112 protein-coding genes and 1 pseudogene (2 of these 113 only partly in view) are annotated in these 115,343 nt (G+C 40.9%); 68 read left to right on the top strand and 45 right to left on the bottom strand.

Annotated features, from left to right (window positions below):
• The 16 genes from NKR21_RS18935 to NKR21_RS18860 all read left to right on the top strand — a co-directional run.
• On the top strand, positions 1–420 hold the 3' portion of the coding sequence (locus NKR21_RS18935; protein ID WP_144455360.1) for an L-threonylcarbamoyladenylate synthase. 633 nt of this gene lie to the left of the window's left edge; only the last 420 of its 1,053 coding nucleotides appear in the window; its start codon lies off the left edge, out of view; it ends in the stop codon at positions 418–420.
• Positions 421–480: 60 nt separating this feature from the next.
• A complete protein-coding gene (locus NKR21_RS18930; RefSeq protein ID WP_012011556.1) occupies positions 481–1,035 on the top strand; it encodes a manganese efflux pump MntP in 555 nt (184 codons plus the stop codon).
• Positions 1,036–1,098: 63 nt separating this feature from the next.
• Positions 1,099–1,557: a low molecular weight protein arginine phosphatase gene (locus NKR21_RS18925; protein ID WP_144455363.1), complete on the top strand. Its 459-nt coding sequence runs from the start codon at positions 1,099–1,101 to the stop codon at positions 1,555–1,557.
• Between the two features lie 140 nt (positions 1,558–1,697).
• A complete protein-coding gene (rpiB, locus tag NKR21_RS18920; protein ID WP_012011554.1) occupies positions 1,698–2,147 on the top strand; it encodes a ribose 5-phosphate isomerase B in 450 nt (149 codons plus the stop codon).
• A 12-nt stretch (positions 2,148–2,159) separates the two neighbouring features.
• Complete coding sequence (locus NKR21_RS18915) at positions 2,160–2,699, top strand: TIGR01440 family protein (RefSeq protein ID WP_012011553.1); 540 nt, start codon at positions 2,160–2,162, stop codon at positions 2,697–2,699.
• Between the two features lie 176 nt (positions 2,700–2,875).
• Positions 2,876–4,123: a serine hydroxymethyltransferase gene (glyA, locus tag NKR21_RS18910; protein WP_012011552.1), complete on the top strand. Its 1,248-nt coding sequence runs from the start codon at positions 2,876–2,878 to the stop codon at positions 4,121–4,123.
• A gap of 147 nt (positions 4,124–4,270) precedes the next feature.
• Positions 4,271–4,900: a uracil phosphoribosyltransferase gene (upp, locus tag NKR21_RS18905; RefSeq protein ID WP_003214553.1), complete on the top strand. Its 630-nt coding sequence runs from the start codon at positions 4,271–4,273 to the stop codon at positions 4,898–4,900.
• 496 nt (positions 4,901–5,396) lie between these two features.
• Positions 5,397–5,780, top strand: coding sequence for an ATP synthase subunit I (locus tag NKR21_RS18900; RefSeq protein WP_003215321.1), 384 nt, complete (start codon positions 5,397–5,399; stop codon positions 5,778–5,780).
• Positions 5,781–5,787: 7 nt separating this feature from the next.
• On the top strand, positions 5,788–6,522 hold the full coding sequence (gene atpB / locus NKR21_RS18895) for a F0F1 ATP synthase subunit A (protein WP_012011551.1): 735 nt from the start codon (positions 5,788–5,790) through the stop codon (positions 6,520–6,522).
• A 48-nt stretch (positions 6,523–6,570) separates the two neighbouring features.
• A complete protein-coding gene (atpE, locus tag NKR21_RS18890; protein WP_003214968.1) occupies positions 6,571–6,783 on the top strand; it encodes a F0F1 ATP synthase subunit C in 213 nt (70 codons plus the stop codon).
• Positions 6,784–6,903: 120 nt separating this feature from the next.
• Positions 6,904–7,416 (top strand): F0F1 ATP synthase subunit B, encoded by a 513-nt coding sequence (gene atpF / locus NKR21_RS18885; RefSeq protein ID WP_012011550.1) that lies wholly within the window; start codon positions 6,904–6,906, stop codon positions 7,414–7,416.
• Positions 7,413–7,958, top strand: coding sequence for a F0F1 ATP synthase subunit delta (locus tag NKR21_RS18880; protein WP_144455365.1), 546 nt, complete (start codon positions 7,413–7,415; stop codon positions 7,956–7,958). The genes atpF and NKR21_RS18880 overlap by 4 nt, the downstream gene beginning before the upstream one ends.
• 16 nt (positions 7,959–7,974) lie before the next feature.
• Complete coding sequence (gene atpA / locus NKR21_RS18875; protein WP_012011548.1) at positions 7,975–9,483, top strand: F0F1 ATP synthase subunit alpha; 1,509 nt, start codon at positions 7,975–7,977, stop codon at positions 9,481–9,483.
• An 88-nt stretch (positions 9,484–9,571) separates the two neighbouring features.
• Positions 9,572–10,438: a F0F1 ATP synthase subunit gamma gene (locus NKR21_RS18870; protein WP_012011547.1), complete on the top strand. Its 867-nt coding sequence runs from the start codon at positions 9,572–9,574 to the stop codon at positions 10,436–10,438.
• Positions 10,439–10,462: 24 nt separating this feature from the next.
• Positions 10,463–11,884 (top strand): F0F1 ATP synthase subunit beta, encoded by a 1,422-nt coding sequence (gene atpD, locus NKR21_RS18865; RefSeq protein WP_012011546.1) that lies wholly within the window; start codon positions 10,463–10,465, stop codon positions 11,882–11,884.
• A gap of 24 nt (positions 11,885–11,908) precedes the next feature.
• Entirely contained in the window at positions 11,909–12,304 is a 396-nt protein-coding gene (locus NKR21_RS18860) for a F0F1 ATP synthase subunit epsilon (RefSeq protein WP_003214592.1), read from the top strand.
• A gap of 41 nt (positions 12,305–12,345) precedes the next feature.
• Here the strand turns inward: NKR21_RS18860 and NKR21_RS18855 are convergent, their stop codons facing one another.
• A complete protein-coding gene (locus tag NKR21_RS18855; protein ID WP_012011545.1) occupies positions 12,346–12,852 on the bottom strand; it encodes a hypothetical protein in 507 nt (168 codons plus the stop codon).
• Between the two features lie 137 nt (positions 12,853–12,989).
• Between NKR21_RS18855 and NKR21_RS18850 the strand changes: the two genes are divergently transcribed.
• From NKR21_RS18850 to NKR21_RS18825, 6 genes are all read left to right on the top strand, one after another.
• On the top strand, positions 12,990–13,220 hold the full coding sequence (locus NKR21_RS18850; protein WP_012011544.1) for a DUF1146 family protein: 231 nt from the start codon (positions 12,990–12,992) through the stop codon (positions 13,218–13,220).
• 128 nt (positions 13,221–13,348) lie between these two features.
• The gene (locus NKR21_RS18845) at positions 13,349–14,083 is read left to right on the top strand and encodes a YwmB family TATA-box binding protein (protein WP_012011543.1); all 735 of its coding nucleotides are present in this window, start codon (positions 13,349–13,351) and stop codon (positions 14,081–14,083) included.
• 32 nt (positions 14,084–14,115) lie between these two features.
• Positions 14,116–15,423, top strand: coding sequence for a UDP-N-acetylglucosamine 1-carboxyvinyltransferase (gene murA, locus NKR21_RS18840; RefSeq protein ID WP_012011542.1), 1,308 nt, complete (start codon positions 14,116–14,118; stop codon positions 15,421–15,423).
• Positions 15,424–15,678: 255 nt separating this feature from the next.
• On the top strand, positions 15,679–16,704 hold the full coding sequence (gene spoIID / locus NKR21_RS18835; protein ID WP_012011541.1) for a stage II sporulation protein D: 1,026 nt from the start codon (positions 15,679–15,681) through the stop codon (positions 16,702–16,704).
• A 325-nt stretch (positions 16,705–17,029) separates the two neighbouring features.
• A complete protein-coding gene (locus tag NKR21_RS18830) occupies positions 17,030–17,728 on the top strand; it encodes a VWA domain-containing protein (RefSeq protein ID WP_081112358.1) in 699 nt (232 codons plus the stop codon).
• An 82-nt stretch (positions 17,729–17,810) separates the two neighbouring features.
• Entirely contained in the window at positions 17,811–18,488 is a 678-nt protein-coding gene (locus NKR21_RS18825; protein WP_012011539.1) for a VWA domain-containing protein, read from the top strand.
• A gap of 52 nt (positions 18,489–18,540) precedes the next feature.
• Here NKR21_RS18825 and NKR21_RS18820 read toward each other — a convergent pair whose 3' ends face one another.
• On the bottom strand, positions 18,541–20,889 hold the full coding sequence (locus NKR21_RS18820; RefSeq protein WP_144455367.1) for an FdhF/YdeP family oxidoreductase: 2,349 nt from the start codon (positions 20,887–20,889) through the stop codon (positions 18,541–18,543).
• Between the two features lie 82 nt (positions 20,890–20,971).
• Positions 20,972–22,237: an L-lactate MFS transporter gene (locus NKR21_RS18815; RefSeq protein WP_144455369.1), complete on the bottom strand. Its 1,266-nt coding sequence runs from the start codon at positions 22,235–22,237 to the stop codon at positions 20,972–20,974.
• A gap of 134 nt (positions 22,238–22,371) precedes the next feature.
• Between NKR21_RS18815 and fdhD the strand changes: the two genes are divergently transcribed.
• Together fdhD and moaA are read left to right on the top strand one after the other, a co-directional pair.
• The gene (gene fdhD, locus NKR21_RS18810) at positions 22,372–23,160 is read left to right on the top strand and encodes a formate dehydrogenase accessory sulfurtransferase FdhD (protein WP_119125490.1); all 789 of its coding nucleotides are present in this window, start codon (positions 22,372–22,374) and stop codon (positions 23,158–23,160) included.
• Between the two features lie 10 nt (positions 23,161–23,170).
• Positions 23,171–24,178 (top strand): GTP 3',8-cyclase MoaA, encoded by a 1,008-nt coding sequence (gene moaA, locus NKR21_RS18805; protein WP_012011535.1) that lies wholly within the window; start codon positions 23,171–23,173, stop codon positions 24,176–24,178.
• 253 nt (positions 24,179–24,431) lie between these two features.
• On the opposite strand, the gene rpsN is transcribed toward moaA, so the two are convergent.
• The 4 genes from rpsN to NKR21_RS18785 form a co-directional block, all read right to left on the bottom strand.
• A complete protein-coding gene (rpsN, locus tag NKR21_RS18800) occupies positions 24,432–24,701 on the bottom strand; it encodes a 30S ribosomal protein S14 (protein ID WP_012011533.1) in 270 nt (89 codons plus the stop codon).
• Positions 24,702–24,717: 16 nt separating this feature from the next.
• A complete protein-coding gene (locus NKR21_RS18795) occupies positions 24,718–25,914 on the bottom strand; it encodes a GTP-binding protein (protein WP_012011532.1) in 1,197 nt (398 codons plus the stop codon).
• A gap of 81 nt (positions 25,915–25,995) precedes the next feature.
• Entirely contained in the window at positions 25,996–26,145 is a 150-nt protein-coding gene (rpmG, locus tag NKR21_RS18790; RefSeq protein ID WP_003214771.1) for a 50S ribosomal protein L33, read from the bottom strand.
• Between the two features lie 142 nt (positions 26,146–26,287).
• Positions 26,288–26,710: a DUF5362 family protein gene (locus NKR21_RS18785; RefSeq protein WP_003215041.1), complete on the bottom strand. Its 423-nt coding sequence runs from the start codon at positions 26,708–26,710 to the stop codon at positions 26,288–26,290.
• 299 nt (positions 26,711–27,009) lie between these two features.
• Between NKR21_RS18785 and NKR21_RS18780 the strand changes: the two genes are divergently transcribed.
• Together NKR21_RS18780 and NKR21_RS18775 are read left to right on the top strand one after the other, a co-directional pair.
• The gene (locus NKR21_RS18780; RefSeq protein WP_003215165.1) at positions 27,010–27,204 is read left to right on the top strand and encodes a hypothetical protein; all 195 of its coding nucleotides are present in this window, start codon (positions 27,010–27,012) and stop codon (positions 27,202–27,204) included.
• A 33-nt stretch (positions 27,205–27,237) separates the two neighbouring features.
• Positions 27,238–27,642 (top strand): hypothetical protein, encoded by a 405-nt coding sequence (locus NKR21_RS18775; protein WP_012011531.1) that lies wholly within the window; start codon positions 27,238–27,240, stop codon positions 27,640–27,642.
• 45 nt (positions 27,643–27,687) lie between these two features.
• On the opposite strand, the gene NKR21_RS18770 is transcribed toward NKR21_RS18775, so the two are convergent.
• Entirely contained in the window at positions 27,688–28,197 is a 510-nt protein-coding gene (locus NKR21_RS18770) for a thiol:disulfide interchange protein (protein WP_041816008.1), read from the bottom strand.
• Positions 28,198–28,295: 98 nt separating this feature from the next.
• On the opposite strand from NKR21_RS18770, the gene NKR21_RS18765 reads away from it, so the two are divergent.
• Genes NKR21_RS18765 through NKR21_RS18755 form a run of 3 tightly spaced genes read left to right on the top strand, consistent with a single transcriptional unit; the run spans position 28,296 to position 31,181 of the window.
• A complete protein-coding gene (locus NKR21_RS18765) occupies positions 28,296–30,095 on the top strand; it encodes an ABC transporter ATP-binding protein (protein WP_144455371.1) in 1,800 nt (599 codons plus the stop codon).
• A gap of 1 nt (position 30,096) precedes the next feature.
• The gene (locus NKR21_RS18760) at positions 30,097–30,654 is read left to right on the top strand and encodes a MauE/DoxX family redox-associated membrane protein (protein WP_144455373.1); all 558 of its coding nucleotides are present in this window, start codon (positions 30,097–30,099) and stop codon (positions 30,652–30,654) included.
• Positions 30,651–31,181 carry a TlpA family protein disulfide reductase gene (locus NKR21_RS18755; protein ID WP_012011527.1) on the top strand — a complete coding sequence of 177 codons (531 nt, stop codon included), beginning with the start codon at positions 30,651–30,653 and terminating at the stop codon, positions 31,179–31,181. Before NKR21_RS18760 ends, NKR21_RS18755 begins: the two co-directional genes overlap by 4 nt.
• A 234-nt stretch (positions 31,182–31,415) precedes the next feature.
• On the opposite strand, the gene NKR21_RS18750 is transcribed toward NKR21_RS18755, so the two are convergent.
• Positions 31,416–31,925 carry a GNAT family N-acetyltransferase gene (locus tag NKR21_RS18750; protein ID WP_041816002.1) on the bottom strand — a complete coding sequence of 170 codons (510 nt, stop codon included), beginning with the start codon at positions 31,923–31,925 and terminating at the stop codon, positions 31,416–31,418.
• A 115-nt stretch (positions 31,926–32,040) separates the two neighbouring features.
• On the opposite strand from NKR21_RS18750, the gene spoIIQ reads away from it, so the two are divergent.
• On the top strand, positions 32,041–32,937 hold the full coding sequence (spoIIQ, locus tag NKR21_RS18745) for a stage II sporulation protein SpoIIQ (protein WP_012011525.1): 897 nt from the start codon (positions 32,041–32,043) through the stop codon (positions 32,935–32,937).
• A gap of 79 nt (positions 32,938–33,016) precedes the next feature.
• Here the strand turns inward: spoIIQ and NKR21_RS18740 are convergent, their stop codons facing one another.
• The 5 genes from NKR21_RS18740 to NKR21_RS18720 all read right to left on the bottom strand — a co-directional run bounded on the left by NKR21_RS18740 (position 33,017) and on the right by NKR21_RS18720 (position 37,099).
• Positions 33,017–33,364: a P-II family nitrogen regulator gene (locus NKR21_RS18740; RefSeq protein WP_003214763.1), complete on the bottom strand. Its 348-nt coding sequence runs from the start codon at positions 33,362–33,364 to the stop codon at positions 33,017–33,019.
• An 18-nt stretch (positions 33,365–33,382) separates the two neighbouring features.
• Positions 33,383–34,591, bottom strand: coding sequence for an ammonium transporter (locus NKR21_RS18735; RefSeq protein WP_012011524.1), 1,209 nt, complete (start codon positions 34,589–34,591; stop codon positions 33,383–33,385).
• A 193-nt stretch (positions 34,592–34,784) separates the two neighbouring features.
• Positions 34,785–35,525, bottom strand: a complete 741-nt coding sequence (locus NKR21_RS18730; protein ID WP_041815999.1) for an amino acid ABC transporter ATP-binding protein — start codon at positions 35,523–35,525, stop codon at positions 34,785–34,787.
• A gap of 10 nt (positions 35,526–35,535) precedes the next feature.
• Positions 35,536–36,213: an amino acid ABC transporter permease gene (locus tag NKR21_RS18725; RefSeq protein WP_078061638.1), complete on the bottom strand. Its 678-nt coding sequence runs from the start codon at positions 36,211–36,213 to the stop codon at positions 35,536–35,538.
• A 40-nt stretch (positions 36,214–36,253) separates the two neighbouring features.
• Entirely contained in the window at positions 36,254–37,099 is an 846-nt protein-coding gene (locus NKR21_RS18720; protein ID WP_253602594.1) for a transporter substrate-binding domain-containing protein, read from the bottom strand.
• Positions 37,100–37,318: 219 nt separating this feature from the next.
• Here NKR21_RS18720 and NKR21_RS18715 point away from each other — a divergent pair, with 219 nt between their 5' ends.
• Positions 37,319–38,707 carry an MFS transporter gene (locus tag NKR21_RS18715; protein ID WP_144455377.1) on the top strand — a complete coding sequence of 463 codons (1,389 nt, stop codon included), beginning with the start codon at positions 37,319–37,321 and terminating at the stop codon, positions 38,705–38,707.
• Between the two features lie 37 nt (positions 38,708–38,744).
• Here the strand turns inward: NKR21_RS18715 and NKR21_RS18710 are convergent, their stop codons facing one another.
• The 3 genes from NKR21_RS18710 to NKR21_RS18700 all read right to left on the bottom strand — a co-directional run bounded on the left by NKR21_RS18710 (position 38,745) and on the right by NKR21_RS18700 (position 41,063).
• Positions 38,745–39,344: an undecaprenyl-diphosphatase gene (locus NKR21_RS18710; protein WP_041816376.1), complete on the bottom strand. Its 600-nt coding sequence runs from the start codon at positions 39,342–39,344 to the stop codon at positions 38,745–38,747.
• Between the two features lie 104 nt (positions 39,345–39,448).
• The gene (locus NKR21_RS18705) at positions 39,449–40,636 is read right to left on the bottom strand and encodes an MFS transporter (protein ID WP_144455379.1); all 1,188 of its coding nucleotides are present in this window, start codon (positions 40,634–40,636) and stop codon (positions 39,449–39,451) included.
• A gap of 13 nt (positions 40,637–40,649) precedes the next feature.
• Entirely contained in the window at positions 40,650–41,063 is a 414-nt protein-coding gene (locus NKR21_RS18700) for a MarR family winged helix-turn-helix transcriptional regulator (protein ID WP_144455381.1), read from the bottom strand.
• A 338-nt stretch (positions 41,064–41,401) separates the two neighbouring features.
• Here NKR21_RS18700 and spoIIID point away from each other — a divergent pair, with 338 nt between their 5' ends.
• The 4 genes from spoIIID to NKR21_RS18680 all read left to right on the top strand — a co-directional run bounded on the left by spoIIID (position 41,402) and on the right by NKR21_RS18680 (position 44,679).
• Positions 41,402–41,680, top strand: a complete 279-nt coding sequence (gene spoIIID / locus NKR21_RS18695; protein ID WP_008343327.1) for a sporulation transcriptional regulator SpoIIID — start codon at positions 41,402–41,404, stop codon at positions 41,678–41,680.
• 184 nt (positions 41,681–41,864) lie between these two features.
• Positions 41,865–42,866, top strand: coding sequence for a cell shape-determining protein Mbl (gene mbl / locus NKR21_RS18690; RefSeq protein WP_012011515.1), 1,002 nt, complete (start codon positions 41,865–41,867; stop codon positions 42,864–42,866).
• Between the two features lie 124 nt (positions 42,867–42,990).
• Complete coding sequence (locus NKR21_RS18685; RefSeq protein ID WP_012011514.1) at positions 42,991–43,830, top strand: flagellar hook-basal body protein; 840 nt, start codon at positions 42,991–42,993, stop codon at positions 43,828–43,830.
• A gap of 30 nt (positions 43,831–43,860) precedes the next feature.
• Positions 43,861–44,679, top strand: coding sequence for a flagellar hook-basal body protein (locus NKR21_RS18680; RefSeq protein ID WP_003215031.1), 819 nt, complete (start codon positions 43,861–43,863; stop codon positions 44,677–44,679).
• Positions 44,680–44,693: 14 nt separating this feature from the next.
• On the opposite strand, the gene NKR21_RS18675 is transcribed toward NKR21_RS18680, so the two are convergent.
• Positions 44,694–45,749 carry a tetratricopeptide repeat protein gene (locus tag NKR21_RS18675; RefSeq protein ID WP_012011513.1) on the bottom strand — a complete coding sequence of 352 codons (1,056 nt, stop codon included), beginning with the start codon at positions 45,747–45,749 and terminating at the stop codon, positions 44,694–44,696.
• 218 nt (positions 45,750–45,967) lie between these two features.
• Between NKR21_RS18675 and fabZ the strand changes: the two genes are divergently transcribed.
• Entirely contained in the window at positions 45,968–46,402 is a 435-nt protein-coding gene (gene fabZ / locus NKR21_RS18670; protein WP_012011512.1) for a 3-hydroxyacyl-ACP dehydratase FabZ, read from the top strand.
• 126 nt (positions 46,403–46,528) lie between these two features.
• Positions 46,529–46,924 carry a large conductance mechanosensitive channel protein MscL gene (gene mscL, locus NKR21_RS18665; protein ID WP_003215139.1) on the top strand — a complete coding sequence of 132 codons (396 nt, stop codon included), beginning with the start codon at positions 46,529–46,531 and terminating at the stop codon, positions 46,922–46,924.
• 189 nt (positions 46,925–47,113) lie between these two features.
• Here mscL and NKR21_RS18660 read toward each other — a convergent pair whose 3' ends face one another.
• Complete coding sequence (locus NKR21_RS18660) at positions 47,114–47,524, bottom strand: YwpF-like family protein (protein WP_003215215.1); 411 nt, start codon at positions 47,522–47,524, stop codon at positions 47,114–47,116.
• A gap of 173 nt (positions 47,525–47,697) precedes the next feature.
• On the opposite strand from NKR21_RS18660, the gene NKR21_RS18655 reads away from it, so the two are divergent.
• From NKR21_RS18655 to ytvA, 3 genes are all read left to right on the top strand, one after another.
• A complete protein-coding gene (locus NKR21_RS18655) occupies positions 47,698–47,997 on the top strand; it encodes a hypothetical protein (protein ID WP_253602551.1) in 300 nt (99 codons plus the stop codon).
• A gap of 370 nt (positions 47,998–48,367) precedes the next feature.
• Positions 48,368–49,228, top strand: coding sequence for a Cof-type HAD-IIB family hydrolase (locus NKR21_RS18650; RefSeq protein WP_216885759.1), 861 nt, complete (start codon positions 48,368–48,370; stop codon positions 49,226–49,228).
• Between the two features lie 153 nt (positions 49,229–49,381).
• Positions 49,382–50,170 carry a YtvA family blue-light photoreceptor gene (ytvA, locus tag NKR21_RS18645; protein ID WP_119125482.1) on the top strand — a complete coding sequence of 263 codons (789 nt, stop codon included), beginning with the start codon at positions 49,382–49,384 and terminating at the stop codon, positions 50,168–50,170.
• Positions 50,171–50,240: 70 nt separating this feature from the next.
• Here the strand turns inward: ytvA and NKR21_RS18640 are convergent, their stop codons facing one another.
• Positions 50,241–53,018: a DEAD/DEAH box helicase gene (locus NKR21_RS18640; protein WP_144455383.1), complete on the bottom strand. Its 2,778-nt coding sequence runs from the start codon at positions 53,016–53,018 to the stop codon at positions 50,241–50,243.
• Positions 53,005–54,612 carry an SWIM zinc finger family protein gene (locus tag NKR21_RS18635; protein ID WP_144455385.1) on the bottom strand — a complete coding sequence of 536 codons (1,608 nt, stop codon included), beginning with the start codon at positions 54,610–54,612 and terminating at the stop codon, positions 53,005–53,007. The genes NKR21_RS18640 and NKR21_RS18635 overlap by 14 nt, the downstream gene beginning before the upstream one ends.
• 186 nt (positions 54,613–54,798) lie before the next feature.
• On the opposite strand from NKR21_RS18635, the gene NKR21_RS18630 reads away from it, so the two are divergent.
• Both NKR21_RS18630 and NKR21_RS18625 read left to right on the top strand, forming a co-directional pair.
• Positions 54,799–54,942, top strand: a complete 144-nt coding sequence (locus NKR21_RS18630; protein WP_003214884.1) for a YwzD family small protein — start codon at positions 54,799–54,801, stop codon at positions 54,940–54,942.
• 116 nt (positions 54,943–55,058) lie between these two features.
• Positions 55,059–56,378: a UDP-glucose dehydrogenase family protein gene (locus tag NKR21_RS18625; RefSeq protein ID WP_012011506.1), complete on the top strand. Its 1,320-nt coding sequence runs from the start codon at positions 55,059–55,061 to the stop codon at positions 56,376–56,378.
• 35 nt (positions 56,379–56,413) lie between these two features.
• On the opposite strand, the gene chrA is transcribed toward NKR21_RS18625, so the two are convergent.
• The 5 genes from chrA to alsS all read right to left on the bottom strand — a co-directional run bounded on the left by chrA (position 56,414) and on the right by alsS (position 60,681).
• Positions 56,414–56,947, bottom strand: coding sequence for a chromate efflux transporter ChrA (gene chrA / locus NKR21_RS18620; protein ID WP_041816374.1), 534 nt, complete (start codon positions 56,945–56,947; stop codon positions 56,414–56,416).
• Positions 56,947–57,528: a chromate efflux transporter ChrB gene (chrB, locus tag NKR21_RS18615; RefSeq protein WP_144455387.1), complete on the bottom strand. Its 582-nt coding sequence runs from the start codon at positions 57,526–57,528 to the stop codon at positions 56,947–56,949. Before chrB ends, chrA begins: the two co-directional genes overlap by 1 nt.
• Positions 57,529–57,544: 16 nt before the next feature.
• Complete coding sequence (gene chrS, locus NKR21_RS18610; RefSeq protein ID WP_041815982.1) at positions 57,545–58,021, bottom strand: chromate efflux transcriptional regulator ChrS; 477 nt, start codon at positions 58,019–58,021, stop codon at positions 57,545–57,547.
• Positions 58,022–58,174: 153 nt separating this feature from the next.
• The gene (gene budA, locus NKR21_RS18605) at positions 58,175–58,945 is read right to left on the bottom strand and encodes an acetolactate decarboxylase (protein WP_012011502.1); all 771 of its coding nucleotides are present in this window, start codon (positions 58,943–58,945) and stop codon (positions 58,175–58,177) included.
• A 35-nt stretch (positions 58,946–58,980) separates the two neighbouring features.
• Entirely contained in the window at positions 58,981–60,681 is a 1,701-nt protein-coding gene (gene alsS, locus NKR21_RS18600) for an acetolactate synthase AlsS (protein WP_144455389.1), read from the bottom strand.
• A 150-nt stretch (positions 60,682–60,831) separates the two neighbouring features.
• Here alsS and alsR point away from each other — a divergent pair, with 150 nt between their 5' ends.
• Positions 60,832–61,728 carry an acetoin biosynthesis transcriptional regulator AlsR gene (gene alsR / locus NKR21_RS18595; protein ID WP_012011500.1) on the top strand — a complete coding sequence of 299 codons (897 nt, stop codon included), beginning with the start codon at positions 60,832–60,834 and terminating at the stop codon, positions 61,726–61,728.
• Between the two features lie 65 nt (positions 61,729–61,793).
• Positions 61,794–62,396: a flavin reductase family protein gene (locus NKR21_RS18590; RefSeq protein WP_254109404.1), complete on the top strand. Its 603-nt coding sequence runs from the start codon at positions 61,794–61,796 to the stop codon at positions 62,394–62,396.
• Positions 62,397–62,631: 235 nt separating this feature from the next.
• Here the strand turns inward: NKR21_RS18590 and rbsB are convergent, their stop codons facing one another.
• The 9 genes from rbsB to NKR21_RS18545 form a co-directional block, all read right to left on the bottom strand.
• Positions 62,632–63,549 (bottom strand): ribose ABC transporter substrate-binding protein RbsB, encoded by a 918-nt coding sequence (gene rbsB / locus NKR21_RS18585; protein WP_012011498.1) that lies wholly within the window; start codon positions 63,547–63,549, stop codon positions 62,632–62,634.
• 13 nt (positions 63,550–63,562) lie between these two features.
• The gene (rbsC, locus tag NKR21_RS18580) at positions 63,563–64,516 is read right to left on the bottom strand and encodes a ribose ABC transporter permease RbsC (protein WP_012011497.1); all 954 of its coding nucleotides are present in this window, start codon (positions 64,514–64,516) and stop codon (positions 63,563–63,565) included.
• A 1-nt stretch (position 64,517) separates the two neighbouring features.
• Positions 64,518–65,999, bottom strand: a complete 1,482-nt coding sequence (locus NKR21_RS18575; protein WP_144455391.1) for a sugar ABC transporter ATP-binding protein — start codon at positions 65,997–65,999, stop codon at positions 64,518–64,520.
• A 15-nt stretch (positions 66,000–66,014) separates the two neighbouring features.
• Positions 66,015–66,407, bottom strand: coding sequence for a D-ribose pyranase (rbsD, locus tag NKR21_RS18570; RefSeq protein ID WP_012011495.1), 393 nt, complete (start codon positions 66,405–66,407; stop codon positions 66,015–66,017).
• Positions 66,404–67,282 (bottom strand): ribokinase, encoded by an 879-nt coding sequence (rbsK, locus tag NKR21_RS18565; RefSeq protein WP_144455393.1) that lies wholly within the window; start codon positions 67,280–67,282, stop codon positions 66,404–66,406. The genes rbsD and rbsK overlap by 4 nt, the downstream gene beginning before the upstream one ends.
• The gene (locus tag NKR21_RS18560; RefSeq protein WP_144455395.1) at positions 67,279–68,265 is read right to left on the bottom strand and encodes a LacI family DNA-binding transcriptional regulator; all 987 of its coding nucleotides are present in this window, start codon (positions 68,263–68,265) and stop codon (positions 67,279–67,281) included. Before NKR21_RS18560 ends, rbsK begins: the two co-directional genes overlap by 4 nt.
• Before the next feature lie 117 nt (positions 68,266–68,382).
• Entirely contained in the window at positions 68,383–69,525 is a 1,143-nt protein-coding gene (locus NKR21_RS18555) for a Ger(x)C family spore germination protein (RefSeq protein WP_144455397.1), read from the bottom strand.
• Positions 69,515–70,612 (bottom strand): GerAB/ArcD/ProY family transporter, encoded by a 1,098-nt coding sequence (locus NKR21_RS18550; RefSeq protein WP_144455399.1) that lies wholly within the window; start codon positions 70,610–70,612, stop codon positions 69,515–69,517. The genes NKR21_RS18555 and NKR21_RS18550 overlap by 11 nt, the downstream gene beginning before the upstream one ends.
• Entirely contained in the window at positions 70,602–72,083 is a 1,482-nt protein-coding gene (locus NKR21_RS18545; protein WP_144455401.1) for a spore germination protein, read from the bottom strand. The genes NKR21_RS18550 and NKR21_RS18545 overlap by 11 nt, the downstream gene beginning before the upstream one ends.
• A 746-nt stretch (positions 72,084–72,829) precedes the next feature.
• Between NKR21_RS18545 and pgsB the strand changes: the two genes are divergently transcribed.
• From pgsB to NKR21_RS18520, 5 genes are all read left to right on the top strand, one after another.
• Complete coding sequence (gene pgsB / locus NKR21_RS18540; protein ID WP_144455403.1) at positions 72,830–74,011, top strand: poly-gamma-glutamate synthase PgsB; 1,182 nt, start codon at positions 72,830–72,832, stop codon at positions 74,009–74,011.
• A 15-nt stretch (positions 74,012–74,026) separates the two neighbouring features.
• Positions 74,027–74,476: a poly-gamma-glutamate biosynthesis protein PgsC gene (gene pgsC, locus NKR21_RS18535; RefSeq protein ID WP_012011488.1), complete on the top strand. Its 450-nt coding sequence runs from the start codon at positions 74,027–74,029 to the stop codon at positions 74,474–74,476.
• 18 nt (positions 74,477–74,494) lie between these two features.
• Entirely contained in the window at positions 74,495–75,661 is a 1,167-nt protein-coding gene (locus NKR21_RS18530; protein ID WP_088002335.1) for a CapA family protein, read from the top strand.
• Complete coding sequence (gene edmS / locus NKR21_RS18525; RefSeq protein WP_003213661.1) at positions 75,658–75,828, top strand: extrachromosomal elements maintenance protein EdmS; 171 nt, start codon at positions 75,658–75,660, stop codon at positions 75,826–75,828. Before NKR21_RS18530 ends, edmS begins: the two co-directional genes overlap by 4 nt.
• Before the next feature lie 107 nt (positions 75,829–75,935).
• Positions 75,936–77,159 (top strand): C40 family peptidase, encoded by a 1,224-nt coding sequence (locus NKR21_RS18520; protein ID WP_144455405.1) that lies wholly within the window; start codon positions 75,936–75,938, stop codon positions 77,157–77,159.
• Positions 77,160–77,215: 56 nt separating this feature from the next.
• Here the strand turns inward: NKR21_RS18520 and NKR21_RS18515 are convergent, their stop codons facing one another.
• Both NKR21_RS18515 and NKR21_RS18510 read right to left on the bottom strand, forming a co-directional pair.
• Positions 77,216–78,097, bottom strand: coding sequence for a Cof-type HAD-IIB family hydrolase (locus tag NKR21_RS18515; RefSeq protein WP_186299615.1), 882 nt, complete (start codon positions 78,095–78,097; stop codon positions 77,216–77,218).
• Positions 78,098–78,286: 189 nt separating this feature from the next.
• Entirely contained in the window at positions 78,287–79,252 is a 966-nt protein-coding gene (locus NKR21_RS18510) for an LCP family protein (protein ID WP_012011484.1), read from the bottom strand.
• Between the two features lie 270 nt (positions 79,253–79,522).
• Between NKR21_RS18510 and NKR21_RS18505 the strand changes: the two genes are divergently transcribed.
• Both NKR21_RS18505 and NKR21_RS18500 read left to right on the top strand, forming a co-directional pair.
• On the top strand, positions 79,523–80,887 hold the full coding sequence (locus NKR21_RS18505) for a sugar porter family MFS transporter (protein ID WP_144455409.1): 1,365 nt from the start codon (positions 79,523–79,525) through the stop codon (positions 80,885–80,887).
• Between the two features lie 137 nt (positions 80,888–81,024).
• Positions 81,025–82,422, top strand: coding sequence for a bifunctional glycosyltransferase family 2 protein/class I SAM-dependent methyltransferase (locus NKR21_RS18500; protein ID WP_144455411.1), 1,398 nt, complete (start codon positions 81,025–81,027; stop codon positions 82,420–82,422).
• A 12-nt stretch (positions 82,423–82,434) separates the two neighbouring features.
• Here the strand turns inward: NKR21_RS18500 and NKR21_RS18495 are convergent, their stop codons facing one another.
• From NKR21_RS18495 to kduI, 5 genes are all read right to left on the bottom strand, one after another.
• Entirely contained in the window at positions 82,435–83,580 is a 1,146-nt protein-coding gene (locus NKR21_RS18495) for a Ger(x)C family spore germination protein (protein WP_144455413.1), read from the bottom strand.
• A complete protein-coding gene (locus NKR21_RS18490) occupies positions 83,577–84,677 on the bottom strand; it encodes a GerAB/ArcD/ProY family transporter (RefSeq protein ID WP_012011480.1) in 1,101 nt (366 codons plus the stop codon). The genes NKR21_RS18495 and NKR21_RS18490 overlap by 4 nt, the downstream gene beginning before the upstream one ends.
• A 3-nt stretch (positions 84,678–84,680) precedes the next feature.
• Positions 84,681–86,147, bottom strand: a complete 1,467-nt coding sequence (locus NKR21_RS18485) for a spore germination protein (RefSeq protein WP_144455415.1) — start codon at positions 86,145–86,147, stop codon at positions 84,681–84,683.
• A gap of 105 nt (positions 86,148–86,252) precedes the next feature.
• Complete coding sequence (gene kduD, locus NKR21_RS18480; protein WP_144455417.1) at positions 86,253–87,026, bottom strand: 2-dehydro-3-deoxy-D-gluconate 5-dehydrogenase KduD; 774 nt, start codon at positions 87,024–87,026, stop codon at positions 86,253–86,255.
• A gap of 4 nt (positions 87,027–87,030) precedes the next feature.
• Positions 87,031–87,858: a 5-dehydro-4-deoxy-D-glucuronate isomerase gene (kduI, locus tag NKR21_RS18475; RefSeq protein ID WP_144455419.1), complete on the bottom strand. Its 828-nt coding sequence runs from the start codon at positions 87,856–87,858 to the stop codon at positions 87,031–87,033.
• A gap of 262 nt (positions 87,859–88,120) precedes the next feature.
• On the opposite strand from kduI, the gene NKR21_RS18470 reads away from it, so the two are divergent.
• The 11 genes and pseudogenes from NKR21_RS18470 (at position 88,121) to manA (ending at position 99,609) form a co-directional block, all read left to right on the top strand.
• Positions 88,121–89,131: a LacI family DNA-binding transcriptional regulator gene (locus NKR21_RS18470; protein ID WP_012011476.1), complete on the top strand. Its 1,011-nt coding sequence runs from the start codon at positions 88,121–88,123 to the stop codon at positions 89,129–89,131.
• A gap of 86 nt (positions 89,132–89,217) precedes the next feature.
• The gene (locus NKR21_RS18465) at positions 89,218–90,234 is read left to right on the top strand and encodes a sugar kinase (RefSeq protein WP_012011475.1); all 1,017 of its coding nucleotides are present in this window, start codon (positions 89,218–89,220) and stop codon (positions 90,232–90,234) included.
• On the top strand, positions 90,206–90,805 hold the full coding sequence (locus tag NKR21_RS18460) for a bifunctional 4-hydroxy-2-oxoglutarate aldolase/2-dehydro-3-deoxy-phosphogluconate aldolase (RefSeq protein ID WP_012011474.1): 600 nt from the start codon (positions 90,206–90,208) through the stop codon (positions 90,803–90,805). The genes NKR21_RS18465 and NKR21_RS18460 overlap by 29 nt, the downstream gene beginning before the upstream one ends.
• A 118-nt stretch (positions 90,806–90,923) precedes the next feature.
• A pseudogene (locus NKR21_RS18455) lies at positions 90,924–91,378 on the top strand (GNAT family N-acetyltransferase).
• Positions 91,379–91,445: 67 nt separating this feature from the next.
• The gene (locus tag NKR21_RS18450; RefSeq protein WP_041815965.1) at positions 91,446–92,447 is read left to right on the top strand and encodes a sugar-binding protein; all 1,002 of its coding nucleotides are present in this window, start codon (positions 91,446–91,448) and stop codon (positions 92,445–92,447) included.
• Positions 92,444–93,886, top strand: a complete 1,443-nt coding sequence (locus NKR21_RS18445; RefSeq protein ID WP_144455421.1) for a sensor histidine kinase — start codon at positions 92,444–92,446, stop codon at positions 93,884–93,886. The genes NKR21_RS18450 and NKR21_RS18445 overlap by 4 nt, the downstream gene beginning before the upstream one ends.
• Entirely contained in the window at positions 93,880–95,298 is a 1,419-nt protein-coding gene (locus NKR21_RS18440; protein WP_144455423.1) for a response regulator, read from the top strand. The genes NKR21_RS18445 and NKR21_RS18440 overlap by 7 nt, the downstream gene beginning before the upstream one ends.
• A gap of 102 nt (positions 95,299–95,400) precedes the next feature.
• On the top strand, positions 95,401–96,666 hold the full coding sequence (locus NKR21_RS18435) for an ABC transporter substrate-binding protein (protein ID WP_144455426.1): 1,266 nt from the start codon (positions 95,401–95,403) through the stop codon (positions 96,664–96,666).
• Positions 96,667–96,721: 55 nt separating this feature from the next.
• The gene (locus NKR21_RS18430) at positions 96,722–97,693 is read left to right on the top strand and encodes a carbohydrate ABC transporter permease (RefSeq protein WP_012011468.1); all 972 of its coding nucleotides are present in this window, start codon (positions 96,722–96,724) and stop codon (positions 97,691–97,693) included.
• On the top strand, positions 97,690–98,511 hold the full coding sequence (locus NKR21_RS18425) for a carbohydrate ABC transporter permease (protein WP_012011467.1): 822 nt from the start codon (positions 97,690–97,692) through the stop codon (positions 98,509–98,511). Before NKR21_RS18430 ends, NKR21_RS18425 begins: the two co-directional genes overlap by 4 nt.
• A 147-nt stretch (positions 98,512–98,658) precedes the next feature.
• Complete coding sequence (gene manA / locus NKR21_RS18420; protein WP_119125468.1) at positions 98,659–99,609, top strand: mannose-6-phosphate isomerase, class I; 951 nt, start codon at positions 98,659–98,661, stop codon at positions 99,607–99,609.
• A gap of 65 nt (positions 99,610–99,674) precedes the next feature.
• Here the strand turns inward: manA and NKR21_RS18415 are convergent, their stop codons facing one another.
• Positions 99,675–103,289, bottom strand: a complete 3,615-nt coding sequence (locus tag NKR21_RS18415) for a CDP-glycerol glycerophosphotransferase family protein (RefSeq protein WP_144455428.1) — start codon at positions 103,287–103,289, stop codon at positions 99,675–99,677.
• A 320-nt stretch (positions 103,290–103,609) separates the two neighbouring features.
• Between NKR21_RS18415 and NKR21_RS18410 the strand changes: the two genes are divergently transcribed.
• On the top strand, positions 103,610–106,240 hold the full coding sequence (locus NKR21_RS18410; protein WP_144455430.1) for a glucosaminidase domain-containing protein: 2,631 nt from the start codon (positions 103,610–103,612) through the stop codon (positions 106,238–106,240).
• A gap of 17 nt (positions 106,241–106,257) precedes the next feature.
• Here NKR21_RS18410 and NKR21_RS18405 read toward each other — a convergent pair whose 3' ends face one another.
• Positions 106,258–107,445: a CDP-glycerol glycerophosphotransferase family protein gene (locus NKR21_RS18405; RefSeq protein WP_144455432.1), complete on the bottom strand. Its 1,188-nt coding sequence runs from the start codon at positions 107,443–107,445 to the stop codon at positions 106,258–106,260.
• Between the two features lie 11 nt (positions 107,446–107,456).
• Positions 107,457–108,227 carry a WecB/TagA/CpsF family glycosyltransferase gene (locus NKR21_RS18400; RefSeq protein WP_012011462.1) on the bottom strand — a complete coding sequence of 257 codons (771 nt, stop codon included), beginning with the start codon at positions 108,225–108,227 and terminating at the stop codon, positions 107,457–107,459.
• A 369-nt stretch (positions 108,228–108,596) separates the two neighbouring features.
• Between NKR21_RS18400 and tagD the strand changes: the two genes are divergently transcribed.
• The 5 genes from tagD to rfbB all read left to right on the top strand — a co-directional run.
• Positions 108,597–108,986: a glycerol-3-phosphate cytidylyltransferase gene (gene tagD / locus NKR21_RS18395; protein WP_008343212.1), complete on the top strand. Its 390-nt coding sequence runs from the start codon at positions 108,597–108,599 to the stop codon at positions 108,984–108,986.
• Between the two features lie 119 nt (positions 108,987–109,105).
• Positions 109,106–111,109 (top strand): glycosyltransferase, encoded by a 2,004-nt coding sequence (locus tag NKR21_RS18390; RefSeq protein WP_144455434.1) that lies wholly within the window; start codon positions 109,106–109,108, stop codon positions 111,107–111,109.
• Positions 111,110–111,196: 87 nt separating this feature from the next.
• Positions 111,197–113,452: a CDP-glycerol glycerophosphotransferase family protein gene (locus NKR21_RS18385; RefSeq protein ID WP_144455436.1), complete on the top strand. Its 2,256-nt coding sequence runs from the start codon at positions 111,197–111,199 to the stop codon at positions 113,450–113,452.
• Positions 113,453–113,666: 214 nt separating this feature from the next.
• The gene (rfbA, locus tag NKR21_RS18380; protein WP_012011459.1) at positions 113,667–114,551 is read left to right on the top strand and encodes a glucose-1-phosphate thymidylyltransferase RfbA; all 885 of its coding nucleotides are present in this window, start codon (positions 113,667–113,669) and stop codon (positions 114,549–114,551) included.
• 19 nt (positions 114,552–114,570) lie between these two features.
• Positions 114,571–115,343 carry the 5' portion of a dTDP-glucose 4,6-dehydratase gene (rfbB, locus tag NKR21_RS18375; protein ID WP_012011458.1) on the top strand. The gene runs 289 nt beyond the window's last position, so 773 of the gene's 1,062 nt are visible here — the first part of the coding sequence; it begins with the start codon at positions 114,571–114,573; its stop codon lies off the right edge, out of view.

Raw genomic sequence — 115,343 nt, 5'->3', positions numbered from 1 at the left:
GAAGAGGTAGTAGGAACGGTCAGTATTGACCCAGGGCTGACAAAAAAGGACGAAGCGCCTGTATCGCCAGGGATGAAATACACACACTATGCTCCTGAAGCTAAAATGTACCTTTTTCATGGAAGTGATGAAGAGTTGCAGCGTCACATTCAAACATACCAGACAGAAGGTTTAAAAGTGGGTGTGCTGACAACAGAAGAAAAGAAATCGTTGTTTGCGGCAGATGTTGTTTTCAGCTGTGGATGGAGAGAAAAACCTGAAACGATAGCAGCAAACTTATATCGCGTGCTGAGACAATTTGATGAGACAGATGTAGATGTTATTATTTCAGAAACCTTTTCAAAGCAGGGGGTTGGTTCAGCAATTATGAACCGTCTGCAAAAAGCGGCAGGAGGGCGCACTCTCTCTTCATTCAAATAGTTCTAACCCTTCTTGGACAAACATAGGTTAAAGGAGAATGCGTGTCCAAGGGGGATTTACATGTACGAACTAGCCGGCGAATTGCTGACGCTCAGCATCATGGCTTTTGCACTAGGGATGGATGCTTTTTCGGTTGGACTTGGCATGGGAATGATTCAGCTGAGGTTCCGCCAGATCATTTATATTGGACTTGTCATTGGGATATTTCATATGTTTATGCCGCTTTTTGGTATGCTAACAGGTCAACTCCTATCAGGCTGGCTCGGTCTCCTTGCCACCTATATCGGCGGGGCGCTGCTTTTGGTGCTCGGGCTGCAAATGATCATTGCGTCTATTCGGAAAGAAGACAAACCATTTATCGCACCGGTTGGCGCTGGTCTTGTTCTTTTCGCAACAAGTGTTAGTTTAGATAGTTTTTCCGTTGGTTTAAGCCTCGGAATTTACGGTTCTCATGTATGGATGACCATTTTATTGTTTGGTTTTTTTAGTATGATCCTCACTTGGCTTGGATTATTACTCGGTAAACAGGTTCGATCATGGGTGGGGTCCTATAGCGGGGCGCTTGGCGGAATCATTTTACTAGCCTTTGGTATCAAATTATTATTTCCGCTCTAGTCAGCCTCCTTACACAACATGTAGAATGAAATGCTATATAATAGAAGAAAAGGAGGGCGAAAGATGAAAATCTTATTTGTTTGTACGGGAAATACATGCAGAAGTCCGATGGCTCAAGCCCTTTTTGCTTCAATTGCACAAGATAAAGGTTTAGAGGTCACTGTGAAATCAGCGGGCATTTTTGCCTCAGATGCTGGGAAGGCTTCGCCTCAAGCAGTCGAAGCATTATTTGAGAAAAGCATTCCGCTGAATCACTCTTCAGCAAAACTGACAGAGGATCTTCTGCGAGAAGCTGATTACGTTTTCACCATGACCATGCAACATAAACAGTTGATTGTGGAACAATATGCACATGCAAAAGACAAGACCTTCACTCTAAAGGAATTCGCGACAGGAGCAGAAGGTGATGTATCCGATCCATTCGGAGGTAGCCTGTCTGTTTATCAGGAAACACGTGATGAGCTTGAAGGATTGCTCCATCAGCTGGCTGAGAAATTGAAAAAGGATTGGACATCCTCATAATGGACAACCTGTAAAACCGTTGCAATAACGGTTTTTCTGCTTTTGTTTGCAAATGGCCAAGCAGAGGTTAAAATATAACTGTAAATAAAGAATAAATGTAAGGCATAACAGATCAACTCACCCTTAGGAGGAATTGCCCGATGAAAGTAGCTATTGCATCCGATCACGGCGGAACGAATATTCGTGAAGAAATCAAACAACTGATGGATGAATTGAAGATTGAATACATTGATATGGGTTGTGAATGTGGATCAGGTTCTGTAGACTACCCAGATTATGCTTTTCCTGTAGCCAACATGGTGGTAAACGGAGAAGTGGACCGCGGCATTTTAATTTGCGGGACAGGCATCGGTATGAGTATCTCAGCAAACAAAGTAAAAGGAATTCGCTGTGCGCTGGCGCATGATACATTTAGTGCGAAAGCGACTAGAGAACATAATGACACAAACGTCCTTGCAATGGGAGAACGAGTCATTGGACCTGGATTAGCACGTGAAATTGCGCATATTTGGCTGACAACAGAGTTTACTGCAGGACGTCATGCTGTACGGATTGGTAAGATCGCTGAGTACGAAGAAAAGCACCTATAAGGAGCGCTTAACATGAACATTGGTCAAGATTGGCTTGGAATGTTAAAAGAGTTTCATCAAATGGTCGAACTGCGTGCTGGGCACATCTTAGTGATCGGATGCAGTACATCAGAAGTGGCTGGGGAGCATATTGGGACAGCAGGAAGTGAGCAAATCGCTGTGTCTATCTATCAAGAATTAGATCAGTTAAGACGAGAAACTGGCATTGAGCTGGCTTTCCAGTGCTGTGAGCATCTGAATCGTGCTCTTGTTGTGGAAGAAGAAGTGGCTTTCCGGCTTAACCTAGAGATTGTGGAGGCAGTACCTGTCCGAAAGGCGGGTGGTTCGATGGCGGCTCATGCGTATCAGCACATGGAACATCCTGTGTTAGTTGAATCCATCGAGGCGCATGCTGGAATTGATATTGGTGATACATTCATTGGGATGCATCTAAAGAGAGTCGCTGTACCTGTTCGCCTCAGTCGCCATCAATTAGGGCATGCACATGTGACATTTGCGAAAACGCGTCCGAAGCTGATTGGCGGAGAACGAGCGGTTTATACAAGATCATAGCTTAGATATATTCTAATAAAATATTGAATGATGAAGGCGCTTCACCACTTGAATATTCGGTTTTTCGCAAAAAAAGAAGTCGATTTTCCAAAAAAACTTTTACATTTCACTCAAAAACCGTGTACAATGAGATGGTGAAAACATCGAATGGAAATAGATTGGAGAGGATTTCGCTGATGAAACATTTACCTGAGCAAGACGCACAAGTATTCAAGGCAATTCAACTAGAGCGGAAACGCCAGCAGGACAAAATTGAATTAATTGCATCAGAAAACTTTGTAAGCGAAGCAGTCATGGAAGCACAAGGTTCTGTATTAACAAACAAATATGCAGAGGGCTATCCTGGTAAACGCTACTATGGCGGCTGTGAACATGTAGACGTTGTAGAAGATATCGCACGTGACCGCGCAAAAGAAATTTTTGGCGCTGAGTATGTGAACGTACAGCCTCACTCAGGTGCTCAAGCGAACATGGCCGTATACTTTACCATTCTTGAGCATGGCGATACAGTGCTAGGTATGAACTTGTCACATGGTGGGCATTTAACACACGGAAGCCCTGTTAACTTTAGTGGTGTACAGTACAATTTTGTAGAATATGGTGTTGATAAAGAAACGCAGCATATCGACTATCAAGATGTACTTGAAAAAGCACGCGAACATAAGCCGAAGCTCATCGTTGCGGGTGCAAGTGCATACCCACGTCAAATTGATTTCAAAAAGTTCCGTGAGATTGCGGATGAAGTCGGTGCTTACTTTATGGTCGACATGGCTCACATTGCAGGTCTTGTTGCAGTAGGTCTTCATCCAAATCCAGTTCCATATGCAGATTTTGTGACAACGACGACTCACAAAACATTACGTGGACCACGCGGCGGAATGATTCTATGCCGTGAAGAGTTTGGTAAAAAGATCGACAAATCGATCTTCCCTGGTATTCAAGGTGGACCACTGATGCATGTCATCTCTGCAAAAGCTGTTTCTTTCGGTGAAGTATTGAACGGAGATTTTAAAACATATGCACAAAACGTCATTGACAATGCAAAGCAGTTAGCTGAAACCCTTTTATCTGAAGATATTCAGCTTGTGTCTGGTGGAACGGATAACCACCTTGTTCTTATCGACTTGCGTTCTCTTGGCATCACAGGAAAAATTGCAGAAAATGTTCTTGATGAAATCGGTATTACAGTGAACAAAAATGCGATTCCTTATGATCCAGAAAAACCTTTTGTCACAAGTGGTGTACGTGTTGGTACAGCAGCAGTGACAAGCCGCGGTTTCGACCAAGAGGCAATGAAAGAAGTCGGTTCTATTATTGCGCTTGCTCTCAAACATCATGAAGATGAAGCGAAATTAGAAGAAGCGAAAAAGCGTGTATCTGATCTGACTGCCCGCTTTCCTCTATATAACGAATTAGATTATTAAAAAGCAGACCCATTTGCCTATTTTTGGCATGTGGGTTTTTTTTGTAGGATTTGCGAATCATATTGAAAGATGATGTCTTTTTATGTAGAATTGTAGGAAGTGTGCAAAGTTCACCGGAAGATGACAGAAAAGGAGTTGTAGCAAGCTATGGCAAAGGTTTATGTATTTGATCACCCGCTTATTCAACACAAACTTACATATATTCGTGACGTTCATACAGGAACAAAAGAATTTAGAGAGCTAGTGGATGAAGTCGCAACATTAATGGCATTTGAAATCACAAGAGATCTACCGCTTGAAGAGGTAGATGTAGAAACACCTGTACAAGTAGCAAAATCAAACGTGATCTCAGGGAAGAAACTCGGTGTTGTGCCAATTTTAAGAGCAGGTCTTGGAATGGTGGACGGGATTTTGAAACTCATTCCAGCTGCTAAAGTGGGACATGTCGGTTTATACCGTGATCCGAAAACATTAAAACCTGTTGAATATTATGTGAAGCTTCCATCTGATGTGGAAGAGCGTGAATTTATCGTAGTAGATCCAATGCTTGCAACTGGTGGTTCAGCAGTCGAAGCATTAAACAGCTTGAAAAAACGCGGGGCGAAAAACATTCGCTTCATGTGTCTGATTGCTGCTCCTGAAGGTGTAGAAGAAATGCAAAAGCACCATCCTGATGTTGATATCTACATTGCAGCATTAGATGAGAAATTAAACGAAAAAGGTTACATTATCCCAGGTCTTGGTGATGCCGGTGACCGTATGTATGGAACGAAATAACATGTTTTAATAAAAGCCCACATGCAAACGTGCATGTGGGCTTTTTGAAATATATGACAAACGGTTGATATCGTTCTTAGAAAAATCAATGTATACTGAACATTAGCTGTTTTTTTCAATGAATGTCACGGGTCTCCTAAAGTTTGATGAAATTGTGAACATTTTGTGTGCTCTATCATTATAGAAAAGTTTTTTAACTTTCAACGGATTGACACATCATAGACGCTATTGTATGCTAAACGAGGGTATTATGGTAAGGTTTTCATAGCCTATAGCACTCTACTAATCCTCATTGTGAACCCTTTAATAATCAGGGTTTGTATCAGCGAATGAAGCAACATCCCATAGATCATTAGATTTCAAGTCTGATTGTGCAATTAGACCGATGGGTGATTGATTTTTTTCGAACAGGACTGCTTATCATAAGCGTCTTCTACGCAGTTTTCATCACCATTTATCACCTTTTTTACAATACTTTTCATCGGGAGTCAGATGAATGAACGATCCAAACGCGATTTTCCGCAGACAGAGTAAATACATGTTCTATCTATTGGCAATTTTTGTGTTTGGCTATGCCATGCCTGGTTTTAAACCACTGTTTCTTGGTTTGATTATCGGCACAATTTTTGCTTTCTTTAATTTATTCCTTCTTATACGGAGAATGCACGCTTTTGATCGAGCGGTTAAAAAAGGAAAATCCATTCGTTCAATGGGAAGTACAGCCAGGTGGGCCAACGCAATTCTCGCAGTAGCGATTGCTTGGCGTTACCCTAATGAAGTTCATCTGGCAGGTGTTGTTATAGGATTAATGACAATATATCCTGTCATTATGATAGATTCCTTCATTCAACTTAAACGTTCTACTATGGAAGAGAGGTGAATACTCTTTGGGTCACAGTTCAAAAACGACAGAATTTTTAGGGTTAACGTTCAACTTATCCAATGTTCTCATGATTACGATTGCTAGTATCATCGTTCTTCTCATAGCGGTGCTGACTACTCGTGTTCTGTCTATTCGTCCGACAAAGGCGCAGAACTTCATGGAATGGATTGTTGATTTTGTTCGAAATATCATAGGTAGTTCGATGGACATGAAAACAGGAGCCCCATTTCTAGCGCTAGGCGTTACATTACTCATGTACATATTTGTTTCAAACATGCTTGGACTGCCATTTTCGATTTCGGTCGATCACAACTTGTGGTGGAAATCACCAACAGCAGACCCTGCAATCACAATGACACTAGCGGTTATGGTCATGGGCTTGACACATTACTATGGTGTCAAGGCAAAAGGAGTCAAGGAATATACGAAAGACTACTTTAGACCAATTCCACTTTTAGTACCATTGAAAATTATTGAAGAATTTGCAAACACGTTAACACTTGGTTTGCGTCTTTATGGAAACATTTTTGCTGGAGAGATTCTTCTTGGTTTGCTTGCAGGACTTGCGACCAATTTCTATTCGCAAAACATTGCGCTTGGTATCATTGGTACATTAGGTGCCATCGTGCCGATGATTGTATGGCAGGCATTCAGTTTGTTTGTCGGAACAATCCAAGCATTTATCTTCACCATGCTGACAATGGTGTACATTTCTCATAAAGTCAGCGATGAACACTAAAAAATTGAGAGTCCAAAATGGACGTTATTTTAAAGGAGGAGCTTTTTAATGAATTTAATAGCAGCAGCAATTGCAATCGGTTTGGGAGCACTAGGAGCAGGTATTGGTAACGGTCTAATCGTATCTAAAACAGTTGAAGGAATCGCTCGTCAGCCAGAAGCTGGTAGAGAACTAAGAACTCTTATGTTCATCGGGGTAGCTTTAGTTGAGGCACTTCCAATTATCGCTGTCGTTATCGCATTCTTGGCATTCTTTGGTTAATATGTGAGAAGCGTTCTAATATGAATTTTAATGGCGAAGATCAGATTAGTTCGAAACTTCGCCATTCCTTTATGTTTTGTTTCTTAACATATTATTTAAAGAAGGGAGTTGCCGTACTAAATGTCTCAGTTACCAGTAGTTTTAGGAGCAGGTCTAAACACCGGAGATATCATATTCCAGTTGATCGCTATGCTCATTCTGCTTGCACTTTTAAAGAAATTTGCGCTTAAGCCTTTATTAGGGATTATGAAACAGCGTGAAGATTATATAGGAAATGAAATTTCAAGTGCTGAACAAAAGCACGTTCAAGCTGAAAAGCTTCTTGAAGAACAACGTGTCTTATTGAAAGAAGCACGCGAAGAATCACATACACTCATCGAAAATGCGAAAAAGATTGGTGAGAAACAAAAAGAAGAGATCATTCAAGCAGCACGTCAAGAGTCAGAGCGCTTGAAAGATTCTGCTAGAACTGAAATCGTGAAAGAAAAAGAACAAGCTGTGGCTGCACTGCGCGAGCAGGTTGCATCACTATCTGTACTTATTGCATCTAAAGTGATTGAAAGAGAACTTGATGAGCAAGCACAAGAGAAATTGATTCAAGAGTATCTTAAAGAGGCAGGCGAAAGCCGATGAGCGTGACTATTGTCTCTAAGCGTTACGCTTCTGCTCTTTTTGACATCGTTCTTGCTTCTTCGGCAGTAGACGAAACTGAAAAAGAGCTGAATGAGATCAAAAAAGTTCTAAAGGCTGACCAAGAATTGAATGACTTTCTTGTTCATCCAAAGATTACGGCAGACAAAAAGAAGCATTTGATTGCAGAAGCTTTCAAAGGTGTTTCGACACATGTATTGCACACAATGTATTTATTGATTGACCGCGGACGCACGAATATTTTCTCTGAAATGACGTCTGAGTTTGTGAAACTGGCAAACCGCACGAAACAAATAGACGATGCGATCGTGTACTCAGTGAAATCGCTGAGTGGTGCTGAAATTCAATCTTTATCTGAAGTATTTGCCAAAAAAGCCGGAGTCACATCACTTCGTGTTGAAAATGTGATTGACAAGGATCTAATAGGCGGAGTGAAAATCCGTATCGGAAACCGCATTTATGACGGCAGTGTCAGCGGAAAGCTTTCCCGCATTGAACGTCAGCTTGCAGGCGAAAATCGTTAGAAGGGGTGAAACCTTAGTGAGTATCAAAGCTGAAGAGATTAGCGCGCTGATAAAGCAGCAAATCCAAAACTATCAATCTGAAATTGAAGTAAAAGATGTCGGTACAGTCATCCAAGTAGGGGACGGTATCGCGCGTGTACATGGCCTTGACAACATTATGGCAGGAGAGCTGGTTGAGTTCTCTAACGGTGTAATGGGTATGGCTCAAAACCTTGAGGAGTCTAACGTAGGTATCGTTATTTTAGGACCTTACAAAGATATCCGCGAAGGTGACGACGTAAAACGTACAGGTCGTATCATGGAGGTTCCAGTTGGTGAAGAGTTAATCGGACGTATTGTGAACCCACTTGGTCAGCCTGTTGATGGACTAGGTCCAATTTTAACAAGCAAAACTCGTCCAATCGAAAGTGAAGCACCAGGCGTTATGGATCGTAAATCTGTACATGAGCCGCTTCAAACAGGGATTAAAGCAATTGATGCCTTGATTCCAATCGGACGCGGACAGCGTGAATTGATCATTGGTGACCGTCAAACAGGTAAAACATCTGTTGCAATTGATACGATCCTAAACCAAAAAGATCAAGACATGATCTGTATTTATGTAGCGATCGGACAAAAAGAATCAACAGTTCGTGGTGTTGTTGAAACACTTCGTAAGCATGGTGCGCTTGATTACACAATTGTAGTCACAGCTTCTGCATCACAGCCAGCTCCACTCCTTTACCTTGCTCCTTATGCAGGTGTAACGATGGGTGAGGAATTCATGTATAACGGCAAGCACGTCCTTGTTGTATATGATGATCTTTCTAAACAAGCGGCAGCTTACCGTGAGCTTTCATTATTGCTTCGTCGTCCTCCAGGTCGTGAGGCATTCCCTGGTGATGTTTTCTATCTTCACTCTCGTTTATTAGAGCGTGCAGCGAAGCTTAGTGACGCAAAGGGTGGCGGTTCTATCACAGCATTGCCTTTCGTAGAAACGCAAGCTGGCGATATCTCTGCATATATCCCAACAAACGTTATTTCAATCACAGATGGACAGATCTTCTTACAATCTGACCTCTTCTTCTCAGGCGTACGTCCAGCAGTAAACGCAGGATTGTCTGTATCCCGTGTAGGTGGTTCTGCACAAATCAAAGCGATGAAAAAGGTAGCAGGTACACTTCGTCTGGATCTTGCTTCTTATCGTGAGCTTGAAGCCTTCGCTCAATTTGGATCTGATTTAGACCAAGCGACTCAAGCAAAATTAAACCGTGGTGCTAGAACAGTTGAAGTCCTAAAACAAGACTTGAACAAACCGCTTAAAGTTGAAAAACAAGTAGCGATTCTTTATGCACTCACAAGAGGATACTTAGACGATGTTGCGGTTGCTGATGTCAAACGTTTCGAAGCTGAGTTATTCATGTACATTGAAGAAAACCATAAAGGATTGTTTGACACGATCTCTCAAACAGGAAACATGCCTGCTGATGAAGAGTGGAATACAGCAATCGAAGGCTTTAAACGTACGTTTGCACCAAGCAACTAATTAGTAATCTTTCCGAGAGAAAAAGATTCTCTTTTTCTCTCTTTTCACGTAAATGAACACGGATTCCTGAAAAAAGGTGGTGAAATCTTTGGCCTCATTACGCGATATAAAGTCAAGGATCACGTCAACGAAAAAATCGAGTCAGATCACAAAAGCGATGCAAATGGTATCAGCTGCGAAACTGAATCGTGCTGAAAACAATGCGAAGTCTTTTGTTCCTTACATGGAGAAAATCCAGGAAGTGGTTGCTGCAATCGCAACTGGAACAAGTGCTAAGCACCCAATGCTTCTTTCAAGACCTGTCAAGAAAACAGGATATCTCGTCATTACATCTGATCGAGGACTTGCAGGACCTTTTAACAGCTCGATTTTGCGTGCCGCTTACCAAACCATTCAATCTCGTCATCAGTCAGCTGATGAATATGCGGTGATTGTGATTGGTAAAATCGGACGCGACTTCTTCAAAAAGCGCGGTATTCCAGTTATTTCTGAAGTAACAGGGCTTGGAGACGAAGTAGCGTTTGCTGATATTAAAGAATTAGCAAGCAGTACAGTTCAAATGTTCTCTGATGAAGCGTTTGACGAACTTTACATGTTCTATAACCACTTTGTCAGTGCCATTTCACAAGAAGTAACAGAGAAGAAATTATTGCCGCTAACGGACATTTCGGCCGCAGCGACACCTAATAAACGTTCCGCATCTTATGAGTTTGAGCCTTCTGAAGAAGAAATTCTTGAAGTTCTCCTTCCTCAATATGCAGAGAGTTTGATTTTCGGTGCGCTTCTTGACAGTAAAGCAAGTGAACATGCTGCAAGAATGACAGCAATGAAGAGTGCAACAGACAATGCAAAGGAATTGATCGACAGCCTGACACTCTCTTACAACCGTGCTCGTCAAGCAGCGATTACACAAGAGATTACAGAAATTGTCGGCGGAGCAGCTGCCTTAGAATAGAAATAATTGTCAGGAGGGAATGCAATGAAAACAGGACGCATCAGTCAGATCATGGGACCAGTTGTAGACGTTCGTTTTGAAGATGGTCACTTGCCTGAGATTTATAATGCGATCAGAGTTTCGCATAAAGCGGAAAGTGAAAGTGAAGTTGATATCGACTTAACTTTAGAAGTAGCACTACATTTAGGTGACGATACAGTGAGAACCATCGCAATGGCTTCAACAGATGGTGTGAAGCGTGGTATGGAAGCTGTAGACCTTGGAAAACCAATTTCAGTACCAGTTGGTAACGTAACACTTGGACGTGTATTCAACGTACTGGGAGATAACATTGATTTAGATGAGCCACTTGGTGTGGAAGCTCAAAGAGATCCAATCCACAGACAAGCGCCTTCATTTGATCAACTTTCTACAGAAGTTGAAATTCTTGAAACGGGTATTAAAGTTGTTGACCTTCTTGCTCCTTACATCAAGGGCGGAAAGATCGGTCTATTCGGTGGAGCTGGTGTAGGTAAAACTGTTCTGATTCAAGAATTAATCAACAACATCGCACAAGAACACGGCGGTATTTCTGTATTCGCTGGTGTTGGAGAGCGTACACGTGAAGGAAACGACCTTTACTACGAAATGAAAGATTCTGGCGTTATCGAAAAAACAGCCATGGTCTTCGGACAAATGAACGAGCCACCAGGTGCACGTATGCGTGTTGCCCTAACTGGTTTGACAATGGCAGAGCATTTCCGTGATGAACTAGGTCAAGACGTATTGTTCTTCATCGATAACATCTATCGCTTTACACAAGCAGGTTCTGAAGTATCAGCCCTTCTTGGACGTATGCCTTCAGCGGTAGGTTATCAGCCGACACTTGCAACAGAAATGGGTCAGCTGCAAGAGCGTATCACGTCTACAAACGTAGGATCGGTTACATCGATTCAAGCGATCTATGTACCTGCGGATGACTACACGGATCCAGCTCCAGCAACAACGTTCGCTCACCTTGATGCAACGACAAACCTTGAGCGTAAGCTGACTGAAATGGGTATCTACCCAGCGGTTGATCCTCTTGCTTCAACATCTCGTGCACTTGCACCTGAGATCGTTGGCGAAGAGCACTATGCCATTGCGCGTGAAGTGCAGCAAACATTGCAGCGTTATAAAGAACTACAAGATATCATTGCCATTTTAGGTATGGATGAATTATCAGAGGACGATAAGCTTGTGGTACACAGAGCGCGTCGTGTTCAATTCTTCCTATCTCAAAACTTCCACGTAGCAGAGCAGTTCACTGGCCAAAAAGGTTCTTACGTGCCATTGAAAGAAACTGTTAAAGGCTTCAAGGAAATCTTATCTGGTAAATATGATCACCTTCCAGAAGATGCATTCCGCTTAGTTGGACGCATTGAAGAAGTGGTTGAAAAAGCCAAAGAGATGGGTGTAGAGGCCTAATCTGGTCCTTAGGAGGGTAAAAGCATGAAGACCGTTCAAGTCAATATCGTTACTCCCGACGGCCCAGTGTATCAAGCGGATGTGGAAATGGTCAGTGTCAGAGCAGAAAGCGGTGAGCTTGGTATTTTAGCTGGCCACGTTCCAATGGTTGCTCCGCTAAAAATCGGTGCAGTTCGCTTAAAACATAGTGGATCAACTGAATTGGTTGCAGTAAGTGGCGGATTTGTTGAAGTTCGCCCTGAACAAGTAACCATTCTTGCTCAGGCCGCTGAAACATCAGATAAAGTTGATGTCGATCGTGCGAAATCAGCGAAACAGCGTGCTGAAGAGCATTTGAACCACCCGAATGAAAGTGATGTACGCCGGGCGGAACTCGCATTAAAACGGGCGTTAAACCGTTTAAATGTAGCAGGGAAATAAAACAGAAAATCCTTCTTATCACAATGATAAGAAGGATTTTTTTAAAGTGACATGAGCGATTGGTACATCGACACATATGGATGAGAATCCTGTTTTTCAAGATATAAGTGCTCGCAAAACTGCGTACTATGCCACGTTTTATTGTGCCGGCGCAACCCCAGCGTATATTGATGTGGAGAGTCCATATAAGGCCGTACCACCCAGTCAGCATCTGAATGATGACGAAGGACAACCTCTCCCATATACACGCTCAACATCGCTTCTAATGCATCTATTGGCATTTTCCATTCGGCAAACAGCTGCTTGGTAAATGCATCAAAGTAAAGTGATTCTAACTGATACAGGCTCTCCTCAGAGTAATCCAAAGAAATGTTATGAAAATGACACAATTGCGCTAATTCTTCTAGCTGTGTCTGTCTATAATCAAAGTAGAAAGCAATGGCCTCCCATTCATGATCAAATGAGGGAACCAGTTCTCCGTACAAATCAACAAAGTCAGGAAAAGAATCTTTCAATGTGTTCAGCTCCTTCCACACGCAGTATATCATCTTCTTGGCACCAGGATAAGAGGGGATTCACTCTAAATGTAGCTCTTTTTTCCAAATGATTCATCTTTCCGATTTTCGAGGATATAATGAAAGGGAGTTTTCCTTTACAGAAATAAATAAAAGGAGGATTCAACTGTATGGAAGACGTAGGACAACAAGCAATCGTGAGTATTGTGATCCACCTGTTTTTTATTGCAATTACATGGTGGGCATTGCTTGCTATAAATATTGACCCACTGATTAAAAAAGGGAAAATCGTTCAGGCAAGATTGCTGATGATGCTCATTACCATTGCTATTGCATCTGCAGTCAGCAATTTCTTCCTTGATTACTTAAATTTCTCCAGACAAATACCTTATATGTTCTAACATAAAAGGTTTGGTCACTGCCTTATGCGGGAACGTAAAAAGAAGTGTCAAAAGTATGGCCTTTGATGACTTTTCCACGTATGCATAGACCTCCTTGCGGCAACACTTGTAGCAAGGGGGAATGACAAGTGAGAAAGTATATAAAAGGTTGGCCATTATTTGCATTTATTCTTTTTTTTGTTCTGATGATTCAAGGTGTTCGTGCGGAAGAATCTTCTCCGCTCGCCCAAATAGCAGAAGGTCTGAATAACCAGCAAATTGAAGTAGATGGATGGACTCTTCACGCTAAAACAAATGTAAACATGTCATCCGAACAATTTTCAAAAAAAGTGAAACGTTTCAAAGACGAACTACGACAGTATGAGTGGACCGAAAAAGAAGAAGAACATGTCACCAAAGTCACAGGAATTTACAAAGATGAAAAAAATGATACAATATCGAAAATTTTACTCGTGAAGACCGACACAAAATCCAATCAAAAGTCGTATTTATTATATGAGCAAAAAGGTGCTCGCCCACTGAATACCTGGGAGCATACATATGATCAGTTCGTACGTCATGCAAAAAGCATATTACAAGAGAAATTTGTAATTTTTACTTGTCTCGATGGTCATGTAAATGGTATGATGGATGTTGTTTTGCAAAAAAAAGCTGAAATGTTAGCAAATGAATTTCAAGCAAAACCAGTTGAGTATCTCGTTGAGTCTAATTTTGTGTCGCTTTCCGCTTACACAGATAAGTGGGAACAGTTCATTATGACTTCAAATGATAAAATGAATGTTCAAATTGCCATCAGAAGTTCGGAAATGAACGAAAATCATACGATTACGGTTGGCACACCAATCGTAACGACTGAATATTAATATAGAGAATTTGGGACGCGGAGGGGAAGACCTTGGAAAAAATCATCGTCCGCGGCGGTCAAAAGTTAAACGGCACAGTTAAAGTAGAAGGAGCAAAAAATGCCGTTTTACCAGTTATCGCTGCATCTTTGTTAGCAAGTACAGAAAAAAGCGTAATTTGTGATGTACCTACGCTCTCCGATGTATATACAATCAATGAAGTGTTACGTCATTTAGGAGCAGAAGTACATTTTGAAAATAACGAAGTATCAGTGGATGCATCTCATGCACTAGAAACTGAGGCTCCGTTTGAGTATGTCCGTAAAATGCGAGCGTCAGTGCTCGTCATGGGACCACTTTTAGCAAGAACAGGTCATGCAAGAGTTGCATTACCTGGAGGCTGTGCGATTGGTTCTAGACCAATTGACCAGCATTTAAAAGGCTTTGAAGCAATGGGAGCTAAAATTCAAGTAGGAAATGGTTTCATCGAGGCTGAAGTCAAAGGCCGTTTACAAGGTGCGAAAATCTATTTGGATTTCCCAAGTGTCGGCGCAACTGAAAACATCATTATGGCAGCAGCATTAGCTGAAGGCACAACGATTTTAGAAAACGTAGCAAAAGAACCTGAAATTGTTGATTTGGCAAACTACATCAATGCCATGGGCGGTAAAGTTCGCGGAGCTGGTACTGGTACAATCAAAATTGAAGGTGTGGAAACACTTCACGGTGCAAAACACAACATCATCCCTGACAGAATTGAAGCAGGTACTTTCATGGTGGCAGCAGCCATTACAGAAGGAAATGTTCTTGTGAAAGGCGCAGTGCCTGAGCACATGACATCACTTGTAGCAAAAATGGAAGAAATGGGTATTCAGATCATTGAAGAAGAAGAAGGTTTAAGAGTCATTGGACCATCTCAGCTTAAGCCAATCGATCTAAAAACAATGCCACATCCTGGTTTCCCAACGGATATGCAATCTCAGATGATGGCGCTATTGCTTCGTGCGAACGGAACAAGCATGATTACAGAAACGGTATTTGAAAACCGCTTTATGCATGCAGAAGAATTCCGCCGTATGAATGGCGATATTAAAATTGAGGGGCGCTCTGTCATTATCAACGGGCCGGTTCAACTTCAAGGTGCTGAAGTGGCAGCGACTGATTTAAGAGCAGGAGCAGCACTTGTACTTGCTGGATTAGTAGCAGAAGGTCATACACGTGTCACTGAGTTGAAGCATATCGATCGTGGTTATGTGAACTTCCACCAGAAGCTTGCAGCAATCGGTGCCGATATTGAAAGAGTAAACGATGAAACAGCAGATGTGACACAAGAACAAGTTGTATCAGATCTAAATGCGTAATGATAAAGAAATCAGTGTGTCCATAGGGCATGCTGATTTTTTTTTAGAATCATAGAATGCTTTATGTTTAAAGCTTATCATTAGTGTATCCAACCATCTTAAATTTTATTCATAAAGACGAACAGTAAAATCACTTGATATACAGCCCCTTATCTTCATCAACAGACTTGTCCAATGAATGAAAGAAGCTGTCATATTAGCTTGTCCTTCCCCATAGGATAAAAGAGATTCAATGACAAATGGGGGCAGCCAAATATGAAACCAATGATATGGACAATCGCAGGAATATGCATCATTATTTTAATGATTCCAACTTTACTTGTGTTGCCGACGTTTCAAGGGAAACCAGAGGCAAGTCAGCATGTATCAGCGGAGCCATCAGCTAAAAAAGAAGTGAAGGGTACAGTCAAATTGAAGCAATCACCCGTTGCTATCCCCGTCTATCGTTCAGCTCATCAGCAGGTAGAAAACATTCCCTTAGAAGAGTATGTGATCGGTGTCGTAGCGTCTGAAATGCCAGCTGATTTTGAGATGGAAGCACTCAAGGCACAGGCTCTCGCTGCAAGAACGTATATCGTCAGACAAATGATCATCGATAAGACCGTCAAATCACCAAAGGGCTCTCTTGTAGATGATACCCAAATGTTCCAAGTGTATAAAAACAAGCAGGAACTCAAGAAAATTTGGGGGAAAGCATACAATTGGAAATTGAAAAAAGTTACAGAAGCTGTCGCTAGCACACAAGGAAAAGTGCTCACTTATGACGAAAAACCAATTGATGCCTCATTCTTTTCAACAAGTAACGGTAAAACGGAAAATGCCGAAGCTTATTGGAAAAATGAAATCCCATATTTGAAAAGTGTCGAAAGTAAATGGGACGAAAAATCGCCAAAATTTCAAAACAAGAAAACCATCCCAGTTAGTGAATTTCAGCAAAAATTAGGTGTGACGCTTACTCAACAGGCTCAGGTAGGACAGATAGTAGAACGGACACCAGGAAATCAAGTAGCTAAAGTCGTCATAAACGGTAAAACACTGACAGGCAGAGACATTCGTGAGTCATTAGGGCTTCATTCAGCAGACTTTACATGGGAACGACAGGGCCAGCAAATAATCATTACGACAAAAGGGTATGGCCATGGTGTTGGAATGAGTCAGTATGGTGCGCATTATATGGCACAGTCAGGAAAAAAAGTGGATGCTATCGTGAAACATTATTATAAAGGGATTCAAATTGAATCAGCTGATCGTTTTCTTAACACGTATATGGCGAAAAAATAAAGCAAAGGTGCCTCAAAATGGGGGCATCTTTTTTGTGTGTTTCAAGAGGTTTGAACAGAATGTGTCAATTTGCGACTTAAGACGCACCTCAGGAAATCTTAAACATTTACGTCCCGACAAGAACCGATGGCCGATACAAAGCCCCTCAAAAGAAGGAGAAAACAAGAGAAGAAGTGATGTGTTAGGTGAATATATCTAGACAAATGACAGATTTTTAGTGATTTTGATGAAAGAGAAAAAGGGACCGAGTCCTATACCATTCCAAGACGGAATATTTTACGATTAAGATGTTTCAATTTAATACATAGGGAGGAAGGAAAAAATGATGTTGAAAAAAGTATTTACACTCGTAACCTTAGCTGTATTGACATTATCTATGTCAATCTCTTCACCAGTATTTGCAAAAGCATCTACAGTCAAAAAACATAACAAAGATGTAAGAGTCACCATCTTACTTGATGCAAGTGGAAGCATGGCAAGAAAAGTAGAGGGAGAACGCAAATTTGACCTCGCTAAACAAGAGGTATTTAAATTTGCTCAGTCACTTCCAAAAGACGCTAAAATTCGTATGAGCTTGTTTGGCTCTGAAGGAAACAACAAAAATTCGGGTAAAGCTCAATCATGTGAAGTCATTAGAGGCGTTTATGGCGTACAGCCTTACGAAAAAGAAAGCTTTGAAAACTCTTTAAACGGACTTGGGCCAAATGGCTGGACACCGATTGCTCGTGCTCTTGAACATGCAAAGCAAACGGATGAACAGCTTAATAATGGTACAAAACATATTGTGTACCTCATCACTGATGGCGAAGAAACTTGTGGCGGAGATCCAGTAAAAGTAGCAAAAGAATTGCATAACTCTAAAGGGTCGACTGTTGTGAATGTCATTGGATTAGACTTTAATGATGGCTATGAAGGTCAATTAAAGCAAGTAGCTAAAGCTGGTAAAGGCCATTACTACCAAGCAAGCACTGGTAAAGAAATGGGTTCTATCCTGTCAGCAGAATCATTAAAACTACACGAATAACTTGCTGAACAAAAGGGAAACGATTGATACATGCTTTCGTTTCTCTTTTTCTGTACAAATGTAAAAAGGGAGGTTTTTATAAATGAAACGCAATATTGTATTAACCATTTTGGCTAGTCTTGTCCTGCTTCTTTCTTCACCAGCTCATGCTGTGACAAAAAAACAGGAGCCAGCTCATGTGGTGATATTACTCGATTTAAGCGGCAGCATGGCGCAATCAGTTGAAGGCGAAAAGAAAATCGATATCGCCAAACGTTCTATTCAAAGCTTCGCTAGTATTTTATCAGATGATACACAAGTCCTTCTTCGTGTGTTTGGTCATGAAGGAACCAATAAAAATGCTGGAAAAGCAATTTCTTGTGCAAGCTCTGAAGCTGTTTATGGATTTGGATCATATGAATCATCAACATTTCAGCAAGCACTGAATGTGTATAAGCCAACTGGCTGGACACCACTTGCAAAAGCATTAACAGATACGAAGCAAGATTTTGAAGATCACCAGGCTGAAGGGAAAAATATTGTCTATGTCGTCAGTGATGGTAAAGAAACTTGTGGAGGAAGCCCTTCACAAGCAGCAAAGGAATTACATGAAGACGGAATTGACACCATTGTTAATATCATCGGCTTTGATGTGAATGAAAAAGAAGCAAAAAGTTTAAAGTCTGTTGCAAAAGCGGGAGGTGGACAATATCAACCGGCTGCTAATGCCGAAGAATTGAATCACATTCTACAAAATGAAGCGAGCGCTTTTGGTCAGTAGGATATAAATAGGAGCTGGGGATTGTTTTCCCCAGCTGTTTTTTTGTTGAAGATCAATTCAAGGTGGTTTCTAATTCATCAATTCGTTTCTCCACGTAGTGTTGGTCTTTTCTTGCATGAAAGGTTTCGGCTTTTTCTAATATGGCCGCCGTATTATATTCGGGAATCTGTGAGTAGCTCTCATACACACCCTTTGGAATTAAAACGTTCCCTTCTGGCCAATACACAGCAATATTGCCACGTTTCAAATCCCCAAATTGAGCGACTCCTTGGTAGGATCCATATTGATTAAACAAAACAACTGGATCACCTTCTTTGACATAAAGCTCTTTAGCATCATCTTCATTCATCAAGATAGAATGACGCTTCCCACCATTAAAGGCATCCTTTTCGCTATAGATCATGGAATTGAATTGCTTTCCTCTTCTTGTCGTGATATTAAAATGTCCCTCGGTTTTTCGGTATTGAGGCAGCTGGGCAGGAAGAAGATGTCCTTTGCCGTCCGGTGTTGGACACTCTCCGTCTTCACATAGCCAGGCACCTCCCCATTGAAAAACGTCTCCTTTATGACGTAAATGCTGGATGCCATCATAGTTTCGATTTGCGATTGCTATCTCACGGCGAATGTCTTCAGCCGTTTCGAAATGAATCAGCTCAGCATCTTCAGGCCGTACTCTTTTTGCAAGATCAATATAAATATCCCATTCTGCTCTTGCCTCCTCAATCCGAGGTCCTTCAATTTCTGGGCTGAAATATACCATGCGTTCCGTACTAGTGGAAGTACCGCCGCCTGGCTGCTCATATCTTGTCATAGCAGGGAGAACAATTACCGTCTCTTCTGCCTCTACAAGTGTAGAAGTATTCAAAATGATATCTTGATGGACACGGAGTTCAAGCTCAGATAAAGCTTTTTCGATCGCATCCGGATTTGGCATCGTTTCTAAAAAGTTCCCGCCGCTCGTAAACAGCATTTTGAGTTTTTGTGGATGCTCTTTTGGGAGCGCCATTTTTTCAAATGATTGCCCAATAGTGTCACCATGCCATTTCGGAATGTCAAACCCCCAAATCTTTTCGATTCTTTCAATATTTTCTTCATCAAAATCACTGCCCGGCAAAACAAACGGGTCAGCACCCATTTCACCTGAACCTTGAACACCGCTATGCCCGCGAATTGGCATGACACCACAATGTTTTCTGCCAATAAATCCACGTAACATAGCAAGGTTGGCGACCTGTGATATATTATCTGTTGCAAAGCGGTGCTGGGTAAGACCCATGCTCCAAATGAAAACGCCTGAATTGGCATTGGCAAGAAGGATAGCAAATTCCTTCATTCTTTCTTTTGATAAGCCTGAAGACGCTTCAAGGTCTTCCCATTTCAATTGTGCGACATGCTGCTGTAAATCCTGTATGCCGGTAGTATGGGCTTGAATAAACTCATGATCAAGTGCGGAATGGGGCGCGTGTTGCTCCATGTCAAACCAATGTTTGATGACACCATTCATAAACGCAATATCGCCGCCTATATTGACTTGATAGAAATCATCCGCAATTTTTGTGCCGAATAGAGCACTTTCTGGAATAGAGGGAACCCAGTACTTTTCCATGGCAGGCTCCTTGTACGGATTGATGACAATAATTTTGGTTCCTTTCTTTTTCGCCGCATACATATATTTAGTGGAAACGGGCTGATTGTTTGTTGCGACAGATCCCCAAAAAATTAAGACATCTGTTCCGATCCAGTCGTTGTAATTACAGCTGGAGGCTCCTATCCCAAGGGATCGCTTAAGAGCGGTTTTGCTCGGTGAATGACAAATGCGCGACGCATTATCAATATGATTTGTCCCGATAAAGCGAGCTGCCTTTGCAGCGGAATAATAGACTTCATTTGTAATCCCTCTAGCTGTTAAATAGAAAGCGAGCTGTCGTTTATCAATTGATTTGATTTTAGCTGCGATTTGATCTAATGCATCATCCCAAGAAATACGCGTAAAGGCATTGTCACCTTTTTTTCGAATGAGTGGATAAGGGATACGGCCAAGTTTGCGAAGAGTAGTGCTGTCCATTTGTTTGAGCTGTTGAATGTCTTCAAACCATTTTGGATCAATAGCTGGCATTGTATTAAGACGAAGTACATTTAGCCTTGTGGTGCATATATGAGGTCCTGTGAGCGTTTGGTCATATAACCCTGAAACACCAAGGGCACAGCCGTCACACACGCCTTGCGTTAAAATACGATATGCATAGGGGAGATTATCCTTGTTCTCCCACGCCACTTTCATCGTATCTCGAATGTGCTTCGGCTTTACTTTTCCAAGTCCCATAGGCGCAAAAGAGGCCCATAGCTTTGGTGAGGGTTTTTTATTAAGTTTTATAGGCCCCTTATGTTTTGTTTTCCCCATGATATCATCACCCTCCTATTACTTTATAAAGCGTTTTCATATCTAAAAATTACCTTTAGATTGTGATTCTGTCAAATTCAAATTAAGGCCGGGATGAGACAGAAGAAGTAGTAGTAAGGTTTGTTTCTCTAAGCTGCTGAATATCCTTCCGTATGAGAAGAGATATGATAAAAGCGATGAAAAATAAGCCAGAGAACACCATCAGACTTTGCGTGTAGTTACCTGTTATATCCCGGATAAAGGATGAAAATAAAGGTCCTACTAAACCAGCAGCTGCCCAGGCTGTCAGAATATAGCCGTGTATGGCACCAAGTTGTTTCGTGCCAAATAAATCACCAATATAAGCTGGGATTGAGGCAAACCCTCCTCCATAGCACGTATAAATAATCGCCATCACGATTGAAAAGACGAGCGGTTCCTTTAAATAAGGGAGTAAAGGAAAGGCAATGAGCTGAATACTAAAGAAGATTGTATACGTATTCGGCCTTCCGATATAATCTGAGAAAGAGGCCCAACCAATCCGTCCTAAACCATTAAAAGCACCTAAAATGCCAACAAGGGTAGCTGCAGCACCTGCAGTGAAACCAACACTTTCTTGAGCAAGAGGCGATGCTACTGAAATAATGGCAATCCCGCATGTGATATTAATAAAGAGCATGAGCCACAAATAATAAAAACGTCGTGTTTTGATCGCTTCATTTGCTGTAAGCTGTGATAAATCCTGAGGGATTTTTCTTTGATTTGTTTTTAACACCTCAAATTGTTTGACGTCATCAGGTGTTGGTGGTGATAAATAAAGAGATGAAATCACCATGATCATAAAATAGGAAATTCCAAGAATGTAAAAGGTATTTGCGATATCTACTTTTTCAATGAGATATTGGATAATTGGGCTGCAAATAAGAGACGCAAACCCAAAACCCATAATAGCTAAGCCAGTTGCAAGTCCTCTTCGGTCCGGGAACCATTTCACTAAAGTTGATACAGGTGCAATGTAACCTACCCCTAATCCTATTCCAGCGAGTACACCATAAAATAAATAGAGGAGAGGGAGTGAGGACATGTGGACAGCGAATCCTGACCCTGTCATTCCAATACCAAAGAAAACGGCTGAGAAGAGTCCTGATGCCCTTGGACCATACCTTTCAACGAAATGCCCCATGAAAGCTGCAGATAATCCTAAAAATAAAATAGCAATACTGAAAGTCAGGCTTATTTCTGTCAATGACCACTGAAAAGCTTGATGTAAAGGATTCGTAAAAACACTCCAAGCGTAAACAGACCCAATAGATAAATGAATTCCCACAGCACTTGTTGCAATGAGCCAGCGATTTTTCGATTTGTTCATTTTGTTCCCCCCATATAAAGCAATCAAAAAGTTTGATAAGATAGAAATATGTTACATTTTTATGACTTTTTAAAATAATATCACAATTTGATTGGTTCATATAACTAAATTTGTGCTGAAAGGAAGATCATACTATGAATCCTTCTGTTAAAAAGAAACGAGTTATTCACCAATACCGTGAAGGTCAATTTACTTGCAAAACAGATGAAGTTGTAGAAGAATTTCCTTTAACTGTGATCGTGAATGGAGAGGAATTTGTAACACTTGTTTGTTCCCCAGATCATTTAAAAGAATTGGTGATCGGTTTTTTAGCTTCAGAAGGCGTCATTCGATTTGAAAATGAGATTAAAAGGTTTACAATAGATGAAAGTATGGGCTTTGCCTATGTTGATTTAGTTCACTCAAGCGGATTTCAGTCATCAGATTTTACTAAGCGGGTGATTGGTTCTTGCTGTGGGAAAGGGAGGCATTTTTATTTTCTCCAAGATGTGAAAACAGCAAAAACAGCCATTGATCGAATTAACATTTCTGCTGATACTTGTATGCGTCTAATGAAATCTTTACAAGAAGAAAGTCAATTGTTTCAACATACTGGTGGCGTGCATAATGCTGGACTGTGTGATACAGAAAAGCTATTCATCACTAGAACTGATATAGGAAGACATAATGCATTAGATAAAATCTATGGATACTGTTTACTTCATCAAATTCCGCTTAGAGATAAAATTCTTGTGTTTAGCGGCCGGATATCATCAGAAGTTCTGTTGAAGGCAGCAAAACTAGGAGTGTCGATCGTCATCTCAAAATCAGCACCTACTGAGCTGGCACTTAATATGGCAGAAGAATTAAATATCACAACAGTTGGATTTGTCAGAGGAGAATCTTTTAATATCTACACCCACCATCAGCGTATAACAGAATAGGAGGCAAAGTATGGACAGTATATTGGATAAGAGACATCGACCATTGCGCGATTTAAGAATATCAGTAACAGATCGCTGTAACTTTAGATGTACGTACTGTATGCCTGCTGAAATTTTTGGACCAGATTATCCTTTTTTGAATAAAGAAGAGCTGCTTAGTTTCGAAGAAATTGAACAGCTTGCTACCCTTTTTGCAAAGGACCTAGGTGTGGTCAAAATACGCATCACAGGTGGCGAACCCTTATTGCGAAAAGATTTGCCTATCTTAATAGAAAAGCTCTCAAACATTCCAGGAATCGAAGACATTGCTATGACAACAAATGGAACACTTTTACCTGTATATGCTGATAAGTTAAAGAAAGCAGGTCTTCAAAGAGTCACCATTAGTTTGGATTCATTAAATCCTGACCGTTTTAAGCAAATGAACGGAAGGAATATTTCTATCCAAAAAGTGTTTGATGGGATTGAGGCTGCAAAAAAAGCAGGACTTGCTATTAAGATCAATATGGTTGTTCAAAAAGGTGTGAATGATCAGGATGTTTTGCCAATGGCAGCTTACTTTAAAAAAGCAGGACATGTTCTCAGATTTATTGAGTTTATGGATGTCGGAAATACGAACAAATGGAATCTAGAGCATGTCATGACAAAAAAAGAAATCATTGGTCTAATTGACTCAACATTTCCCATCAAACCAGAACCTCCTCAATACCCAGGAGAAGTAGCCAACCGATTCTTTTACCAGGATGGTTCAGGAGAGATAGGCATTATTTCTTCTGTTTCAGATGCTTTTTGTGGAACATGTAATAGAGCGAGGCTTTCTGCTCGCGGTGAATTGTTTACATGTCTTTTTGCATCATCGGGTTTTGACCTGAAGCGGGTGATTCGTTCGACAAAAGATAATGAAGAAATAAAGAACATATTGAAGGAACTATGGTCGAATAGAGATGATCAATATTCAGCCGAGAGAGAGCAAAAGAAAGATCAGAAAAAAGTTGAAATGTCATACATCGGTGGGTAGTGACAACAAAGTATCATGATCATGATTTTTTGAAAAGTAGAGAAAATGTCATAATCATGATTGAAAATCCTTTTATAGAAATAGGTCTATTCATCTTAGAATCCTATCATGATCAAAAACCAGCAGAGATTCTGCTGGTTTTTAAAATGTTATTTTGTGGCTCAAAAATGTTGAAATAGGCCTAGAAAATCGTTTTTTCAACATTTTTTACTGCTTTACTTTTATAGGAGCTGTGATAAGATCAACTCAATCTTTACCAACTCGATTTTTTCACTCCTGGAATGTGGCCCTTATAGGCAAGCTCACGAAAAGCAATTCTAGACATTTTAAATTTTCGTAAGTAACCTCTAGGGCGACCGGTTAATTCACAGCGGTTTTTTAAGCGGGTAGGGGAAGAGTCTCTAGGTAATTTCCGTAAAGCTTCATAGTCACCTTGTTCTTTTAACTCTTTTCTTAATTCAGCATATTTCAATACAAGCTGCTGCCGCTTTTTTTCTTTAGCAATTTTAGATTTCTTTGCCACTTAAAACCCTCCTGACTTAATGTTGGATTTTCCATTGAAAGGGGTCTTCAAACGTAGTCCAATCTTGATCAAATTCCTCATGTGTGAGTAAGCATTGATCAAGTGTGCGAATGATATCTGCTTTAGGTAAATCTACACCAATAAACACAAGTTTTGTATGCCTGTCACCAAATTCTGCGTCCCACTCATCAAGAAGCTCTGGTTCTTGCTTTAATATCTGTGCTTTTTCTTGCTCAGGCAAGGCAGCAATCCAGTAGGCAATTGGTTCAATCTGAACAGATTTTCCAGCCTGTGAAATTAAAATGGTTAAATCATGATGTGTGGCAAGCCATGTAAATCCTTTAGCGCGAACGATTTGCTCTGGCATCTGATCTAACCAATGATTTAACCTGCTAGTATGGAAAGGAAGTCTTCTTTCATAAACAAAGGATGAGATGTTGTATTCTTCTGTTTCCGGCGTATGCTGAGAATGCCCAGCGTTGATTTCTTTAATCCAGCCAGCAGAAGCACTGGACTTTTCAAAGTCGAATAAACCAGTATTTAAAATGTCACTTGGCTTTACTTGCCCTTTTGAGGTTCTGATGATAGATGCTTCTGGTTGAAGTGTTGTCAGCACATGCTCAAGTCGGTCTAATTCTGAGTTTGATACTAGATCACATTTATTGATAATCAGTACGTCACAAAATTCAATTTGATCAATCAGTAAATCGGAAATTTCTCGTTCGTCATCCTCGGAAACGGCTTGTTTACGGTCTAATAGACTTTCTCCTGACTGGAAGTCGGTCCAGAAACGATTCGCATCTACAACAGTGACCATCGTGTCTAGACGGCAAAAGCGTGTTAAATCGATGCCCATTTCTTCATCTATATAAGAGAAAGTTTGCGCGACTGGAATCGGTTCACTAATACCTGTAGACTCAATGACAATATAATCAATATGACCAGTCTTACATAGGCGCTCTACTTCAATTAACAAATCTTCTCTTAATGTGCAGCAAATACAACCATTAGATAATTCAACTAGCTTCTCATCTGATCGAGAGAGCTCACCGCCTTGTTTGACTAGTTCTGCATCAATATTAATTTCGCTCATGTCATTAACAATCACAGCTACTTTTAACCCTTTACGATTTTGTAGTACATGATTTAATATGGTTGTTTTTCCAGCTCCTAAAAAACCGCTTAATACTGTAACGGGTATTCGCTTATTCATTTCCTTCTGTCCCTTTGCCAACGATCATGTTCATTTCCGCCTCTCTTAAAAAGTAATGATTACGATTTGTAGTCTAAAAAATTATTTTGTTTCTCTATGAAGGGTATATTTCTTTAACCGAGGAGAATATTTTTTTAACTCCAGTCGATCCGGATTCGTTCTTTTATTCTTTGTTGTGATATAGTTTCTGTCACCAGTTTCCGTACAGGCTAAGGTAATTTTCACACGCATCAGTAATAGGGCCCTCCTTTAATTCGTAATGGTTACGATTTGTATTTTAAAATGATCACGAAAGAATGTCAAGCTTTGTAGGGTGATCATGCAAAATGATCAAACAACAGGGGTATCGAATGTTCATTGATACCCCTCTCGATTAATAAAAGTCACCAAGCTCTTCTTCGTATTCACCTTCATATTGCTGAATGTCACTAGGAATTTCTTGAAGAAATGCTAGACCGCCTAATATCAGCATCAGGATAATGGCGATGAATGAGAGAATGGCTGCGACAATACTTGATATGGCAAATAGCGTCTGCATTTTCATCATCTTAGCATATTGTTCTAATAACTCTTCGTAAGAAGTATCAGGAGCTTGAATTAATTGTTCAGCTGCGTTTACAGATTTTTGTACATGGATTCCCATCATAATGAGGAAGACGCCAAGTGCAGCAGGAAGAACAAGCCAAAAGCCAATAAGAATAGCTAGGCCGCCTGAAATATAGAGAAATATACTACCAACTTTTCCCCACTTTGTGATCGAATGAAGAGATTGAATGATTTTCTCAGTTTGTTGCAATGATGTTCACTCCTTTATGTATTCACTCTTTATCATACTTGAGCAGGTAGTACTTTAGGAAGAGTGAATGTAGAACAATTTTTAAAAATTTCTATCTATACTTTACTATTAATGGATAAATAAATTATCTTCGAATAAGAAAAAAGTAACATTTACCATGAAATTTAACGACAATTTATGTCAAAAATAAGATTAGTAGTTAAAATTAATTAGTAAAATTATCAAAATATGTTGTTAGTTGTCTTGTAATTGGTTATTATTGTGTTGTATTACCATAAAAATTGGAAGGTGGAATTCATATGTTAGATCGTTTTTTAAACAAAATGACCAATGTTCAACCTGCAGCTTCAAGATGTATTTTGCAAAAATTAGTCACTTCATGCAAGTCAGCACCAACTTGTTTCCTTCAAGGTGTTGGAACTTTCCGTTACTACGTGGATCGTGATACAGGTGAGATTTGTACTAGCCAAGAACGCATTAGATGTGGCTGCTAAATTCAAGGATTTTATTTAATAGGATGTGAACGCATGAGCATATCTTCAATCTCATTCTTAACAAATGCTATGCAGACGTCAAACAGTCGTCAAGCGAGTCAACCATCCAATTCTTTTTTAAACCAAGCAGCGAAAATTGTTCAAGGCGACCATTCTCCAGAAGAGAGAAAGGCATTATTTCAACAACTGACCCTAGTTCAGCAAGGAAAAGATTTAGAGCTTCATGTGTCTAAATTAAAGGAACTAGAGAAAGAGGTTCAAAAAGAATTGTCTTCTTCGTCCGTTACTGTGAATCAACATGGTGACCAAGTAGATATTTCAACTGAGGCTCGCAGTGAGTTTGAACAAGCTGAGGAACAAGCCACAGCTTCAAGTGAAGCTGGTGAAATTGCCGCAAGGGAAAAGGATCAGGATGTTCAGGTAGATCCAAAACAATAAAAAAAGAGGCATGTGTTTTTTGATCTTCACATGCCTCATTTATGTTTATTTTTCAAACAACCTTGAATAAAGACCATCTGGAAAAGGGGCTGCATATGAAATTGTTTCATCTTCTTCTACCATGATGTAATATGGAAATTCTTCAATCTGGAATATGTTAGTCATTTGTTCGTCCACTGAGATAATTCGCATGTTGGTTTGGTTATCACGATATAATTCTTGATCCTCTTCTTTCCCATTCTTTAGCAAAATACTAAAAGGAATGTCTAGTTCACGCTGCTTTTTCGTTTCTAAGAATTGTTCCAGCGATGGGATGCAATGCGGACATGCTGTGTCAGTGAATATAAGCAACTGTTGCTTGTGATTGTTTTGCAGTAAATCATTCATTTGAATAGGTGATGGTTTTTCGAGTAGCGGATGAACAAGTTTTTGTCCAACATGATGGACTGGTAAGATGATTAAGTCCATCTCGTGTTTTAGATAGATCATGATTCCGATCGTCAATAAAAGGCTGCAGACAATAAGAGTTAACTGTAAAAGTAAGATTGAAGTCATCGTATATCGTCCTCTCAGAGTGAAGTTACGCAGAGCTATCATAATATAAATATCAAAAATATGTCAATTATACTAAATGGTGTAAGGTGGAGCGTTTGATGAGTACAGTGAACCATTGTTTATATGCAATCTCTTATACTTGGAAAAGAAGTCGATCATATCTTCTGTTAACTCTATTCATCCAAGTGATCGTTGGCTTAATGCCTTTGGCTAGTGTCTGGATTATTCAAACATTGATTAATGAAATTATTTTATTTATGACTTCTTCTGGAGACATCCAAAAGGTTTTATGGTTATTTGGATTGCAAATGGTCATTGTGGTTTTAGGGTATGGGCTTCAATTCATTCTTCAGCTTAGTCAGCAGAAAGCGACAAATTTGATTGGTTTGCATTTGAAGGGTGAATTACTTCAAAAGGCGATCAGGCTTCCATATATTACATTTGAACACCCGTCTTTTTATAATGAAAGTCAACGTGTGATGAACAGTCATCAGCATGTTCTGAGTATGGTTAGAAGTATATTTACAATCATGAGCGCATTGATTACTGTTGTATCACTTCTCATTTATATGATTGGTATCCATTGGGGCTTGGCGGTTATTCTGATCTTATGTACTCTGCCTGTCTTATGGATTGAGCTTTTCTTTGGAGGCGCACGGTATCAATTAAACCGGATGTTAACGGCCAATGATCGAAGAGAAATGTATGTATCCGACCTTGTTGCACAGAGAGATTCATTGAAGGAAATCCGTTTATATGGAGTTGGAAATTATCTTCTTCAAAAGTGGAAAGGTCATTATGTAAAAAGTGCAGATGAAAAATATAAATTACTAAAACGTCAGGTTCGCTGGGAGATGGCAGGCGGATTGCTTATGACATTTGCCTATGTGTGTTGTGGTCTTTTTATTGTCTTTCTTATCTTTCAAAAGAAATTAGCTGCGGGTACTTTTGTCGCTGTACTCCAAGCTGTGCAAAATATTCAAAGCGGTTTTCAAGATTTGACGAGGGAATGTTCTAGTTTATATGAAACGAGTCTCTATATTGATGAAATGAGAACTTTTCAAAAGAGAGAAGAAGAAATTGATGAGCAGACAGAGGGAGGGGCATCGCTTAGGAGGATTGAAGGTATTCAGTCCATTACGCTTGAAAATCTCTCTTTTACCTATCCGAATATGAAAACGCCTGCTATTGAACATATACATTTTCATATCGATAAAGGGGAACGCATTGCATTGGTCGGGGATAACGGATCAGGTAAGACGACCTTGATTAAATGTTTAACCGGTTTATATGATCCAGACAAGCCGAATATGCAAAAGGTCAATGGTGAATTGATTTCGACCATTTATAAAAAATCATATCATGCAAGAATGGCTGTCCTTTTTCAAGATTTTATGAAATACGAATTCACTGTGAAAGAAAACATTGGGTTTGGCCGTATCGACGAAATAGATAAGGGAGAGCGCATGATTACAGCTGCTCGGCAAGCAGGCATAGAGAAAAGAATTCATCAAATGGAAGAAAGATACGATGCGCAGCTTGGCCGTTTTTTTGAAGAAGGTCATGAACTGTCTGGCGGACAATGGCAAAAGCTTGCGATGGCGAGGACCTTTTTTAGAGAAAGTGATTTTATTATTTTAGATGAACCGACTTCTGCTCTCGATCCACTATCAGAGATTTCACTCATTCGAAAGCTTTTCGATCATACTCAGGATCAAGGGGTCTTATTTATCACACACCGTATGGGAGCGGCCCGCTTAGCAGATCGGATCATCGTGATGAAAGATGGTGCTTTCGTTGAAGAGGGGAACCATGAAGAGCTAATGGCGCTAGATGGAGAATACAAAAGGCTTTACGAGGCACAATCCCAACTATTTCAACAAAAGGAGATGGCGTAAGGTGAGTGCCTTTTATTTTATAGGTGTCTATTTATTTGGAATCATCTTTGCAGGTGCATGGATTGATAAAGTGAGCAAACAAACGGCGCATATTCAGCAGATGAATGCATATCGATTGCTGCCACGTACGCTCACGGCGCCCGTGTTTTATTTGTTTTTAACTGTTGAATTGGCTTGTACGGGCTTATTGTTCGTGTGGAACATGTCTCTTGTACCTGCGATTGGTCTAACCGCGCTTTTATGTATTTATACTGGAGCGGTCACCTTGAATTTATTGAGAGGACATCGTAACATTTCATGCGGCTGTGGAGGTTTGCTTGAAAATGACCATCTTCACTGGGGAATTGTGATTCGTAATGTGTTGATGCTGGCTCTTGTGATTGGGTTGTTTTATGTACATCCCCATGTAGAAACAATTCCGTGGACTTTTCATATTATTTGTTTTCTCATTGCAGTGGCTGTCTGTTTGATTATAGCGGTGGGGAAAACAATCATGATGTTCAAAAGAAAATGGGTGAATCAATTTGAATCGTTTATAGAAGGAGACCAAGTGAAATGACTGATATTCTACTAATTATTGTGTTACTCATTGTCATTGCTCAGCTGGCAGTTGTGTTTTTGCTTGCTCGCTTTATCGGAAAATTTATGAGTAAAATTAAATCCTTTGATGGGATTGAATTAAAGGAAGCGGATATTGGTGATGCTGCGCCGTTATTTCGTAGCTATACACATTCAGGGAATAAGGTCATTTTAAAGGAGTATTTACAGAACGGAAGAGCCGTGATGCTGTTATTTGTAAATACCACTTGTATGACATGCAAAAGCATTTTGTCTGATATGCATCAGCACATCTCTAACGATGATACTCAATTCATTTTCATCAATGGCGATGAACAAGGAGATGATGGATTGCTCCTTCAATTGCTGCCAGATCATGCTGTGTATGTGCGCTCTTCGCAAATCATGGAGCTGTATGGGGTAACTGTAGTTCCGCAAGCGATTTTGATAGATGAACATGGTATCATCCTGCAAAGAAAAGCTGTTCAAAATGTGAAACAGTTTGAACAGCTGTTACACGCATCATAAAAAAGCGTCTCTTTGTTGGAGAGACGCTCCAGCGTGTAGACAAACCCTCGCATTCGGTGTCAGTCCTGCGTGCTGGTGCTCACGAATGTCAAATTCGCTCCGCGCCAGTACTCGTCCTTCCTAGAATTCAAAGGTTTTCTATCACGCTGAAAAGGAGACAAAGGGCTAAAATCAAGATCATTTTAGCCCTTTGTCAACAATCTGAAGCGTCTTTTTGTTGGAGAGACGCTCGTTTTATAATTCTTTTCCTAGAATGTCTAAATCGTATCTGCTGCCGTCCATCTCTGCGATGCGTGGCAGGTGACCCCATGTCTCAAAGCCGTGCTTTTTAAATAATCGAATGCTGGCTTCGTTGTGCCCGAAAATAAAGGCGAGTAACGTTCGAATGCCTAGTGAAGGTGCCAACTCAATGGCCTCTTGTAAAAAAAGTGACCCTAATCCTTTTCCTCGGTAGTCTTGGTTTAAGTAAATACTCATTTCAACGGTTCCGTTGTAGGCAGGTCTTCCATAAAAGGTTTCAAAGCTGAGCCAGCCATAAATATGACCATCCTCATCCGTTTTCACATAGAGAGGTCTTTTCTCTGAATGATTCAAAAACCATTGCCGGCGGTCTTCAACTGAAACTGGTTCTGTATCGGCGGTTACTTCTCTTGAAGCAATGGTCGAATTGTAAATATCAACGATTGCTTTGAGGTCATCTTCTGTTGCTATACGGTTGAAAGTTTTCACAATAAAGTCCTCCATCTTTTTTCATTCATCATACATATTATTGATGCGATTGCGCAAAATAAAAAGAAAAATGATTTCGTGTGTATATATTTTTTGAAAAGTGTTCAGAATGTTGCTGAGGTGATGAAAAATGAGAGAGGAAGAAAAGAAACGTACTTCCAAAATCACAAAAGTTCAGCAATTTTTCCGTAAGCGCTGGGTATTCCCTGCAATTTACTTGGTCAGCGCAGCGGTCGTGTTAACAGCCGTTCTTTGGTATCAAGCTGTATCAAAAGATGTGAAAGACCAACTATCTGATGGAAATCAAACAGGGCAAGAACAGCGTGATGATGCCGTTGAAGTTGGAAAGCCAATTGAAAATGTTGCCATGCCAGTCCAGAATTCTGATAATGTTTCTGTCGTGAAAAAGTTCTATGAAGCAGATGCTGATCAAAAAGAAAAAGAAGCAGCACTTGTAAACTATAATAACACCTATACCTTGAGCAAAGGTATTGATCTTGCAGACAAAGATGGCAAAGTGTTTGATGTCACAGCTGCTCTTAGTGGAACAGTGGTTCAAGCGAAAAAAGATCCAGTTCTCGGTCATGTCGTTGAAATTGAACATGAAGATGGATTATCGACTGTTTACCAATCGTTGTCACAAGTGAGTGTTAAAGAAGGCGATGAAGTGAAGCAAAATGATGTCATCGGTGCTTCTGGTAAAAATCTTTATGGTGCTGAAAGCGGCAACCATGTGCATTTTGAAATTCGTATGGAAGGTTTAGCGCTTAATCCACTTAGCTTCATTGACAAGCCTGTTTCAACTATTGAAAAGGCCGCACAAGAAGTGACGGAAGAAGCAAAAGAACCTGCTCAGCCAAAAGCTGATGAAAAAACGAAGGAACCTGCTGCTGAAGATAAGGTCAAAGAGCCTGCTGGAGAAAAATCTGAAGAAAAGTCTGATGAGAAGGGGAAATCCTCTGATCAAGAAAAGTCTTCTGATTCCTCTAAAGACAGCAGTCAATCTGAAGAAACAAAACAATCTTAAGTCTTGAAACCTCTGTATATGAATCATGCAGAGGTTTTTTTCTGTCTTAAAAAATCCCCCGCACTTGGCGGAGGATGGTTTAAAGGGCGGCAGGTCCTTCTTCACCTGTCCGAATGTTGATTGTATTTTCTATCTCATATATAAAAATTTTCCCATCCCCTGGTTCGCCTGTACGAAGTACCTTTTGAGCTGTTTCAACGACCTGTTCAACAGGTACTTCGCTGAGGACGATTTCAATCTTTAAACGTTCGTACACATTGCTTTCCTTTTTGACGCCGCGATATAACTCTGTATGTCCCTTTTGTAAACCGCAGCCGTGTACATTCGAAAAGGTAATGGAAGTGACACCAATCTTTCCAAGCTCTACCTTTAATGTTTCGAAATTGGCTGGACGTGTGACAATCTCCACTTTATACATTTTGCTCATAGAGACACCCCTTTTTCTTTAATCTTGATAAGCTTTTTCCCCATGCATGGTTAAATCAAGACCCACTGATTCTTCTTCTTCGGTTGCGCGAATCTTAAAGAAGAGATTCACCACTTTGATGATCACGTATGTCACAACAGCTACAAAAGCATAGGTGGCCACAATAGCGACGACTTGCTTCCAAAGTAAGCTAGGATCTCCATAAAATAAGCCATTGGCTCCGCCGTCATTGACAGAGGTTGTTGCGAAAAGCCCTGTTGCAATACCTCCCCAAGTCCCGCCAATTCCGTGAAGTCCGAATGCATCTAGTGCATCGTCATAGCCAAATTTGGCTTTGAGCGAGAAAACTCCCCAGAAACATACGATGCCGCCGATAATTCCGATAATAATAGAAGCAAAAGGTGTGACAAAACCTGCGGCAGGTGTAATTGCCACAAGACCTGCGATGCCTCCAGATATTGCGCCGAGCATGGTCGGTTTTTTGTTGATCATCCACTCGACTAACAGCCAGCCGATGATTCCCGCAGCCGCAGCAGTATTGGTGTTAATAAAGGCATACATGGCGACACTGTCTAAGGTAAGGGCACTTCCAACGTTAAAGCCAAACCATCCGAACCAAATGACAGCTCCGCCAAGAAGAGTATAAATCAAATTGTGAGGGGAAGAGCTTGCTGCTTCTTTACGCTTCCCGAGCACAATCGCTACAACTAGACCTGCCACACCTGATGAAATGTGAACCACGTTTCCTCCAGCAAAGTCGAGCGCACCCATTTCGCCAATCCAACCGCCTCCCCATACCCAGTGTGCGACTGGCGCGTATACAAATGTGACCCAAAGGAGTGTAAACACGACGACCGCTGAGTAGCGAATTCGTTCAGCAAAGGCACCTGAAATGATGGCTGTTGTTAAGACGGCAAAGGTCATTTGGAACATCATAAACAATGAATGTGGGATCGTCTCACTGTAGGAACCAGGTTCAAAGCCAACGCCTTTTAGTCCAACCCAGTCTAAGCCTCCGATCCATGCATTGCCTGGTGCGAAAGCTAAGGAATAGCCAAACAAGATCCATACGATAGAAACGATCGCTAGTGAAGTTAAGCTGTGCATGGTTGTACTTAAGACGTTTTTACTTCTCACGAGTCCTCCGTAGAATAAGGCTAAACCCGGTGTCATTAACCACACGAGTAGTGCGCAGAAGAACATAAATACTGTATCACCCATTTGCATGCTGCATTCCCCCTGAATCATTCAGAATTAATTGATTTCTTAATTCTTCATTATAGAGAGAAAAGTCATATATAACATATTCATGTAAGTTAATCTTACATGGTTTTTGGTTATATTCAATATAAATGGATGAAAAGTTCGTGAAAAATGAGAAAAAACATACATTGAGCATGAAAAATAAAGGGCGTTTGACCTATAAAATGGAGCTGAGAAACAGCTTGGTTCGTTCCTCTCGAGGAGAATCGAACAATTCTGATGGGGTGCCTTCTTCAACAATACGACCTTCGTGCATATAGACGACACGATCGGCAACTTCTTTCGCAAAGCCCATTTCATGTGTGACGATCACCATCGTCATGCCTTCTTTTGCGAGACTTTTCATTGTTTGCAGTACCTCGCCTACAAGCTCTGGGTCGAGGGCAGACGTAGGTTCGTCAAATAACATGACATCTGGTTTCATGGCGAGTGCTCTTGCAATAGCCACACGCTGCTTTTGACCGCCTGATAGTTTAGAAGGGTATACATTGGCTTTATCCGCAAGTCCGACCTTTTCTAACAGGACATTGGCTTCTGATACAGCTTGATTCTTTTTTGTTTTTTTCACCATAACAGGCGCCTCGATGATGTTTTCAAGCACAGTTTTATGCGGAAAGAGGTTGAAATGTTGAAACACCATGCCTATTTTTTGCCGCATCTCGTTTAATTGATCGCGTTTTGGGTGAACTGGGCTGCCATCAATGATGATTTCCCCATCATTTTTGATTTCTAAAAAGTTCATACAGCGGAGCAAGGTGCTTTTTCCAGAGCCACTGGCACCAATTAAGACGACCACATCATTTTCGTAAACAGTGAGATCAATATCCTTTAAAACATGCAGTTCTCCGAAGTGTTTATTGAGTTTTTCAACACGAATGAGTTCCTTTGATTCTGTCATGTTTCTCCTCCTAATGGTCACTGACTGATAGTTTTTTCTCAAAGGTTTGGACAGCAAATGTTAATAGCAGGACAAGGACTAAGTAATAGACGGCTACAACAAGTAAATAGGTCATATTGTCAAAGCTGTTTGAGCCTTGGGTCGTGGCGACGTTAAATAGTTCATTGACGCTAATAAAGGCGGCAAGTGATGAATCTTTTAAGCCAATAATGAACTGGTTGCCAAGAGGGGGGAGGGCGCGCCGCATCGCTTGCGGGAGAATGATGCGTCTCATTGTTAGGAAACGTCCCATGCCAAGAGAGCGTCCAGCCTCTTTTTGCCCCTGATCGATTGATTGGATGGCGCCTCTAAATATTTCTGCTATATATGCTCCATTATGAAAGGCGAGCGCAATGGAAGCGGCCCAGAAGTCGGGGATATTTAATTCTGTCAGTCCAAAATATAGGATAAAGATTTGAACAATCAGTGGTGTGCCGCGTACAAGGAAGATATAGGCGTTGGCGATATAACCGAAGACAGCCACGCGTGATATTTTCAATAAAGCAAAGAAAAGCCCGATGAACATGCCGATGAAGATGCTGATCACAGTGAGCTGTAAGGTGAGTAGCATTCCTTCTAAAAAAATACCTCTTGAATCAATCAGTGTCTGAAAAAAATGTGATAGGGTAGGCAAAACAATCATCTCCATTTGAAGAAAGTGCGCCTAAAAAAGGCGCACAATCGTGGTTTTAATTTTGTTTGACCGTGATGTCTTCATCAAAGTATTTCTCGCTAATTTGCTTTAATGTTCCGTCCTTTTTTAATGCGTCAATCGCGTCGTTGATCTCTTTTATGAGCTGTTCATTTTCTTTAGATACAGCGATTGCCTGCTCACTTTGTCCGAGTCTTTCCTGCGCTTCGATCTTTAATTTTTTCTTCATGGCTTCTGCACCTGTGGCAAAATCCGTCACGACTGCATCGTGTTTTCCGTTGGCTAGTGCTTCTAAAGCGACGACATCACTGTCGTAATATTTTGGTTCCTCCCCGCTATGCTCCTTTGCGATATCAGCGTAGGAAGAGCCTTTAGATACAGCGATTTCTTTGCCTTTTAAATCATCAGCATGCTCAATGTCTGCTCCAGGTCTTGTGAAAATTTGCGGACCAGAGTAGTAGTAGGGCTTAGAAAGAAGGACGTGTTTTTTTCGTTCCTCATTGATGGTATGACTTGCAACTGCCGCATCGAATTTTCCTGATTTCACACCTTCGACAATACCTGCGAATTTATATTTTTTCTGTATAGGCTCGAGGCCTAGTTTGTCACTAATCGCATTGCCTACATCGATATCAAAACCTGACATCTGATTTCCATCCATGTAACTGAACGGGTGAAATTCACCTGATGCTGCAAATATAAATTTTCCATCCTCCAAAATTGGCGACCCTTTCGCTGTAGAATTACGTTTATCTCCGTTCCCATTTGTTTCATTAGAACCACACGAAGACAGAAGTAATACTGCAACCGATAAAAGGGCTGGGACCCAAAACCGTCTTTTCTTAATAATAAGCTTCTCCTCCTTTTTAGCCGTTCTCCATATAAGGAGAAAGTAGGCTTTTCAATATGTATAGCATCTTACCATTTGTTCCTCATATTCTCAATTTTATATGTGTTTTTCCAACACTCGCCCTTTTTAAAATGTATGTCTTGCTTTTCCAAGAGAGAACTTGAATTCATCAGGGTAAAAAAGGGAAATGAATCTCATAATAACGGAAGGATTGGTAAAAAACATGTCAGGTCATAAAGAGGGGGTCGGTGTATGAAGAAGTGGAGAGACAACCGAAAAGTCTTTTTAACTGCAATTGCCTTTGGGACAATGTTAAATCCGTTGAATTCCTCAATGGTTTCTTTGGCCTTGCATCAAATTCAGCATGAATTCGGTTTGTCATTTACGACTGTATCTTGGCTGATTTCGTCTTTTTATTTAGCTAGTGCGGTGACGCAGCCGGTGAGCGGCCGAATTGGGGATCATGTGATGAGCCGGAGAACATTATTTTTATTCGGACTAGGTCTTGTAGCGGTCTCAGCTATCTGTGCGCCGTTTGCCCCGACGTTTGCGGTGCTGATTGTGATCCGGCTGTTGCAGGCAATTGGGAGCAGTGCCATTTATCCTTCTGGTGTCGGACTTATTCGGGATCATATCCAAGAAAAGCAGGCATCGGCGTTAGCTGTATTGTCCATTTTTGCTTCGGCGATGACGGCGCTTGGCCCGACACTTGGCGGCTTTTTGATGACGATCGGCGGCTGGCCAGCGATCTTTTTAGTGAATCTGCCTTTTATTTTGATTAGCTTCTTTCTTGGACTATCTTTGTTTCCGAAGGAACAAAAAAAGAGAAAGCTACGTATAGGTGAAACGGTACGAAAGCTCGATTTGCCAGGGATGCTTCTTTTTACCGTTTGTATTGTCCTTTTGCTTTCGTTTTTATTATCACTAGGTCATGGCATTCAATATGTACAGGGGGTTCTTTGTCTCTTGAGTGCAGGCGCTTTTATTTGGTGGGAGTATCAGGTGGATGAACCGTTTATTCAAATTCGGATGTTCAGACAGGAGCAGCGGCTGTCACTTGTGTATGTGCAATTTATCATTTTAAATATCTTTTTCTATTGTCTTTTCTTTGGTTTGCCGAGCTATTTGCAGGATGAATTAGGCTGGCGTGTGGAAATGACAGGTCTTTTTATGCTTTGCATGTCTGGGGTGAGCATCATTATCTCTCCGCTGACGGGAAAGTGGGTGGACCGAGGGGATGAACGTCATCCGGTATTAGCCAGTGCGGTATTGATGCTGGCTGGAGCGTCTGCGATGACCTTCTTTTTTATTCCGGCACCATTATGGGGAAAAGGGCTGGTTCTAGCTTTGCTTGGACTTAGTTATGGGATTGGAAATGTTGCGCTGCAAGCAGCGATGCTCGAGGCAAGTCCTCAGCATATGATTGGCACGTCCTCTGGGCTTTTTCAAACATGCCGCTACCTTGGTTCTATTCTTTCGTCTGCTGTTCTCGGTATGCTGTTTGGAGACGAAATTGCTGGTCCGCATTTTGAGCAGTTAGGCTGGACACTGATCATTATTTCCCTTACCGGCATCGGTGTCAGTCTTTATTTTTCGAACAAGGTCAAAGAAGGACGGTCAATAAAAAAAGCGGCGCGATAAGTGGAAGAAGAATCTTCATCACGTTATCGCAAGCCGCTTAAGAGTTAGACAGGTCAGAGCCCTGATCCTTTTGCTTCCTTCTGAATATTTTTCCTTCAATTGTCTCATAGAAAGTGACGATGCGATCAATTGGAGAGTCAAAGAACTTCCATAATTTATTCATGATAAACACGACCACAATCGATACGATCAAGCTGCCTAAAACATCTAATGGATAATGGTGACCGACCCAGATGCGGGAGAATCCTGTGAGTAATCCAAAGACGAGCAAGATGTTACCAAGCTTTTTATTACGAGATCGAATGGCAAGTGAAAGAGCCAGTGCACCTGTTGTATGGTCACTTGGGAAGGAAGCGTCTGCTGAGTGCGGAATGAGTGTATCGACTTTATGCGCCACAAACGGCCGCTCCTCATAATGAAACAGTGTAATGGCAAAATTGACGATAAGTGCCGCGATGCCTGTTACACCAGAAAAGAAGACATGCTTCTTAAATTTGTGATTACCTAAAAACCAGCAAATCAATAAAACAAGGGCATACACAAGAAGGGCCTTTTTCGTAATGAAAATCATGGCCTGATCTAAAAACTCAGAATGATGAGCCATCCCGTGTATCAATTTAAACAGTTCGTAATTCAAAACATCACCTATACCTTCGCTTAATGCCAACTATTTTTCAAATAATCGTCTATTTGAAACATCCTATATTTTAGCATGTTTCCGTTGAAGTTTAAAATAGAATCCTATTCTGATAGGGAGACCTTCTGTGCTTTTGCTTCTTGGGGCTTTCGTTCGCTCCAATAAAAAACAATCATACTGAGCAAGACAACAATACCTGCAATGAGATATACATTTGAAAAGTCGGTGAAGCTGACAAGAAGACCAAATACAAATGAACCAGCAGCAATCCCCGTATCATATAAAGTGAAGAAAGTAGCCGTCGCATAGCCTGTACGGTGAGCTGGTGAGTGCTGAATGGCAAGTGTTTGTAAACATGGTACTAGCGATCCATAGCCAAGTCCAATGACACCACCTGATAAAAGTAGCATTGTAGCTGAATGTGTAGCTGTCAGCATCCATAAACCAATGGCAAAAAGAGCGATCGAAGGATAGATCACAATGTGAGGTCCTACTCGATCAAAAAGTCTGCCTGTAAATGGACGTGATCCAAGCATTGCTGCCGCAAACACAATAAAGAAATAACTGCTTGCCCCCATCAAGTCAAGGGAATTGGCATAGACTGAAATAAATGAAATGATCGGCGAATAACAGAAGGAAATAATGATACCGACTGCTGCTGTTTTTAATGCACCTTTTTCAAACAAGTGAGAAAAAGTAAATCGGAAGACGACACTACCCCCATCTTCAAGCTCTGGCTGTCTGATTAGCATCGTAAAAGCGGCACCGATTGTAACGATAATGGAGAAAAGAAGGAATAAGGAATGGAATCCTACCTTTCCTACTTGATTCAACGCAATAAATGGACCGATAACCACAGCAAGGTTCATGGACATGACAAAGTAGCCGAGTCCTTCCCCGCGTTTATGTTTTGGAATCATATCTGCCGCAATGGCACTGGTTACTGTCGTCAAAATGCTAAAAAAGATGCCCTGCACGAAACGCAGCATGAGAAGTGTTTGGAATTGATCAATTGGGATGTATAAATAAGTGAGTAAGGCAAATGCCGTTGATGAGAAAATCGCCATCCGTTTTTTACCGAATCTCTCAATAATCGCTCCAGAAAACGGTCTTGTCACAATGGCGGACAATAAGAAGACTGTCACAAGAAGGCCACCCTGTGATTCTGTTCCATTGAGTTCATCCATTGTGTAAATAGGCAGCAAGGTCAAAAGGGCATAAAAAGAGGTGAACGTAAATAAATTCACCAGGACAATCATGATAAAGTCTCTCGTCCAAATGCGTTCGTTCATGATGTATCACTTCCTATTCAGTTGATAATTTGTGTAAAAGTGTATGGAGGAGTTGTTTTTCTTCGTGGGTGAAATCTGAAAGACATTCTTCTTCAAATTGTTCCATCGTACGTTTGATTTCTTCAAATCGGGCCTTAGCATCATCTGTCATCACGATCAGGTTTTCACGTTTGTCTTTTCCTTGTACCCGTTGCACCCAGCCATTTGCTTCTAGACGGGTTACGGTTCGGGTAATGGTTGGGGCTTCGACGTTCAAGTATGTCCAAATGTCTTTTTGGGTTTTAGGGCCGAATGTATCCAAACAAAAAAGTACAGTCCATTGGGACATGTACAAATCATAAGAAGCAAGCGCTTCGTTCGCCTTTTTAGACAGCAATCTGGCGCTTTGGTGTATTTGATGTAAACACTCTCTATTTAACGTATCCATATGCTCACCTTTATTAAATATTTAGCTAGGTAAATAAAATCACCTTTTCTATTTTACGTGCTCGACCCATTCTTGTAAAGTGAAAATTTTCGCCACTCGAAATGATTGCATTTTCTGATAAATCCCTTGTCCCTTCTTCATTTTTAGCATATTCCCTATGCAATGCTAATACACTGTTACAAACCTGACAAAGAGAGTGTTTGAGGTGAGGGATCGTGTTTGGCATTTGCTACCTAATGGATGAGAAATTAAGACGAACAAGCGCCGCTGAAAATGGATAATATTGATACGGATCTCATTTCACACTTCTCACATCCATTTTAGGGAGGTCGAGTGGTGTGCACGATTACATCAAAGAGCGAACAATCAAGATAGGTAAGTATATCGTGGAGACAAAGAAAACCGTTCGTGTAATTGCGAAAGAATTTGGAGTCTCTAAAAGTACTGTACACAAGGATCTAACAGAAAGACTGCCAGAAATTAATCCAGATCTGGCTAATGAAGTGAAGGAGATACTGGATTATCATAAATCAATCCGCCACTTGCGAGGAGGAGAAGCCACTAAATTAAAGTATAAAAAAGAAGAAATTTTAGAAGGCGAGCCTGTGAAACAGTAAGCTTAGTTCTTTGTTCTTAAACATGATATATATATCTTCCTCATATCGGTAGTTTCTAACCACAAATTTTGTAAAGACTTTTGTAAAGAAATATCTTTTTTTCTGCAAATTATGATAGAATATATAATTAGGGCAGAATGTGGTATTTGCTATGGAAACAGATTTTCAAGGAGGATATATATAGATGTTTGCTAGGGATATTGGAATTGATCTTGGTACAGCCAATGTACTGATTCATGTCAAAGGAAAAGGAATTGTGTTAAATGAACCATCTGTGGTAGCTCTTGACAAAAACAGCGGGAAAGTTTTGGCTGTTGGAGAAGAGGCGAGACGTATGGTTGGACGTACGCCTGGGAATATTGTTGCGATTCGTCCATTAAAAGATGGCGTAATTGCTGATTTTGAAGTAACTGAAGCGATGCTCAAGCATTTTATTAACTCATTAAATGTGAAAGGGCTATTCTCTAAACCGCGTATGCTCATCTGCTGCCCGACAAACATTACATCTGTTGAGCAGAAGGCGATCAAAGAAGCTGCTGAAAAAAGCGGCGGAAAGCATGTATTTCTTGAAGAAGAGCCAAAAGTAGCAGCTATTGGTGCTGGTATGGATATTTTTCAGCCAAGTGGAAACATGGTCGTAGATATTGGAGGCGGAACGACAGATATCGCTGTCATCTCAATGGGTGACATTGTAACCGCCTCTTCTATTAAAATGGCTGGAGACAAATTTGATCTGGAAATTCTCAATTACATTAAAAAAGAGTACAAGCTGTTGATCGGTGAACGCACGGCTGAGGATATTAAGATCCAAGTTGCAACGGTATTCCCAGACGCACGTCACGAAGAGATTTCAATTCGTGGACGAGACATGGTGACAGGATTACCAAGAACGATTACCGTCACAAGCAAAGAGGTAGAAGAAGCATTGCGTGAATCTGTATCTGCGATTGTTCAGGCTGCGAAACAAGTTCTTGAGAGAACACCGCCTGAATTATCAGCTGATATTATTGATCGCGGCGTCATTATTACAGGTGGCGGAGCTCTTCTTAACGGGCTTGATCAATTGCTTGCAGAAGAGCTGAAAGTACCTGTTTTCGTGGCTGAGAATCCGATGGATTGTGTAGCTGTTGGTACTGGCGTGATGCTTGATAATATGGACAAGCTGCCAAAGCGTAAACTCAGCTAATGATGTCCCTCATTCTTTTTCGAAAGAATGGGGGATTTTTATTAAAGAACCCTGCAAATATGCCGATATATTTCATAGAAGATTGTGTTTAGGTCATGTGAAAGAATTTTAATGAGGTGAGCACGTGTTAAAAGGACTATACACCGCAACATCTGCCATGATCGCTCAAGAGCGGCGGACAGAAATGCTTTCAAATAATATTGCAAATGCGAATACACCAGGATATAAAGCGGATGAGGGGACGATGCGGGCATTTCCAGAAATGCTGTTAAGCCGAATGGAATCAGGACGTTTCCAAACTTCCTCAGGCAAAGGTTTTAGTGTTCCGCAGCAAACGCCAATTGGCGGCATTAATACGGGGACATATATGCAGGAACTGATCCCTCAATTTACACAAGGAACGTTAAAAACAACAGATCAAACAACGGATGTCGCACTAGTCGAAAATAATGTGCCGATCAACCCAGAGACTAATCAGAAATCAGCGCTCTTTTATGCGGTCAATACACCAGAAGGCGTTCGTTATACGAAAAGCAGCTCGATTACATTGAACGCACAAAATCAGTTGACTATCAATGGGCGTGCTCTTCTTTCTGTGACAGGTGAGCCAATCACGGTTCAGAGTGAGAATTTCAAAGTGAACGCAGATGGAACTGTGAGTGAAAATGGACAAAACCTCGGGCAAATTGATGTACGTGTTGCGATGGATACAAGGAACTTGGCGAGAGAAGGAAATGATTTATACCGTACAGCTGATAACCAGCCCCTGCCAAGTGCAGTTAATAACGGTCAAATGTCCTATACGTTAAGTCAAGGTGTATCGGAGCTGTCGAACGTGGATGTGACGAAATCATATACAGAAATGACAACCGCCTATCGAGCATTTGAAACAAACCAAAAAGTGGTTCAGGCGTATGATAAAAGCTTGGAAAAAGCAGTGAATGAAATCGGCAGAGTGTACTAATCAAGAAATGACAAAGAAAGGAGGATTCTTATGCTTAGAACGATGATCAATGCAGCTGTGTCAATGAACGAAGTACAAAAGCAGCTTGATATTATCAGTAATAATATCGCGAACAGTGAAACAACAGGGTACCGTGCGAAAAATACCCGTTTCTCAGAGCTGATCAGACAACAGTTCAACCAAGTGGATGAAAAAAATGCGCAGGTGGCAAACAGTCGTCTGACACCTGATGGGTTAAGGCTTGGGACGGGTACGATGGTCAATGCGTCCATTAACTCATTGCAAGGCTCGATTAAAGAAACAGGCCGTGATCTTGATGTTGCTTTTGGAGCGCCATCTCAGTATATGCAGGTCAATGTCGGCGGTAATATTCGTTATACAAGAGACGGTTCTCTTTACTTACAGCCAGGCAATAATCGTAATCAAGTGCAGCTTGTCACTAGCGAAGGGCATCCGATCCTTGATGAAAATGGAAATGAAATCGTCTTAAATGCGAATTTCCGTGATATTTCAATTGATAAAAATGGTCGTCTGACAGCCATTTCAAGAGATAATCAACCGAATCAGCAAGTGAATCTAGGCGTTGTACAAGTCAATAATTCTTCAGCACTTGTCTCTGAAGGAGATAATTTATTCTCAGTTGACGGTACTTATCAAGGCGCATTAACGGCACTAAATGGAGCAAACCGCCAAGCGATTCAGCTTCAGCAAGGTGCACTTGAAACGTCGAATGTGGATATGTCTAAAGAATTAACAGATCTCATGACAACACAGCGCTCCTATCAGATGAACTCAAGAACGATTACGATGGGTGATCAGATGCTTGGATTAGTGAATACAATTCGATAACGAACAGGCTGACATCAGCCTCTCATGATAAAAAAGGCGGCTCGCTCAAAGTCGCCCTTTTTTTTGTAAAAATCTGAGACATCGGCAAGCAAATCCTCAAGATCAATCCACGCTTCTTTTCGTTCAAGGCATGTAACAAGCCTTGCGATCTGCTCATCTGCCTTTGACGTTTGGCTGTAGAGAAGAAATAAGATTTGAAACTTGATTCTTAATATATCAAATTGAGAAGCAACGGCCTCTTTTAATCCTTTTTGAATATACTTCATTCCTTCATCGGTTAAATTTTCTTTATAACAGGAACGCACAGTTTCATAGAGGCACGATACATAGGAGTGTACGGACTTCCGGTATGCTGGGAGACGAAGTGCTTTTTTAAAGTATTCCAGCGCTTTCGTGTGTCGATTTTGTCTCGACTGAATAAAACCAGCATCATAATAAACGATACCGAGCAGTTCTTGATCATCAATCATTTTCACGTAGTCGATGATCTCGATAAAAAGAGCTTCGGCTTCTTCATATTTTTTTTGATCGCTATAATTAAGGCCGAGCACAATTTTACAACGATAGAGGCTATGGTCATCCCCGTGCTTTGCAAAGATATCCATCGCTTTTTGAATATGACGAATCGATAGCAGCGAATAGCGATTGTTATAATAAACACCACTTGTACGGAAATGGAACTCTGCTTCCTCCAGCTCATCGTTAAGGAATGACAGTCGTTCTTCTGCCTTTTCGAGATAGTAGATTGCATCATTTTGATCGCTGTTTAAAGCTTCGTAAAGTCCGAGAAAGAAGTAAAAGTAATAGGCTAGTTCTTCGTTCATATCCTCTTTGTGCTGCATCAATTCATGTTTCATTTTTTCTAAGTCTTCTGTTTGATTCATCCACAGCTGATGGCGAAAAAGCATCAGCTGATAATGTAAACAGAGTTCCTGTTTTTTTGATATTTTACGTTGATGTTTTAATAGAGTTGTTTTGATTTCTTCAGCCTTCGAAAAATGTCGATGCTTTAGCATTGTATACCACGAATGGAGAAGTTTTTTAATGGATTTATCACTTATAAAATTCATTTTTACCCTCTTATTCAATCAATGATGTAATATATATTACCATATTTGTGAAAAAACAATGAGTGTAGAGTGGATTATATTTGATGACAATAGGTAATAGTAGATTCTATTTTTTACCATATGTGCGGAAGAGACGTTGAAAAATACGAGCATTCATAATATACTTCTATAGGAATCAAATGAAGATCATCGATATAGAAAAAAGGAGAGATCAAGATATGCTTGATGCTCAGCAAATTCAAGACATTATTCCACACCGTTATCCATTCTTATTGGTCGACCGTATTTTAGAGGTTGAGGGAGAGAAGAGAGCGGTTGGGATTAAAAATGTCACAGTGAACGAAGAATTTTTTAATGGTCATTTCCCAGGATACCCAGTCATGCCGGGTGTGCTTATTGTAGAAGCACTTGCGCAGGTGTTTGGGGTCATTATGTTAGGAAAAGAAGAAAACAAAGGGAAAATTGGTTTATTTGCAGGAATTGACGGCTGCCGTTTCAAAAGACAAGTGAAGCCTGGCGATCAGCTTCGTTTAGAGGTAGAAGTGACGCGTCTTAGAGGTCCAGTCGCAAAAGGAAAAGCAGTAGCCACAGTAGATGGCGAAGTGGCATGCGAAGCAGAACTCACATTTTCTATCGGTCCTAAAGTATCATGATTTGCCTGGCGGTTCATCAAGGATGAATCGCTTTTTATATGGAAACAACTAGTCTGAACGGATCAGGACTTGCAATTTTGACAAAAAAACGTCATATTAGACAAAAAAAGATGAAGGTGATAAAAGATGCTGAAAGAATTTAGAGAATTTGCAGTCAAGGGAAATGTCATTGACTTGGCTGTAGGTGTCATCATTGGGGGAGCATTTGGCAAAATTGTCACTTCTCTTGTGAATGATTTGATCATGCCGCTCGTTGGTATTATTATTGGCGGACATGATTTTAGCGGTCTATCTATTAAGATCGGATCTGCTCAAATTTTATATGGAAGCTTCATACAAACAGTGATTGATTTCTTGATTATTTCTTTTTCCATTTTTATCTTTATTCGTTATTTGAATAAATTAAAACGGAAAAAGGTAGAGGAAGAAGAGGTTGTAGAAACGCCGGATCAAACGGAAGTTTTACTAACAGAAATTAGAGATCTTTTGAAACATCAAAGCCAATCGAAAGATGTTCAATAGAAAAAGAGCGCTAATCCCGCTCTCAGCGTGTAGGCAAACTCTCGCATTCGTTGTCAGGTCTGTGCTCCGGTGCTCGCCCTTCCTAGACTGCAAAGGTTTTCTATCACGCTGAAAGGAAGACAAAGGGCTAAAATAAGATTCATTTTAGCCCTTCGTCAACTATCTAAGAGCGGCTAATCCCGCTCTTTTTTATGTGTTTTGTTTAAATGCATCTAGTAGTTTTTCTCCGGAAAGCCCCTCTTTGACGAGGTCTTTAAGTACTTCTTCGGTTTCTGTTCTGTAGCGATTTGTAATCATCTTACCATCGAGCAGCACAGAAATGTTTTCTTCTAAAGCAACAATGTTTTTGACTTGGACAGATAGATGAACAGGGCGGTTGTTTTCTTTCGTGATCGTTACTAGAATCTTCACTTCAGTGTGCTGCTGAAAGAGCACCTCAAACACCTGTCTATGTTTCTTTGGGATGAGTGCCTCGATCATCCAGTGATTTTCTCCATCTTCTTTATTAATGATTAAACCGTCACGAAGGGGAATGCTGGACATTTTATCTTGCTTTGGATCAAGTTCGATTTTTAAATCAATCAGCCTAAAGGTTTTCATATTTTTCACCTCACAAGCGTTCATTATTCGTAAGTATTATTATAGCATACAACATCTGTATAAATGAAACCGCTGCCTGCTTAGAACGAGCTGTATTTGAGTGAAAGGAGATGTTTTATGGAGTCTTATCAATTGCGAAACATACATATTGGCGATGAGTCGGCAAAGAGTAAATGCGCATTTATTCGTGGGGAGACATTCTGACATTTTGTGATGTGTACATGGAAGAAGGCGAGTCACTCACGTTTCAATACGTCACCGAAGATCAAATGGACTATTTTGAATTTCAATTGTCGATTCATGACGGGCAGCTTTGTTTTTATTGGTTTGCGTGGGATGGATCTGATTATATTCACATGCCTTCAAGTAATTGGATTCATTCAGATGTTTTTTATCAATTTATGAAAAATAAGTTTTTCATTAAACAAAACAAGATGATGTTTTATACTCAAGCGGTAAAAAGCAGAAATTAAAGAGGAAATAGACAATTTGAAGGGGCATTTTTTCATTTTCATGTTTTGTCACATACAATCTTTCTCGGTAGACTAAGGGCAGTTAAAAGGAAAGGAGGTACGGTCTGAAACAAAAGGTAACGTCTAGCATCTGATAGCCCCCCTCTAGCTAAAGCTGATAGACGCTGCCTTGTGCATAAGAACACTGCGTAATAGAACCATCGTTTCTTTGTATAGGTCATGTGTCCCCTTAAATCCCCTTGTGTGTATCCGGTCATGTAGCATGGCCGGGTACCCTTTTATTCCATAAAAACCGATCACCTCTTGATGATGGATTTTATCAGCGGTATGATAGCCAAAATGGAGACAAAAGGAGAGAAAGATGACAAACATTCAATTGATCGCAACGGATTTAGACGGAACGTTATTGAATAGTGAACACAAAGTGAGCCGGGAAAATGAGCAGGCATTAAAGGAAGCAGCGGCGAATAGAATGGAAGTTGTCGTTTCTACAGGAAGAGCGTATTTTGATGTGAGGTCTATTTTTGATGAGCTTGGGATGAATACATGGGTGATTAGTGCCAATGGAGCTGTGATTCATGATCCGACTGGGCAAGTATATCATTCAGCTGCTTTACAAGAAGAAAAGGCCAAACGCATATTATCATGGCTTGAAGAACGTGGTTATTACTATGAAGTTTTTACAAACGAAGCCATTTTCACACCGAATCGTGGTAGAGAGCTTCTGGCGATTGAAATGGACCGCTTAAAAAGTGCAAATCCAGAAACGGACCTGAGTGTTTTAAAACAAGCGGCAGAAGTTCAATACAGTCAGTCAGGCTTTTCTTATATTGATACATATAAAGAGTTGTTTCATGAGGATCGGAAGCTTTCATTCTACAACATCTTAGGTTTCTCTTTCTTTGAAGACAGATTGAAGGCAGGGTGGGATCAGTTTGGTGATGATGCAAGTGTCACAATGGTCAGTTCAGCCGATCATAACTTTGAAATTGGTGCAAAGGACGCTTCTAAAGGCCAAGCATTAACAAGGCTGGCAGAACGTCTTGGTATTCCTTTAAGCCAGACAGCGGCTGTAGGAGATAGTTTAAATGACGAATCGATGCTTCGAGCAGCTGGTGTTGGGGTTGCGATGGGCAATGCGAGACAGGATATAAAAGAAATCGCTGATCATGTCACGTTAACAAATGATGAACATGGTGTGGCGCATATGATTCGACACCTTTTGAAATAGATGCATCAGATGTCGTTGTATAAATCACATAGGATAAAGCGCATTCTACAAAAGAGGAATTCAGAACTACTTCTATTTACACTTGATGTGGAACATCATATAATTTAATTATGAACATAACCCGCTTGTAAGGAAATTAAGGAGAGTAAACGAATGGCGCTGGAATCTTATAAGTCCGAAAATCTGCATTTAATCAAGGAAGCCTTAGACTATACTCAGGTTGGCCTGACGGTGACGGACCCGTCTTTACCTGATAATCCTTTAATATATGTGAACAAGGGCTTTTTAGATATGACAGGCTATCAAGAACCCGAAGTATTGGGGAAGAATTGTCGTTTCCTTCAAGGAAATGAAACAGAGCAAATTGCTCTCCAACAAATTAGAACAGCTATTGAGAACAAAGAGGCTGTCACTGTTCAGATTAAAAATTATAAAAAATCTGGACAGATGTTTTGGAATGAGTTAAGTGTAGCTCCTCTTTGGATTGACGAAAATGAAGGGAAACGTCTTTATTTCGTAGGTCTGCAAAAGGATGTCACGAAAGAGAAGGAACAGCAGGAGCTTCTTGAGCAATCAATTGATGAAGTACTGAACATTTCTGTTCCAATTGTTCCAGTGAAAGATGGCATTTCTGTGTTACCGATCATTGGTACGTTAACAGCGCCAAGATTTGATAAAATTATCTCAACAGTCTCCACCTATATCTCTCAATCCAAGGACGATTATTTCATTGTCGATCTGTCTGGTTTATTAGAAGTCGATTCATTTGTAGCCGATGCGATCTTTAAGCTGAACGATTTGATTTTAATGACAGGTACGGAACTCATCGTGACAGGAATTAAACCGAATCTAGCGATGAAAATGGGAGAAATGAGAGAAGATTTCCGTGAATTGAATACGTATATGAACGTGAAATCTGCATTGAAAAAACTGCACATTTAACCTATGTTCATATGAAATGAAAAAAGAGGACTTTTCATCATGTTTGAGAAAAGTCCTCTTTTTGCTTGGATTAAGATGATTGAGCGGCGGCACTTAATGTGAATAAATCCTCTAGTTCGTTTGTTGATAGCTCTGTAATCCAGCTTTCACTTTGGATAATTTGATCATTTAACGTTTGTTTTGTTTCGAGCATCTGATCGATTTTTTCCTCGATCGTGCCCGTTGTGATCATCTTATGAACGTGAACGAATCGTTTTTGTCCGATCCGATAAGCTCGGTCGGTCGCTTGGTTTTCCACAGCGGGATTCCACCATCTGTCGTAGTGAATGACATGGTTTGCGGCGGTTAGGTTAAGTCCAGTTCCTCCTGCTTTTAAAGAGAGAATTAAGATGTTAAATTCTTTCTTCTGGAAGCGGTCCACCATTTTATCTCGCTCCTGTTTGGACAGACTGCCATTTAAAAATTGAACGGGTTCGCCAAACATCTTTTCCGCCAGCTGCTTGATCATGTTCCCCATTCCAATATACTGCGTAAAGATGAGGCAGCTTTCGTCTTGCTCATGTATTGCTTTTAACAGCTCTGCGAGTTTATCCATTTTTAATGAACGTTTCAGCAGTTTCACATCGGTTCCACTCTCTTTTAAATAGAGTGCTGGGTGATCGCAAATCTGTTTGAGTCTGCCTAGCATACTTAAAATAATGGCTTTCCGCTGCATTCCTGTTAACGAAGCCATGTGTTCGAATGTATCTTTCACGAGCTGTTCATATAAAGAAGCCTGCTCGGCGGAGAGCGGAATGAATTCTTTTTCTTCGAGTTTCTCAGGCAAGTTCAGGGCGACCTCTTCATCTTGCTTTGTTCGTCTTAATAGGAAAGGTTTAATCAGCTGCTGCAGCTGTTCAATTCTTTTTTCATCACGGTCTTTTTCGATCGGCAGAACGAATTTCTTATGAAAGCTTGTCAAGCTGCCAAGATACCCTTTGTTGACGAAGTCAAAAATGGACCAAAGCTCTGTTAAACGGTTTTCCATAGGTGTCCCGCTAAGGGCAATGTGATGCTGTCCTTTGAGCTGTCTGATCGCTCTCGATTGTTTCGTATGGGCATTCTTAATGTTTTGAGCTTCGTCTAAACAAATCGTATCCCACTTTGCTGATGTTAATTCATCACGATCAGAATGTGAGAGTCCATAAGACGTCAGGACAATATCTGTTGACTCGTATGCCTTTGTAAAGTGTTCCCCTTGAGGACGCGATGGCCCGTAATGCAAGGCAACATTCAAATGTGGTGCGAAGGTTTCAAGCTCTCGTTGCCAGTTTCCTAAAACAGAGGTCGGCGCAATGATGAGAGATGGAGCGGCATTTGACTCCTGCTCCTTCAAATATGTGAAATATGCAATCATTTGAATTGTTTTCCCAAGCCCCATATCGTCTGCTAAACAAGCTCCAAATCCATGAGACCTTAAGAATAACAGCCAGTTGACACCATGCTGCTGATACGGCCTGAGTGTGCCTTTAAAGGAATCACTCATTTCGTAGGAAGGCAGCTCATGCGTATCATTTAACTGATGGACAAGTCCTCTTAATTGAGACGAAAGTTCAAATTGAATATGTGCAAATGCTGAGCTGTCTAGCAGCTCTGGAATCGATTCAGAAGATGCTTCTTGATCTGCCAGTTCGCGTGACAAAATATCAGACATGTGCAGCCCTTCATTTTCGGCACGCTCCATCCATTTTTTCATTTGCTGGATGAAGGTTGGATCGATTTTGATCCATTGTCCACGAATATTGACAAGACGTCGTTTACTTTGGACAAGCTCGTTGAACTCATCTTCTGTCAGCTCGATGCCGTTTGTAGCAAAGCGCCAATTAAAATCCATCAACGCATCCATTCCGACATGCGACTCGCCTCTTGGGGTAGAGGAAATCCTTGCTTTTAGCATCATGGTGCTTTCTTTGACAATTTGCCACCACGATGGGAGTAGAATCTCAATTCCCATATTCACAAGGGTTTCACTTGCTTCTGATAGGAAAAGCCAAGCTTCGTCTTCTGACATGAGTGTGGTGCCAGATGTGAAAGAGAGCCAAGGCACAATTTGACCGAATCGCTCCAGCTCTCTGGAGATTTTATCTTGATACGGATGCCAAGATCTTTTTAATGAACGGATGCCTTCAAAAAAGTGAAGATCACTGTTTTTCTTATCACGCAGAAACAATTCGATCTTCCAATCGTCTCCGTCGAAATCAGGTTCATTTAAACGCAAGCCGACAGTGAAAGGTGTGTCGTCATCAATCCAGCCAATCGTTTCCAAGAAATCCTGCTCATCTAAAAAATGTCCTTGGAAGGATGAGAGCGCAGGCGATTGTTCTGTCATGCGGTTCCATTTGTGCTGTAATGCATCATCATATTGAATGTAATCCTGTACAGCAAAGGAGAACCATTCAGCCGTATAGCCATCTAATAGTCCTTCTTTGTCTTTAAAACGTAGTACACCTTTTGTCCACGCCTCGTAATCCGGAATAAAATCTTCATCCTCAATGAATTCATAAATGGTGGAGGCTGTCTTCATCAGTGGTTCCGTTTCCTCGGTTAGTGTCACATGACTAAAGGTATTAAATGAATTTTTTCCTAGTAGTTCAACGGTCATCCAAGGGCTTAACAGGAAGGCAGGTGTGCCAATAAAGCTCACATCTTCTAAAAATGTTCCGTAAAAAGACGATTCATGCCATTGGAAAAGCTGCCTCTTCATTTCATTAAGCGGAACAGGGTGTCCGTCCTCTGCTTGCGCTGAAATGGTGAAAGAGAAATCTTCTGTTTGTTCTGCATGAATGACAATTTGTTTATGGCGTGTCATCAATTAATTTTCCTTTCTTCATTTCCTCTTGGAACGCACGCAGCCGTTTCGTTGAATCTTGTAGCTGCTTTACATATCTTTCCCAAATCGCAGTTTTTTTCGTTTTATGATAAAGCGTGCGCAGTTTTTTTAGCATTTTCACAGATTCTCGGTATGCACTTCGATTCTTTTGATCGAGAAGCTGTGAGATTTCACGGTGATACGATGGAATGAGCGCCTCAGGCTCCTCTTTTGCAATTTGTTTGATCAGATCCTTCTCAAGTTCACTGATGGAGAAACCAACAAGGCTGTGAATCTCAATCCATTCTGCATAACGCTGTTGTGCATATAAGAGCTGACTATATTCAGTAAACGCATAGGGCATGCAGATCTGGAGGTAGCGTTCATATAAATGATGATCCTTCGTCTGTTTAAAGTATGCGTCTAAATAGTAGAAGAAATCACTGACGGCTCCACGTAGTTCTCTGTAGGAAAGGTCGAGCTGACAATATTCCTCTAAAATATAGGTGATCTCTTCATACCAGAGCTTGAGCCGCTTCCAGTCCTTGCGGTTTGTCAGATCCTTCAGCCAATTGAGCACATTTGGCAGCATATCTGCATTGAGCATTTTTAATTGCTGAAAGAGGTGATCGTCTTCTTTCAGTAAATAATCCATGTGCATCAATCCGATGGTACGTTCTACCGTTTTTTCTTGCTGCTGAGCGTTCTTTAGTAATTCTGTTTCTTTTTTTACCCATTTCCCTCTATTTAATATGGTGCCCCAAATCTCCATAAAGACCGCTACTCGTTCATGTTGAAAAGGTCCGTTTATTTGAAGAAGTGTCCGAACGACAGTTGGTGTGTTTTCAAGAAACGGATCGAGGGAAAAGGAAAGGGCGTATGTCTTCAAGTGATCCACTGAATCAAAAATGGTGTTCATGAGCTGTTCGACATATGGATTCATGGAATAATAGTCCTTCTCGACATCAAGCTGGCCAAGATCGATTAATTCATAAATCCTTAACCACACATCGATTGACGTATGAATCGCATACAAACTCTTGAATTCAGGTGAATGAGGTGCGTGTTTTTTTAGGATCGATAAATAGCCGTAATACAAATGCTGCGGTGTTTGCTGGTGCTTTGGTGTCCGTTTCAGCCAGAGGTTAAATTCCTCTTGGAAAAAATTCAACCAGCTTTGAAGTGATTGTTCGTCTGGGCGCTTCACTTGGAAGTGCTGGCGAATTAATTCTTTGCTGCGTTGAAATTCATCCTTTTCTGACCAATTTTCTGTAAATCCGGTCACACTCTCTACTTGAGCGTATAGCGAAAAGAAGACAGCGAGAATGTGTTTACAAAGTCCATCTGCTGGACATGAGCAGCTGCTTCTCACAGGAAACAATACATGAAAGTGGACTCTGGCTGCCACGACATCATGTACATAAGCTGACCATTCCGTATCAGATTCTTGCTTGAGACGATATACACTGTCCTGTCTATAAGTAATCAATGCTTTTTTGATGAGTTGTTTGTTTTCATCTGTTGCAGGAAGAAGTTCTTTGATTTGTTCTGCTGTTTGCTTGAGTTCTTCTTCGTTGATGTTGTGCTGAAGCATTTGATCCGCTCCTAACCAAGTAAAAGATTCCAATTCTTTTATTATAGCTCAATGGTGATTTATAAAAAAGTTTTTCATGAAAATGGTCATAAATTTCAAAAGCTGTCGAATGATGTATTAGAGTATTGCATAAACCAACCTTACAGCATATAATAATGAAATTAGTGGAATCGAAAGGATACAGACATGGATAATAAGGGTTTGAATCAAGAAGAGTTTTTAAAAATTTTGATGTACGCTCATGATATTGGTGAGAATTCAAATGATGTCACAACAAAAGAAATGCTTGAAAATCTGATTGCTCATATTCGAAATGGTCTTGTTTCATAAAAGTAACCCCCTGCTAGTGATGGCAGGGGGTTTTTGTATGCTTTTATGAATGGAACGAAAGCTCTCAGCATACGATGTCTTTACAAGTATAAGGCGTATAGGGAGCTGATGGTGTCATGAATATAGCCATTGCAGGCTGTGGATATGTGGGACTGGTCACAGGTGTGTGTTTAGCGGAGGCAGGGCACAATGTGGCGTGTATTGATATTGACCGGAGAAAGATCATGCAACTGAAACAGGGACGTCCACCAATGTATGAGCCAGGATTAAAAGAACTGCTGAAACGCAATCTTGCGCAAGGACGAATTCAATTTCACATAAATGGAGAGGTAGCCTACCCGCAGGCTGATGTGTTAATGATTGCGGTTGGTACCCCGCAGCAAGCAGATGGCCAAGCTGATTTACAATATGTGCTTCAAGCCGCAAAGGAGATCGGTACAAAAGCAAAATCAGGTGCGGTTCTTGTGGTGAAAAGTACAGTGCCTGTTGGAACAGGTGATCAAATCGAACAGATGATACATCAAGAATTAGGACGGAAAGAGCCATTATCAATTGCATCTAACCCAGAGTTTTTACGAGAAGGCTCTGCCATTTCAGATACATTGAGGGCAGATCGGCTTGTGATTGGGGCTGAAACAAAAGCGGTATTAGACCGGCTCGAGGAGATGTATGCTGATTTCCACTTGCCAGTAGTCAAGACAGACCGAAAAAGTGCAGAAATGATCAAGTATGCATCAAACGCTTTTCTTGCGACCAAAATCAGCTTCATGAATGAGATCGCCTCTATTTGTGAGAAAACAGGTGCTGATGTGGAATGGGTGGCGCAGGGAATGGGGCTCGATCAACGGATCGGTTCTTCGTTTCTCAAGGCGGGGATTGGCTACGGAGGTTCTTGTTTCCCAAAGGATACAAATGCACTTGTCCAAATCGCAGGGCATGTGTCGCATGATTTTGAGCTACTAAAGGCTGTTATCAAAGTAAACAATGAGCAGCGAGCCGGTTTTATCAGAAGTATTCAAGAGAGACTGGGGGCAAATCTTGAAGGGAAGCGAATTGCACTGCTTGGTCTTGCTTTTAAACCGAATACAGACGATATGAGGGAGGCGCCATCTGTTCCAATAGCTCATGAACTCCATCAATTAGGCGCGGAGCTTGTGGCGTATGATCCTGTTGCCTCACGCCATGCCGCTCGTGAATTACCGGATCAAGTCGTGTTTGCTCATACGATTGAAGAAGCGATAAAGGATGTCCATGCAGTGTGTATATTAACAGAGTGGACAGAGATTCAGACGTTTCCTCTCAAGTCCTATAAGGAATGGATGAGACAGCCGCTTATTTTTGATGGACGAAACTGTCATACACTTGAAGCGGCAGAACAAGCAGGAGTCGAATATCATTCGATTGGGCGCAGACCAGTTTCTCCAATCTATATGTAAAAGAAAACCGATAACAGATCATGTTATCGGTTTTTTTAATGCGGTAGAATGAACCCGCCATATAAAAAGGCAGCCACAATGAGAAAGGCGGGGTGCATTTTGTATTTAGTCATAAAGAAAAAGGAGATCGCAGCAATGGCGAGCGATTGCATCCAGCCAATGGCTTTCACTGCATCTCCGCCAATTTCCCATGTTAATAAAAGCATCATCATCGCAATGACAGGCTGGACGGATAAGGTCATGCCTTTGACGACAGGTGATTGGCGAAAACGGTCAATCAGCTTGAGCAATAGAATCAATCCAATGGCTGATGGCAGTACAGTTGCAAGCAGTGCCACAATAAAGCCTGGCCAGCCCATGACGTCATAGCCGACATATGCTGCGATTTTCGTCGCAATTGGTCCTGGAAGTGCATTGGCTAAAGCAAGCATATTGGAAAATCCTTCGTTCGTCATCCAATGAAAATGGTTGACGATTTCTTCATAATTCAGCGGAATTGATGCAGGTCCTCCGCCATATCCTAATAGATTGGACAAGAAGAATGCCCAGAATAAAAAGAGAATCAGCATCATGAAGACACTCCTTTCTCTTTATTTGGTCGATTCCAGCGTTGTTTTAGTTTGAAATGAAATGCGCCATAGCATAAAAAGATAATGACAATGATTCCTGGATGAATGGACAGGACCTGCAGCCCGTTAAAGGCCAGAAGGAACAGAGCAATCCCGAAGATCATTCCGAAGCCTTTCAGCGTTTTTTGTCCAAACTCGTATGCCATGATCCCAAGTAGAACGGCAATGACTGGTGTCACAGCGCCAATCATATTTTGAATGATTTGTGAGGAGCTCAAGACGCTGACAAGTGTGACGAGTGCCACCATGGCGAGACATGTCGGTAAAATATGGGCAGCTGTTGCGACGATTGCGCCGGATACGCCCTTCAATCGATAGCCAAGATAGGCTGACATTTTGGTCGCGATTGGACCTGGTAATGCATTGGCGATGGCGAGTGTTTCTCCAAATTCGTCATCATTGACCCATTGATATTTCACCACCGCTTCATGGCGAATGAGTGGTATAACGGAAGGACCTCCGCCAAAACCGAGAATGCCGGTTCGCACCATAGCGATGATGAGTTCGATATATGATTGCAAGTGCTTCAACTCCTGTCTACAATTTCATGCCCATTCGGCTTTTGTACCGTTTAATAAGCATTTGGCAGTCCACACTCACGACGCCTTCTAGCGGGTACAGTTTTTTTGTTAGAAATGTCTCCATTTCTTGTTCGTTTTGAAAAATGCCATGCATATGCAGTTTGCTTGGCCCTGTCATGTGATAAAGGCTTGTGACAGCTGTTTCTTGCTCAAGCTGAAGGGCGACTGCTTCTAAAAATTTCGGCTCCACTTCTACATTAAAGAAGACAGAAACATGAATGCCGATCTTAGCAGGGTTGATGACTGTTGTGAATCGTTCAATGACGCCTGCTTCAATCAGCTGCTGAATACGGGCTTGCACAGCAACACGTGAAAGACCGACTTGTTTCCCGAGATCTGTATAGGACATACGCCCGTCCTCATGTAATAGGGATAAAATTTGTTTATCTCGTTCGTCTAATGTTAAGTTCGGAATGCTATAGTCGTTTGACACCGTATGACCACCTTTCTTCTGTTGATATTTTAACACACTTTATTACGAATGGAATGTGTGTAATTTAATATACTAACGAAATGAATATCAATAAAGTGATGTATATTCCTTTCGCATAAAAAGACACCCCGGAATTACCGGGGTGTCTTTCTTTTATTGATCTGGGCTACTTTCTGCATTGGCAATTTGCTGTGCGAGGTCAGCTCGATCAATGTCTGCTTGGAAGAATTCCTGCGTGTTCGGCAGGTGTAAATTCATATGACGCTTTTGTGAAATTCGGATGGTCACTTGATCAACAGTGTAATCAAATACGTGTCCGCCAACACTTCGATCGTCATCAATGAAATGAAGATGATATCCACTCACCGCAATACCATGTGCATACTGAGGTGTACGGAAACCGGCGATTGTTCCTTGAATATCCTCGAAATCGAAGATGGGCTGTGACTTGACTGCTTCCACCATCGGAACGTAAGGTTTTTCCTGTTTTTCGACCGTACGTGTTTGAACCTTTTTGAATGTACCATCAATGCGGATCGCATAAAACACATTCTTACTCGGTAAAATGCGGTCGATTTCTTCTTCTAGCTCTTTGCTCGTCATGGCTGCATCAATTCGATGAACGATATCAGTTTCAAAGAATGCTAGAGAGCAGAAAGGCGAATAGTCTTGATCGGTAACTGGTGTCGCTGTTCCATCCGAGCGCAGTCGATAAAATGCGCCGTCAAAGCCGATCAGCTCTCCATCTAATTGATTGAATGTACCAATCCCGAAATCACCGTGCTCGGGAATTTGTGAAAGGGAGAAATCTCCATCATATACGGCTTCCAGCAAAGAGGTCATCGTCGATACTTGATAGACTTCTTGCTGTTTGTCATGTTGTCTTGTGTCGTTCTGTTGATTCATTGGGTGCATCATACCCATATCCGCTCACTCCTTTGGTGTAATGTATGGACAACTTATCTAACGTTCAATGTGTGTGTTTCACGAAAGACTTCTGGCCATTTTTGACTGGCGAGGTCTGGGTTGTCTTGATAGTCAATCGGAATATCAATAATAACAGGTCCTTCTATGTTTATACCCTTTTGAAGGACAGTTGAAAGCTCTTCAGGTGAGTTTACTCGTAATCCAGTCGCTCCAAAGCTTTCTGCATATTTCACTAAGTCGATCTGTCCGAATTCAACGCAGGATGTGCGGTCATATTTCATTTCCTGCTGAAATGCCACCATATCGTATGTGCTGTCATTCCAAACAAGGTGAACGAGATTTGTTTTCATGCGGACGGCTGTTTCTAGCTCCATTGCAGAGAAGAGAAAACCGCCATCACCAGAGACCGAAACGATCTTTTCATCTGGATTCAATATGGAAGCCGCAATGGCCCATGGTAAGGCAACGCCTAATGTTTGCATCCCGTTGCTCACAAGGAATGTGTTCGGCTCATAGACGCGGAAGTGACGCGACATCCAAATTGCGTGAGACCCGATATCACAAGTGACCTTCGTGTCATCAGGAATCAAGCGTCTTAATGTATGAATGACATCCAGCGGATGAGATAGATGACTTTCTCTTTCTGGTGCTTTTTCAATGTCGCTTAACAGCTCCTGCAATTCAGTAACGAATTCAACTTGTTCTTTGCATAGAGAAAGTGGAACACTGTCATGGGCTAGATGTTTAATGGTTTCAGCTATATTGCCGACAAGCTCAAGTGCCGGCTCGTAAAAATGATCGATATCTGCCTGCATGTCATCGACATGGATGATCTGTCGCTGCTTCGGCTGAATATTCCAATGCTTCGGATCATATTCAATTGGATCAAAGCCGATGCTCAAAAGGACATCTGCTTGTTCAATGAGAAGATCTCCCGGCTGATTTCGGAATAAACCGATTCTGCCTACATATTGAGACTCAAGCTCTCTTGAGAGAACGCCGGCTCCTTGGTATGTTTCAACAAATGGAATTCCAAGTGTTTTCAATAATGTTCTTGTAGCCTTTGCAGCAGCTGGACGACTTGCTTTCATTCCCACAATGGCAACAGGTAAGTGTGCATTTTGAATTTTGGCGATAGCCGAGCTGATGAGAGCATCCGGTGCAGAACCTAGTTCTGGAGAAGGGTGAGCAGACACTGGTGTTTGTGTGGTGTGTTCTGTCACGACATCTTGTGGAAAGCTGATAAATGCTGCTCCAGCCTGCCCCTTTTGTGCCGCGCGAAAAGCATTTGTTAAGGCTTCGGGTATATTATGAACGTCTTGTACTTCAACACTGTATTTTGTGACTGGTTTGAATAATGCCGCATTGTCGAGTGATTGATGTGTTCGTTTGAGCCGATCAGCACGAATGACGTTTCCAGCGATTGCGACAACAGGGTCACCTTCTGTATTAGCTGTTAATAGACCTGTTGCTAAATTAGATGCGCCAGGACCTGATGTGACGAGACAAACACCTGGTTTGCCAGTTAAACGGCCGACAGCAGCTGCCATAAAGGCGGCATTTTGTTCGTGTCTGCATAGGACAAGCTCTGGACCTCTGTCTTTTAATACATCAAATACGGCGTCAATTTTTGCACCTGGAATCGCAAAAACATGGGTCACACCTTGAGCAATCAGCGTATCAACAATCAATTCTGCTCCTCGTCTTGTTAGGGGTTGTGCTTGAGAATTCATTTACCCCGCACTCCTTTCGGCAAGTAAAATTTTTTATGAAAATATATTTTCATGATATGATTTACTATACATTTCAAAATGGAAAATTTCCAATATATGTTTAACGTGGTTTTAATATGTTTCACGAATAAGTGTGCGAGGGGTGAAAGGATGGAACTGAGACATTTGCAGTATTTTGTCACAGTAGCGGAGGAGCTGCATTTTGGCAGAGCAGCCGCACGGTTGAATATGACACAGCCTCCACTTAGTCAGCAAATTAAGCAATTTGAAGAAGAATTGGGATTTCCTTTGTTTCACCGGTCGAAGCGAGTAGTGGAGCTAACAGCTGCTGGAAAGGTCTTTTTACATGAGGTGCGGGGTGTGCTGCATCAGCTTGATAAAGCCGTTGATCATGCCCGGCATACAGCAAGAGGAGAGCTGGGAAAAATCATCATAGGGTTTGTTGGAACAGCGACATATGATATTCTGCCACCAGTTGTACGCGAATTCAGAGAGCTGTATCCCTCTGTCAGTATTGAGCTGGAGCAGCTTTCTGTTCCGCAGCAGCTAGGCGCGCTTTTAAATGGGGAGATTGATATCGGTTTTTTACATCCTACATCTCCTCATGAAGAACTGATCAGCCGTTTGATGAAGCAAAGTGAATGTATTTTTGCGATTCCGAAAAATCATCCGCTGGCGAAAAAAGAGGCGGTCACGATCGAAGATATTCGAAATGAACCGATTATTTCTTTATCACAGGAATCATGGCCGTCCCTTTATCAACACTTTGTCCTGCTATGTGAAAAGTACGGATTTTCTCCAAATATCGTGCAGGAAGCGGCGGAATATCAAATGGTGATTGGCCTTGTCACAGCTGGGATCGGCATTGCGGTCATTCCGAAATCAGCCCGGCGTTTATTTAATCTAGATGTTGTGTATCGGTCGATTGAAGGTGAACAGCTTCTGGCAGAATGGACGATTTCCTATAGACGAGAAAATCATAATCCTGCTTTATTTCATCTTGTCCACCATATCCTGCATCGCACCGAGTCTGAATCAGAGGCATAGAAAAAGTGGTATGGTATGATGTCGATACACCAAAAGGAGGCTTGTCTGAAGTGATTACGTTGCAAATGGATCAGCTATCACGAAAAGAAGCATATAAATTATTATCGGGTTCTATTGTTCCACGACCGATTGCGTTTATTACAAGTCTGTCTAAAGACGATGTCGTCAATGCCGCACCATTTAGTTTCTTTAATGTCATCAGCGGACACCCACCGCTCCTCGCCGTTTCTATCGGACGACGAGAAGGTCAGATGAAAGATACAGCGCAGCATGTGATTGACAGGGGAGAATTTGTGGTCCATGTGAGTGATGAAGCGATAATAGAAGATATTAACGAAACAGCTGCTACGCTGCCACAGGAAGAGAGTGAGCTGGATCGAACCGGTCTTCATCAAGTACAGAGCCATGTCGTGTCAGTTCCGGGAATTCAGGAAGCACGTATTCGCTTTGAATGTCGGCTTGAAAAGCATCTTACCTTTCAAAATGATGAAGGGGAGATCACGGTCGATCATATCATTGGCCGGGTTGTGTGTGCGCATTTAGATGAGGCTGTGTATGATGCGGAAAAAGGTTATGTTTCGACTCATGAATTAAAGCCAGTCGCACGTTTAGCGGGAAATGATTACGCCCATTTAGGGACGTCATTTGTGCTGAAAAGACCAGAATAATAGGAAAAACCCCCGAGGGAAATCGGTGGTTTCAGCGTGTAGACAAACCCTCGCATTCGTTGTCAGTCCTGCGTGCTGGTGCTCACGAATGTCAAATTCGCTCCGCGCCAGTACTCGTCCTTCCTAGGGCTGCAAAGGTTTTCTATCACGCTGAAAAGAAGACAAAGGGCTAAAATCAAGATCATTTTAGCCCTTTGTCAATCTATACCCCCGAGAGACATCGGGGGTTTTGTGTTTATTTTTTCTGTTCTAGTTTCAGTGGTGCTGCGATGTTCTTTTCTACTTTTTTCCCTTTTAAGACGTCGCTTGCAGCACCGACTGCTAGTTTCCCGATCAACTCTGGCTGCTGGGCGACGGTGGCAGATAGTTTTCCTGCTTTGATTGAATTGAGTGCATCTTCGTTTCCGTCAAAGCCAACGACGAGAATGTCTTTTCCAGAGCTTTGAATTGCTTCTAGAGCGCCAAGTGCCATTTCATCATTGTGGGCAAAAACAGCTTTGATGTCAGGGTTTCCTTGAAGGAGGTTTTCCATGACATTCAATCCTTTTGTTCGGTCGAAGTCAGCCGCTTGTTTTGCAGTCACTTTTAGATCTTTATCTGCTATTTGGTGGAATCCTTTTCCACGCTCACGTGTAGCAGAAGCGCCTGGTACACCTTCTAATTCAGCGACTTTGGCTCCTTTACCGACCTTGTCGATGATAAAATTGGCCGCCATTTCGCCGCCTTTGACGTTATCTGAGGCAACAAGTGCTTCTACTTTTCCGCTTTCAGCTGAGCGGTCTAATGTGATGACTGGAATATCAGAAGCATTCGCTGATTCAACAGCAGTCGATATAGCAGACGAGTCCGCTGGGTTGATAAGTAAGGCGTCGACCCCTTGCTGAATTAAATCTTCTACGTCACTTGTTTGTTTCGCTGAATCATTTTGTGCATCTGCAATGACAACTTCGATGCCAAGCTTTTTCGCTTCTTTTGTCACCCCGTTTTTGAGAGAAACGAAGAATGGGTTGTTTAAGGTCGAGATCGAGAGACCGATTTTGATGTCTTTTTTCTTCCCATCTTTTGTTGATTTGGCCCACTCTGGCGGTTCTAGCGAGCAGGCAGAAAGCATGAACAATGAGAGAGTCAAAATGAGAATGAGATATTTTTTCATAGCAGCTGCCTCCTTAAGCAGATTTCTTTCTATCTAGTAGGACTGCAATCAAGATGACAATCCCTTTCACAACAGATTGATAGAATGATGAAACTCCAAGTAAGTTCATACCATTGTTCAGGACTCCGATGATGAGCACCCCGATCAGTGTGCCGACAATTCGCCCTCTTCCGCCAGACAGACTTGTCCCGCCAAGTACAACAGCAGCAATCGCATCAAGCTCATAGGAGGTACCAGCTGTTGGCTGCGCAGAATTTAGACGAGATGTTAAAATGGCACCTGCTAAAGCAGACATGAAACCTGCCAATGAATAAATCATTATTTTTACGCGCGGTACTTTGATTCCTGAAATAAGCGCAGCTTTTTCATTTCCGCCAATGGCATATGTTCTTCTGCCGAAAGGCGTTTTATGAAGCAGTACCCATAGTACGATAAAGGTGAGAAGCATCGTGATCGCTGGAACAGGAATGCCTAAGAAATATCCGCGGCCGAATAACTGAAAGGCGTAGTTCGAGCCGAGTCCTGTAATCGGGTTTCCGTCTGTATAAACAAGTGTTAATCCTCTAAAAATGGTCATCGTGGCAAGTGTTGCGATAAAAGGAGCCATTTTTCCTTTTGTGATTAAAAGACCGTTGACCATCCCAAGAATAGCGCCGATGATACTGCCAACGATAATCGCTAAAATCGGGTCCATACCAGACACGATAAATCCGGCAGTCAGCGCACTAGAAAGTGCTAAAATGGCACCGACCGACAAATCAATTCCTCCGGTTAAAATAACAAATGTCATACCAAAGGCAATGAGGGCATTAATGGAGATTTGTCTCAGTAAGTTTAAGATGTTTAATGGCTCTAAAAAGGCCGGGTTTAAAATAGAAACAATGGCGACAAGGATGATGAGTCCTAAGAATGGCCCAAGCTTTTGCATGATGTTGTCAAATCGTCCATTTGAAGTAAGTGGTTTCATGTTACTTCCCTCCTGTAGCAAGTGTCATAATTCGTTCTTGTGTTGCGTCTGCTTTATTTACTTCTCCGCTGATGGTTCCTTCATGAATGACAAGCACTCGATCGCTCATCCCTAAAATTTCTGGTAGCTCAGAGGAGACCATTAAAATGGCAACACCTCGATCGGTCAGTTCATTCATTAACTGGTAGATTTCTCGCTTCGCTCCGACGTCGACACCTCTTGTCGGTTCATCTAAAATCAAGACCTTTGGCTGGATGCCGATCCATTTGGCGATGACGACTTTTTGCTGATTTCCACCAGAGAGACTGCGAGCAGAGATTTCAGAGGAAGCCGCTTTAATCGTCAATCTTTTGATAAGGAGGTCAACAAAATCCTGTTCGTTTTTCTTATCGATCAGTCCCTTTGGAGAGAAGCTTTTTAAGTTTGGCAGACCAATGTTTTCTCGAATGGAAGCATCCAGCATGAGTCCTTCATCTTTGCGATCCTCTGTAATAAAGCCGATGCCGAGCTTGACGGCATCACTTGGTTTTTTAATGACAGCCTTTTTTCCATGAACCCAGATTTCCCCTTGATCAAGAGAATCAAGACCAAACAGTGACCGCATCATTTCGGTCCTGCCAGCGCCCATTAAGCCTGCAATACCGACGATTTCTCCAGCTTTAACGGAGAAACTGATATCTTGAAATTGTCCTTTTCTTGACGCTTGCTTTACCTCAAGGATCGTATCTCCTAGAGAAGGCGTTCTCTCAGGGTATCGATCTGTTAATTCGCGGCCGACCATTTTTTTGACGACCTCATGGAAATTCGTTTCAGGTATGGCTTTCGTATCGACCGTTTTCCCATCACGCATGATTGTAATCCGGTCGCAGATCGCAAAAATTTCCTCCATACGGTGAGAAATATAGACGATGGATACGCCTTCTTTTTTGAGAGATTCAATAACCTGAAAGAGTTTTTCAATCTCACGTTCTGTTAGAGCTGCCGTTGGTTCATCCATGATAATGACCTTCGCATCCGTCATTAATGCCTTTGCAATCTCAATCATCTGTTTTTGACCAACAGAACAGCTGCCTGCCTCTTCATCAAGCGAGAGGTTCACAGACAATCGGTCCAGCTGGCTTTGAGCAAGAACCTTCATTTTCTTTGTGTCTAGCAATCCAAACTTCGTATAGATTTCTTTCCCGATGAATAGGTTTTCCAAGACGGTCATATCAGGCCATATGTTGAGCTCTTGATGAATAAAGGCGATACCGTGTTGTTCCGCTTCTTTCGGATTTTTGAAAGCGATTTCTTTCCCGTCGATATGAATCGTTCCCTGGTCTAATGAATAAAGACCTGTGAGCAGGTTCATTAAAGTTGATTTTCCTGCGCCATTTTCACCCATGAGCGCGTGGACCTCACCTGTGACGAGGTCAAAGGAGACCCCGGAAAGAACGGTGTTTTTTCCAAAGGCCTTATGGATGTTATGCATCTCAATGTTCATATCTGGCTCCTCCTTTTAAAAGATGACACCGGCATGAAGAATGCAGTTTGCGTATGGGGTGGCTTCACCCGTGCGTATGACTGCTTTTGCCTGTTTGGTCATGTCTTTGAACGTCTCGTGGTCTACATCATGTAATGGTTTTGAGAACGCTTTCTTTAGAAATAGATGATCTCGCTCATTGGCTTCTTGGATTTCACTAGCCACCGTAATGTGTTCAACCGCCATTTCCTGAAGAAGGAGGGAGGTGACCTCCTGAAAAGATGGTGTGCCGATCGTTAATGATAGGTCGATTTTGACTGGACCTTCTGGAATAGGCAGGCCGCAATCTGCGATGACGATTGTATCTGTATGTCCAAGGTCAGCAAGTACCTTGGCGATATGGCTGTTTAGGATGCCGTTTTTTTTCATTTCTTTCTCTCCAGTTCTTCTCTTGTTGGCATGCCGCCTTGTGCACCGAACTTGGTGACAGACATTGATGCTGCAAGGTTAGCGAAGGCAAGTGCGTCATAGAGAGATTTGCCCTCTGTTAAGGCAACAGCCAAGGCTCCGTTAAAGGTATCGCCTGCTCCTGTTGTATCAACTGCTTCGACTGGAAAGCCTGGGACTAGCACTTCTTTCAATCCGTCAAAATATCGAACCCCATTTTTTCCTTCCGTAATCAGTAATTTGTTAGGGTATTGACGCAAGGCGTCTTCAATTGAGCGTCCATTAAACATGAGAACAGCTTCGTGCTCATTCGGTGTAATATAGGTAGCCTGGTCTAACACTTGCTGTGATACTTTGCGGGCAGGTGCAGGGTTTAAAATCACAGGGATTTCTTTTTCGCTGCAAATGGCGCAGACAGCTTCGACCGTTTCTTCAGGTATTTCCTGCTGAATGAGCACCATTCCAATATCATCTATTGTAGAAAGTGCTTCTCTTACATAGTCAGGAGTGACCTCGTTATTTGCCCCTTTGACCACGACAATGCTGTTATCACCTTCTGCTAAAATGATATGAGCCGTGCCGCTTTCCATTTCGGTAACCGGTTTCATATATGAGGTGCGAACCCCTTGATCTTGTAAATTGTTGAGAATATTTTGACCATAAGCGTCATCACCGACTCGGCCGACCATGTATACATCAGCACCGAGCCTTGCACTGGCGACTGCTTGATTGGCGCCTTTTCCGCCTGGAACGGTTTTAAAAGATTCGCCTAAAACTGTTTCACCGGCATTTGGTCGTTTATTCGAAGTGACGACTAAATCCATAGAGCAGCTTCCTACTACGACAATATGACTCATTGTGAATCCACCTTTCTTGTTGTCTCTCGTTCAATAAAAGAGACGGGCATTTGGATAATTGGTTGATCTATCGGTTGTTTCTGAATCGCTTTCATTAACAGCTGTGCTGCTTCTTTTCCCATTTCATAGGCAGGCTGCCTAATCGTCGATAGGGAAGGGAAGAGCAGCTCACTTTGCGGAATATCGTCAAACCCAATGATTTGAACATCCTCTGGAACGGCTTTTCCGATCCGAAGCGCTTCATGTATGACCGCTGTTGCGACAATGTCATTACTGGCAATGATGCCATCTGTTTCAGGATACAGCTGGAAAAGAGCCTTAGCACTCTTGCGGGCTTCTTGAAAAGAAAACGAAGCATTAGACATCACATGGAAGTCGACGCCTTTTTCGGTTAGTACATCGAGTGCACCTTTGAATCGCTGCCTCGCTGTTTGAAGGTGGGCAGGTCCTTTCAGCAGTGTGATCTGCCTGCTACCGCGCTTAATTAATTCCATTGCGGCCATTTTCCCGCCAGTAGTAGCATCTGCAGATACAGAAGGTGCATGCGAGACGGTTCGATCTAAGAACACAACCGGCAATTCATCATCATTGTATATATCTGATTCGGGTTCGTTTGTGACAGCGATGACACCGACCACTTGATTTTGTTTAAAGGTTTGTAAATAAGCCAATTCCTTTTCTCGATCTTCATCACTGTTTCCGAATAATAACCGAAAACCTTGTGCATGAATCTCATCCTCAACGCCTCTAGCAAGCTGAGGAAAGAAGGGGTTTGTGATATCAGGTAAGATCAAACCGATTAAGCGAGATTCTCGTTTGAAAAGGGATCTAGCCACTTCATTGGGAAAGTAGTTCAGCTCCTGCATCGCCTGTGTCACGCGGGTTTTCGTATCTGTATGGACATATCCAGTATCGTTCAGTACGCGTGAAACAGTGGCAACAGACACTTGTGCCGCTTTTGCAACATCTTTAATTGTAGCCAATGGAGTGCCTCCCTTCGTGAATGTGTAACCGTTTACACAAATAGATTATCATGAAAGCTTTTAAATGACAATCTTAAAAAAATAAAAAAAGAAAAGAAAGATGACTTCTTCCTTTTCTTAACTAATAATCCCTGTTTGTGTAATATTGACTTTGATTTTTGGGATGATTTTTACATTTGGGTATTCGGTAACCCAATTCATTTTCATATATTCATCATAGTGTTTTACCCGATATTTTCTGCCAAGGCTGAGTACATCAGAGTTTGCTTCTTGCAGAACAGCTACCACTTTTTCTGCTTCTTTTGTCAAAATTTCAGAAAGCCTTTTGTTGAGTATTTCAATATTTTTATCTGTGTTTAAATTATCTTTCGGGTACTCAAGGACAGAGGTCGTAAATTCATACTCAAGAGAAAAGGTTAAGTTTTGATGGTCAGGATTGACAATGTTGATATCTCTATTTGAATCTGTCACTTGAATGGTCATGTAATTGTTCTCCTTTGATTTCATATCACTTCTTACTTTTTTAGTGAAGTTTGCATAATTGCCCATTTTTCCGTCCATGACAGTAAGAAGAACGGCATCTTGTCCGTACAGTTCACCTTTCTTTTTCTCATTATCAAATAAGGCGACGCCTTTTACACTCGTTAGTTTTTTCTCTTGATCATAGTGAAGTAAAGGCAGTGTGAAATCCTCCCCAGTTTGCAGCATTTTGGAACGAATGCTTTGTATGTTTTTCGGTGCTACTTGGGAGGATCGAGATGCCGTGGTGATAAGGTTATTTAAATAATCACTCACAATGAGCTTCTCCTTAAGGAGCTCATTGATTAATTCCACACAGCTGCCCCCCTGTACCACTGCAAGATTTGTGAGCAAAGGACTTTTTGGATCTCTATAAAACATATCTAAGTAAGGGAGAATCTGATTTTGAGCAAATTCATCACCAATGAGCATGACCCGCATTTTGGACATATCAATTTTTTGATCGACAATCCGGCTTAAGTTGGTTCTTGCTTTTCTTAATGTAGGAGCTTCCGTTGTGAGTAGAGTGGTTAAATAGTTGTCTGAATTTCCTTGCTCCATACTTTGAGACTGCTGGACTTTACGATAGGTGATGGAAAATTTCGCATTGCCGTCTTCGCCTTGATCAACTGCAGACGTTAACACAAGAGAGATGTTTTTTAATAAGTTTTGATCCCAGCAGCCAGGCATGAAGATTAGAGACATACACATGAGGAGCGTCAGCAAAAAACTATGACGCATGTGATTTCACCTTCCCTTTGCGATGTTTGATAAAGATGATGATGGCCATAATGATCGGAAGTGTGTAAATGACCGAGATCTGAGCAATAGTTGTAAAGTCGTTAAAGCGCTGTATTCTAAAGTTATCGTTTGCGAGGAAACAGCTAGATGCGTAAATAAAAATAGCAAAATAATAGATATACTTTTTATGCTCTTTTTTCTTAAGAAGGCTCGCTAGGCCGTTGGCACAGAAGTAAAGATAATTGCTGAGTGTGGCAAGAATAACAAACACCCAGAAACTAAGAAAAATTAAATCTGTTCGTTCAATTATTCCAAATGTAACGGTCTTTAATAGATAAAGCACAGGATTTGGAATAATATCAAGCTCAATCGGGCTGAAGAACATAAAACAAATCAATGTAATAAATAGGTAGAAAAGTGTCGTGCATATATTTGAAATGGTCATGACCTTATAGCGTTCCTTGATGGTGCCTTTCATGAAAGGAGAGATGATGAGAATCATCTCAAAGCCGTTCATTGAGAGTACCACATCTTTCAATCCAAGCTGAAACTGAGACAGGTCCGTCTGGAAGAAAGGCATAAGGTAGTCAATATTGGTTCCTTTTAATGAATAGAACATGAGTAAAGACAGCATGAGCAAAAAAGGAGTCAAGATAAAGTTAAATCTGACGATCGCTGTGATTTTTTCTTTTGCAATATAGATAATACAGATCATCAGTAATAAATTAATCACCCAGTTTGGCGTAAGTGGCAGTACCCATATTCCAAGTATTCTGGTGAAAATCGACAGAACCACAATACAGACCGAGGCAAAATATATGGTATACAGTCCGATCAAAATTCGTCCTATCCATTTCCCATAGACTTTGGTTAATGCTTGGAAGAACGAGATGTCAGGATATTTCTGAATGATGTAAATAAATATGGTATTGATGATTTGAATAAAAACACCCGCTAAGATGATCGCCATCCACCCATCGTGCCCCATATCCTTCATCAGCAGATGAGGAAGCGCTAAAATCCCTACACCAATTTGAGATTGAATGAGAAAAAAGACCGCTTGAGATGAGGATATTTTATTTTTCATTTTTCTTTTCCCATCCTCTCAATTGTTCAATTTGTTTTTTCTTTTTCGGATTTAAATAGACAGGACGCTGTTTGTACATCCACATAGGTAGTCGAATGATGGTGTCCTTTAAATCCTGCCAGTTAAAAGGTGTAACAGGTGATAAGTACGGTACACCTAAAGATTCTAGGCGGCATAAATTCATGAGGACGATGGCAAGGCCAAATGAAATACCGATAAAGCCAAACATTGAAGCCATGAACATGAGCGGAAAACGCAGCATCCTAATGGTAGCCGTCATTTCAATTGAAGGAAGGATAAAGGAAGCAACAGCAGTCACGGCAACGACAACAATAAGAACATTCGAGATAAGTCCTGCTTGTACTACCGCATCCCCAATGACCAAACCGCCTACGATCCCAATGGTCTGCCCGACGGGTTTTGGCAGACGCACACCAGCTTCCCGTATGAGTTCAATGGTAATTTCCATTAGCATGGCTTCTATTAAAGGAGGGAAGGGAATCCCAATAATAGAGTTCTTCATCGTAATGGCGAGTTCATCAGGGACCACCTCATAATGAAATCCAATCACGGCGATATAAAAAGATGGCAGGATGACTGCGATGATGCAGGCAAGATAACGCAAAACACGAATAAATGTAGCTGGTATCCAGCGGCTATTATAATCATCTGGTGATTGAAAGAAACTAAAGAACGTGATAGGTAGAATGATGGCCATTGGACTTCCATCCATCAATACAACAATTCTGCCTTCAAGGATGGCAGATCTGACTTTATCTGGACGTTCAGTGTCAATCAGCTGCGGGAAAATAGAGAATGAATCATCCTCAATGGCTTCAACGACAGACCCAGGACTGAGCAGTGTGTCTACTTTAATAGAAGAAATTCGTCTGTTCACTTCTTCTATCTTTTCTGGATTGGCAATATCGGAAATATAAATTGTGGCAAGCTTTGTTTCTGATTTTGTACCGACCTTATGATACTGGATAGCGAGCTTCCGATCATTTAAGTGAGAACGCAGCAAATATAAATTCGTATCCAAACTTTCCACAAATCCATCATGAGCACCCGCAATGATGCTTTCTGAAGAAGGTTCTGAAATAGAACGCAGAGGAGGCTGCCCAACGGTAAACAATTTGATCTGCGAGGCATTTTCTTCAAGAAAGGCAATACTTCCTGCAATGATGCTGTCTGTAATCAGCGTCAAGTCACCAGTTTCGAGTGTGCTAAGAGATTTTGTATAATCCTGCTTTCCAGGTGGTCCTAACAAGTTGCCGATAATGAAATCATTTAGCTTGCCTTCATCTACTCTTGTTTTAATAAAAAACAAAACAGATTTCGTTTCATTCACCATTAGCTCCCGGTATTCAAAATCCCCACTTTGCTGAAATGTCTTTTTCAGAATTCTGATTTTTTCCTCGAAGCTCCCTGATAAAAAATGTAAGCGTGTTTGCTCATTGGCGTTTGGCATCTTTAGCCTCCTCTCACAGTTTTTTATTCATAGTGTGAGCGGAGAGACCGATTTTATTCGTCATCTTAGGTGAAAGCATGACATAAGCTGACAACTTTCAACTAAAATCATATTAAAAATGTTAAGAAATGATGAATGTTGATAAAAACAAATGAATAATGTTTCATTGTTTAGGTCATAAGGATCGAATATCGTAAAGAACAGGCATTTCAAAATGATCAATAGTTTACATATTATCCTAATTTTTTGTGACCTTAAAATAAGCATATGGCTTGATTTTTTTAGAGGTGACCTTTGTCATAGGTCAACGCATCGCTTTCTGACGGATGAGGATGACTTTCTAACCTGTTCCTTCAAAAAACAAAAACATTCCAAAACACGCACTATTCATTTAAAGCGCTGATATGACAGAAGTTATAGAGTTTAAAAGGCTTTAAAACATTGATTCAAAATACATCTTAACAATTGTCAAAAAATTTAGGGAGAAAAGGACAAAAGATTTTTCGATGCTTGATGGTAACGCTTACTCTTGATTGAAGTCAAAATTCAGGCTCTTTTTTGTCAGTCTTTTGACCTTTTCATTTAAAGACGAGCTAGGTCAATCCACCTTCTGATTAGAGGAATTTGGCATACGAGGAAGTGAAAGATTATGTTACATAATACCGATTGTGATTTTATGCTGAACCTATATACTGTTGATTGAATTTACATATCACACTCATAAAAAAAGGAGATGTAGATAAGCGATGTGGTTAATCGTTATAGCCTGTGTCATCATGTTAGGGATTGGCTTTATTGAAAAGAAGCGTCACCAGAAAAATATCGATGCCCTACCGGTGCGCGTCAATATTAATGGTATTCGCGGAAAGTCTACCGTTACAAGATTGACAACCGGTATCTTAATGGAGGCAGGTTATAAAACTGTCGGCAAAACAACGGGAACAGATGCAAGAATGATTTATTGGGATACGCCAGAGGAGAAACCGATTAAAAGGAAACCGCAAGGACCGAATATCGGTGAGCAGAAGGAAGTTATGAGAGAAACTGTTGAAAGAGGAGCAAATGCCATCGTCAGTGAATGTATGGCGGTCAATCCAGATTACCAAATTATCTTTCAGGAAGAGCTGCTTCAAGCGAATATTGGCGTGATCGTAAACGTTCTTGAAGATCATATGGACGTCATGGGGCCGACACTTGATGAAATAGCAGAAGCCTTTACAGCGACAATTCCTTACAATGGACACTTGGTTATTACGGATAGTGAATATACGGATTTCTTTAAAGAGATTGCGAAAAAACGCAATACAGAAGTCATTGTTGCAGATAATTCCAAGATTTCTGATGAGTATTTACGGAAATTTGAGTACATGGTCTTCCCAGATAATGCCTCACTTGCACTTGGTGTTGCACAGGCATTGGGAATTGATGAAGATACAGCATTCCGTGGAATGTTAAATGCGCCACCTGATCCAGGAGCGATGAGAATTCTTCCATTAATGGATGCGAAAACTCCTGGACACTTTGTAAATGGTTTTGCGGCAAATGACGCATCATCTACATTGAACATTTGGAAGCGTGTGAAAGAAATTGGATATCCAACAGATGAACCGATTATTATCATGAACTGCCGTGCGGATCGTGTAGATCGAACGATCCAGTTTGCGGAGGATGTACTTCCTTATATTGAAGCAAGTGATCTCGTTTTAATTGGTGAAACAACAGATCCAATTGTAAAGGCATATGAGGATGGAAAAATTCCGGCTGACCACTTACACAACCTTGAATATCAATCTACAGAAGAAATTATGAAAATGCTTGAGAAAAAGCTTCATAATCGAGTGGTTTATGGAGTCGGCAATATTCATGGTGCCGCTGAACCGTTAATCGAAAAAATTCAAGAATACAAAATTAAGCAGCTTGTCAGCTAGGAGGAAATATAGAAAATGTTCGGATCAGATCTTTATATCTCGTTAATTTTAGGTGTTCTACTTAGTTTAATCTTTGCAGAAAAAACAGGAATCGTACCAGCTGGACTTGTTGTACCAGGTTATCTAGCGCTTGTATTTAACCAGCCAGTTTTCATTTTAGTTGTCTTATCTGTCAGCTTGCTTACGTATGTCATCGTTCGCTTTGGTCTATCAAAATTTATGATTTTATACGGACGCAGAAAGTTTGCTGCGATGCTGATTACAGGGATTGCCTTAAAGCTTGTCTTTGATTTCTTCTATCCAGTGGTCCCATTTGAAATAGCAGAATTCCGCGGAATCGGTATTATCGTTCCTGGATTGATTGCAAACACGATTCAAAAGCAAGGTCTTACGATTACCCTTGGAAGCACGTTACTTCTAAGTGGTGCAACATTTGCCATCATGTATGTTTACTATCTATTTTAAGATAAGGTGTGTCCAATGATGAATAAAAAATTGAGCTTTCAGGAAAAGCTGCTGAAAATCACAAAGAACCAAAAGAAAAAAACGAATAAACACGTACTGATTGCTTTGCCGATCGTCATTGCTTGTACATTTCTATTTACATTTATCGGGCAAGCAAAAGTGCCAACTGTACAAAAGAACCCAGAAAACATCCTGACCGCTTCGTTTGTCGGTGACATTATGTTTGGAAGAAACGTAGAGAAAGTAACTGACCGTTATGGAAAACAGCATCTCTTCCGCTATGCCAAACCATACTTTGATGTATCAGATTATGTGACTGGTAACTTTGAACATCCAGTCGCATCAGATCAAGAACAAGCGGCGCAAAAGAATATTCATTTAAAAACAGATGAGGATTCTGTCAAAGCGTTGAAGGATTTGAATTTCTCTGCATTAAACTTTGCGAATAACCATGCGGCAGACTATGGTGAAAAAGGGCTAAACAAAACAATTGATGCCTTTGAACAAGCGGACATGGATTATACAGGCGCAGGCCGTAACCTTCAGGATGCGAAGCAGAACATTTCGTATAAAGAAGTAAATGGTGTCAAAATCGCTACACTCGGTTTTACAGATGTGTATGGGAAAAATTTTAAAGCAACGAATCGCAAGGCAGGTATCTTGCCAGCCGATCCATCTATCTTTATTCCGATGATTTCGCAGGCTGCTGAAAAGGCAGATGTCGTCGTTGTTCATGCTCACTGGGGACAGGAGTACAACAATGAGGTAAACGATAGACAAAGAGAATTGGCAAGAGCGATGTCAAAAGCTGGTGCTGATATCATTATTGGTGCTCATCCGCATGTTCTTGAGCCAATGGAAGTCTATAACGGCACGGCGATCTTCTATAGCTTAGGAAACTTTATTTTTGACCAAGGCTGGTCAAGAACACGTGATTCTGCACTTGTTCAGTATCATCTGAATGAAGATGGAAAAGCGACATTTGAAGTTGTCCCAATGTACATCAAAGAAGCAACACCTGCACCAGTTAAAGCAGGATCATTTGAATCAAAATCCATTATCCGTATGCTGACAAATGGTACGAATGCGGATTGGAAAGAAAAAGACGGACACATTTTCTTTGAAGTAGATCACGCTGATAAAGTTAAACACTTAAAAGAAAACGGAGGGAAAGAGAAGAAATGAAATTTCTAAAAGCCAGCTGGCCGTTTGTTGCGTTAATTTTAGTCTTTGTCTTTATGTCTGCTTTTAAATTTAGTGACAGCCTCACAGATCATGAAAAACAAAAGATCTCGGTTGAAATGCAGAAAATTGAACAACAAAAACAGTCAAAAACGGAAGCAAGTAAATAACTTTAACGAGCATAGAGGGCACGCATTGCGTGCTCTTTTTTGTCGAAAAAAGGTGTAAAAGGTGAGGTGTCATGCCGAAACTATAGAAGAAAGGAGGGGAAAAGATCATGAAATGGAAAGGAATAGTGATTGGTGGGTGTGCGCTCGTAGGGCTGATGTTCATGTCTCAATCAGAAGCAGCTACTCAAACAGCATCTCCTTTGCAACAAGCGGAAAAGTTGATTGGAACACCCTATCATAAAGGAGGAACCGATCCAAAAATGGGCTTTGACGCATCAGGGTTTACTCAATATGTGTACAAGACATCAGGTGCATTTGATTTGCCTCGTAAGGTGATCGACCAGTATCAGATTGGGAAAAAGATATCATGGGACAAAGCCCAGCCTGGTGACCTCGTATATTTTCGCAGCTTAGAAGAAACAAAAGATATCCCGACACATGTGGCGTTGTACGATGGTAACGATCAGATCATTCACATCACACTTAGTCAAGGTGTGGTGAAAACGGACGTCAGTAAAAGTAAATACTGGACGGACCGGTTTTATGCAGTCAAACGACTTCCAGGCACACCGGAAATCTCGGATCATCGTCTAGTGAAAGATGCGATGAAATATTTAGGTATTCCTTATGTATTTGGTGCAGCAGACCCTAAGAGTGGCTTTGATTGTTCAGGCTTTTTACAATATGTATTTGAAAAATCACTAGGGATTTATTTACCTCGAAGTGCTGAACAGCAGTGGATGGTTGGAGAAAAAGTGGCATTAGATGATATACGTCCTGGGGATTTTGTCTTTTTTAGCAACACATACAAGCCAGGTATTTCTCATGTAGGGATGTATATTGGCGGTGATCGTTTTATTCATGCGAGCCGTTCGGAAAGTGTAACGATTTCTTATTTGTCTGAATCGTATTGGCGCGAAAAATGGACAGGTGCAAAACGATTAACAGAGCTGAAATTAGCAAAAGAAAATCCGATTGTCTCAAAAGCCGCTACGTATATTGGTGAAGTTCCTTATGTCAAAGGTGGGACGAATCCAAAGCAAGGCTTTGACACAGCAGGGTTCACACAGTACGTATATCGAGAAGTACTTGGTATTGAGCTGCCTCGCTATGCATCAGGTCAAGTCAAGACAGGTACCCCTGTGAAGCGGTCGGAGCTGAAGCCGGGAGATCTTGTTTTCTTTAATGGAACGTCATTGATGCCGGCGATTTATGCAGGATCAAACCAAGTCATTCATGTGACCGTCTCAAATGGTGTCGTGCTCACGAATATGAAAACAAGTACGTACTGGAAGGATAAGTATGAGATGGCTGTTCGAATTCAAAAATAAAGAAAAAGCCCGATCAATGCTCGTATCGGACTTTTAGATTTCTCTCTAGGCGCTGATCAGACGAGCGTCTTTTTTTCGTGGAATTGATTTTTTAAAAGCAGATCAATAAAGTAAGCAACACCGTCTTCATGATTGCCTTTTGTCATGTAAGTGCTCTTTTCTTTAATGACATCGACTGCATTCCCCATAGCAATGCGGTGGCCTGCTTCCTCAAACATGGATAGATCGTTGGGGCTGTCGCCTATTGCATAAATATGTGAGCGGTCTACGCCATAATGAGCTGCGAGTTTTTTCAGGGCATGTCCTTTCCCAGACTCTTTTGGAAGTACCTCAATGATATGTTTTCCAGAAGAGGTCAATGAAAGCTCAGGCATTTCTGAGAGGAGATCTCGTGCTTCCTGTAATTTATTCATATCAAATGAGAAGCAGAGTAATTTATAGGTCGCTTCATTCGACTCAAAAATCTGACGAATATCATCCACTGGTTTGATGCCAAATTGTTTGAATTGAGTCATTGCCCCTTCCCATAAATCAGCTATATCTTCATTTGGATTCGCGCTTTTGATCACATCAAATTCTGCTTTCAGTTTCTCTTTTCCATCAAAAGGAGAGAGGAGCGCATCGTCCGTGTAAACCTCAAAGTAAATGTTTCTTTCTACTAATGCTTTAGCCGCTCGTTTTCCTGCTTCTTGGCCAAGTGTGATACGGCTGAAAAGTTCATAACCTTCTGTATGAACGGTTCCGCCGTTTGCTGCAATAATGGGGATGTCCAAATCACCAAGCAGTTCCTTCACATCAAAAGTCGCCCGCCCTGTACAGATGGTGACAATATATCCCGCTTCCTTCGCGCGGATCAATGCCTCCCTGTTTTGAGCAGATATTTCACTTTTTGTATTTAAAAGTGTACCGTCTAAATCAATCGCAATCATTTTTTTCATCGCTGTCAAATCCTCCTTCATGCATGCAATCGCCTCTTCAAAGTATGTACGATTTCTTTCATTCTCATGAGCAATACGATGCTTGTTCCTCTCTATCAAGGCTAAACAAAAATGATCGAATGATCAAGGAAATAAGCCAAGGGGAGAGATCTCAACAATCAAAAAGCGCCCCTTAGGGACGCTTTCTGTTTATGATAATTCAAGCTGCTTCTTCAATTCAGTCTTCACTTCGTTTAGCTGATTTTGATCCAATTGGAAATAATAAACTCCGTTTGGCTGGTAATCAGAGCCTTTCAGCTGAATGGTATCCATCGATTTCAATGACGTTAGAAGCGGGAAAAGCCCGACTAGTTCTTTCATCGAAAGGTTGGTCGCGACATTATCACCAAGTGTATCAATGATATTGTCATATGACGGAATAGACGTTAACGATTTTGATTTATCAAAAATGGCTTTTAATACTTCCATTTGACGCTGTCCACGTAATAAATCGCTATCTGCTTTTCGTGTTCTCACATACGCGAGAGCTTGATCACCGTCTAGCGTATGAGTTCCTGTTTGAAGCTGTACCTTACCTTTTGTATCTTTTAGAACCTGTTTGACGACATAATCATCCTTCACGTTAATAGAAACCCCGTTTAGTTCATTAACGATCTCTTTAAATGCTTTGAAATTACTTTGGATCACAAAATCAACTGGAATATCTAGTAAATTTTCTACTGTACTTAAGGTTAAATCTGCACCGCCAAATGCGTGTGCATGTGTAATTTTGTCATAGCCATGCCCTGGAATATTCACGTATGAGTCCCTTGGAATGCTTAATAATTTTACGGTCTTATTTGTACGATTGACGGTTGCTAAGACCATCGCATCGCTTCGTGCTTGTTTCACTGTTTCACCCGGTCTGCTGTCAATACCAAGCAATAAGACAGAAAAGCTGTCTTTCCCAGGATCGAATGCTTCAATCCGTTTGACAGATTGAGCGCCGCGATCTAAAGATACTTGTGCTTTTTTTGCAGCGCTAGTCACTTTGTAGTAGGCATAGCCTGTGACAGAAGCGGTTGTCAGTAAAAGAATACCGACTATAAATAGAGTGACTTTCACCCACGGTTTTAAACGCTTTTTTCCTTGGCGTTTGCTTCTTGATTGATCCATATATTTAAACCCTCGCTATGATTTTTATAGTAAAGATGTCCTTCTTTTTGCTTACAAACTAAAACAAATATACCTTAAAACGGGATATAGTGCGACATTTTTTTCACTAACGCTTAATTGACGTATCCTTATCGTAAAAAGTTTCAATAATACGCAAATGAAATATATTTGTCATAAAACATCGAAATGTTTGAAGTGACAGAAAGTGAGGAAAATGATTTTTCATAGAGAAACATCCAGTACATACAGAACAAAAGAGGGGTTATGAACATGAAAAATCGGAATGGGTGGCTTTATTTCTTCGGCGCACTAGGTGGCGCCTTATATGGCTATGATACAGGTGTCATTTCTGGCGCCATCTTATTTATGAAAGAGGATTTAGGGTTAAACGCATTTACAGAGGGACTTGTCGTCAGCTCGATTTTAATCGGTGCGATGCTCGGTTCCTCTTTATCTGGAAAGCTGACAGATCAATTTGGGCGAAAAAAAGCCATCATCGCCGCCGCGATTTTGTTTATTATCGGCGGATTTGGTACAGCCCTTGCCCCGAATACCGAAGTGATGGTCTTATTCCGAATTGTGCTAGGGCTTGCTGTCGGGTGCTCGACAACGATTGTTCCATTATATTTATCTGAACTCGCTCCAAAGGAATCGCGAGGAGCACTGTCCTCATTAAACCAACTCATGATCACATTTGGTATTCTACTCGCCTATATTGTGAATTACGCTTTAGCGGATGCAGAGGCATGGCGCCTGATGCTTGGAATTGCGGTTGTTCCTTCTGTGCTTTTATTATGTGGGATTATGTTTATGCCGGAAAGTCCCCGCTGGCTGTTTGTCCATGGACAGGCAGACTGTGCAAAAGAGATATTATCTAAACTGAGAAAGAGTAAGCAAGAAGTGGAAGAAGAAATTTCAGACATACAACAGGCAGAAAGTGAAGAAAAAGGCGGTTTTAAGGAATTATTTGAGCCATGGGTGCGCCCAGCATTAATCGCTGGTGTCGGTCTTGCCTTTTTGCAACAGTTTATCGGTACCAATACGATTATTTACTATGCACCAAAAACATTCACAAGCGTTGGTTTTGGCAATTCAGCGGCCATTTTAGGAACCGTCGGAATTGGGGCAGTGAATGTCGTCATGACGTTTGTGGCGATTAAAATTATTGACCGTGTAGGGCGTAAAGCGCTGCTCTTATTTGGGAATGCTGGCATGGTCCTAAGTTTAATTGTCCTGTCAGTGGTCAATCGATTTTTCGAAGGGTCAACAGCGGCAGGATGGACAACTATTATTTGTTTAGGTCTCTTTATTGTCATCTTTGCTGTCAGCTGGGGTCCTGTTGTTTGGGTCATGCTTCCTGAGCTGTTCCCAGTACATGTCCGAGGTATCGGTACAGGTGTCTCTACCTTCCTCCTTCATACAGGAAATTTAATCATTTCGCTTACATTTCCAACTTTACTAAGCGCGATGGGTATCAGTAATCTTTTCCTCATTTATGCGGTCATCGGCGTAGGCGCCTTCTTATTTGTGAAATATATGGTGACTGAAACGAAAGGGAAAAGTCTTGAAGAAATTGAAGACGATTTAAAAAAGAGGAATCGTGCCGTCACAGGTGACGAAGGAAAAACGGTGTGAACCACGACCAGCTGCCCAGATGCAGCTGGTTTTTCTTTGTTAAACAAACGTTTAATCAAGAAAGGACAATCTCTCATCTTCTGAACGTGCTCCATATGACATACATATGGAACATGCGGGCGAAAGGTGGAAATGAGATGGAAGGGAAAACGAGCATTGTCATGCTGACATACAATGAACTGCATTTAACGAAAAAATGTATCGACAGCATCAAGCAGCATACCCGAAGTGAACAATATGAACTCATCATTGTTGATAATGCATCAACCGATGGGACGAAGGAATATGTGAGAGAGCTGAACGATGTGATCTTCATAGAAAATGAAGAAAATCGAGGCTTTGCAAAGGGCTGTAATCAAGGAGCAAAAAAAGCGACAGGAGATAGCATTCTCTTTTTAAATAACGACACGATCGTCACGGAAAACTGGCTTTCTCCATTAAGGGAGGCGTTATTTGCATCAGAACGTATTGGGATGGTAGGGCCAGTATCCAACTATGTGAGCGGTCCTCAAATGGTCGAGTCAACGTATACAGATGTGAAGGAACTGCCAGCCTTTGCGAAGAAATATACGGCTGCGAAAACAGGTCAGAGAACTTATGTACATCGGCTTGTGGGGTTTTGTCTACTTGTAAAAAAAGAGCTCATTGAAAAGGTGGGTTTATTTGATGAGCGGTTCGTGTATGGATCATTTGAGGATGACGACCTTTGTTTGAGATCTTTGCTGAACGGATATCAGCTTCAAATCGTTCACGATTCATTTGTGCATCATCACGGTCATGCAACCTTTCGAGCGAATCAAGATACGAACATCACTACATTGTTTGCAGAAAACAGGCTACGGTTTTTAGATAAATGGGGCATTGACCTCAATTTGATGACTCCTCATCCGTACTTTGCAGATCTACTGCCTGAAGATGCTGCTTGTGTACTGGATGCGGGATGCGGCGTAGGGGCAACAGGGCTTGAACTCATGAATCGGCAGTCTGTTGACATGTACGGCGTAGAGGCTGATCCATTAAAAGCAGCCATCGCAAAGGCTTATTACAAAGAAGTCATTGAGGCAAAAGCAGATGAGTACCCGTGGTTAGAGAAAGAGGCTTTTTTTGATGCGGTCATTTTTTCGGATGTTTTAGAGCATGTGTCAGATCCTTGGCATATGATTGAACAAGCGCACGCATCTTTAAAACCGGGTGGCGTGATCATTTGCTGCCTGCCGAACATGATGCATGCGGAGGTACTACTCCCGTTAATGACAGGGGATTTTACGTATCAAGATGTAGGAATTTTAGATCGAGGTCACTTGAGGTTCTTCACACCAAACACAATGCATGCGCTTTTCCCAGACCATTTGTTTGAACGGGTGATCGAGCAGAGGATCAATGTTCCGATAGATCAAAACGTGCAATTGTTTTTTGATGAGATAGCAAGAGTAGGAACGTCACTTGGCTTGCAAACAAAGGCGTTAACTGATCAAGTGACACTATATCAGCTTTTAATTGTCGTGCGTAAAAAAGGCGGGTCCCCTTCGGGATAACCGCCTTTTGCATTACCATTTGAAGCTTTTCGTTGAGCCCTCTGCCCCAAAGTTTAAAATGCTGACTTTGACATCATATTCGATTTCCGCTTCTTGAAAGAGCGCATCCCATTCGTCTCGATGCTTTTCCCAATAGTCAGGGTATTTAATACGAAATTGCCGGCTTAAAAAGATAGGATCAACGCCCACCTCTTTTTGCACATGATGAACCGCTTTTTGAATCCTTTGTTTGATTTTATTTGCAAAAAGACGCTCAAATCTTTGGATGTACTGCTCATCGTATGAGTTTTCTTCAGGATACTGATCTTCAGAAAGCTTTCCATTTGTGTTGACAATAATCTTAAAGGAAATATGCCCATCTTTCAGATAAGGTTCAATCTTAGTTTTGGCTTTCTTAATTTCATATGTGATCGGAAAGCCTTTGTAAGTAGCTGGTACAACGCCGCCTGAGATTCGGTCCATCACCCAGTTTAAAGATTGGACATCCTTTGCAGGGATGAATCCGATCAGCTTTCGGTTTTTACCGTGAATGATTCCTGCCCCATCATAGATAAGCTCGCCGTCTATCGCGTCTACACTTTGGACAAGGAAGCTCACGCCCATCTGGAAGTAATCAGATGCCCGGCCAATACGTGTTGGCAGTAAGATCTTTCCGTTAAAGTTTCGGTTTTTGGATGTTTCAAAGATATGTTCAACTGGAACCTTTTGCTGTGATTTCAATTTTTGATTGATTACTTTTGATGCATCACCACGTGACACGAGGAGATAGCTGCTTCGCCGAACTTCATCATCTCGAATAAAATGATTGAGCGTTCCTTGAATATCGTGATGTTCTGCTTGATCTTTGCCGAACAGAAAGATTTTTAGATGATCACTATAGATTGGCGGGTCCTTTAAGGCGACATTACTGACAGCCTCCAGCACGTTTTTCCCCTTCGAGACGACGTTTACATAGCCAGGAGAATCGGCCTCTTGTGTTCCGCCCATCTTCGGCACCAGGTTTTGGTAAGTGAGCTTAACTCCTTTCTGTTCCTCCTCATCTATTCCAACGCCGCGCACAAATGATAATTTTTCAATATCTTTTAAGTCCCAGCATCCTGCTGATAGAAGGAAGAGACAGCAGGACAAAAAAATGAACAATACACGTCTTCCTCTCATGCAGATCGACCTCCCCATTTTTTGCGTATCATCAGCAGAATGGCTGTAATAAAAGGAACGGCTAAAACGACGAACAATGCATAGCCGAGTAAAGTAGAGTAGTAAAAGACTTCATTGATATTTCTCGGAAATAAAGAGAGGGCAGAGGTAATCAAAAACAGCAGCCATAGCAGTCTCGTTACATTGGTCGTCTTAAAGACTGTATGGCAACCTTTAATGGCAAATTGGAAAAAGCCTAGCATGCAAATAAACTGTTGGCACGTCCAAATCGTCAGCAAAAATATATCAAATCGTTCAATGAAGACCCCTTCAAGTTCTAGTGCTTGAATGAGGGATACAGTCGGCCAGGTGAGGGATTTCGTTTCACCTACTGTCATGGAACCAATCACAACAAAGAGCGTGAGGGAATAGATAAGAGAAGTAATCCCAACCCCGATCGCAGCTGCCCATTTCGCTTTTGACCATTTGTCTTTATAAATAAGTGGTACAACAAACAAAATGACCTCAAAGCCAGTAAATTGAATAAAGGTTTGAGAGAACAACTTGCTAAAATCCCGAAACCCGTGCGCCATCACAGGACGCAAATAATCAAAATCGAATATTTTCAAACTAAACAGCATGAGCCCAATATAAATAATCATCGTCATCGGATATATGTATGTCACCATTTTGACTATTGGAAAAATACCACTTTTCAAATGATAGATCGCCACGAGAAGAAAAATCATCACAATCACTGCCATGGGAGTCGATTCCAGCAGGAAAAATTGGACGACTTCTCCGAGAACACGCGCTTCGAAGCCGACGATGCCTAGTAAATAGACAATCAGTATTAAATTGAAGAACGTGCCAAAGATGGCACCGGCTCCTTTTCTATTTGACTCAAAAATGGTATCCGGCGCATTTTTTTCAGCAATCCATCCCAACAAAAAAGCAACGAAAGCGAAGATGACTCCCTGTATTAATACAATGATCCAGCCATCAGGGAATCCTGAATTGGCAGAACTGCGTGGAATGGTTAAAATTCCAGCGCCTATCATTGTAGAGCTGCACAGAATGGTGACTTGTAACAATGATAGCTTCTCAGCTCTGTACATCGGTTAATCTCCTTGTCTTTTGAGATTTTTTATTTTTGCTGTTTTCGGTCTCGATTTAAATAACCCAATTGGAAGACGTACATACGTATCCTTTAAATCTGAAAACGGTGAAGACAAAACAGGCGTGAAATAGTCAAAACCAAAGGTCTTTAATTGCATCAAGTGACAAAGCACAAATAAATAACACATGATTAAGCCATATAACCCAAACATCGCTGAACTGAAAATGGCCATAAATCGCAAGATACGCAGCGGGAAACTAAAGTCATAGGATGGTGCCGTAAAGTCAGCGAGTGCCGTCAGCGACACAATAATCACCATTAAGCCACTGACGATATTGGCTTGGACAGCAGCCTGACCAATGATGACGCCGCCAATGAGCCCAATTGTCTGCCCGATCGCTCTAGGAAGCCGAAGTCCAGCTTCCCGTAGCAGTTCTATCGTAAAAGACATGAGAATCGCCTCAACAACAGGAGGGAACGGAACATTCTGACGGCTGCCTGCGATGGTGAGTGCCATCCGTGTTGGTAATAATCCTGGATGATAAGAGACAAGTGCAATGTAAAGCCCGGGTAAAAAAATCGTGAGCAAAACAGCGATATAACGGAGTAAACGTAAAAGAGTCGCACTAGTCCATCTCTGATAATAATCTTCAGGTGATTGCATCAAGGCTGTAAAGGTCATCGGTAAAATGAGTGCAAAGGGAGTGCCATCGAGTAAAATCGATACTTTCCCTTCAAGCACAGATGCAATCACCCGGTCTGGACGTTCTGTATTTTGAATCTGCGGAAAAATGGAGATGTGGCTGTCCTCAATCAGTTGTTCAATGTAGCCGGTTTCAGGGATGTCATCCATTTTGATTTCAGCCATGCGTAATAAAACATCTTCTACTAATTTGGGATCAACAATATCACGAACGTATACAAGGGCTGCGGCCTTCTTATTGCGAGTACCTACATTCACCTTTTGAATGACAAGGTTTGGGTCGTTTGCCCGCTCACGAATTAAAGCCGTGTTTTTTTCAAGGTTTTCAATAAAACCGATCCGAGGCCCTCTTACTAGGACTTCCGATTGCGGCTCTTCTACTTCTCTAAATTGAAAAAGGTTCGTTTGAAGCGCAAGTGCTTGTGCCGCACCATCTACAAATAAAATAGCCCTGCCGCTATATAACTGCTCGATGGCAAGGTTCATATCCTCCAGCACGTCATTTTGGATGCCAAAGAACGTTTTAGACAGAGCCGGAAGCGTATTAGGATCAACCTCGGTAATATTCAGTTCCTTTTGCATGGGTGAAATGATTTGTTTGGAAAGCATCTCAAACTCTGTGAGTCCTTCAACGTACATGAGACATGCAGAGATAGCAGAAGGACCAAATGAAAATGAGTGGAACACGATATCATCACTTTTCCCGGCAAAGCTCTTGACGCGCTTGATGACGGACGCTATATCTTGTTCAATACGACTTTTCATAATACCTCACCCTCATGTCATGTTTTTTATAGAGTGACTCGGATGGTGGAGAATTATGCAAATAGAAAAAAGAGAATCCCTGCAAATAGGAATTCTCTCGTCTGTTTATCTTGCAAGCCAGCCGCCATCAACAGCTAAAATATGACCGTTCATATAATCGGAGGCTGGTGAGCTAAGGAAAACAGCCGCACCGGCTAGATCCTCAGGCTTTCCCCAGCGCCCGGCAGGGATTCGTTTGAGAATCTCTTCATTTCGATTCTCATCGTCCCGAATGGCTTGCGTATTATTGGTCGTAATGTAACCAGGAGCGATCGCATTCACTTGTATATGCTGGTTCGCCCATTCGTTTGCAAAGGCCTTCGTCAGTCCTGCGACTGCGTGTTTACTTGCTGTATAAGCGGGGACAAAGACGCCGCCTTGAAATGATAGAAGGGAGGCGATATTGACGATTTTCCCTTGCCCATTTTTCAGCATCTGTCGCCCAACCCTTTGGGTGAGGAAAAAGAGACTATTGATATTCACATCCATGACCGTATGCCAATCTTCCTCTGAATAATGAGTGGCCTGCTCTCTTTTAATGGTGCCAGCATTATTGATTAAAATATCGATCGTATGCTTTTGTAACATGGCATCGACAGCCTGATTTGCACTTTGAGGGTCGGAAAAGTCAATCTGAACCGCATGAAACGAGCGGCCCGCTTGTTCGACGAGCGATTTCGTTTCCTCAAGCGGTGTATGGTGGTATGTGCCGATAATATCTGCGCCTGACCTGGCAAGCGCCACAGCAATGCCCTGCCCAATGCCCGTTCCAGGACCTGTCACAAGGGCTGTTTTGCCTTCAAGAGAAAAGAGGGACGCTACATATGATGCTGTTGTCATCACATTACCTCAGCTGGTCCATTGGGACAAAGTCCATATCTTTGAACGTATAGTTCTCGCCAGCCATCGCCCAAATAAATGAATAATTCGCTGTGCCCGAGCCTGAATGAATGGACCAAGCAGGAGAAATGACCGCTTCTTCATTAGCCACAACGAGATGTCTTGTTTCAGATGGCTCCCCCATAAAATGAAAGACACGAGCATCTTCTTCGATATCAAGATATAAGTACACTTCCATACGCCGATCATGAATATGAGCAGGCATCGTATTCCATGTGTTATTGGTTTCCAGTTGAGTGATTCCCATCATAAGCTGACAGCTTTGGATGCCGTTTGCGTGGATAACTTGATATAGATTTCGTACGTTGGAAGCAGACGCTTCCCCTAAGTGATTCGGTGTTAATTCAGCGATGGCTGCTTTTTGCGTAGGGTACGCTTGATGAGCCGTTGCTGATACAAGATAGAACTTGGCTTCTTCGCCGGATGCACTAGCAAACTGTACATCTTCGTGTCCAAGCCCAATATATAAGAAATCTTTGTGCTCCAGTACAAAGGCTTCACCATCGACAGTGACCGTTCCTTGACCGCCGACATTGACAATGCCGATCTCGCGTCTTTCAAGGAAATACTCCGTACGTAAAAAGTCGCTAGCATCTAATTTGAGCGGCTCTGCAGACGGCATGACTCCGCCAATCACCACGCGGTCCTCATGCGAATAGTAGAGCTTTAATTCACCACTGACGAATAGTGTAGGAATATGAAAATGACGACGAAGTTCCTCTGTTGTAAAACGTTTGACCTGCTCAGGGTGTACAGCATAACGATTTTCCATTTGAGATAAGCCTCCCTTTCCATCTGAAACAAAGTATGGGTATTTTATTTGGTATCGGTTTCAAGGAAAATATTAGAGGAAAAAGAGGGAGACGTCAACCGTTAATTTGAAATCGCTTTCTTTTTGTTTATTTAAATGATTTTTTGCCATCTTCAAGCAAAAAAATCTTCTGGAATTCAAGAAGTTATGTTATGCTCTTTTTAAGTTATTTGAAATCGGTTTCGAAACAAATGAGAAGACATTGATTGTGGGAGTTTTTTGAATGAAAGAGAAAAAGCAAACGAAAGTGACCATCAACGAAGTGGCAGCTTATGCAGGGGTTTCAAAATCAACTGTATCCAGATATATCAATGGCAGAACAAATGAAATTTCGATTGAAAAGGTCAAAAAAATCAAAAAAGCCATTGAAGAACTGCATTATCGTCCGAGTCAGCTCGCCCAAGGTTTGAAAGTAAGAAAAAGCAAGGTCATTGGGTTTATTGTAGCCGACATTACAAATCCATTCTCTGTAGCGACACTTCGCGGAGTCGAAGAAATTTGTGATGAATATGGATACAGCATCATGGTATGCAACACAGATAACCGGCCAGAAAAAGAACGAGAAATGCTCCTCAAACTGAATGCGCATTATATTGAAGGTCTCATCATCAATACGACAGGCCAGAACAATGACATTTTGCAGGATTTTCAGAAAGACGGTGTGCCGATTGTCCTTGTTGACCGGAAATTATCTGAACTAAAAGTCGACACAGTGACAACGAATAACCGTGATATCACGATCCAACTGCTTCAACAAATGTATGAGAAAAGCTATGAGCACATCGCCTTCTTTACTGAGCCAGTTGATGGGATCAGTCCTCGTGAAGAACGAAAAGAAGCATATGAACAGACAGCCATGAGTAAACATAAGAAACCTATTATTAAAGAAATTGATTTGAAACAAAAAGAACAATTGCGAGAAGAACTTGTCCATTTTGTTCAAACAAATCAGCAAAAAAAAGCGATTTTAGCAGCCAATGGATTACTGATGCTAAAGCTGATCAGTGAGCTTGTAGAACTCGGGTTAAAGATTCCAGAAGATATAGGCGTCGCAGGCTTTGATGATACAGAATGGTATAAGCTGATTGGGCCTGGAATCACAACGGTTGCCCAGCCATCTCATGAAATGGGGAAAGCCGCCATGCAAAAAATCAAGACTCGGCTTGAAGGGGATGAAAGTGCGCCACAAACCATTCAACTTGATGGAGAAATCATCGTAAGAAAATCTTTATAAATAACAAACAGAGAAGAGTATACATATGTGCATGCTCTCTCTTTTTCAACTGATTTGAAACCGGTACCAAGAGAGGGGAGAAATGAGTGAAAGCATTGGATGCAGTCACATTTGGGGAATCAATGGCGATGTTTTACGCAAAAGAAGCCGGAGAGCTTCATCAAGTGCATACATTTCAAAAGGCGCTTGCTGGTGCTGAAAGTAACGTGGCAGTCGGTTTGGCGAGGCTAGGTTTTGATGTGGGATGGATGAGCAAAGTCGGAGCAGATTCACTTGGCACATTTATTTTAGAAGAGCTTCAAAAAGAAGGAGTCGATACAAGTGCAGTGATCCGTTCAAATGATGGGGCCAAAACAGGGATCTTACTTAAATCCAAAGTGATGGATGGAGATCCTGACGTTACGTATTATCGCAAAGGTTCTGCTGCGAGCACCATGAGTCCAAGTGACTTTCCTGCGGATTATTTCCAACAGGCAGGGCATCTCCATATGACAGGTATTCCGCCTGCATTATCCAGTGAAATGAGAGCGTTTTCTTTTCATGCTCTTCAGAAGATGAAAGAAGCAGGCAAAACCATTTCATTTGATCCAAACCTTCGGCTGCAGCTATGGGAAGAGGAGGAAGATATGATCCATACAGTGAATCAAATCGCTTATCAAGTGGATTGGTTTTTTCCGGGGCTTGCAGAAGGACAAAGGCTCACAGGCTGTCATGAGCCGGAAGAGATTGCAGATGTTTATTTACAAAAAGGCGTCAAGCTTGTGGTCATTAAGCTCGGTGCAGAAGGTGCCTATTATAAAAGTGCAGCCAATCAGGGGATGGTGAGCGGCTTTTATGTGCCCAATGTCGTGGATACAGTCGGTGCCGGTGATGGATTTGCCGTGGGGGTTATCAGCGGCTTACTGGACGGTTTATCATGTGAAAAATCTGTAAGGAGAGGCAATGCTGTAGGAGCTCTTGCGGTGATGTCTCCAGGCGATAAGGACGGCCTGCCTACTCGGGAAGAGCTTCAGTCTTTTATAAAAGAAGCCAAACGATATCACAGACGGGAATATATGAAGGGGGATGAAGGATATGGGGAAGTCAGCAAGTTTGAGCGTTAAAGAACGTCTCGCGGCTTGTAAGCTAATCGCAGTGGTGAGGGCGGGGAGCGAATCGGAAGGCATTGAGATCATTCAGCGTTTAAAGAAAAAGGGTGTTCGTGCCATTGAAGTGACGTATACCACGCCCAATGCGGAACGCATCATCGCATCCTTTCAGCATGAACAAGATCTGATTGTGGGAGCAGGCACAATCACCACACTTCAGCAGGCGCAATCAGCCATTGACGCAGGCTCACAATTTATTGTCAGTCCAGGATATCTTTCTGTCATTGGAGAGCATCTCTCATTTCACGACACACTCTATGTACCAGGTGTCCTCACCCCAAGTGAAATTATGCAGGCAAAAGCAGCTGGATACTGCTTGCTCAAGCTTTTTCCAAGCGGCTCCTTCGGTCTATCCTATATGAAAAACTTACAAGGTCCATTTCCAGACATTGAATTTATTCCAACGGGGGGGATTCATCCAACCGATGTGCCAAAATGGCTCAAAGCAGGCGCAGTGGCAGTAGGGGTCGGAAGTCAGCTTGAAAGCAGTACGGCAGAAGAATTACAAGCGGTTCTTTCTTCATAAATAGGCGCTATCAAATGAACAACTGGCAGGTGAATGCCGGTTGTTTGTTCGTTTATCTGACATAACAGCAGGTGAATGCTGACTCTTCACGTACAATATTTATGAAGGAGTGATAGACATGTACATTCAACAAGATACTCTCACAGATGGACAAATAGAGCAGCTGATTACCGCTCATTTAGAAGAAATGAAAAAGCATTCTCCGCCAGAAAGCATCCATGCCCTTCCGTTAGCTGAATTGAAAAAGAAAGGTGTCACAGTGTGGAGTGTTCGGGATGGAGAGGAGCTTCTTGGCTGCGGAGCGTTAAAGGAGCTGTCAAGTGATCACGGCGAAATCAAATCCATGAGAACCGCCGCTCACCATATGCGAAAAGGTGTAGGAAGGTATATGCTGAACCATCTTCTCCAAGAGGCAAAAAGGCGTGGTTATTCACGTATCAGCTTAGAGACAGGTGCGATGTCTTTCTTCGAGCCAGCAAGAAAACTATATGAGAGTGTTGGGTTTGATAGTTGTCCGCCTTTCAGTTCATATGAGAAGATCCAAACAGTTTATTTATGACAAAGGAATTATAGAGGTCGAGAGAGTATGCTTATAAGCAGCTCTTTTTTTATGCGCAATGTTTGAAAGGGGGAGGATGTGGTGAAAGGTTCAAAGTGGATCGGGGTGGGCGCCTTTCTCACTTTTTGTATCGTTTCTGTCATGTTTTTAACATTATTAGGTCAAGATTTATTTAAAATCGAAAGCGCTTCCGAAAAGGCGTCATCTGCCTATCAATATCATTTTGTCCTTGTACCGGAGGAACTTGATAATGAATATTGGCAGCTAGTACAAAAGGGAGCTGCTGATGCGGCAGCCGCTCATCGCGTGTATTTAGAATATTTGGGTCCGAAACAAGCTGATATAGATGACCATTTGAAAACCATTGATATGGCAATCGCAGGGCATGTCGATGGCATTATGACACAGGGACTTGATGCGAAAAAATACAAACCGCTTTTTCAGAAGGCAAGGGAAAAGGGCATTGATGTTGTCACCGTTGATACGGATGCAGAGGGGAGCAAGCGTCAAGTGTATGTTGGCACGGACAATTATTATTCAGGCTTTATCGCAGGACAGGCACTTATCGCAGATACAAAAGGTGAACAGTATGTGGGAATTGTCACAGGCAGGCTTGATGCCGTCCATCAAAAGCAGCGCGTCAAAGGATTTCGAGACGCAGTCGCCGCTGAAAAACGCATTCATATTGCTGGAATAGAAGAATCAGCCATTACAAAATCAGGCGCCTCCGGTGCAGCGTATAAACTATTAAACGATCATGCCAATCTCACTGCATTTTACGGCACGAGTGCATTAGATGGTGTAGGCATCATTCAAGCAACATCGCAATATCAATCGACCACAGATATCTATGTACTCGCATTTGATACGTTGCCAGATACGATTCAGGCGCTCGATGATGGAGAGATTGATGCCGTCGTTGTTCAGCACCCTTATGAAATGGGCTATCAAGCAGTGGAATCGCTTGTGCGTTTGCAAAAAGGTGAAAAAGAAGAGCCGCTTCAGTACACAGGAACGAGTGTGATTCGGCGCGAGGATCTGCCGCTCCAGCAAACAGACAGAAGGCAGGGGATGCAGCCGTGAGAAGGATTCGAAGTAAGTTGCTACTGGCATTTTTAACCCTTGTGTTTCTTGGCAACGTGGCCGCTTTTTTCGTCTATTGGAGTAGCTCGAATATCACATCAGAATACAGCAGAAGCTTTCGTTCTTTTCTTCTGCTTAATGATATATCGACAGAGGCAAAAACGATGTATGAAAAGGTCAATGCGTATGCGATTGAAAAGGATCAGCAGTTTGCCAAAGAATATCTAGCTTCAAAACAAAAAATGAAATCCTACGACCAGACATTGCGAAAAGATGCCGGGCTTCATGCGGCAATTCCTTCTATTGAAAAATATCAATATATGATGCGAACGCTTATCAACGAAAGTGATGCGACCATGACACACGTAAAAGAAGGAAAAATCAAAGAATATGCAGCGAGTGTGAAGGAAGTAAGAACCGTCTCCTCCTACATACAAGAGCAAACGATGACCTTGCTTGATGATGAATTGTCTGAATATCAAGTACTCTATCAATCTCTGCAAAAAAGACACCAAACCTATGCGCTCTTCACCTTGTGTTTGTTTACGCTCTCCATTGGGGTCGCATTATGGATGGCGTATATGATTGCTGGAGGAATATCAAGACCAATCGTCCATCTCTCTCGAAGCGTAAAGGAAGTATCGGAAGGAAACTTTGATGGAGCGGACTTGCATGTCACCTCAAAGGATGAAATATCTGTATTAAATGAGGCATTTCAGCGAATGCGTCAAGAAATGAAAATGATGATTGAAGAGATGAAACAAAAGGCAGCCTTAGATCAAAAAATCAAAGACATGAAGCTGAAGACGCTGCAAAACCAAATGAACCCCCATTTTTTATTTAATACATTAAACATCGTCTCACGCATGGCTTACTTAGAATCAGCGGATGCCACATCGAGATTGATTCAATCTGTTTCCACTCTCATGCGTTATTCGCTATCAGCTCTTAGTGCATCTGTTACGCTAGAACAAGAAGTAAAAGTGGTCAAAGAATATTTTCATATACAAGAAACAAGATTTGCCGATCGTATCACATGCAAAACAACCATAGATGCATCCTGTTTATCTGTACTTATCCCAAGTCTCACCTTACAGCCGCTTGTTGAAAATGCCTTTATTCATGGCGTCGAGCCAAAGGAGGAAGACGGACTTGTTGAGCTCTCGATCTATCAAGAAGGCGGCTATGTGATGATTCGTATTCGGGACAATGGGGTGGGAATCAATGAACAAGAGAGAAGGAGATTGCTATCAGAAAAAGATGAGGAAGACCCAAACATCTTGAGTAAAGGGCATTCAACGGGAATCGGTCTTCGTAATGTGATATCAAGGCTGCGCTTGTTTTACGGAGTACAAAATGCTCTTCAAATTGATTCAAAGCCAAACGAAGGAACCACCATTCAATTGGCTATTCCGATAAAGGAGGGACCGGCATGCTGAACGTGCTGATTGTAGATGATGAAAAGATAGAACGGCTAGCGATGCGGAAGTTCATGACGGATTGGCTTCCAGAGTGTCATATCGCGGGAGAAGCTGAAAATGGAAAAAAGGCGGTTGAATTCGTACGGGCTGAGCCAGTTCATCTTGTGCTCATGGATATTCAGATGCCTGGAATGGATGGTTTGACAGCGATCAAGCAAATCAAAGCGATCAGTCCTCATACAAAATTTATTATGCTGACAGCCTACGATACGTTCGATTATGCCAAGCAGGCGATGCAAGAAGGGGTGAAGCAATATCTCGTCAAACCGGCTGACAAAGATGAAACCATCGCCGCCATTCGAACGGTAGCGGCAGAGATTCAGCAGGAGGCGTCTCAGCGGCAGGCGGTAGCGGCTGGGCAGCAGTCAAAGTGGCTTGAAGCCCATGTCATCAACGGTCAATCCTATACCTCCACGGAATTTCAACAACTGTTTCATGAATTCGAAGCAGGTCTTGTCATCGCTGTGCAGCGGACAATGGGGAATCAGCTGTTGATAGATTTACAGACATCTCCACTTTTTCATACGGTACCGATTCAAGTGAGTGGTGAGCTGTTTACCTGTCTCATTTATCGTCACCAAGCGCCTGGTCAGTTAAAAGCAGATATCCTACAGGCGATTCGAACGGCCACCACAAACGATCAGCCTTCACCGGTCGTTGGCATGGGACACCCAGTCTCCAATCCGCTTTATCTTCAAAAAAGTGCAGCAGAGGCGAAGCTTTCCTATTATCAGCGGAAAAAGAGCCCCGGCGTTGTTCGTTATGGCTTTTACCAAACAGAAGCACAGTCTCATCCATTGATCCACCTGCCTGAGCTTGCTGACGATATGATGCAGGCAATGGAAGAAGGGAGAAGAGAGGATGCGCTGGCTTTATTCGATGCCTTTGAACTAGAGGGGGCAACCCTGTCACAACTAAAAGAGCTGCTGATTTTATTTAAATCACGGCTCCGAACAGACTGGCCTATATTCACGATCAACACCTTAGCAGAATGCCGCCAGTGCTGTGAACATTTATTTGATGTGTACGAAGCAAGGACCCAGACTGTGAATGACATGGAGCGGGCAAAGCGCTACATCAAAACGCATTTTTGTGAACAGATCACGCTGGAGCAGACAGCCGCCTATGTTGATTTAAGTCCAACCTATTTCACAAAACGGTTTAAAGACGTGACAGGGCTGACATTTAAAGAATATGTGACGAACTGCCGACTGGATAAAATTAAAAAACTTCTCAAAGACAGCTCGCTGAGTTTAAAAGAAATTACCTATCAGGCGGGATATACAGATCCCAATTACGTCAGCCGTGTGTTTAAGAAGATGGTCGGCTGTTCACCGAAGGAATATCGAAAACAGACCGTAAAAAAATGAAGAATTTCATAAAAAAGTGAAGAAGTTTGTCTGAAAAAAAGCAAGGATCTTCCATTATACTTATTTTGATAACGCTTACAAAATAGGGATGGGGGATCAATCATGAAGGTTAAATTAGGCTTTACATTGTTAGCGCTCTGTATGCTTATCATCACTGCCTGTAGTTCAACGACGAACTCAGATGCAAAAAAAGAGGATGGAGCAGAGAAGCTCGACATTTTCTCTTGGTGGACTGGAGCAGGTGAGGAGGATGGACTAAAAGCACTCATTCAACTGTTTGAAGAGAAAAACAAAGATATCCCAATTGAAAATGCAGCCGTCGCAGGCGGTGCTGGTACAAATGCAAAGGCTGTTCTGACTAGCCGGATGCAAGGAAGCGACCCGCCAGCTACATTCCAAGTACATGGCGGAGCGGAGCTGAATGAGAGCTGGGTCGCAGCGGGCAAAATGGAGCCGCTCGATGATCTATATGAAAAAGAAGGCTGGAAGGACAAATTTCCAGAATCACTCATCGACCTTGTCAGCAAAGATGGGAAAATCTATTCAGTACCAGTGAATATTCACAGGGGCAATGTGCTTTGGTATAACAAGAAGGTATTTGATGATGCAGGATTAGAGCCGCCAACGACCTTTGATGAGTTTTTCAAAACAGCAGATGCATTAAAGAAAAAAGGCATTACACCGCTTGCACTAGGGGATAAAGAACCTTGGGCAGCAACGCATTTGTTTGAGAGTGTACTGCTCGGTGTTTTAGGTGCTGACGACTATCAAAAACTTTGGGCTGGCGACATGAAAATGGATGACGCAAAAGTGAAGGAAGCGGCAGATATTTTTGGACGCATGCTTGAATACGTCAATGATGATCACAGTTCACGTAACTGGCAGGATGCCTCGCAGCTCGTAGCAAAAGGGGAAGCTGCAATGAATGTCATGGGAGACTGGGCGAAGGGGTATTTTGTGAATGATCTGGATCTGAAGGTGAATAAAGACTTTGGATACGTGGCGACTCCTGGTACTGAGGGAAGCTTTATGGTGATCACCGATACATTTGGACTGCCAAAGGGCGTGAAACAGCCAGAAAACGTGAAGAAATTCTTATCTGTCTTAGGATCTGTGGAAGGACAGGATGCATTCAATCCGCTGAAGGGATCGATTCCGGCACGTGTGGATGCTGATGTTTCTAAATATGATGAATACGGAAAATCGGCGATGAAGGCATTTAAAGAATCAAAGCTGGCGCCGTCTCTCGCGCATGGTTCAGCTGCTGAAGAAGGGTTTGTGACAAAAGCGAATCAAGCCGTCAATATCTTCGTCACACAAAAAGACAGCAGCCAGTTTGTTTCATCTTTAAAAGATTCAATGAAATAAAGACGAAGAGGCGGCGACTTAGCACCGCCTCTTTTTTAAAAAGGAGTGTAGCTTCATGCGTATGGATACATCGCCGATCACAAAGACAACAACACCCAAAGTCAAACGCGTCCGGAGAAAATGGAGTGGGGATCAGCTACTAGCGCTTCTCTTTTTAGCCCCGTCAGCTGTGTTATTATTCATCTTTGTTTACGGTTTTATTGGCTGGACAGGGTATGTGTCATTATCAAATTGGACCTCGCTTGTTCCTGATTTCTCTTTCGCAGGTCTTCAAAACTATATGATGCTGTTTCAAGATTTTCGCTTTCAGTCAGATCTTCGGAATACGGTCTTTTTTACTCTATTTTTTATTGGAGCCGTTATTGCCTCTGGTCTCGCACTTGCGATTTTACTAGATCAGAAAATCAAGGGTGAATCTCTATTTCGGAATTTATTTTTCTTTCCAATGGCTCTTTCTTTTGTTGTGACAGGGGTCGTCTGGCAATGGATTTTAAACCCGTCCACTGGAGTGAATCTCTTTTTAAAGACGCTTGGTATTCAGCCTAAGTGGTACACGGATACGAACATTTTAGCCGGATTTGCCTGGGGGAAAATTGAGTTTGGTGTCCCTGCGGCCATGATTGCTGTCGTCATTGCAGCTGTTTGGCAGATGACTGGTTTTTCTCTGGCGATGTATTTGGCAGGTTTGAGAGGCATTCCAGAGGAAGTAAGAGAGGCTGCTAGAATGGATGGCGCAACCGAATGGCAGATTTACCGGAAGATTATTTTTCCTCTACTAAAGCCGATTACTGCAAGTGTCATTATCATTATGGCTCATATTTCATTAAAGATTTTCGATTTGATTTACTCGATGACAGGACCGGGTGCAAACTTTGTTACAGATGTTCCGGGCGTTTACATGTTTGAAATGACCTTTAGAGGAAACCATTATGCAGGTGGTGCCGCCATCGCGATTGTGATGCTGATCTCTGTTGCGGTCTTTATCGTGCCATATCTCCTGTCGAGCCGGAAGGGGGCGTCATCATGACAGCTAGATGGTTTGTCCGTCCAGTCCTTTATGCTTTATTGATTTTGTGCAGCCTTTTTTTTCTCATGCCAGTCTATGTCATGCTCGTCACAAGTTTGAAGCCATTAAGTGAAGTGACCCTTGAAAAAATGTGGGCGCTGCCATCAACACTCGATTTTTCAAGCTATCAAATCGCATTTGAAAAGCTAGCGCCCAATTTAATGAATTCTCTTTATCTAGTCATTCCGGCCACCTTATTATCAGCTGTCTTAGGGGCGATGAATGGCTATGTCCTATCAAAATGGCGTTTCAAAGGATCGGAAGTGGTCTTTACGCTGATGCTGTTTGGAATGTTTATTCCATACCAAAGTATCCTCATTCCACTCATTCAATTTTTACGTGAAGTCGGATTGTACAATTCGATTCCAGGTTTGGTGCTTGTCCATGTCGTATATGGACTTCCAATCACAACGCTCATGTTTCGAAACTTCTATGTGAGCATTCCTGATGAAATGATTGAATCGGCAAAAATGGACGGCGCAGGGTTTATCGGGATTTTCAGACATATGATTCTTCCGCTTTCGATCACAGGGTTTGTTGTGGTCGCGATTTGGCAGTTCACAAATGTGTGGAATGAGTTCTTATTTGCAGTCACGATGACCACTGCGGAGCATCAGCCAGTGATGGTTGCCTTGCAAAATCTATCAGGCAGTCAAATTGTGCAATGGAACGTCCAAATGGCAGGGGCAATATTGGCCGCACTGCCGACACTTTTGGTCTATATTCTGCTCGGAAAATACTTTGTCAAAGGGCTTCTTGCAGGCTCTGTCAAAGGATAAAATCTTTTCGTGTTATCGTTTTCATTTGGTGTACTGAAAGGATTGACTTCTTTTTAGATAGCGTCATAATAAAAGTTGAGACTTGCTAGTTTTCATCAAGGCTTGGCAAGGATTATCAAAGGGTAGCAAAGGGAGGAGTCATCCTGAATGAAGCAGTCACCAATTTTTTTACTGCCTGAATTGAAGGAGAGAATATGGGGAGGTACAGCCTTAAGAGATCAATTTGGCTATGATATTCCTTCTGAACAAACGGGAGAATGCTGGGCAATTTCTGCTCATCCAAACGGACCAAGTGTCGTGCAAGACGGTCCATATAAAGGGAAAACGCTGATCGAACTATGGGACAATCACAGAGAATTGTTCGGGGGAATAGAAGGCGACAGATTCCCGCTGTTAACCAAAATTTTAGATGCAAACCAAGACTTGTCCGTTCAAGTTCATCCAGATGATGATTATGCGGAAAGACATGAAAATGGCGAGCTTGGAAAAACAGAGTGCTGGTATATCATTGACTGCAAAGAAGGAGCAGAAATGATCTATGGGCACAGCGCAAGAACAAGAACTGAGCTTGTGACCATGATGAACAGTGGAGATTGGGAAGGTCTTTTGCGTCGTGTCAAGATTAAGCCTGGTGATTTTTATTATGTGCCGAGTGGTACCATTCATGCGCTGTGCGAAGGAACGCTTGTCCTCGAAACGCAGCAAAGCTCAGATACAACCTATCGAGTATATGATTATGAACGAAAAGATCAGAATGGCCATGAACGTGAACTTCATTTTGCGCAAGCCATTGATGTCACAACGGTCCCTCATGTAGACGGTTATGCAGATGAATCAGTTGAAACACGCCGTGGGCTGACCATTCGAACTTTTGTTGAAGCAGAGTATTTTTCTGTGTATAAATGGGAAATTGATCAAGCAGTAGAGCTTTCGCAAGATTATCCGTTTTTGCTGTGCAGTGTAATTAGCGGGGAAGGGGCTCTAACGCATGATGGGCATACATATCCACTGCCTAAAGGAGCTCATTTTATCCTGCCGGCTGAAACAGGGAGCTTCTCAATTGAAGGAAATTGTGAACTGATTGTATCGCATATATAAACTGAAAAGACTTTCAAGCATAAGTAACAGCTTGAAAGTCTCTTTTTGTGACAAATATAGTAAGTTTAGTTTAGAACTTTATAGAATGTGTCCATTGCTTTTTTATTATATTCTTTATAATCAAATGGAGCATAAGCAGGGTGTGTATGAGAGCTAAAGTTGTTTAGACCTTGTATAAGCCCGTCAATACTATTATCTACTAGAGCCCCGTATTTACCATCTTCTAAAACAGTTCTATTAGCAATGATATCTGTTGCTAAAATATCCATGCCTAGTGTCATCGCCTCTAAAAGAACCATTGGCTGTCCTTCATAATGTGATGATAGAACAAAACAGTCACACATCTTTAGGACGGTAAATGGATTCTCAACCTGACCGACTAAGAACACATGGTTTTGCAATTCAAATTGGTCTACTAACATTTGAAGGTCTTTCTTTAGTGGACCGTCACCGAGAATATATAGTTTGCTATTTGGGTTTGTTTCGACATGTTGTTTAAAAGCAGTAATTAAATTATCTTGCCCTTTCTCTGGAGACAAACGTCCCATATTAACAAAATTATAGTGTTGTTTTGATGGATAAGGAACAAACTCTTTTCCTATCTGGAAACCACGAAACCTAATTATTTCTAATGTTTTTTTATCTACCCAGCCTATTTTTTCGTTATCGAGTTCTATTGTACAGTATGTTGATATAGGTGTTGTGACCTCTTCAGTAACAATAAATTCTTTTTGATTATACTGATAATAATCTTCTATGACCTCATATCTAGTATTTTCATTTGTTTTATTAAAAATTTTATAGTCATTTAAATGAAGTAAAGCAGAATAACTCACTTCTTTACGACTTAAAATGGTTTGATGGTCTAATTGTTTAAATGCTTTTACATTTAACCATCCAATTACATGTCCATCATAAGAAAATTGATAATAGGTAGATGTGTTCGTTTTATGACTCTTGGTTACAGTCACAATTAAATCTTTATATAAATCAGCGCTGCAGACTTCAGTATAACCGAAATTTGGATAAGCTTTAGACCATATTTTGTGATTTTCTGTATGAACAATCTTCATTTGTTTATTTAAATTTCTCTCTAAAAATGTTCTATTATTCAATGAGCGAATAAATTCTTCATGGACATGGTAATTTTCGCTTAGTAATGTGTGTTTTTCTTTTTCTATCAAAGCTTGCTTTTCTTCAGAGAGATTACTAATTAGTTCATATTCCTTCAGTATTTTTAGAGCAGACGAGTCTATCCAGCCTATTAGTTGTTTATTAACATAAAATCTGCTATAGGAGGAGCGTTCAGTCCTGGCTTCTCTATCTATTTCTACCATAATATTCTTATAGGGGTAGCTAGAAGACACTTTTTTAATACCCTTTGTTTTATAGGGTTTTGTCCAAATATCATTGCGTTTAGGAGAAGTAACCACTGCCAATTTATGAACTTTTTCTTCACATAGAATACTATCAGGAAGAAGCTTAAATGCTTCTTTATTTAACCATCCCACAACATGATCTTCATAAGTAAACTTATATAATACTTCGTTTTGATTTGTTACAGCTTTTCTCGTAACCATCACTACTTTGTTTTCAAACTCTTTACTTGAAAAAGTAGAAGGATGATTTTCTACTAATGTCGTAAAAATTTTATCATGTTTGCTACTGATAATTCTTGCTCTGGAGTTAAATGCTTTATTTGAGACGATAAGGCTATTTGAGTCTTTCTCACTAATAGGTGAATCGGTTCCTAAGATTTTATCTGGATTAATTGAGTTCATCACATAATCAAATTTACTTTCATCTGCATAGTGAGATAAATTTTGTTTATTTAAATCCATTGTACCTTTAGAAACACTCACTAACTTATCGAATTTATGATATATAGTGAATAAACCTCTCAGATTGATTCTATGAGGTTTCTTCCCATTAATCGTTCTTTCGCTATCTGAAAGAAGATCATTGTGCATAAAACATATTTTTGTTTTCGCATCGGCAGAAACGAGATATTTAGCCCAATATAAGCTATAACCACTAAAATCAATCACATGATCAAAGGTGGATTTTCCAAAAAGTCGCTTGAATTCTCTAGAATAAGCATCTTTTGGGTAGAGTCTTTTTTCTAATTTCCCCTTAACTCCACGATTATGAATTAATTTATCTTTATAAACTTCTTGCAGAGTATATACAGGTAGACCTGGCTTAAAGATAAACCTGACATTTTTATTGACTTTTGCAATGTTATTTAATACTTCTTTTGAATTCGGTGTACTCATATAACAACTGACGTCATATTTATCATAGTCAATATTTTGAGTTAGGTTAATAAAAGAGGAAGTAATACCATTATTTTTCATTCCCCCTGGGTATATCAATATTTTCTCTTTCTTATTATTATGAGTGTTGATACAGCGAATGTTTTCAGTCACTTTATTGAAGATAGTATTAACGACTCTCTCAGTCACTTTACCATCATCGTGCTTTGTGAATTCATGTTTGAATTGATCATATTGGGTTTTAAATTGTGTACTTATTTCCTTAATTTCACTAATTGATTTTGCTAGATCCCTTATGTTGTATACACGAGGTCCTGGTAGGTCTTCAAGCTTAAAATACATGCCACGTTCTTCTGTGTATTCATCTGCGTCCCACATATAAAATAGGATGGGTTTATTTGTAACTAGAAAATCAAAAAATATACTTGAATAATCGGTGATCAATAAATCAGTTGCACATAACAGCACATTTGTATCAATAAAATCCGGTATTAGCCGACCTTGTAATTCTGTTGAACGACTTGCTTGATGATAAAGAAATGGATGAAGCTTAAGAAGAATATTGTATTCTTTTCCGCATTTTTCTTGTAAGTAATTCAGGTCAGAAGTGATTTGGGTTAAATTGTTTTTAACCTTACCGACATTCGTTCCTTTCCATGTAGGTGCATATACAATGGTTTTTTTCTCTAAAGATAAGCTAACTCCAAATGATTGAAGACTTTTTTTGAAAGCATTGGAATCAGAATTCAACGTTAGATCAATTCTTGGGTATCCTTCTTCTACTATTTTCCCCGGGAAAATGTGTTTTAGCTTATAACTATTTAAAAACATGCTTGTTGTATGTTCATTTGGGCTAATTAGATAATCTGAACTCAAAAAATTTCTCAGTACGTTCTGAGAATGTGCAGGGTTTCCTGGAATATCAAAGCCCATATATTTTAAAGGTGTACCATGCCATGTATTAATATAGACTTGCTCTTCTTTACATATAAAGAATGGTTGGAAAGTAGAGTTATTGATTAAATATTTAGCAGTGGCTAGATATTTTAAATAATCTTTAGAGTTTCTTTTGACAAAAATCACATTTTTGTCATCTTTATATTTATTCAAAATTGGTTTTAATGTTTCAAAGTCTTCAATAGCCCAAATGTGAGTATAGTGTTTAAAATTAGGCTGATGAAGCAAATATTCAAAAATGGCTAATGGACTATCGGTCATGCTTTTTCCATCTCTAGATTCATAAAATACAGTTTTATCAACAACTTCAAGATGTTGATAATAGTATGCATATAGGTTATTCCTTTGGTGTCTCTTATCTTTAATAAAATTTCTTAAAGGGTCTTTTAAAAAATTTATTTTTCTTTTTAAAATCTTTTTGTTCCGTTTTAAGATCTTCTTATTCATTAGTGTGACTCCTTTTAATATTCCTTTTTAAAAAGTCGAGAATCTGTTGTAATATACAGACAAGTGAATTTGAAATTTCGATAAAAAATGCAAATGATGCTATATGATACCACATCTTCAAAGAGAATTTAATATGATACTAAATCTTTAATGGAAATTTAAGATGATGAAATGATATTTAAGTGAAAACATGTTGAAAATATCAATTGAAATACATAGATATTAATATATTGAGTCTTTTGTTGTTAAAATAATTAGGTGATTCTGTCGATAAAGAGATTAGTAGACTATTATGCAAAGTTAAGAGAGGGACAGTGAACGTGAAAAAAACCATCAAGATTATGTTACTCGCAGCTGCCTTTGGTATGACAGTACATACGGGCAAAGAAGCACAAGCAGCCTCCTATGTCGATCAATCCATTTATACGATGAACACCTCAAAAGTATTTACAACAGAATCAGAAGTGAAAAAAGCAGTGGAAACATTGAAGAAGGACAAAAAGTGGACAGCCACTTATCAAACCTCAGGAAACACGTCGACCTATCAGCTCACTGCCTCAGGATATGAATCACAAGCAGCAGCGAGTGCAAGTGCAGCTGCATTAAAAAAAGAGACGGGCATGAGCGGTACAGTGTCGCCAGTAGGTGACCGGCTCCCTTTACAAAAGGTCGTATCTGACCCCGTCAATGATGAAGCTCAGGCGAAAAAGCTCTCACTCGAGCTAACGAAAACATCAGGACTCAATAGCACCTATGAGGCCATCAATCAAAGCAGACCTTCTTATCAGGTCATTTCAGGAACCATTGATTCTGAAACGAAAGTTAAAAACATTCAAACCGAATTACAAAAGCAGGCCGGTGTCACGAGTACATACCAAACTGAAAACAAAGCTGGCACTGTGTATCAGCTGATTTCAGGTGGTATCGTTGGACAAAGTAAGGCGAATACGATCCTGCAAGGCTTTCAAAAAGAGTCTGGTTTAAAAGCAGTGCTTCAAACGGTGACAGCAGGCAAGCCGTATTACATCGTCACATCAGCTGCACAAGTGAACCAGTCAAAAGCACAGACACTTCTTACCCAGCTTCAAAGAGAAGCAAAGATCAACGGGAAGATTCAAAAGACAGGCGCTTTAAAAAATGTGTATCGCTTGGAATCAGGCTATTTCAAAGACAGCAAACAAGCATCCTCCGCAGCGGCCCAGATTAAGAAACAAACCGGCGCTACAGGGACTGTGCAGCGAGTGGGAAAAACAAAAAATTATATCGTGAAGCTCAATCAACTGAACGATACAGCATACGGAAAAACGGTGGCCTTTTTCAAGAAAAAGAAATGGCGCTACACATCGCAAAAGATCTCTTCTACACAGCCATATCAAGTAGTGACTGGAAACCTATTAGGAGATGATCAAGCGAAAAAAGCAGCAGCTTTCTTCCAAAAGAAAAAGGTATCAGCGACAACGAAAAAAACAGGTAAAGCATCTGACAGCACGTATCGACTTGTCGTCAATCAATCAGCGGAGCAAGCCAAAATCAATAAAGGTGCCGCATATTTAAAAACGCAGAAGGTGACAAGCAGCATTACAACTGGTAAGGGCCAAGCTGTCAGCAAAACGTATAGTCTTAAGACGACACCTGTATATGAGCAAAGTAAAGTCAAGCAGGCTCAAGAGATCATCAAAAAAAATGGCGTTGCCAGCAGTACAAAAACGTTGGCAGAAGTGGTTAAACAATACCGAATCACAACAGAGCCGACAGTGAATCAGACAAAACTCAATCAAGCGCTATGCTATTTAACGAAACAAAAAATGAAAGCAGCTGCTCAAAAAACAGGGACAGCTGATTATGCTCAATATCAGATTAAAACAGGTACCATCTCAACAGCTACATTGCGCGACCAAGGCTTGGCATTTTTCAAAAAACGGAATGAACCAGCTGTCTATCAGACAACAACGAAACCAACCTACAAAATCAACATTACGCAGCAATTCACAGGATTACCAACTGTAAATGCGGCGATTGCTTTTGTGAAAAGTCAATATGGCTGGACAGCTACAGCCGTAAAAATCAAAAATGGCCCAATGGTCATGCAAACGAACTACAACCTCACTGTCAACGAGATGGTGAACAAGCAAATGAAGGTGTCCCCACAGACCGATGGTGCAGCCTATGTATATGCACCATATGTCGACGCGGCGACGTCAACTGTGAATACGGACGGCTTAAATGTTCGTTCGACACCTGATTCGAGCTCTGCTAGCAACATCGTGGCGCAGCTGAATAAAGGAGCAAAAGTGAAACAGCTTGGGAAAGAAGGAAACTGGATCAAGATCAGCCTTGGCTGGAGAAATGCAAGTGCAGCAGAGGTGCAAAAATATGTAGACCCAGCTAACATTGCAGAAGGCACTCAATCTTACTTCCAATTTCTAAAACTCTCTGAAGCTGCGAATCTCAATCCGGCAGAAGTCAATTCAAAGATTCTAGCAGGCAAAGGGATTCTTGCAGGTAAAGGACAAGCCTTTATTACGGCAGCGAAAACGTATCATATCAACGAAATTTATCTCATTTCTCACGCGTTGCTTGAAACAGGTAACGGAGGTTCCATTTTAGCGAATGGGACGATGTTTAATGGAAAGAAAGTATATAACATGTATGGCATTGGCGCATACGACAGCAATCCAAATTACCTCGGTGCAAAATATGCGTATGAACAGCAATGGTTCACGCCAGAGGCAGCGATTATTGGCGGGGCAAAATTCATTGGCAACAGCTATATCAATCACGCCACATACAAACAAGATACGATTTATAAAATGCGCTGGTCTAGTGCAGCGACTCATCAATATGCAACAGATATTGGCTGGGCATATAAGCAAGTCACTCGTATGTATAGCTTGTATAATTTACTTGATAACTATACGCTCTATTACGATATCCCGGTCTATAACAAATAAAAAAACGTCCGTGCTTCCTATTGAGAAGCCGGACGTTTTTTGTGTAAGAGCTGCTGTTCAATAAAGGATAAGAGCTGCTCACTGGACCTTCCCTCTGAATATTGATTCCATTCCTCGGCAAAGGTTTTGATTTGTCTTTGGTGATCTGATTCTTTTAGATGAAGGAGCTCCTTCAAGAGCATGTTTTGAGTGACACAAGCCTTCCCAGGAATGATGTCCTCATACCGATCGACTAAACCGCGCTTCTCTCGATAAGTGTCTAAGTCATAGGTGAAGAATAAAACGGGCTTTTCAAGCAGCGCATATTCAAACACAATCGATGAGTAATCTGTGATCAGGATATCGCACGCACGAAGCAATGGATAAAGCGGCTGATCGGATACATCAAATATCCATTCATCGTCTGTTTCCGCCTTCGCTAAATGCTTGACCGCAGGATGTAGCTTGACGAGCAGAATATAATCGCCGTTTAGCTCTGTTTGCAATTGCTCCTTTGAAAAAGGCAGGACAAGACCGTCCATTGCAAAGTCTCGATAGGTCGGCGCATAAAGCAGGATTTTTTTCCCTTTAGGAAAATCATTCGGCTTCAAGGAAGGCTGGCGTTGATCATAATAAACATCTGTCATCGGTACACCCGTTGGTAAAAAACGTTCATCATTCAACCCAAACGAAGACTTGAAAATCTCACGCATATGATCTGAGCCTGTAACGATATAATCGAAAGACGCATAGACTCGTTTAAACCGTTTGATATCACGAGGACTTCGTTCCGAATTCGATGCATCCTCAAGACCAAATTTTTTCAACGCCCCATTGGCATGCCATACTTGAATACAAGTGGTAGAAGGACGTTTTCTGAGTACACTTGTCATGAGAAAGTAATTATCTGTCACGACAACCTTGCTTTTAAACATTGTATAAATACATTGAATGAGATGGAGAGGATTTTTTTCATGAAAATAGCGAAATGACAAATGAGACGTGTCCTTTTCTATCGCAGAAGCATGCTTCGTGTAGAGGACAGTGAGCTTCATCTTCATGTTCGCCTGTTGTTGATAAGTATCAATAAGAGCAGCTGCATTCTCTTGAAATGAAACAAGCAGCGTCACCTGGTTTTCCCGTGGTTTCACGCCGCTCATTAGCCATCCAATGAAAGAAACGAAAGCTGCATAGCCTGAAATGATCATTGAGCGTATAGTTCTCATTGGTCAGTCTCTCACAGCTGCTTCGTCTGATCCTTTACTTGCTCAGGATAATAACGTTTTTTCCCTTTGTTTTCTTTCAATACGGCAAAAGCGTATTTGGGAATATTCAGCATTCGTTTCCATCTCCATGGATTCACAACAAGTCTGTACAGCCATTCTGTATTTGTTTTAATCATCCAGCGTGGTGCACGCTTCACCGTTCCGCTAAATACATCAAAGCTTCCGCCTAAACCGATGCAAACAGCCTGCGGGAATAAATGACGGTATTCATAAATAAAGTTCTCCTGATTTGGATAACCTAAAGCAACGAATACCATATCGGCTTTCGAGCGAGCGATTTGTTTTGCTACGAAACGTTTATCGGCTTGATAGCCGTCACAGCTGCCTGCAATGACCACATTTGGATATTCCGTATCAATTCGCTGTTTAACAGCCTCAAGCACTTCTTTTTTTGCTCCATATAAAAAGATACTTTTAGACTGCTTGTTTGCTAGATCAAGCATAGACATGAAGACATCAAAGCCAGCAATTCTTGACTTCAGCGGACTTTGTGTCAAACGTGACATCAACACAACGCCTACACCATCCGGCAGAACATAATCCGCAGAAGAGACAACTTGATGATACGCATCATCCTTCATAACAGCATAGCCAATCTCTGGATTGACTGTCGCAATCATGGCGCCTCTTCTTTGAGAAATATGATGGTGATTCATATAACTAATAAATTCATCTAGGTCGCCGTTTACATAAGAAAGGTTAGAGACCACTTCTGTTTGCATTGTTTAGACCTCCTTTTTTATCTTGGTATCTATGAACGTTCATTGTAAATTCATTCTTCGTCTACTCATCATTTTATCACAGATGCTCCATGAAATATTAACAATAACTTTACAAACCTTTAAATTTCATGACATTTTCATCAATTCATAATGAGGCTGCTGCGAGAAACATTGATTCTTCGGACTTTCGCTTCTGCACCCAATAAATTGGAAATAGTTTGTCTTTACATTTTCTTAACCTTTCATAGGCATTGTGATATAATGAGGTTCCGAAGAGCGAAAAAATGATCGATGATTATAGGATTACGGATAAACATTATTGCATGAAAGCAGTCAAATAAGGAACGAAGAAAGGAGTTTATGTTTGCAATGAAGAAAGTTATTACTTACGGTACATTTGATTTATTACACTGGGGGCACATTAAGCTGCTTGAACGTGCAAAGCAGCTTGGAGATTACTTAGTGGTGGCCATTTCGACAGATGAGTTTAACTTACAGAAATCAAAAAAGGCTTATCATAGCTACGAGCATCGAAAGCTCATTCTTGAAACGATTCGTTATGTAGACGAAGTCATTCCAGAAAACAGCTGGGATCAAAAAGTCCGTGACGTGCAAGAGCACGATATTGATGTGTTTGTCATGGGAGATGACTGGGAAGGTAAATTCGATTTCTTGAAAGAGCATTGCGAAGTCGTGTACTTGAAAAGAACAGAAGGTATCTCGACAACACAAATTAAGGAAGAAATTGCAGGACTTTAATTATTTAAGATAGTGCTTCTTATCTTTTGGTGAGAAGTGCTTTTTTATGTTAACATATCGGTTAAAAATTTATTTAAATATCGACGGAATAATTGGACAACAATGAAAGGTTGAGTGTTTTGATCCAAACATGGTTTAACAAGCTTAGAAAAAAGACACATGAAGATAATCAAAGTCAGCCGCAACAACAATTGCAAATTCCTGATATGGAGTATTACTTTATTACTGGAAGAATTAAAGAAAAATATGGTGGTATGACGAAGTCGTTATTACTACGTGCGAACTTATTTGGATTAAAGAATATTTCAACCCATTTTTTAACCTTTTCATATGATCAAGAATTTTCTCAGAAAGTGAAAGGGATCTTTGACAAGCAAATAGTCGATCCTAACGTGACGAAAATCCAAAATATGTATGAAGATTTCCTTATTCCAAATTGTTCACCAAAGGAACAGTATCAGCCAACTTATCACGCTGGCAACAATAAAGGGTCATTTGATCATGAAGATCCATCGGTTCGTATGATTAGAAATGAAAAATCAAATCAAATTGAGATAGTTGATTATTTTCATCCAAATCAGCAATTGGAGAAGCGAGAGGAATATAACTCCCAAGGGCAGTTGCATAAAGTTTCCTATTTCTCTCAGGAAACGGGCAAAGTCTATCGAGAACTATTCATTTATGAAAACACTCATATTTATATGAAAAAAAGATATGCTGATCTTAAAGAAGAAGCTAAAAGTAAATTGAGAGACATCATTTGGTATTCCGAAGAAGGGATAAAAACCTTTAAAAATGAAAAAGAATTAAGACAAGAGTGGCTTACAACTATTCAGTATAAAAATGATCGGAAAAAGCTCTTTTTAGTTGATAGCCGGAAGCAGGATAAGTATGTGTTCCAATTGAAAAAAAGGAGTTCATCTTATTTCTCAGCAATCATTCACAGTAAACACTATGAAAGAGAAAAGACGGAATTACGTTCTGATTATAATGAATTATTTACTCAAGTAAGAAAACAAAAAGTAGATGCCGTCTTTTTTATCACTGAAGAGCAAAAAACAGACGTAGTGAAACAATTTGGTCATCAAAATATATTCTTTTTAACACCACATACATTAGATCGTTCGTCGCATCAAGTACAAGATCACTATACTGCTGATCCGAATAAGGTACTGATGATGGCGAGATTGACCAAAATAAAAAATGTCATAGATGCCATACGTTCGTTTGAATTTGTGATAAAGGAAGTACCGAATGCAAGGCTTGAAATCTTTGGTTCAGGACCTCAAGAAAAGCAACTAAAACAAGAAATTAAAAGATTAGACTTGGGGAATAATGTCTTCTTGAAAGGATTCACTCAAAATCCTGATGCTGAATTTAGAACAGCTAGAATGTCCCTTTCTACCTCTATTTTTGAAGGCTGCCCATTGTCAATCATGGAATCAATCGTTAACAATTGCCCTGTGATTACCTATAATTACGATTATGGTGCTAGCACGCTTGTGAAAAATCAGTTTAATGGATTTGTTGTTGAGCAGTATGAAGTGAAACAGTTAGCTAACAAAATCATTGAATTGTTGAAAAATGATGAACAGTATCAGATTTTTTCAGAAAATTGTCAGGAGACTGCAGAGGTATATTCAATTCCCAACTATTATGAAAACTGGACAACGGCACTTCATAAAATGATAGAAGTGCGAGAAAAAAGAGACCAAATTCAAAAAATGATGAAGTCTATTCATTTTAAATTAGTGGAAATTGATGTTGAACATCATATTCTTTCCTTGGATTTGCACATAGAAGGTGCTATTGAAAAACGAAAAAAGGTTATATTAGAACTTGTCGGTTATGATCGGCATAACCATGCCGAGTTATTCTCTAAAAAAATCGAAAATTTAAAGGTCTCCTTTCCAATTGGACATGCATCCATACAAGCTGCATTGAAACGGAACAAAACGAAATATGTTGATTTCTATATTAGAATGAGAGACGCAGAATACAATGAAAACATTAAGCGTTTACCAATTGCCGAGCATCTGCTCAATGAAAAAGATGTATCAAAAGTTGACGGTGTTTCTTATAAGACAATTAAAGGGAATTATTCTTGGAAGGTGAATAAATAATGAATAGAAACTTTTAATTATCATATATCGTGTTATAAGTACGACAATAAACTTTAGATTTCTATGAACAGAGGAGATAAATGATTAATGATTGAAGAAGCCGTTCAGAAGAAAAGTATCGTTGAGTGTTTAAAGAACCACGATCAAAAAATAGAAATTTTGTTGAGGATAGATGATGATAGGCCATTAGAAGGTCGATTATTTTATTTACTCATGAGAGAAAAGGTCTCAAAGCAGGAAGTATACCTTCCTCTTAAACATCTAGTGGAAAATCAATTTCAAATAGAGCTTCATGAAGATTCTTTCTCGAATAAAATGGAACAAGGGCAAACGTACAACTTATATGTGACGGATTTTTCTGAGATGCTGACTGATAGTAGTGAGAATGAAGATGAAACCGAAGACTCTTCATATGATTCTGAGGGTGATGACGAAGAGGTTGAATTGGAGGAGGAAGAAGACCAATTCACAAGTGAAAACAACCAGTATTATAAGTGTCGTCTAAGGCTAGATGTGGAGATGCCTGAACTCTGTTTCATAGAAAATAAAAGTGCAATGCTCCTTGCTGTACCATATCGTACGGATAAAGGTAATGCTTCTATTAAGATCAAGAGAGAAATGAAGGTCAAGAAAACGAATCAGATATCACTTAATGAGACCAATCTCCTTACTATAAGTGGATATTGTGGTGTCATAAGTGCTGAGCACTCTTATCGAATCAAAAACATTCAAATTCTGTTTAAAAGGGGCGAAGTGGAGCATCGGTTCCCCGTAAACTATCAGCGAAAAAGTGATGTGGATGGTTATAGAACGGATGGGGAGATCCCGGAAATATATCCATTCAACGTTGAAGTTCCTTTAGGAGGATTAACTTATTCTACAGATAAGAGATATATCTATAGAATGTATTTAGAATTTATATGTGAAGTTAATGGAACAGAAGAGACTTTAACAACACCATCTCTTGTGTTTGGAGATCGATCTATTCAACTAAAGGGACTCGTCCAAATACAAAAGCAGAATAATGTCCCAATTCGATATGAGGTGTATCGAAAGAAAAAGAGACGACAAACGCTAGGCATTCGAATCAATGATTATACAATGAAGACTCGTGTGAAGTACTACGTCAAAAGCAAGTGGAAGAAGTTCAAAAAGCAAATCGGTAAAATAAAGAAAGTCCGTAACCGTCTTGTGACAAGTACCTTCAAAACGACCTTTCAGCTTGCGAGCAAGCTGTCTGTGAAAAAGAAAACTGTTGTTTTTGAAAGTTTTAATGGAAAACAATTTAGTTGTAACCCGCGTGGGATCTATGAGTATATGAAAGAAAATCATCCAGAATATACGTTGATCTGGAGCGTGAAAAAAGGGCATGAAGCACCGTTTAAGGAAAAGGGCATCTACTATATCAATCGTCTGTCATTGAAATGGATTTTTGCAATGGCAAGAGCCGAATATTGGGTCGTCAACAGCCGTTTACCTCTATGGGTTCCAAAACCAGAGCATACAACATACTTGCAGACATGGCACGGTACACCGTTAAAACGACTGGCGATGGATATGGACGAGGTGCATATGCCTGGAACAAACACGAAGAAATACAAAAAGAATTTCACGAAAGAAGCATCGAATTGGGACTACCTCATATCTCCCAACGCTTACTCGACTGAAATCTTTACACGTGCCTTCCAATTTCAAAAGACCATGATTGAGTCAGGATATCCGAGAAATGACTTCCTTCATAATCAAAACAATGAAGAAACGATGAGAGCACTCAAACAAAAGATGAACCTGCCACTTGATAAAAAATTGATCTTATATGCTCCGACATGGAGAGACGATCAATTTTATAAAAAAGGGCAGTACAAATTTGATTTAGATCTTGATTTGCATGAGATGAGAGCTGCACTTGGAGATGAATATATCATTATTCTGCGCATGCACTATTTAGTTGCTGAAAACTTTGATTTAGGACCATATGAAGGCTTTGCCTATGACTTCTCTCATTACGAAGACATTAGAGACCTTTATATGATTTCTGATCTGCTCATCACAGATTACTCATCTGTGTTCTTTGATTATGCAAACCTCAAACGTCCGATGCTATTCTATGTGCCAGACATCGAAACATATCGTGACAAGCTGAGAGGCTTCTACTTCGACTTTGAACAAGAAGCACCTGGACCTCTTGTGAAAGAAACAGCCAGCGTCATTGACTGGGTAAGAGAAACAGAACAGCCGATCTTTACTTTGCCAGCTTCATTCGCACCGTTTTATGAGAAATTCTGTTACTTAGAGAGCGGGGAGTCTTCGAAGCGGGTTGTTGAAGATGTGTTTGAAGAGTAAATAATGATAAGCACTATTAAGGGTTAATGAATCAAAACGTAAACCACCTTGATAGTGCTTTTTTGGTTTGATTATTTAAAATTGTAATTTATCCTCCAAGATAATGTTAACTTTGTATTGGGTATATGTTATTATAAAGCTTATATTCAAGTGAAAAGAAGCTATTTTACTAGAACTTTTGACATTCATAAGTAATTTTTATAGGAGGATTATCTTGAAAGGAATAATTTTAGCAGGTGGTACAGGCTCAAGGCTATACCCTATTACAAAGGGTATTTCTAAACAGCTAGTTCCAATATACGACAAACCAATGATTTATTATCCATTATCTGTTCTTATGCTTAGTGGAATTAAAGAAGTTCTTATCATCACTACTCCAAGTGATTTAGAACAATTTAAACGTCTTTTGGGAACTGGAGAAAACTTGGGGATACACTTGAGTTATAAGGTGCAAAGCGAGCCTAAAGGTCTTGCAGATGCATTCATCATTGGAGAAGAATTTATTGGTGAAGATAGTGTATGCCTAGTGCTAGGAGACAATATATTTTATGGTCAAGGGTTGACTGAAATATTAAACAAAGCAGTGAACTTAAGGACAGGTGCGCTTATTTTTGGATACTATGTTAAAAATCCAGAAGATTATGGAGTCGTACATTTTGACAATGGCGGTAATGTTTTAGGTATAGAAGAAAAACCTAAACAACCTAAATCTAACTATGCTGTACCAGGTCTCTACTTTTATGACAATAAAGTGATTGATATAGCAAAAAGTGTGAAGCCTTCTGCAAGAGGTGAGATTGAAATCAGCTCTATTAATGAGTGTTATTTACAACAAGGCAAACTAAAGGTTGAGATTATGGGTCGAGGAATGGCTTGGCTTGATACTGGTACACATAAAAGTTTACTCGAAGCAAGTAATTATATTGAAGCAGTTCAAAATAGACAAGGTCTCTATGTTGCATCATTGGAGGAAATTGCTTACCGCAAAGGGTATATAAACGAAGAACAACTTTATCGCTTAGCATTACCTTTATCAAAAACTGAATATGGAAGTTATTTATTAGATTTAGCTGAGAATAAAGAAGTCATTATTAAATAAGAGTATGAAGGAGAGTATGATGAAAACTTACCTCGTTACAGGTGGAGCAGGCTTTATAGGATCTAACTTCATTGCATTTTTGTTAGATACATATAAAGATATTAAAATTATCAACTTAGATAAATTAACGTATGCAGGAAATCTTGAGAACTTAATAAACTATGATGGTTTTGAAAATTACAAGTTCATTAAAGGTGATATTAATGACTCGGTTTTATTGAATGAAATTTTTGAAAATAATGAAATTGACTATGTAGTGAATTTTGCAGCCGAATCTCATGTGGATAGAAGTATTGAAAACCCTAGCATTTTTGTTGAAACTAATGTACTTGGTACACTTAATTTGTTGAACACAGCTAAAAAGTTTTGGCAAAAAGCTGAAGATATATATATTGAAGGAAAAAAGTTTATTCAGATTTCTACAGATGAAGTGTATGGTTCATTAAGTAATGAAGGCTATTTTACAGAAGAGACACCTTTAGATCCACATAGTCCATATTCAGCTAGTAAAGCCTCAGCAGATTTATTGGTTCAGTCATTTTTTGATACGTATAAATTTCCAGTAAACATTACAAGATGTTCTAACAATTATGGGCCATTTCAATTTCCAGAAAAATTAATACCACTTGTTATACATCAATGTATTGAAAAAAAACAAATTCCGATTTATGGTGACGGATTGAATGTAAGAGATTGGCTCTTTGTAGAAGATCATTGCAGTGCAGTAGACTTAGTTATAAAGAACGGTCAGCTTGGCGAAGTGTATAATATTGGTGGACACAATGAAAAAAC

Source organism: Bacillus sp. 1735sda2 (assembly GCF_024159245.1).
Lineage (GTDB): Bacteria > Bacillota > Bacilli > Bacillales > Bacillaceae > Bacillus > Bacillus pumilus_O.
Note: the sequence above shows the minus strand (reverse complement) of the source record. Positions and strands in the feature narration are given on the sequence as shown.

Bases quoted from the DNA above. Each gene is read 5' to 3' on its own strand.
- NKR21_RS18930 (WP_012011556.1), top strand. From the start codon at position 481: ATGTACGAACTAGCCGGCGAATTGCTGACGCTCAGCATCATGGCTTTT.
- NKR21_RS18925 (WP_144455363.1), top strand. From the start codon at position 1,099: ATGAAAATCTTATTTGTTTGTACGGGAAATACATGCAGAAGTCCGATG.
- rpiB (WP_012011554.1), top strand. From the start codon at position 1,698: ATGAAAGTAGCTATTGCATCCGATCACGGCGGAACGAATATTCGTGAA.
- NKR21_RS18915 (WP_012011553.1), top strand. From the start codon at position 2,160: ATGAACATTGGTCAAGATTGGCTTGGAATGTTAAAAGAGTTTCATCAA.
- glyA (WP_012011552.1), top strand. From the start codon at position 2,876: ATGAAACATTTACCTGAGCAAGACGCACAAGTATTCAAGGCAATTCAA.
- upp (WP_003214553.1), top strand. From the start codon at position 4,271: ATGGCAAAGGTTTATGTATTTGATCACCCGCTTATTCAACACAAACTT.
- NKR21_RS18900 (WP_003215321.1), top strand. From the start codon at position 5,397: ATGAACGATCCAAACGCGATTTTCCGCAGACAGAGTAAATACATGTTC.
- atpE (WP_003214968.1), top strand. From the start codon at position 6,571: ATGAATTTAATAGCAGCAGCAATTGCAATCGGTTTGGGAGCACTAGGA.
- atpF (WP_012011550.1), top strand. From the start codon at position 6,904: ATGTCTCAGTTACCAGTAGTTTTAGGAGCAGGTCTAAACACCGGAGAT.
- NKR21_RS18880 (WP_144455365.1), top strand. From the start codon at position 7,413: ATGAGCGTGACTATTGTCTCTAAGCGTTACGCTTCTGCTCTTTTTGAC.
- atpD (WP_012011546.1), top strand. From the start codon at position 10,463: ATGAAAACAGGACGCATCAGTCAGATCATGGGACCAGTTGTAGACGTT.
- NKR21_RS18860 (WP_003214592.1), top strand. From the start codon at position 11,909: ATGAAGACCGTTCAAGTCAATATCGTTACTCCCGACGGCCCAGTGTAT.
- NKR21_RS18855 (WP_012011545.1), bottom strand. From the start codon at position 12,852: ATGATATACTGCGTGTGGAAGGAGCTGAACACATTGAAAGATTCTTTT.
- NKR21_RS18850 (WP_012011544.1), top strand. From the start codon at position 12,990: ATGGAAGACGTAGGACAACAAGCAATCGTGAGTATTGTGATCCACCTG.
- spoIID (WP_012011541.1), top strand. From the start codon at position 15,679: ATGAAACCAATGATATGGACAATCGCAGGAATATGCATCATTATTTTA.
- NKR21_RS18830 (WP_081112358.1), top strand. From the start codon at position 17,030: ATGTTGAAAAAAGTATTTACACTCGTAACCTTAGCTGTATTGACATTA.
- NKR21_RS18825 (WP_012011539.1), top strand. From the start codon at position 17,811: ATGAAACGCAATATTGTATTAACCATTTTGGCTAGTCTTGTCCTGCTT.
- NKR21_RS18820 (WP_144455367.1), bottom strand. From the start codon at position 20,889: ATGGGGAAAACAAAACATAAGGGGCCTATAAAACTTAATAAAAAACCC.
- NKR21_RS18815 (WP_144455369.1), bottom strand. From the start codon at position 22,237: ATGAACAAATCGAAAAATCGCTGGCTCATTGCAACAAGTGCTGTGGGA.
- fdhD (WP_119125490.1), top strand. From the start codon at position 22,372: ATGAATCCTTCTGTTAAAAAGAAACGAGTTATTCACCAATACCGTGAA.
- moaA (WP_012011535.1), top strand. From the start codon at position 23,171: ATGGACAGTATATTGGATAAGAGACATCGACCATTGCGCGATTTAAGA.
- NKR21_RS18795 (WP_012011532.1), bottom strand. From the start codon at position 25,914: ATGAATAAGCGAATACCCGTTACAGTATTAAGCGGTTTTTTAGGAGCT.
- rpmG (WP_003214771.1), bottom strand. From the start codon at position 26,145: ATGCGTGTGAAAATTACCTTAGCCTGTACGGAAACTGGTGACAGAAAC.
- NKR21_RS18780 (WP_003215165.1), top strand. From the start codon at position 27,010: ATGTTAGATCGTTTTTTAAACAAAATGACCAATGTTCAACCTGCAGCT.
- NKR21_RS18775 (WP_012011531.1), top strand. From the start codon at position 27,238: ATGAGCATATCTTCAATCTCATTCTTAACAAATGCTATGCAGACGTCA.
- NKR21_RS18770 (WP_041816008.1), bottom strand. From the start codon at position 28,197: ATGACTTCAATCTTACTTTTACAGTTAACTCTTATTGTCTGCAGCCTT.
- NKR21_RS18765 (WP_144455371.1), top strand. From the start codon at position 28,296: ATGAGTACAGTGAACCATTGTTTATATGCAATCTCTTATACTTGGAAA.
- NKR21_RS18755 (WP_012011527.1), top strand. From the start codon at position 30,651: ATGACTGATATTCTACTAATTATTGTGTTACTCATTGTCATTGCTCAG.
- NKR21_RS18750 (WP_041816002.1), bottom strand. From the start codon at position 31,925: ATGGAGGACTTTATTGTGAAAACTTTCAACCGTATAGCAACAGAAGAT.
- spoIIQ (WP_012011525.1), top strand. From the start codon at position 32,041: ATGAGAGAGGAAGAAAAGAAACGTACTTCCAAAATCACAAAAGTTCAG.
- NKR21_RS18740 (WP_003214763.1), bottom strand. From the start codon at position 33,364: ATGAGCAAAATGTATAAAGTGGAGATTGTCACACGTCCAGCCAATTTC.
- NKR21_RS18735 (WP_012011524.1), bottom strand. From the start codon at position 34,591: ATGCAAATGGGTGATACAGTATTTATGTTCTTCTGCGCACTACTCGTG.
- NKR21_RS18730 (WP_041815999.1), bottom strand. From the start codon at position 35,525: ATGACAGAATCAAAGGAACTCATTCGTGTTGAAAAACTCAATAAACAC.
- NKR21_RS18725 (WP_078061638.1), bottom strand. From the start codon at position 36,213: ATGGAGATGATTGTTTTGCCTACCCTATCACATTTTTTTCAGACACTG.
- NKR21_RS18715 (WP_144455377.1), top strand. From the start codon at position 37,319: ATGAAGAAGTGGAGAGACAACCGAAAAGTCTTTTTAACTGCAATTGCC.
- NKR21_RS18705 (WP_144455379.1), bottom strand. From the start codon at position 40,636: ATGAACGAACGCATTTGGACGAGAGACTTTATCATGATTGTCCTGGTG.
- NKR21_RS18700 (WP_144455381.1), bottom strand. From the start codon at position 41,063: ATGGATACGTTAAATAGAGAGTGTTTACATCAAATACACCAAAGCGCC.
- mbl (WP_012011515.1), top strand. From the start codon at position 41,865: ATGTTTGCTAGGGATATTGGAATTGATCTTGGTACAGCCAATGTACTG.
- NKR21_RS18680 (WP_003215031.1), top strand. From the start codon at position 43,861: ATGCTTAGAACGATGATCAATGCAGCTGTGTCAATGAACGAAGTACAA.
- NKR21_RS18675 (WP_012011513.1), bottom strand. From the start codon at position 45,749: ATGAATTTTATAAGTGATAAATCCATTAAAAAACTTCTCCATTCGTGG.
- fabZ (WP_012011512.1), top strand. From the start codon at position 45,968: ATGCTTGATGCTCAGCAAATTCAAGACATTATTCCACACCGTTATCCA.
- mscL (WP_003215139.1), top strand. From the start codon at position 46,529: ATGCTGAAAGAATTTAGAGAATTTGCAGTCAAGGGAAATGTCATTGAC.
- NKR21_RS18660 (WP_003215215.1), bottom strand. From the start codon at position 47,524: ATGAAAACCTTTAGGCTGATTGATTTAAAAATCGAACTTGATCCAAAG.
- NKR21_RS18655 (WP_253602551.1), top strand. From the start codon at position 47,698: ATGCGCATTTATTCGTGGGGAGACATTCTGACATTTTGTGATGTGTAC.
- ytvA (WP_119125482.1), top strand. From the start codon at position 49,382: ATGGCGCTGGAATCTTATAAGTCCGAAAATCTGCATTTAATCAAGGAA.
- NKR21_RS18640 (WP_144455383.1), bottom strand. From the start codon at position 53,018: ATGACACGCCATAAACAAATTGTCATTCATGCAGAACAAACAGAAGAT.
- NKR21_RS18635 (WP_144455385.1), bottom strand. From the start codon at position 54,612: ATGCTTCAGCACAACATCAACGAAGAAGAACTCAAGCAAACAGCAGAA.
- NKR21_RS18630 (WP_003214884.1), top strand. From the start codon at position 54,799: ATGGATAATAAGGGTTTGAATCAAGAAGAGTTTTTAAAAATTTTGATG.
- NKR21_RS18625 (WP_012011506.1), top strand. From the start codon at position 55,059: ATGAATATAGCCATTGCAGGCTGTGGATATGTGGGACTGGTCACAGGT.
- chrA (WP_041816374.1), bottom strand. From the start codon at position 56,947: ATGCTGATTCTCTTTTTATTCTGGGCATTCTTCTTGTCCAATCTATTA.
- budA (WP_012011502.1), bottom strand. From the start codon at position 58,945: ATGGGTATGATGCACCCAATGAATCAACAGAACGACACAAGACAACAT.
- alsS (WP_144455389.1), bottom strand. From the start codon at position 60,681: ATGAATTCTCAAGCACAACCCCTAACAAGACGAGGAGCAGAATTGATT.
- alsR (WP_012011500.1), top strand. From the start codon at position 60,832: ATGGAACTGAGACATTTGCAGTATTTTGTCACAGTAGCGGAGGAGCTG.
- NKR21_RS18590 (WP_254109404.1), top strand. From the start codon at position 61,794: ATGGATCAGCTATCACGAAAAGAAGCATATAAATTATTATCGGGTTCT.
- rbsB (WP_012011498.1), bottom strand. From the start codon at position 63,549: ATGAAAAAATATCTCATTCTCATTTTGACTCTCTCATTGTTCATGCTT.
- rbsC (WP_012011497.1), bottom strand. From the start codon at position 64,516: ATGAAACCACTTACTTCAAATGGACGATTTGACAACATCATGCAAAAG.
- NKR21_RS18575 (WP_144455391.1), bottom strand. From the start codon at position 65,999: ATGAACATTGAGATGCATAACATCCATAAGGCCTTTGGAAAAAACACC.
- rbsD (WP_012011495.1), bottom strand. From the start codon at position 66,407: ATGAAAAAAAACGGCATCCTAAACAGCCATATCGCCAAGGTACTTGCT.
- rbsK (WP_144455393.1), bottom strand. From the start codon at position 67,282: ATGAGTCATATTGTCGTAGTAGGAAGCTGCTCTATGGATTTAGTCGTC.
- NKR21_RS18555 (WP_144455397.1), bottom strand. From the start codon at position 69,525: ATGCGTCATAGTTTTTTGCTGACGCTCCTCATGTGTATGTCTCTAATC.
- NKR21_RS18550 (WP_144455399.1), bottom strand. From the start codon at position 70,612: ATGAAAAATAAAATATCCTCATCTCAAGCGGTCTTTTTTCTCATTCAA.
- NKR21_RS18545 (WP_144455401.1), bottom strand. From the start codon at position 72,083: ATGCCAAACGCCAATGAGCAAACACGCTTACATTTTTTATCAGGGAGC.
- pgsB (WP_144455403.1), top strand. From the start codon at position 72,830: ATGTGGTTAATCGTTATAGCCTGTGTCATCATGTTAGGGATTGGCTTT.
- pgsC (WP_012011488.1), top strand. From the start codon at position 74,027: ATGTTCGGATCAGATCTTTATATCTCGTTAATTTTAGGTGTTCTACTT.
- NKR21_RS18530 (WP_088002335.1), top strand. From the start codon at position 74,495: ATGAATAAAAAATTGAGCTTTCAGGAAAAGCTGCTGAAAATCACAAAG.
- edmS (WP_003213661.1), top strand. From the start codon at position 75,658: ATGAAATTTCTAAAAGCCAGCTGGCCGTTTGTTGCGTTAATTTTAGTC.
- NKR21_RS18520 (WP_144455405.1), top strand. From the start codon at position 75,936: ATGAAATGGAAAGGAATAGTGATTGGTGGGTGTGCGCTCGTAGGGCTG.
- NKR21_RS18515 (WP_186299615.1), bottom strand. From the start codon at position 78,097: ATGAAAAAAATGATTGCGATTGATTTAGACGGTACACTTTTAAATACA.
- NKR21_RS18510 (WP_012011484.1), bottom strand. From the start codon at position 79,252: ATGGATCAATCAAGAAGCAAACGCCAAGGAAAAAAGCGTTTAAAACCG.
- NKR21_RS18505 (WP_144455409.1), top strand. From the start codon at position 79,523: ATGAAAAATCGGAATGGGTGGCTTTATTTCTTCGGCGCACTAGGTGGC.
- NKR21_RS18500 (WP_144455411.1), top strand. From the start codon at position 81,025: ATGGAAGGGAAAACGAGCATTGTCATGCTGACATACAATGAACTGCAT.
- NKR21_RS18495 (WP_144455413.1), bottom strand. From the start codon at position 83,580: ATGAGAGGAAGACGTGTATTGTTCATTTTTTTGTCCTGCTGTCTCTTC.
- NKR21_RS18490 (WP_012011480.1), bottom strand. From the start codon at position 84,677: ATGTACAGAGCTGAGAAGCTATCATTGTTACAAGTCACCATTCTGTGC.
- NKR21_RS18485 (WP_144455415.1), bottom strand. From the start codon at position 86,147: ATGAAAAGTCGTATTGAACAAGATATAGCGTCCGTCATCAAGCGCGTC.
- kduD (WP_144455417.1), bottom strand. From the start codon at position 87,026: ATGACAACAGCATCATATGTAGCGTCCCTCTTTTCTCTTGAAGGCAAA.
- kduI (WP_144455419.1), bottom strand. From the start codon at position 87,858: ATGGAAAATCGTTATGCTGTACACCCTGAGCAGGTCAAACGTTTTACA.
- NKR21_RS18470 (WP_012011476.1), top strand. From the start codon at position 88,121: ATGAAAGAGAAAAAGCAAACGAAAGTGACCATCAACGAAGTGGCAGCT.
- NKR21_RS18460 (WP_012011474.1), top strand. From the start codon at position 90,206: ATGGGGAAGTCAGCAAGTTTGAGCGTTAAAGAACGTCTCGCGGCTTGT.
- NKR21_RS18440 (WP_144455423.1), top strand. From the start codon at position 93,880: ATGCTGAACGTGCTGATTGTAGATGATGAAAAGATAGAACGGCTAGCG.
- NKR21_RS18435 (WP_144455426.1), top strand. From the start codon at position 95,401: ATGAAGGTTAAATTAGGCTTTACATTGTTAGCGCTCTGTATGCTTATC.
- NKR21_RS18430 (WP_012011468.1), top strand. From the start codon at position 96,722: ATGCGTATGGATACATCGCCGATCACAAAGACAACAACACCCAAAGTC.
- NKR21_RS18425 (WP_012011467.1), top strand. From the start codon at position 97,690: ATGACAGCTAGATGGTTTGTCCGTCCAGTCCTTTATGCTTTATTGATT.
- manA (WP_119125468.1), top strand. From the start codon at position 98,659: ATGAAGCAGTCACCAATTTTTTTACTGCCTGAATTGAAGGAGAGAATA.
- NKR21_RS18415 (WP_144455428.1), bottom strand. From the start codon at position 103,289: ATGAATAAGAAGATCTTAAAACGGAACAAAAAGATTTTAAAAAGAAAA.
- NKR21_RS18405 (WP_144455432.1), bottom strand. From the start codon at position 107,445: ATGAGAACTATACGCTCAATGATCATTTCAGGCTATGCAGCTTTCGTT.
- NKR21_RS18400 (WP_012011462.1), bottom strand. From the start codon at position 108,227: ATGCAAACAGAAGTGGTCTCTAACCTTTCTTATGTAAACGGCGACCTA.
- tagD (WP_008343212.1), top strand. From the start codon at position 108,597: ATGAAGAAAGTTATTACTTACGGTACATTTGATTTATTACACTGGGGG.
- NKR21_RS18385 (WP_144455436.1), top strand. From the start codon at position 111,197: ATGATTGAAGAAGCCGTTCAGAAGAAAAGTATCGTTGAGTGTTTAAAG.